Annotated in this window: 97 protein-coding genes, 7 tRNA genes and 1 pseudogene (2 of these 105 cut by a window edge); 70 read left to right on the forward strand and 35 right to left on the reverse strand. The window is 63.2% G+C overall.

The window, feature by feature from the left end; genetic code table 11:
- From DXK50_RS10935 to rluB, 5 genes are all read left to right on the forward strand, one after another.
- Positions 1–1,131, forward strand: partial view of a tryptophan--tRNA ligase gene (locus tag DXK50_RS10935; protein WP_212630321.1) — the 3' portion only. Its footprint begins 84 nt before the window's first position; 1,131 of the gene's 1,215 nt are visible here — the last part of the coding sequence; its start codon lies off the left edge, out of view; the stop codon is at positions 1,129–1,131.
- 140 nt (positions 1,132–1,271) lie between these two features.
- On the forward strand, positions 1,272–1,970 hold the full coding sequence (locus tag DXK50_RS10940; protein ID WP_212630439.1) for a segregation and condensation protein A: 699 nt from the start codon (positions 1,272–1,274) through the stop codon (positions 1,968–1,970).
- Entirely contained in the window at positions 1,967–2,761 is a 795-nt protein-coding gene (gene scpB / locus DXK50_RS10945; protein ID WP_212630322.1) for an SMC-Scp complex subunit ScpB, read from the forward strand. The genes DXK50_RS10940 and scpB overlap by 4 nt, the downstream gene beginning before the upstream one ends.
- A gap of 95 nt (positions 2,762–2,856) precedes the next feature.
- Positions 2,857–3,039 carry a DUF1289 domain-containing protein gene (locus DXK50_RS10950; protein WP_212630323.1) on the forward strand — a complete coding sequence of 61 codons (183 nt, stop codon included), beginning with the start codon at positions 2,857–2,859 and terminating at the stop codon, positions 3,037–3,039.
- 167 nt (positions 3,040–3,206) lie between these two features.
- Positions 3,207–4,361: a 23S rRNA pseudouridine(2605) synthase RluB gene (gene rluB, locus DXK50_RS10955; RefSeq protein ID WP_161866259.1), complete on the forward strand. Its 1,155-nt coding sequence runs from the start codon at positions 3,207–3,209 to the stop codon at positions 4,359–4,361.
- Positions 4,362–4,435: 74 nt separating this feature from the next.
- Here the strand turns inward: rluB and DXK50_RS10960 are convergent, their stop codons facing one another.
- The 5 genes from DXK50_RS10960 to DXK50_RS10980 all read right to left on the reverse strand — a co-directional run bounded on the left by DXK50_RS10960 (position 4,436) and on the right by DXK50_RS10980 (position 9,221).
- Positions 4,436–5,362, reverse strand: a complete 927-nt coding sequence (locus DXK50_RS10960) for a GGDEF domain-containing protein (RefSeq protein WP_161866258.1) — start codon at positions 5,360–5,362, stop codon at positions 4,436–4,438.
- Between the two features lie 239 nt (positions 5,363–5,601).
- On the reverse strand, positions 5,602–6,342 hold the full coding sequence (locus tag DXK50_RS10965) for a YciK family oxidoreductase (protein WP_161866257.1): 741 nt from the start codon (positions 6,340–6,342) through the stop codon (positions 5,602–5,604).
- A gap of 64 nt (positions 6,343–6,406) precedes the next feature.
- Positions 6,407–7,078, reverse strand: a complete 672-nt coding sequence (gene mupP / locus DXK50_RS10970; protein ID WP_161866256.1) for an N-acetylmuramic acid 6-phosphate phosphatase MupP — start codon at positions 7,076–7,078, stop codon at positions 6,407–6,409.
- A complete protein-coding gene (gene ubiG, locus DXK50_RS10975) occupies positions 7,078–7,776 on the reverse strand; it encodes a bifunctional 2-polyprenyl-6-hydroxyphenol methylase/3-demethylubiquinol 3-O-methyltransferase UbiG (RefSeq protein ID WP_161866255.1) in 699 nt (232 codons plus the stop codon). The genes mupP and ubiG overlap by 1 nt, the downstream gene beginning before the upstream one ends.
- Positions 7,777–7,901: 125 nt before the next feature.
- Entirely contained in the window at positions 7,902–9,221 is a 1,320-nt protein-coding gene (locus DXK50_RS10980) for a TRZ/ATZ family hydrolase (RefSeq protein ID WP_161866254.1), read from the reverse strand.
- A 158-nt stretch (positions 9,222–9,379) separates the two neighbouring features.
- Here DXK50_RS10980 and mtnA point away from each other — a divergent pair, with 158 nt between their 5' ends.
- The 8 genes from mtnA (at position 9,380) to rpsA (ending at position 21,725) form a co-directional block, all read left to right on the forward strand.
- Positions 9,380–10,456 carry an S-methyl-5-thioribose-1-phosphate isomerase gene (gene mtnA, locus DXK50_RS10985; RefSeq protein ID WP_212630324.1) on the forward strand — a complete coding sequence of 359 codons (1,077 nt, stop codon included), beginning with the start codon at positions 9,380–9,382 and terminating at the stop codon, positions 10,454–10,456.
- Positions 10,457–10,680: 224 nt separating this feature from the next.
- Positions 10,681–13,449: a DNA gyrase subunit A gene (gene gyrA, locus DXK50_RS10990; protein WP_212630325.1), complete on the forward strand. Its 2,769-nt coding sequence runs from the start codon at positions 10,681–10,683 to the stop codon at positions 13,447–13,449.
- A 156-nt stretch (positions 13,450–13,605) separates the two neighbouring features.
- Positions 13,606–14,691 (forward strand): 3-phosphoserine/phosphohydroxythreonine transaminase, encoded by a 1,086-nt coding sequence (gene serC / locus DXK50_RS10995; protein WP_212630326.1) that lies wholly within the window; start codon positions 13,606–13,608, stop codon positions 14,689–14,691.
- Between the two features lies 1 nt (position 14,692).
- Positions 14,693–15,787: a prephenate dehydratase gene (gene pheA, locus DXK50_RS11000; protein ID WP_161866250.1), complete on the forward strand. Its 1,095-nt coding sequence runs from the start codon at positions 14,693–14,695 to the stop codon at positions 15,785–15,787.
- Between the two features lie 97 nt (positions 15,788–15,884).
- The gene (gene hisC, locus DXK50_RS11005) at positions 15,885–16,994 is read left to right on the forward strand and encodes a histidinol-phosphate transaminase (protein ID WP_212630327.1); all 1,110 of its coding nucleotides are present in this window, start codon (positions 15,885–15,887) and stop codon (positions 16,992–16,994) included.
- Entirely contained in the window at positions 16,991–19,231 is a 2,241-nt protein-coding gene (locus DXK50_RS11010) for a bifunctional prephenate dehydrogenase/3-phosphoshikimate 1-carboxyvinyltransferase (RefSeq protein WP_212630328.1), read from the forward strand. Before hisC ends, DXK50_RS11010 begins: the two co-directional genes overlap by 4 nt.
- Complete coding sequence (cmk, locus tag DXK50_RS11015) at positions 19,228–19,893, forward strand: (d)CMP kinase (protein WP_161866247.1); 666 nt, start codon at positions 19,228–19,230, stop codon at positions 19,891–19,893. Before DXK50_RS11010 ends, cmk begins: the two co-directional genes overlap by 4 nt.
- 149 nt (positions 19,894–20,042) lie before the next feature.
- A complete protein-coding gene (gene rpsA / locus DXK50_RS11020) occupies positions 20,043–21,725 on the forward strand; it encodes a 30S ribosomal protein S1 (RefSeq protein WP_012018329.1) in 1,683 nt (560 codons plus the stop codon).
- Between the two features lie 264 nt (positions 21,726–21,989).
- On the opposite strand, the gene DXK50_RS11025 is transcribed toward rpsA, so the two are convergent.
- Both DXK50_RS11025 and DXK50_RS11030 read right to left on the reverse strand, forming a co-directional pair.
- Entirely contained in the window at positions 21,990–22,433 is a 444-nt protein-coding gene (locus tag DXK50_RS11025; RefSeq protein ID WP_212630329.1) for an REP-associated tyrosine transposase, read from the reverse strand.
- 93 nt (positions 22,434–22,526) lie between these two features.
- Positions 22,527–23,672 (reverse strand): annotated as a pseudogene (locus DXK50_RS11030) (IS3 family transposase).
- 324 nt (positions 23,673–23,996) lie between these two features.
- Here DXK50_RS11030 and ihfB point away from each other — a divergent pair.
- The 3 genes from ihfB to DXK50_RS11045 all read left to right on the forward strand — a co-directional run bounded on the left by ihfB (position 23,997) and on the right by DXK50_RS11045 (position 27,080).
- Positions 23,997–24,281, forward strand: a complete 285-nt coding sequence (gene ihfB, locus DXK50_RS11035) for an integration host factor subunit beta (protein WP_212630330.1) — start codon at positions 23,997–23,999, stop codon at positions 24,279–24,281.
- Positions 24,282–24,690: 409 nt separating this feature from the next.
- Complete coding sequence (locus DXK50_RS11040) at positions 24,691–26,667, forward strand: polysaccharide biosynthesis protein (RefSeq protein ID WP_461818753.1); 1,977 nt, start codon at positions 24,691–24,693, stop codon at positions 26,665–26,667.
- 89 nt (positions 26,668–26,756) lie between these two features.
- Positions 26,757–27,080, forward strand: a complete 324-nt coding sequence (locus tag DXK50_RS11045) for a ComEA family DNA-binding protein (RefSeq protein ID WP_212630332.1) — start codon at positions 26,757–26,759, stop codon at positions 27,078–27,080.
- A gap of 257 nt (positions 27,081–27,337) precedes the next feature.
- Here the strand turns inward: DXK50_RS11045 and DXK50_RS11050 are convergent.
- Both DXK50_RS11050 and DXK50_RS11055 read right to left on the reverse strand, forming a co-directional pair.
- Positions 27,338–27,413, reverse strand: a tRNA-Asn gene (locus tag DXK50_RS11050).
- A gap of 321 nt (positions 27,414–27,734) precedes the next feature.
- Positions 27,735–28,931, reverse strand: coding sequence for an amino acid aminotransferase (locus DXK50_RS11055; protein ID WP_212630333.1), 1,197 nt, complete (start codon positions 28,929–28,931; stop codon positions 27,735–27,737).
- A gap of 245 nt (positions 28,932–29,176) precedes the next feature.
- Here DXK50_RS11055 and uvrB point away from each other — a divergent pair, with 245 nt between their 5' ends.
- Complete coding sequence (uvrB, locus tag DXK50_RS11060; protein ID WP_212630334.1) at positions 29,177–31,192, forward strand: excinuclease ABC subunit UvrB; 2,016 nt, start codon at positions 29,177–29,179, stop codon at positions 31,190–31,192.
- A 596-nt stretch (positions 31,193–31,788) separates the two neighbouring features.
- Here the strand turns inward: uvrB and DXK50_RS11065 are convergent.
- Entirely contained in the window at positions 31,789–33,342 is a 1,554-nt protein-coding gene (locus tag DXK50_RS11065) for an MDR family MFS transporter (RefSeq protein ID WP_249186770.1), read from the reverse strand.
- Positions 33,332–34,381: an HlyD family secretion protein gene (locus tag DXK50_RS11070; RefSeq protein ID WP_212630335.1), complete on the reverse strand. Its 1,050-nt coding sequence runs from the start codon at positions 34,379–34,381 to the stop codon at positions 33,332–33,334. The genes DXK50_RS11065 and DXK50_RS11070 overlap by 11 nt, the downstream gene beginning before the upstream one ends.
- Positions 34,382–34,488: 107 nt before the next feature.
- Between DXK50_RS11070 and DXK50_RS11075 the strand changes: the two genes are divergently transcribed.
- The 10 genes from DXK50_RS11075 to DXK50_RS11120 all read left to right on the forward strand — a co-directional run bounded on the left by DXK50_RS11075 (position 34,489) and on the right by DXK50_RS11120 (position 39,421).
- On the forward strand, positions 34,489–35,409 hold the full coding sequence (locus DXK50_RS11075) for a LysR family transcriptional regulator (RefSeq protein WP_161865327.1): 921 nt from the start codon (positions 34,489–34,491) through the stop codon (positions 35,407–35,409).
- A gap of 34 nt (positions 35,410–35,443) precedes the next feature.
- Positions 35,444–36,925, forward strand: a complete 1,482-nt coding sequence (gene gltX / locus DXK50_RS11080) for a glutamate--tRNA ligase (RefSeq protein ID WP_212630336.1) — start codon at positions 35,444–35,446, stop codon at positions 36,923–36,925.
- Positions 36,926–37,127: 202 nt separating this feature from the next.
- Positions 37,128–37,203 (forward strand) — tRNA-Ala (locus DXK50_RS11085).
- A 60-nt stretch (positions 37,204–37,263) separates the two neighbouring features.
- Positions 37,264–37,339, forward strand: a tRNA-Glu gene (locus tag DXK50_RS11090).
- Between the two features lie 49 nt (positions 37,340–37,388).
- Positions 37,389–37,464: transfer RNA gene (locus DXK50_RS11095), tRNA-Ala, on the forward strand.
- 48 nt (positions 37,465–37,512) lie between these two features.
- A tRNA-Glu gene (locus DXK50_RS11100) sits at positions 37,513–37,588 on the forward strand.
- Positions 37,589–37,635: 47 nt separating this feature from the next.
- Positions 37,636–37,711: transfer RNA gene (locus DXK50_RS11105), tRNA-Ala, on the forward strand.
- A gap of 48 nt (positions 37,712–37,759) precedes the next feature.
- Positions 37,760–37,835 (forward strand) — tRNA-Glu (locus DXK50_RS11110).
- 184 nt (positions 37,836–38,019) lie between these two features.
- Positions 38,020–38,559: a TetR/AcrR family transcriptional regulator gene (locus DXK50_RS11115; protein ID WP_212630337.1), complete on the forward strand. Its 540-nt coding sequence runs from the start codon at positions 38,020–38,022 to the stop codon at positions 38,557–38,559.
- A gap of 22 nt (positions 38,560–38,581) precedes the next feature.
- Positions 38,582–39,421: an alpha/beta hydrolase gene (locus DXK50_RS11120; RefSeq protein ID WP_212630338.1), complete on the forward strand. Its 840-nt coding sequence runs from the start codon at positions 38,582–38,584 to the stop codon at positions 39,419–39,421.
- Here the strand turns inward: DXK50_RS11120 and DXK50_RS11125 are convergent.
- Complete coding sequence (locus DXK50_RS11125) at positions 39,391–41,253, reverse strand: sensor domain-containing diguanylate cyclase (RefSeq protein ID WP_212630339.1); 1,863 nt, start codon at positions 41,251–41,253, stop codon at positions 39,391–39,393. The two genes, DXK50_RS11120 and DXK50_RS11125, sit on opposite strands and share 31 nt — an antisense overlap.
- Positions 41,254–41,461: 208 nt before the next feature.
- Here DXK50_RS11125 and DXK50_RS11130 point away from each other — a divergent pair, with 208 nt between their 5' ends.
- On the forward strand, positions 41,462–41,911 hold the full coding sequence (locus tag DXK50_RS11130; RefSeq protein ID WP_212630340.1) for an acyl-CoA thioesterase: 450 nt from the start codon (positions 41,462–41,464) through the stop codon (positions 41,909–41,911).
- 5 nt (positions 41,912–41,916) lie between these two features.
- On the opposite strand, the gene DXK50_RS11135 is transcribed toward DXK50_RS11130, so the two are convergent.
- The gene (locus tag DXK50_RS11135; protein WP_212630341.1) at positions 41,917–42,312 is read right to left on the reverse strand and encodes a hypothetical protein; all 396 of its coding nucleotides are present in this window, start codon (positions 42,310–42,312) and stop codon (positions 41,917–41,919) included.
- 96 nt (positions 42,313–42,408) lie between these two features.
- On the opposite strand from DXK50_RS11135, the gene DXK50_RS11140 reads away from it, so the two are divergent.
- Together DXK50_RS11140 and DXK50_RS11145 are read left to right on the forward strand one after the other, a co-directional pair.
- Positions 42,409–43,356, forward strand: a complete 948-nt coding sequence (locus DXK50_RS11140) for a tRNA dihydrouridine synthase (RefSeq protein ID WP_212630342.1) — start codon at positions 42,409–42,411, stop codon at positions 43,354–43,356.
- Between the two features lie 279 nt (positions 43,357–43,635).
- Entirely contained in the window at positions 43,636–44,085 is a 450-nt protein-coding gene (locus tag DXK50_RS11145; RefSeq protein WP_161865319.1) for an Hsp20 family protein, read from the forward strand.
- A gap of 55 nt (positions 44,086–44,140) precedes the next feature.
- On the opposite strand, the gene DXK50_RS11150 is transcribed toward DXK50_RS11145, so the two are convergent.
- On the reverse strand, positions 44,141–47,428 hold the full coding sequence (locus tag DXK50_RS11150) for a sensor domain-containing protein (protein ID WP_212630343.1): 3,288 nt from the start codon (positions 47,426–47,428) through the stop codon (positions 44,141–44,143).
- 103 nt (positions 47,429–47,531) lie between these two features.
- A complete protein-coding gene (locus DXK50_RS11155; protein WP_013715120.1) occupies positions 47,532–48,413 on the reverse strand; it encodes a LysR family transcriptional regulator in 882 nt (293 codons plus the stop codon).
- Positions 48,414–48,633: 220 nt separating this feature from the next.
- On the opposite strand from DXK50_RS11155, the gene leuC reads away from it, so the two are divergent.
- The 15 genes from leuC (at position 48,634) to DXK50_RS11230 (ending at position 65,951) form a co-directional block, all read left to right on the forward strand.
- Positions 48,634–50,061: a 3-isopropylmalate dehydratase large subunit gene (gene leuC, locus DXK50_RS11160; protein ID WP_212630344.1), complete on the forward strand. Its 1,428-nt coding sequence runs from the start codon at positions 48,634–48,636 to the stop codon at positions 50,059–50,061.
- 11 nt (positions 50,062–50,072) lie between these two features.
- Entirely contained in the window at positions 50,073–50,720 is a 648-nt protein-coding gene (gene leuD / locus DXK50_RS11165) for a 3-isopropylmalate dehydratase small subunit (protein ID WP_161865316.1), read from the forward strand.
- Positions 50,721–50,815: 95 nt separating this feature from the next.
- Positions 50,816–51,898 carry a 3-isopropylmalate dehydrogenase gene (leuB, locus tag DXK50_RS11170; RefSeq protein ID WP_212630345.1) on the forward strand — a complete coding sequence of 361 codons (1,083 nt, stop codon included), beginning with the start codon at positions 50,816–50,818 and terminating at the stop codon, positions 51,896–51,898.
- Positions 51,899–51,954: 56 nt separating this feature from the next.
- Positions 51,955–53,067 carry an aspartate-semialdehyde dehydrogenase gene (gene asd / locus DXK50_RS11175; protein WP_161865314.1) on the forward strand — a complete coding sequence of 371 codons (1,113 nt, stop codon included), beginning with the start codon at positions 51,955–51,957 and terminating at the stop codon, positions 53,065–53,067.
- A gap of 137 nt (positions 53,068–53,204) precedes the next feature.
- Positions 53,205–54,215 (forward strand): aspartate-semialdehyde dehydrogenase, encoded by a 1,011-nt coding sequence (locus tag DXK50_RS11180; protein WP_212630346.1) that lies wholly within the window; start codon positions 53,205–53,207, stop codon positions 54,213–54,215.
- Between the two features lie 155 nt (positions 54,216–54,370).
- The gene (locus DXK50_RS11185) at positions 54,371–57,184 is read left to right on the forward strand and encodes a FimV family protein (protein WP_212630347.1); all 2,814 of its coding nucleotides are present in this window, start codon (positions 54,371–54,373) and stop codon (positions 57,182–57,184) included.
- A gap of 8 nt (positions 57,185–57,192) precedes the next feature.
- Positions 57,193–58,056 carry a tRNA pseudouridine(38-40) synthase TruA gene (truA, locus tag DXK50_RS11190; RefSeq protein WP_161865311.1) on the forward strand — a complete coding sequence of 288 codons (864 nt, stop codon included), beginning with the start codon at positions 57,193–57,195 and terminating at the stop codon, positions 58,054–58,056.
- Positions 58,057–58,101: 45 nt separating this feature from the next.
- A complete protein-coding gene (locus tag DXK50_RS11195; protein WP_212630348.1) occupies positions 58,102–58,734 on the forward strand; it encodes a phosphoribosylanthranilate isomerase in 633 nt (210 codons plus the stop codon).
- 135 nt (positions 58,735–58,869) lie between these two features.
- Positions 58,870–59,754: an acetyl-CoA carboxylase, carboxyltransferase subunit beta gene (gene accD, locus DXK50_RS11200; protein ID WP_161865309.1), complete on the forward strand. Its 885-nt coding sequence runs from the start codon at positions 58,870–58,872 to the stop codon at positions 59,752–59,754.
- On the forward strand, positions 59,751–61,028 hold the full coding sequence (gene folC / locus DXK50_RS11205; protein ID WP_161865308.1) for a bifunctional tetrahydrofolate synthase/dihydrofolate synthase: 1,278 nt from the start codon (positions 59,751–59,753) through the stop codon (positions 61,026–61,028). The genes accD and folC overlap by 4 nt, the downstream gene beginning before the upstream one ends.
- A gap of 15 nt (positions 61,029–61,043) precedes the next feature.
- Positions 61,044–61,661 (forward strand): SPOR domain-containing protein, encoded by a 618-nt coding sequence (locus DXK50_RS11210; RefSeq protein WP_161865307.1) that lies wholly within the window; start codon positions 61,044–61,046, stop codon positions 61,659–61,661.
- An 85-nt stretch (positions 61,662–61,746) separates the two neighbouring features.
- Positions 61,747–62,268 (forward strand): CvpA family protein, encoded by a 522-nt coding sequence (locus DXK50_RS11215; protein WP_212630349.1) that lies wholly within the window; start codon positions 61,747–61,749, stop codon positions 62,266–62,268.
- Between the two features lie 74 nt (positions 62,269–62,342).
- Positions 62,343–63,851, forward strand: a complete 1,509-nt coding sequence (gene purF, locus DXK50_RS11220) for an amidophosphoribosyltransferase (protein ID WP_161865305.1) — start codon at positions 62,343–62,345, stop codon at positions 63,849–63,851.
- 112 nt (positions 63,852–63,963) lie between these two features.
- Complete coding sequence (locus tag DXK50_RS11225) at positions 63,964–65,175, forward strand: O-succinylhomoserine sulfhydrylase (protein ID WP_212630350.1); 1,212 nt, start codon at positions 63,964–63,966, stop codon at positions 65,173–65,175.
- The gene (locus DXK50_RS11230; protein WP_161865303.1) at positions 65,175–65,951 is read left to right on the forward strand and encodes an SDR family oxidoreductase; all 777 of its coding nucleotides are present in this window, start codon (positions 65,175–65,177) and stop codon (positions 65,949–65,951) included. Before DXK50_RS11225 ends, DXK50_RS11230 begins: the two co-directional genes overlap by 1 nt.
- A gap of 130 nt (positions 65,952–66,081) precedes the next feature.
- Here the strand turns inward: DXK50_RS11230 and DXK50_RS11235 are convergent, their stop codons facing one another.
- Positions 66,082–67,746, reverse strand: a complete 1,665-nt coding sequence (locus tag DXK50_RS11235; protein ID WP_161865302.1) for an electron transfer flavoprotein-ubiquinone oxidoreductase — start codon at positions 67,744–67,746, stop codon at positions 66,082–66,084.
- Positions 67,747–68,070: 324 nt separating this feature from the next.
- Here DXK50_RS11235 and DXK50_RS11240 point away from each other — a divergent pair, with 324 nt between their 5' ends.
- Both DXK50_RS11240 and DXK50_RS11245 read left to right on the forward strand, forming a co-directional pair.
- The gene (locus tag DXK50_RS11240; protein ID WP_024307880.1) at positions 68,071–68,820 is read left to right on the forward strand and encodes an electron transfer flavoprotein subunit beta/FixA family protein; all 750 of its coding nucleotides are present in this window, start codon (positions 68,071–68,073) and stop codon (positions 68,818–68,820) included.
- Positions 68,821–69,750, forward strand: a complete 930-nt coding sequence (locus tag DXK50_RS11245) for an electron transfer flavoprotein subunit alpha/FixB family protein (protein ID WP_116618876.1) — start codon at positions 68,821–68,823, stop codon at positions 69,748–69,750.
- 61 nt (positions 69,751–69,811) lie between these two features.
- Here DXK50_RS11245 and DXK50_RS11250 read toward each other — a convergent pair whose 3' ends face one another.
- Positions 69,812–70,738 (reverse strand): alpha/beta fold hydrolase, encoded by a 927-nt coding sequence (locus tag DXK50_RS11250; RefSeq protein WP_212630351.1) that lies wholly within the window; start codon positions 70,736–70,738, stop codon positions 69,812–69,814.
- Between the two features lie 113 nt (positions 70,739–70,851).
- Between DXK50_RS11250 and DXK50_RS11255 the strand changes: the two genes are divergently transcribed.
- From DXK50_RS11255 to DXK50_RS11290, 8 genes are all read left to right on the forward strand, one after another.
- Positions 70,852–71,685, forward strand: coding sequence for a substrate-binding periplasmic protein (locus tag DXK50_RS11255; RefSeq protein WP_161865300.1), 834 nt, complete (start codon positions 70,852–70,854; stop codon positions 71,683–71,685).
- 9 nt (positions 71,686–71,694) lie between these two features.
- Complete coding sequence (locus DXK50_RS11260; RefSeq protein WP_212630352.1) at positions 71,695–72,045, forward strand: DUF4398 domain-containing protein; 351 nt, start codon at positions 71,695–71,697, stop codon at positions 72,043–72,045.
- On the forward strand, positions 72,045–72,857 hold the full coding sequence (locus DXK50_RS11265; RefSeq protein WP_212630353.1) for an OmpA family protein: 813 nt from the start codon (positions 72,045–72,047) through the stop codon (positions 72,855–72,857). The genes DXK50_RS11260 and DXK50_RS11265 overlap by 1 nt, the downstream gene beginning before the upstream one ends.
- Positions 72,858–73,038: 181 nt before the next feature.
- Positions 73,039–74,484, forward strand: a complete 1,446-nt coding sequence (locus DXK50_RS11270; protein WP_161865297.1) for an aminotransferase-like domain-containing protein — start codon at positions 73,039–73,041, stop codon at positions 74,482–74,484.
- An 84-nt stretch (positions 74,485–74,568) separates the two neighbouring features.
- Positions 74,569–76,257 carry a vWA domain-containing protein gene (locus DXK50_RS11275; protein WP_212630354.1) on the forward strand — a complete coding sequence of 563 codons (1,689 nt, stop codon included), beginning with the start codon at positions 74,569–74,571 and terminating at the stop codon, positions 76,255–76,257.
- Positions 76,254–76,826, forward strand: coding sequence for an RNA polymerase sigma factor (locus DXK50_RS11280; protein ID WP_161865295.1), 573 nt, complete (start codon positions 76,254–76,256; stop codon positions 76,824–76,826). The genes DXK50_RS11275 and DXK50_RS11280 overlap by 4 nt, the downstream gene beginning before the upstream one ends.
- On the forward strand, positions 76,823–77,512 hold the full coding sequence (locus DXK50_RS11285; RefSeq protein ID WP_212630355.1) for a hypothetical protein: 690 nt from the start codon (positions 76,823–76,825) through the stop codon (positions 77,510–77,512). Before DXK50_RS11280 ends, DXK50_RS11285 begins: the two co-directional genes overlap by 4 nt.
- Positions 77,513–77,737: 225 nt before the next feature.
- On the forward strand, positions 77,738–78,109 hold the full coding sequence (locus DXK50_RS11290; protein WP_249186771.1) for a hypothetical protein: 372 nt from the start codon (positions 77,738–77,740) through the stop codon (positions 78,107–78,109).
- Between the two features lies 1 nt (position 78,110).
- Here the strand turns inward: DXK50_RS11290 and DXK50_RS11295 are convergent, their stop codons facing one another.
- The 8 genes from DXK50_RS11295 to DXK50_RS11330 form a co-directional block, all read right to left on the reverse strand.
- Positions 78,111–79,937 carry a long-chain-acyl-CoA synthetase gene (locus DXK50_RS11295; RefSeq protein ID WP_212630357.1) on the reverse strand — a complete coding sequence of 609 codons (1,827 nt, stop codon included), beginning with the start codon at positions 79,935–79,937 and terminating at the stop codon, positions 78,111–78,113.
- Between the two features lie 170 nt (positions 79,938–80,107).
- The gene (locus tag DXK50_RS11300; protein ID WP_212630358.1) at positions 80,108–80,935 is read right to left on the reverse strand and encodes an SDR family oxidoreductase; all 828 of its coding nucleotides are present in this window, start codon (positions 80,933–80,935) and stop codon (positions 80,108–80,110) included.
- 93 nt (positions 80,936–81,028) lie between these two features.
- The gene (locus DXK50_RS11305; protein ID WP_212630359.1) at positions 81,029–83,017 is read right to left on the reverse strand and encodes an acetyl-CoA carboxylase biotin carboxylase subunit; all 1,989 of its coding nucleotides are present in this window, start codon (positions 83,015–83,017) and stop codon (positions 81,029–81,031) included.
- 84 nt (positions 83,018–83,101) lie between these two features.
- A complete protein-coding gene (gene atuE / locus DXK50_RS11310) occupies positions 83,102–83,899 on the reverse strand; it encodes an isohexenylglutaconyl-CoA hydratase (RefSeq protein ID WP_212630360.1) in 798 nt (265 codons plus the stop codon).
- Between the two features lie 55 nt (positions 83,900–83,954).
- Complete coding sequence (gene atuD / locus DXK50_RS11315; RefSeq protein ID WP_212630361.1) at positions 83,955–85,115, reverse strand: citronellyl-CoA dehydrogenase; 1,161 nt, start codon at positions 85,113–85,115, stop codon at positions 83,955–83,957.
- Positions 85,116–85,140: 25 nt separating this feature from the next.
- Positions 85,141–86,757 (reverse strand): geranyl-CoA carboxylase subunit beta, encoded by a 1,617-nt coding sequence (gene atuC, locus DXK50_RS11320; protein ID WP_212630362.1) that lies wholly within the window; start codon positions 86,755–86,757, stop codon positions 85,141–85,143.
- A gap of 4 nt (positions 86,758–86,761) precedes the next feature.
- Positions 86,762–87,631, reverse strand: a complete 870-nt coding sequence (locus DXK50_RS11325; protein ID WP_212630363.1) for an SDR family oxidoreductase — start codon at positions 87,629–87,631, stop codon at positions 86,762–86,764.
- Between the two features lie 94 nt (positions 87,632–87,725).
- The gene (locus DXK50_RS11330; RefSeq protein ID WP_212630364.1) at positions 87,726–89,513 is read right to left on the reverse strand and encodes an acyclic terpene utilization AtuA family protein; all 1,788 of its coding nucleotides are present in this window, start codon (positions 89,511–89,513) and stop codon (positions 87,726–87,728) included.
- A gap of 220 nt (positions 89,514–89,733) precedes the next feature.
- On the opposite strand from DXK50_RS11330, the gene DXK50_RS11335 reads away from it, so the two are divergent.
- Both DXK50_RS11335 and DXK50_RS11340 read left to right on the forward strand, forming a co-directional pair.
- Positions 89,734–90,357 carry a TetR/AcrR family transcriptional regulator gene (locus DXK50_RS11335; RefSeq protein ID WP_212630365.1) on the forward strand — a complete coding sequence of 208 codons (624 nt, stop codon included), beginning with the start codon at positions 89,734–89,736 and terminating at the stop codon, positions 90,355–90,357.
- A 203-nt stretch (positions 90,358–90,560) separates the two neighbouring features.
- Entirely contained in the window at positions 90,561–91,379 is an 819-nt protein-coding gene (locus DXK50_RS11340; RefSeq protein WP_461818770.1) for a substrate-binding periplasmic protein, read from the forward strand.
- Here DXK50_RS11340 and DXK50_RS11345 read toward each other — a convergent pair.
- The 4 genes from DXK50_RS11345 to DXK50_RS11360 form a co-directional block, all read right to left on the reverse strand.
- Positions 91,330–92,088 carry a CPBP family intramembrane glutamic endopeptidase gene (locus tag DXK50_RS11345; RefSeq protein WP_212630367.1) on the reverse strand — a complete coding sequence of 253 codons (759 nt, stop codon included), beginning with the start codon at positions 92,086–92,088 and terminating at the stop codon, positions 91,330–91,332. The genes DXK50_RS11340 and DXK50_RS11345 overlap by 50 nt on opposite strands.
- A gap of 68 nt (positions 92,089–92,156) precedes the next feature.
- Positions 92,157–92,330, reverse strand: coding sequence for a DUF2897 family protein (locus DXK50_RS11350; RefSeq protein ID WP_081648502.1), 174 nt, complete (start codon positions 92,328–92,330; stop codon positions 92,157–92,159).
- A 55-nt stretch (positions 92,331–92,385) separates the two neighbouring features.
- A complete protein-coding gene (eutC, locus tag DXK50_RS11355) occupies positions 92,386–93,150 on the reverse strand; it encodes an ethanolamine ammonia-lyase subunit EutC (protein WP_212630368.1) in 765 nt (254 codons plus the stop codon).
- The gene (locus DXK50_RS11360) at positions 93,150–94,544 is read right to left on the reverse strand and encodes an ethanolamine ammonia-lyase subunit EutB (protein WP_212630369.1); all 1,395 of its coding nucleotides are present in this window, start codon (positions 94,542–94,544) and stop codon (positions 93,150–93,152) included. The genes eutC and DXK50_RS11360 overlap by 1 nt, the downstream gene beginning before the upstream one ends.
- Positions 94,545–94,775: 231 nt before the next feature.
- Here DXK50_RS11360 and DXK50_RS11365 point away from each other — a divergent pair, with 231 nt between their 5' ends.
- From DXK50_RS11365 to DXK50_RS11385, 5 genes are all read left to right on the forward strand, one after another.
- On the forward strand, positions 94,776–96,080 hold the full coding sequence (locus tag DXK50_RS11365) for a sensor histidine kinase (protein WP_461818773.1): 1,305 nt from the start codon (positions 94,776–94,778) through the stop codon (positions 96,078–96,080).
- Positions 96,077–96,994, forward strand: coding sequence for a response regulator (locus DXK50_RS11370; RefSeq protein WP_212630442.1), 918 nt, complete (start codon positions 96,077–96,079; stop codon positions 96,992–96,994). The genes DXK50_RS11365 and DXK50_RS11370 overlap by 4 nt, the downstream gene beginning before the upstream one ends.
- A 190-nt stretch (positions 96,995–97,184) precedes the next feature.
- Positions 97,185–97,886 (forward strand): orotidine-5'-phosphate decarboxylase, encoded by a 702-nt coding sequence (gene pyrF, locus DXK50_RS11375; protein ID WP_212630370.1) that lies wholly within the window; start codon positions 97,185–97,187, stop codon positions 97,884–97,886.
- A 218-nt stretch (positions 97,887–98,104) separates the two neighbouring features.
- On the forward strand, positions 98,105–98,866 hold the full coding sequence (locus DXK50_RS11380; protein ID WP_212630371.1) for an SDR family oxidoreductase: 762 nt from the start codon (positions 98,105–98,107) through the stop codon (positions 98,864–98,866).
- A 100-nt stretch (positions 98,867–98,966) separates the two neighbouring features.
- Positions 98,967–99,869 carry a bile acid:sodium symporter family protein gene (locus DXK50_RS11385; RefSeq protein WP_212630372.1) on the forward strand — a complete coding sequence of 301 codons (903 nt, stop codon included), beginning with the start codon at positions 98,967–98,969 and terminating at the stop codon, positions 99,867–99,869.
- A gap of 100 nt (positions 99,870–99,969) precedes the next feature.
- Here the strand turns inward: DXK50_RS11385 and DXK50_RS11390 are convergent, their stop codons facing one another.
- Positions 99,970–101,160, reverse strand: coding sequence for a benzoate/H(+) symporter BenE family transporter (locus DXK50_RS11390; protein ID WP_161865276.1), 1,191 nt, complete (start codon positions 101,158–101,160; stop codon positions 99,970–99,972).
- Positions 101,160–101,771 (reverse strand): LysE family translocator, encoded by a 612-nt coding sequence (locus DXK50_RS11395; protein ID WP_017677277.1) that lies wholly within the window; start codon positions 101,769–101,771, stop codon positions 101,160–101,162. Before DXK50_RS11395 ends, DXK50_RS11390 begins: the two co-directional genes overlap by 1 nt.
- 143 nt (positions 101,772–101,914) lie before the next feature.
- Here DXK50_RS11395 and DXK50_RS11400 point away from each other — a divergent pair, with 143 nt between their 5' ends.
- Positions 101,915–102,574, forward strand: a complete 660-nt coding sequence (locus tag DXK50_RS11400; protein ID WP_212630373.1) for a hypothetical protein — start codon at positions 101,915–101,917, stop codon at positions 102,572–102,574.
- A gap of 38 nt (positions 102,575–102,612) precedes the next feature.
- On the opposite strand, the gene DXK50_RS11405 is transcribed toward DXK50_RS11400, so the two are convergent.
- The 4 genes from DXK50_RS11405 to DXK50_RS11420 all read right to left on the reverse strand — a co-directional run bounded on the left by DXK50_RS11405 (position 102,613) and on the right by DXK50_RS11420 (position 107,275).
- Entirely contained in the window at positions 102,613–105,060 is a 2,448-nt protein-coding gene (locus DXK50_RS11405) for a TonB-dependent siderophore receptor (protein WP_212630374.1), read from the reverse strand.
- Positions 105,061–105,140: 80 nt separating this feature from the next.
- Positions 105,141–106,094, reverse strand: a complete 954-nt coding sequence (locus DXK50_RS11410) for a FecR domain-containing protein (protein ID WP_212630375.1) — start codon at positions 106,092–106,094, stop codon at positions 105,141–105,143.
- Positions 106,091–106,615 carry an RNA polymerase sigma factor gene (locus DXK50_RS11415; RefSeq protein ID WP_461818778.1) on the reverse strand — a complete coding sequence of 175 codons (525 nt, stop codon included), beginning with the start codon at positions 106,613–106,615 and terminating at the stop codon, positions 106,091–106,093. The genes DXK50_RS11410 and DXK50_RS11415 overlap by 4 nt, the downstream gene beginning before the upstream one ends.
- 138 nt (positions 106,616–106,753) lie before the next feature.
- Positions 106,754–107,275: a MarR family winged helix-turn-helix transcriptional regulator gene (locus DXK50_RS11420; RefSeq protein WP_212630377.1), complete on the reverse strand. Its 522-nt coding sequence runs from the start codon at positions 107,273–107,275 to the stop codon at positions 106,754–106,756.
- 83 nt (positions 107,276–107,358) lie between these two features.
- On the opposite strand from DXK50_RS11420, the gene DXK50_RS11425 reads away from it, so the two are divergent.
- From DXK50_RS11425 to DXK50_RS11455, 7 genes are all read left to right on the forward strand, one after another.
- A complete protein-coding gene (locus DXK50_RS11425) occupies positions 107,359–108,516 on the forward strand; it encodes an aminotransferase-like domain-containing protein (protein WP_212630378.1) in 1,158 nt (385 codons plus the stop codon).
- Positions 108,517–108,649: 133 nt separating this feature from the next.
- Complete coding sequence (locus DXK50_RS11430) at positions 108,650–109,252, forward strand: glutathione S-transferase family protein (protein WP_212630379.1); 603 nt, start codon at positions 108,650–108,652, stop codon at positions 109,250–109,252.
- Between the two features lie 70 nt (positions 109,253–109,322).
- Positions 109,323–110,750, forward strand: coding sequence for an arginine-ornithine antiporter (gene arcD / locus DXK50_RS11435; RefSeq protein ID WP_212630380.1), 1,428 nt, complete (start codon positions 109,323–109,325; stop codon positions 110,748–110,750).
- A 229-nt stretch (positions 110,751–110,979) separates the two neighbouring features.
- Entirely contained in the window at positions 110,980–111,384 is a 405-nt protein-coding gene (locus tag DXK50_RS11440) for a hypothetical protein (RefSeq protein ID WP_212630381.1), read from the forward strand.
- A 72-nt stretch (positions 111,385–111,456) separates the two neighbouring features.
- Entirely contained in the window at positions 111,457–111,756 is a 300-nt protein-coding gene (locus DXK50_RS11445; RefSeq protein WP_212630382.1) for a hypothetical protein, read from the forward strand.
- On the forward strand, positions 111,743–113,152 hold the full coding sequence (locus DXK50_RS11450; protein ID WP_212630383.1) for a TolC family protein: 1,410 nt from the start codon (positions 111,743–111,745) through the stop codon (positions 113,150–113,152). Before DXK50_RS11445 ends, DXK50_RS11450 begins: the two co-directional genes overlap by 14 nt.
- A gap of 16 nt (positions 113,153–113,168) precedes the next feature.
- Positions 113,169–114,302: the 5' portion of a multicopper oxidase family protein gene (locus DXK50_RS11455; RefSeq protein ID WP_212630384.1), read on the forward strand. Its footprint extends 279 nt past the window's final position; only the first 1,134 of its 1,413 coding nucleotides appear in the window; the start codon lies at positions 113,169–113,171; its stop codon lies off the right edge, out of view.

Consider the following 114,302-nt stretch of genomic DNA (forward strand, 5'->3'; position numbering starts at 1 on the left):
CTGAAGAACTGGGTCAGGTTGCAGCACGAGTATGACTGCTTCTTCTGCATCGTCGACTGGCATGCGCTGACCACCGAATACGCCGATGCCGGCCAGCTTTCCCAGCACGTCATGGATATGGCGGTCGATTGGCTGGCCGCGGGTGTCAGCCCCAGCTCCGCTACGTTGTTCGTGCAGTCGCAAGTACCGGAACATGCCGAGCTGCACCTGTTGCTGTCGATGATCTGTCCGCTCAGCTGGCTCGAGCGGGTGCCTTCCTACAAGGAGCAGCTGGAACGACAGACCGGCAAGGATCTCTCTACCTACGGTTTTCTCGGTTATCCGCTGTTGCAGGCGGCGGACATCCTGCTGTATCGCGCCGGCCAGGTGCCGGTCGGGGCCGACCAGTTGCCTCATGTCGAGTTTGCCCGCGAAGTGGCGCGCCGGTTCAACCACCTCTACGGCAGCGAGCCGGATTTCGAGCTGAAGGCTGAAGCCGCCATTGGCAAGCTGGGCAAGAAAGTCGGCAAGCTCTACCGTAACCTGCGCAAGGCTTATCAGGAGCAGGGTGACGCAGAGGCGCTGGAGACGGCGCGGGCCCTGCTCAAGGAGCAGACCAGCATCACTCTGGGCGATCAGGAGCGCCTTTACGGCTATCTGGAAGGTGGCGGCAAGGTGATTCTGAGCGAGCCGCAGCCGCTTCTCGCCGAGTTTTCACGGGTACCAGGTCTGGATGGGCAAAAAATGGCCAAGTCCAGCGGCAACACGATATTCCTGCGCGACAGCGATGCCGAGATCGAGGAAAAGCTGCGGCGCATGCCGACCGACCCCGCACGCGTGCATCGCGACGACCCCGGTGAGCCACAGCGCTGCCCGGTCTGGTCACTGCATCAGTTGTATTCCAACGACGAACAACTGCATTGGGTCATTGAGGGCTGCCGAAGCGCTTCGATTGGTTGCCTCGATTGCAAGAGCGCGCTGTGCTCGTCTCTGCAGGCAGAGTTGACTCCTCTGCAGCAGCGTGCCGTCGACTACGAGGAAAACCCCGATCTGGTGCGCAGTATCCTCGCCGAGGGTGCCGAGCATGCTCGTGACGAAGCACGCAATACCCTGGCCGAAGTGCGCATGGCCATGGGCCTGAATCATCGTTGAAGGAGCCGCGGCTGATGAGTGAATCCGCCACGCCAGTCGTGGACAGCCAGGCCGGCGCGCAGCAGGAGCTGCCGTTCGCCCTGGTCTACGGCGAGGCGGTCACCGAGTTGCCGCTGGACCTGTACATCCCTCCGGATGCGCTGGAAGTCTTCCTCGAAGCCTTCGAAGGACCGCTCGACCTGCTGCTCTACCTGATTCGCAAGCAGAACATCGACATCCTCGACATTCCGGTGGCTGAAATCACCAAGCAGTACATGGGCTATGTCGAGCTTATGAAATCGGTGCGCCTGGAGTTGGCCGCCGAGTACCTGGTCATGGCCGCCATGCTCGCCGAGATCAAGTCGCGCATGCTCCTGCCGCGTTCGGCCGAGGCCGAGGAGGAAGAGGACGACCCGCGTGCCGAGTTGATCCGCCGTCTGCAGGAGTATGAGCGCTTCAAGGCCGCTGCCGAAAATATCGATGAGCTGCCGCGCGTCGGCCGTAACGTGACCGTACCCAGGCTCGACGCTCCCGAAGCCCGCGCGCGCAAGCTGCTGCCGGACGTGAGCCTGGAAGAGGTGCTGCTGTCGATGGCCGAGGTGCTGCGCCGCGCCGACATGTTCGAAAGCCATCAGGTCACCCGCGAGGCACTGTCCACCCGCGAGCGCATGAGCGAAGTGCTGGAGCGCCTCAAGGGCGGGGCTTTCGTGCCGTTCGTCGAGCTCTTCGCTGCTGAAGAGGGGCGGCTTGGCGTGGTAGTCACCTTCATGGCGGTGCTCGAATTGATCAAGGAATCCCTGGTAGAGCTGGTGCAGAATGAGCCCTTCGCTGCCATCCACGTCCGAGCCCGTGCCGAATGAACCTGAATGACCCCCAAGACCTGGCCCAGTTGCTTGAAGCCTTTCTGCTGGCTTCGGGGAAGGCGCAATCGCTCGAACGCCTCTACGAACTGTTCGAGGAGGGCGAGCGGCCCGAACCCGAGCAATTCAAGGCGGCGCTGGAAATCCTGCGCCAGTCCTGCGAGGGCCGCGCCTTCGAGCTGAAGGAAGTGGCCTCGGGCTACCGCCTGCAGGTGCGCGAGCGCTTCGCTCCCTGGGTCGGTCGGCTCTGGGAAGAGCGGCCGCAGCGCTATTCCCGTGCGCTGCTGGAGACTTTGGCGCTGATCGCCTATCGCCAGCCGATCACTCGCGGTGAAATCGAGGACGTGCGCGGCGTGGCGGTCAACAGCAACATCACCAAGACGCTGCTGGAACGTGAGTGGATTCGCGTGGTGGGCTATCGCGATGTGCCAGGGCGCCCGGCGATGTTCGCCACCACCAAGGGATTTCTCGATCATTTCAATCTGAAGAGTCTCGACGAACTGCCGCCGCTCGCAGCGCTGCGCGAACTGGAACCCGAGCCGGAGCTGGCGCTGGATGAGGACGCCGAAGTGCCGGCAGGCTTGCAGGCGCGCGCCGACCTGGCTTTGCAAGAAGAAGGAGAGGCCGTCGAGCCGCGCGAGGAAGTCAGCTTCCGCAGCCTGCTGGCCGAGCTGGACGACATGGAGCAAGGGCTCAAGACCGACTTCGACGACCTGCGCCTGGTCGAGGAAGCAGACGAGCCTGCCGAAAGCTACCTGGCCGACCTGGACGGTGACGAGCCGTTGCATTGACGGCGTTTAAGCCGGGTATCGAATCCTTCAATCACTCCTGCCTGACCAGACCCTTATGCTTGCCAGCATCCGACCCGTACTGTCGAGGAGGCGTAATGAGCAAGAGTCCCTGCATCAAGGTCTGTGAGTTCGAAAAGGACATATGCCTGGGTTGCGGCCGCAGTCGCCAGGAGATTAAGGGCTGGAAGCGCCTGGACAAGCACGAGCGTCTGGCGCTGTTGGCCGAAGCCGATATGCGCTTGCTGGCGCTGGCGGCGACCGGGCGACGCAAACACTGAGGCAAGTTCTTGCTCTGGTCGCGCCTTGCGGATTTATCTGCCTCTTGTCTCGGCGCGGTGAGTGTCTTGTTCGGACGAATGCCGCAGCATCATCTACCCTAAGAGCTCTCCAGTGCGTATGATGCGCGCCCTTCGTTCATCCATTACTACACCGGGAGGTGCCCAAGATGACTGAGCACGAACAACCGCGTCCTGCAGGCGAGAAACTGCAGAAAGTTCTGGCCCGCCTCGGGCTGGCCTCGCGTCGCGAGATAGAGACCTGGATCGCCGAAGGTCGGGTCAAGGTCAATGGCGCCGCTGCGACCCTGGGTCAGCGCGTCGATGCCAACGATGCCATCGCCCTTGATGGCCGCCTGCTCAAGCGCGAAGAGATCACCGGTTCGGTTCGTCGTGTGCTGATCTACAACAAGCCGGACGGTGAGATCTGCACCCGTGACGACCCGGAAGGTCGCCCCACCGTATTCGACCGCTTGCCGCGCCCGAAAGAGGGCCGCTGGATCAACATCGGGCGTCTCGATATCAATACCACCGGCCTGCTGCTGTTCACCACCGATGGTGAGTTGGCCAACCGCCTGATGCACCCGTCCTATCAGATGGACCGCGAATACGCGGTGCGTGTGCGTGGCGAGGTTACCGAAGAGATGCTCGAAAACCTCAAGACTGGCGTCATGCTCGAGGACGGTCCGGCCAAGTTCACCGATATCAAGGAAGCGCCCGGTGGCGAGGGTTTCAACCACTGGTATCACTGCGTGGTGATGGAAGGGCGTAACCGCGAAGTGCGCCGTCTGTGGGAATCCCAGGGTTTGGTGGTCAGCCGCCTGAAGCGTGTGCGCTTCGGTCCGGTGTTCCTCACCTCGGAGCTGACCATGGGCCGCTGGCGCGAGATGGACCAGCGCGAAGTGGACATTCTCAGCGCCGAAGTCGGTCTGGCTCCGCAAGCGCTGCCGGCGATGAAGGAGAAGACCCGCGACAAGCTCGACCGTCTGCAGCGCAAATCGGCCAAGCCGGTCGATGTCCGTGGCAAGCGGGTGCTGCGTCCGGCCAAGGACGAGGCTGGCGCGGAGGGCGCCCGCCCGAGTCGCGCGCCGCGCCGCGAAGATGCCGAGCAGCGTGCCCCGCGCAGCCGCAAGGAAAGCGGTGAGCGTCGTGAGGGCGGTCGTGGTACGCCGGTTGCCGAGCGTCCGGGCGACGTGAAGAAGCGTCAGCCACGTCCGGCGGTGGAACTGTCCGAACGTCCGGCACGCAAGCCGCGACCGGCTGCGCCAGGCAAGCGCGCACCATCGGGTGATGGCCAGCGCCCCGGCTTTGGCCGCAAGCGCTGATAAACGAAAAGGGACTCCGCGGAGTCCCTTTTTTCATTCTGGTGCGGATTTCATCCGCCTTGGGCAGTCAGCCTCTAGCCCGCCATGGACAGGCGATTGCGTCCTTCACGCTTGGCTACATAGAGCGCGTTATCGGCACGGCGCAGCAGGCTTTCGGCAGATTCACCCGGCAACAGGCTCGAACAGCCCAGGCTGATGGATACGTCGATGGGGCGCCCGGCATCCAGGCATTGCAGTTCCAGTACGGCAAAGCGCAGGCGCTCGCCCACCAGCGCTGCTCCCTCCCGGCTGGTACCTGAGAGAATCACCAGAAACTCTTCGCCGCCGTAGCGAAAGACCATATCGATATTGCGCAGCTGGTTCTTCAGGGTCTGCGCGACCGCTTTCAGCACCTGGTCACCGAGTGCATGGCCATGGCTGTCATTGATGGTCTTGAAGTGGTCGATGTCGAGCATAAGCAGGGACAGCGGCTGCAGATTGCGGCGGGCCAGATCCACCTCGCGCTGCAGCACCTGATCCATGGCGATGCGATTGCCGGTATCGGTCAGCGGGTCGCGCAGCGCACTGTGCAGCGCGGTGCGGTAGAGCAGGGCGTTGCGCAGCGGGAAAAGCAGGCTGGCCAGCAGTGACTCCAGCTGAATCAGCTCGTCCTCGGCGAAGCGCTGCTTGCGACGGAAGATCAGTTCACCCAGGTATTCCCCTTCATGACTGAGGCGATAGCCAGCCGAGTGCGGTGCGCGTTCACCCAATTCCAGGCGCAGATCCTGGGAGGGATGCTGAAAAGCCAGCGCGTCAAGCGGCACCAGACGTTGCACTTCGCGAAAGAACAGGTTGAGGATGCGCTCCACATCCAGGCTGGTCTGCAGTTGCAGGCTCAGGTGGTGACGTAGCTCCGCCAGGCTGATGGGCTTTAGTGGCAGATCGCGATTGCCGGTAACGCCGAGACGCTGCAATTTGGCGGCATCGAAATCGATGGTATTGGAGTGGCTGGGGGGGACCATGGAGCAGAACCTCTGGCGCGGTGGTGCGACGAGAGGGTTAGAGCGAATTTCGTGCCAACTGGTTCATGCTGGCATAAAGCCTTTTTAAATCAATTGCTTAGGTGATATTGAAGGCGCTGTTCGGCAAGCGGTTGCCGGTAGTCTGGCGGTATTGGTGGCAATGTGCTGCCGTGCGGCAAAGGGCGTGGCGGATTTCTGTCGCATCAGGGCCCGCTCGCTGGCGGGCCCTGATGTCCTGCTTATTGAGCGTCGAAGGCCTGGCCGTTGACGCCCTTGCTATCCGGCCCCATGAGGTAGAGATACAGCGGCATGATCTCTTCGGGCAGCGGGCGGGTTGCTGGGTTTTCCCCAGGGTAGGCCTGTGCGCGCATGGCGGTGCGGGTCGCGCCCGGGTTGATGCTGTTGGCGCGCACGTTGGCGATACCGTCCAACTCATCGGCCATCACCTGCATCAGGCCCTCAGTGGCGAACTTGGACACGGCGTAAGCACCCCAATAGGCGCGGCCCTTGCGGCCAACACTGCTGGACGTGAAGGCAACGGAGGCGTCCTGCGACAGCTTGAGCAGTGGCAGCAAGGTGCTGCTGAGCATGAACATGGCGTTGACGTTGACGTGCATTACGCGCATGAAGTTGTCGCCGGAGAGCTGTTCCAGCGGGGTGCGTGGGCCGAGGATGGAGGCGTTGTGCAGCAGGCCGTCGAGGCGGCCGAATTCGTTCTCGATCATCACTGCCAGCTCGTCGTACTGGTGCGGCAGCGCGGTTTCCAGGTTGAAGGGAATCACCACCGGCTGCGGATGACCGGCCGCCTCGATTTCGTCGTATACCTGGCTCAGGTTGGCTTCGGTCTTGCCCAGCAGCAGTACGGTGGCACCGTGGGCGGCAAAGCTCTTGGCGGCGGCTGCGCCGATACCGCGGCCGGCACCGGTGATCAGGATGACGCGATCCTTGAGCAGGTCTGGGCGGGCGGTGTAGTCGAACATGTTCAGGGTCCTTCGCGATGCTTAAATGGGGCGGGGCTGGCCCGCCAGAACAGGGAGAGGCGGCTTAGCAGCTGCACAGGGCTCGATCGAGTACGGCGCGCAGTTCCGCTGGATGATCGACGACGACGTCGGCGCCCCAGTTACGCGGGTTGTCTTCGGGATGGATATAGCCGTAGGTGACGGCGGCAGTACGGCAGCCGGCGGCGCGTCCGGACTCGATATCGCGTTCGTCGTCACCGATGAACAGTACCTCCTGCGGCTGTACGCCGATCTTCTCGCAGGCCAGCAGCAGCATGTCAGGTGCGGGCTTGCTCAGTGCCACGTGATCCGGGCACACCAGCACTGCCGAGCGCTCGGCCAGATTCAGGCGTTGCATGATCGGCTCGGCATAACGTACCGGCTTGTTGGTGGCCACGCCCCATGGTAGGCGCGCCTGCTCGATGTCGGCGAGCAGTGCTTCGATGCCGTCGAAGGGGCGAGTCAGCACCGCGCAATGCTCCTGATAGCGCTCGAGGAACTCCTGGCGCAGGGCTTCGAAGGCGGCCGAGTCCGGGGCCTCGTCGAAGGCGCAGGCAACCATGGCGCGTGCGCCGCCGGATACCTGGTCACGAATGATCTTGTCTGCCAGTGGCGGCAGGCCGCGAGCGGCACGCATGGCCTGGGTAATGGCGATGAAGTCCGGCGCCGAGTCGAGCAGGGTGCCGTCCATGTCGAACAGTACAGCGCGCAAACGCATCAATCTTTCCTCAGCGTCTGGATCATGTAGTTGACGTCGACGTCGGCTTCCAGTTTGTAGTGCTTGGTCAGCGGGTTGTAGGTCAGGCCGATGATGTCCTTGACCTCGAGGCCGGCCGCGCGACTCCAGGCGCCCAGTTCCGAGGGACGGATGAATTTCTTGAAGTCGTGGGTGCCGCGCGGCAGCAGGCGCAGGATGTACTCGGCGCCGATCACGGCGAACAGATATGCCTTGGGGTTGCGGTTGATGGTGGAGAAGAACACCTGGCCGCCCGGCTTGACCAGCTTGTGGCAGGCGCGGATCACCGACGACGGATCGGGCACGTGCTCGAGCATCTCAAGGCAGGTGACCACGTCGAACTGGCCCGGCATTTCCTCAGCGAGGGCTTCGGCGGTGATCTGCCGGTAGTCGACCTCGACGCCGGACTCCAGCTGATGCAGCTGCGCCACCGAAAGCGGCGCTTCCCCCATGTCGATGCCGGTGACGCTGGCACCGCGCTGGGCCATGGCCTCGCTGAGAATGCCGCCGCCGCAGCCGACGTCCAGGACGCGCTTGCCGGCAAGGCCGACACGTTCGTCGATCCAGTTGACTCGCAGCGGGTTGATGTCGTGCAGGGGTTTGAACTCGCTCTCGCGGTCCCACCAGCGGTGTGCCAGGGCCTCGAATTTGGCGATTTCGGCGCGGTCGACGTTGCTCATAAGCATCTCTTCAAAGCAGGAAAGCGTATTGCCGCTATGTTGCCAGTTTAGGAGCAGGCATGGGGCGGCGCGGATTCGGTCAATGTATGTCAGTTTGTCGCAGTGCGGGTGCCGTCTTGCGGCGATCACTTGGTGGCAATTTTCTCGCCCCAGGCTCGCGCTTTGGTGATCAGCTCGCCTTCGTCCATGCGCGTCAGGCGGCCATCCTCCAGCAGTTGTTTGCCGCCGACCCACAGGTGCTTCACGCAGTCGCGGCCGCTGGCGTAGATGAGTTGCGAAACCGGGTCGTAGATCGGTTGCTGGGCCAGGCCGGAAAGGTCGAAGGCGACGACATCGGCCAGTTTGCCCAGCTCCAGCGAGCCGGTCTGTGTCTCCAGGCCCAGTGCGCGAGCACCATTGAGGGTGGCCATGCGCAAGGCGCTGTGAGCATTGAGGGCAGTGGCAGATCCGGCGACGGCCTTGGCCAGAAGCGCCGCGGTGCGGGTTTCGCCGAGCAGGTCGAGATCGTTGTTGCTGGCCGCGCCATCAGTGCCGATAGCGACGTTGACGCCGGCCTGCCACAGGCGCTCGACCGGGCAGAAGCCGCTGGCCAGTTTCAGATTGGATTCCGGGCAATGCACGATATTGCAGTTGTGCTCCACCAGCAGCGCCAGGTCCTCGTCATCTATCTGCGTCATGTGCACCGCCTGGAAGCGCGGGCCGAGCAGGCCGAGGCGTGCCAGGCGCGCCAGCGGGCGCTCGCCGTGTTTGGCAACGGCTTCGGCCACCTCCTGAGCGGTTTCGTGCACGTGCATATGAATGCCGGCATCCAGTTCATCAGCCAGCACGCGAATCTGCTCGAGCTTGTCGTCGCTCACCGTGTACGGCGCGTGGGGGCCGAAGGCGATGCGGATGCGTGGGTGCTGCTTGAGGTCATCGAACAGTTGCAGGCCCTTGCGCAGCGCCTCGGCAGCGTTGAGCGCGCCGGGCACCGGGAAGTCCAGTACGGGAACGGTGATTTGCGCGCGCACACCGGCGTTATGCACGCATTCGCAGGCTACCTGCGGGTAGAAGTACATGTCCGAGAAGCAGCTGATGCCGCCCTTGATCTGCTCGGCGATCGCCAGGTCGGTGCCGTCGCGGACGAAATCCTCGTCGACCCATTGACCTTCGGCAGGCCAGATGTGCTCGTGCAGCCAGGTCATCAGCGGCAGGTCGTCGGCAATGCCGCGCAACAGTGTCATCGCCGCGTGGCCGTGGGCGTTGATCAGCCCCGGGGCGAGCAGGCATTGGGGGAGTTCCCGCACCTCCGTTGCCGGATGGCGCAGTGCCTCGGCCCGCGGCGCGATCAAGGCGATCTGCCCGTTGCGGATGCCCAGGCCATGATCGCGCAGCACGACGCCGGCTGGCTCCACGGGCACCAGCCAGGTGGGCAGCAGCAACAGGTCGAGAGGGGCTTCGGGCATAGGCTGGGTCCGTGTGACTGGATCGGTCTGGGAAGGTCGCCAGTGTATAGATGAACGCGCGCAGCTTGAAGTCGTGAGGGCATGGCGGATTGTTCGGCTGGTGTCTGCTGGTCTAGGTATAATCCGCGGCTTTTTTGGCGGTTACAGGGTGGAGTGCGATGCGCGAGCAATTGCTGGCGGTGGAGAAGGCTCAGGCGATCGAGTGGCGCGATGGCGCGTTGTATCTGCTCGACCAGCGCCTGTTGCCGCATCGGCAGGTCTGGCTGCGCTTCGATACCACTGCGGAGGTGGCCGATGCGATTCGCGACTTGGTGGTGCGCGGCGCGTCGGCGATCGGTATTGCCTGTGCCTATGCGCTGGTGCTGGGTGTGCGCGCCCGGCTGCAGGCGGGGGGAGACTGGCGTGGGGCGCTGGAGGCGGACGTTGAACTTCTGGAGCGTTCGCATCCTACGACGGTATACCTGTCCAGGGCGCCACAACGCATGCGTGAGCGTCTGGCGCGAATCAAGGATGGCGACGATGCCCTCGCGCTGCTGGAGGCCGAGGCGGTCGGTATTCATGTCAGCGACCGTGAAGCGAATCTGGCCATGGCGCAGCTGGGTATGGAGCTGATCCGCAGGCATCAGGGCAATTCGCAGGTGTTGCTGACCCACGGCAATGCCGGTGCGCTGGCCACGGGGGGCTTTGGCACGGCGCTTGGGGTGATCCGCGCGGCGCATCTCGAGGGGCTGATCGAGCACGTCTATGTCGGTGAAACCCGTCCCGGTCTGCTGGGGGCGCGGCTGAGCGCCTGGGAGCTGGCCGGCGACGGTGTGTCGGTCAGTCTCAATGCCGATGCGGCGGCGGCACACTTGATGAAAGCCAAGGGCGTCACCTGGGTGATCCTCGGCGCAGAGCGCATCGCCGCCAATGGTGATGTGGTCAATACCATCGGCACCTATCAGTTGGCGGTCAACGCCATGCATCACGGCGTGCGCCTGATGGTGGTCGCGCCGAGCTCGACCATCGACATGGGGCTTGAGAGCGGTGAGGACATCCTGCTCGAGGAGCGTGACGGGCGCGAGTTGCTGGAGGTGGCGGGGCAGGTAGTGGCCGCGGAGGTGCATGCCCTCAATCCGGCCTTCGATGTGACGCCTGCCGATCTGGTTGACTACATCGTGACCGAGAAGGGTGTAGTCGAACGTCCCGATAGCGCCAAGCTGGCGCAACTGATGTGCCGCAAGCGTCTGCATTGAGCTGGCCGTCCAGGCCCCTTTGCGGGGTAGGTGTGTGGCACGCTTTGTGATAATCTCCGGCAGTTTTCAAGGGGGCTGACCACAGCCACCTTCACTGCATCGAATCGTGACATAACTCGTTGATTTGTCGTGAGTCGCTGATGGCCTGACGCTATCGCGACGTGCTCCATGGCGTTCCGGAAGAATGACGCGGAGTTTCACCAGAAAAAGGAACCAGGCTTCTCATGGGCGAACTGGCCAAAGAAATCCTCCCGGTCAATATCGAAGACGAGCTGAAACAGTCCTACCTCGACTACGCAATGAGCGTGATCGTCGGTCGTGCGCTGCCGGATGCGCGCGATGGCTTGAAGCCGGTCCACCGTCGTGTGCTCTACGCCATGAGCGAGTTGGGCAACGACTGGAACAAGCCCTACAAGAAATCCGCCCGTGTGGTCGGTGACGTGATCGGTAAATACCACCCGCACGGCGACACCGCGGTATACGACACCATCGTGCGTATGGCGCAGGACTTCTCCCTGCGCTACCTGCTGGTCGACGGCCAGGGCAACTTCGGTTCGGTGGACGGCGACAACGCCGCGGCCATGCGATACACCGAAGTGCGCATGACCAAGCTGGCGCATGAGCTGCTGGCCGACCTGGACAAGGAAACCGTCGACTGGGTGCCCAACTACGACGGCACCGAGCAGATCCCGGCTGTCATGCCGACCAAGGTGCCGAACCTGCTGGTCAATGGTTCTTCCGGTATCGCCGTGGGCATGGCCACCAATATCCCGCCGCACAACCTCTCCGAGGTGATCGATGGCTGTCTGGCGCTGATCGACAACGCCGACCTGACCGTCGATGACCTGATGCAGTACATCCCGGGCCCGGACTTCCCTACTGCGGGCATCATCAACGGCCGTGCCGGGATCATCGAGGCCTATCGTACCGGCCGTGGGCGCATTTACATCCGCGCCCGCGTCGAGGTCGAGGACATCGACAAGGTTGGCGGTCGCCAGCAGCTGGTGGTCACCGAGCTGCCTTACCAGCTGAACAAGGCGCGCCTGATCGAGAAGATCGCCGAGCTGGTCAAAGAGAAGAAGATCGAAGGCATTACCGAGCTGCGTGACGAGTCCGACAAGGACGGCATGCGCGTGGTGATCGAACTGCGTCGCGGCGAAGTGCCGGACGTGGTGCTGAACAACCTGTACGCCCAGACCCAGATGCAGAGCGTGTTTGGCATCAACGTGGTGGCGCTGGTTGACGGTCAGCCCAAGACCATGAACCTCAAGGACATGCTCGAGGTGTTCGTCCGTCACCGCCGTGAAGTGGTGACCCGTCGCACCGTCTACGAGCTGCGCAAGGCGCGTGAGCGTGGCCACATCCTCGAAGGTCAGGCGGTGGCGCTGTCCAACATCGATCCGGTGATCGAACTGATCAAAGCCTCGCCGACCCCGGCCGAAGCGAAGGAGCGCCTGCTCGCCACTGCCTGGGAATCCAGTGCGGTGGAAGCCATGGTCGAGCGCGCTGGCGCCGACTCCTGCCGCCCGGAAGGGCTGGATGAGCAGTACGGTCTGCGTGACGGCAAGTACTACCTGTCGCCGGAGCAGGCTCAGGCCATTCTGGAGCTGCGTCTGCACCGCCTGACCGGTCTGGAGCACGAGAAGCTGCTGGCCGAGTACCAGGAAATTCTCGCTCTGATCGGCGAGCTGATCCGTATCCTGACCAGTCCCGAGCGTCTGATGGAAGTCATCCGCGAGGAGCTGGAAAAGGTCAAGGCCGAGTTCGGCGACAAGCGTCGTACCGAGATTATCGCTTCGCGTCAGGACCTGACCATTGCCGACCTGATCACCGAAGAAGAGCGTGTCGTCACTATCTCCCACGGCGGCTACGCCAAGAGCCAGCCGCTGGCCGCCTACGAGGCGCAGCGTCGCGGTGGCAAGGGCAAATCCGCCACCGGGGTGAAGGACGAGGACTACGTCGAGCACCTGCTGGTGGCCAACAGCCACGCGACCCTGCTGCTGTTCTCCAGCAAAGGCAAGGTCTACTGGCTGCGCACCTTCGAAATTCCGGAAGCCTCGCGTACTGCGCGCGGCCGTCCGCTGGTCAACCTGCTGCCGCTGGACGAGGGTGAGCGCATCACCGCGATGCTGCAGATCGATCTCGAAGCGCTGCAACAGAGCGCAGGTGCAGACGAAGACCTGGACGATGAAGGCGTGGTGATCGAAGGCGAAGCCACCGAGGTGGTCGAGGCCGAGGAAGTCGAAGAAGTCGAGGGTGAAACTCCCGAGCTCGTCGCCGAACCGACTGGCGCATACATTTTTATGGCTACCGCCTTCGGTACCGTGAAGAAAACCCCGCTGGTGCAGTTCAGCCGTCCACGCAGTGCCGGCCTGATCGCGCTGAAGCTGGAAGAGGGCGACACCCTGATCGCTGCTGCCATCACCGATGGTGCCAAGGAAGTCATGCTGTTCTCCGATGCCGGCAAGGTGCTGCGTTTCGCCGAGAGCAAGGTGCGCACCATGGGCCGTACCGCACGCGGCGTACGCGGCATGCGTCTGGGCAAGGATCAGCAGCTGATCTCCATGTTGATCCCCGAGTCCGGCGCGCAGATCCTCACCGCTTCGGAGCGCGGCTTCGGCAAGCGTACGGGGCTGGGTAAGTTCCCGCGTCGCGGCCGCGGCGGCCAGGGCGTTATCGCCATGGTCACCAGCGAGCGTAACGGCAAGCTGGTCGGCGCCATCCAGGTGCAGGACGGCGAGGAAATCATGCTGATTTCCGACCAGGGCACCCTGGTGCGTACCCGTGTCGACGAAGTGTCCAGCTCGGGCCGTAATACCCAGGGTGTGACCCTGATCAAGCTGGCCAAGGACGAGATCCTGGTCGGCCTGGAGCGCGTACAGGAGCCGACTCCGGTAGAAGATGACGAGCTGGTGGAAGGCGAAGAGGGCGCGGAAGTTGCCGAAAGCACCGACGCACCGATCACCGACGCCGAGGAAGGCAGCGAGGAATAAAGTTGGGCTCCGTGGGAGGGGTTTTGGCTGCGACTGTCGCCGCTAAAGCGCTTCCCTCGGAAACCGGGATGGGTTGAGCGCAGCGATACCCATCGGCAAGCGGTGTGACATGCCATCGCCTGGTGGTGGCGTTCTGTGAATCTGAGAGAGACAGACGTGAGCAAGCGAGCTTTTAACTTCTGCGCCGGCCCGGCCGCGCTGCCGACCGCTGTACTGCAACGCGCCCAGGCCGAGATGCTCGACTGGCAGGGCAAGGGCCTGTCGGTGATGGAGATGAGCCATCGCAGCGACGATTACGTGGCCATCGCCAGCCAGGCCGAGCAGGACCTGCGTGATCTGCTCGCCGTGCCCAATGACTACAAGGTGCTGTTCCTGCAGGGCGGCGCGAGCCAGCAGTTCGCCGAGATTCCGCTGAACCTGCTGCCGGAGGACGGCGTGGCGGATTACGTCGAGACTGGCATCTGGTCGAAGAAGGCCATCGAGGAAGCCCGTCGCTACGGCGCCATCAATGTGGCCGCCAGCGCCAAGGCACACGACTATTTCGCCATTCCCGGGCAGAACGACTGGCAGCTGTCGAAGAATGCCGCCTACGTGCACTACTGCAGCAACGAAACCATCGGCGGTCTGCAGTTCGACTGGGTACCGCAGACCGGCGACATCCCGCTGGTGGTGGATATGTCTTCGGACATCCTTTCGCGGCCCATCGATGTGTCCCAGTTCGGCCTGATCTATGCCGGTGCGCAGAAGAACATCGGCCCCAGCGGCCTGGTGGTGGTAATCGTCCGTGAGGACCTGCTCGGCCGTGCCCGCAGCGCCTGCCCGACCATGCTCGACTATCGTGTCTCGGCCGATAACGGCTCGATGTACAACACCCCGGCCACCTATTCCTGGTACCTGTCCGGCCTGGTGTTCCAGTGGCTGAAGGAGCAGGGCGGTGTCGAGGCCATGGAGCGTATCAATCGCGCCAAGAAGGACCTGCTGTACAAGACCATCGACAGCAGCGATTTCTACAGCAACCCTATCGCTCACAACGCACGCTCCTGGATGAACGTGCCGTTCCGTTTGGCTGACGAAAAGCTGGACAAGGCCTTCCTCGCTGGCGCCGATGAGCGCGGCCTGCTCAACCTTAAGGGCCATCGTTCGGTCGGCGGCATGCGTGCCTCCATCTACAACGCCGTCGGCCTGGATGCGGTCGAGGCGCTGGTGGCCTACATGGTCGAGTTCGAGAAGGAGCATGGCTGACATGTCGGAGCAGGAACTGCAGGCGCTGCGTGTGCGCATCGATAATCTCGATGAGCGCATTCTCGAGCTGATCAGCGACCGCGCGCGCTGCGCCGAAGAAGTGGCGCGGGTGAAAATGAAGGAACTGAAGGAAGGCGAGTCGCCGGTCTTCTACCGCCCTGAGCGCGAGGCTCAGGTGCTCAAGCGCATCATGGAGCGCAACCAGGGCCCGCTGGGTAACGAGGAGATGGCGCGGCTGTTCCGCGAAATCATGTCCTCCTGCCTGGCCCTGGAGAACCCGCTGAAGGTTGCCTACCTCGGCCCCGAGGGCACCTTCAGTCAGGCCGCGGCGATGAAGCACTTCGGCCACGCCGTGATCAGCGTGCCGATGGCGGCCATCGACGAGGTGTTCCGCGAGGTGGCTGCCGGTGCGGTGAACTTCGGCGTGGTGCCGGTGGAAAACTCTACCGAAGGCGCAATCAACCACACCCTGGACAGTTTCCTCGAGCACGACATGGTGATCTGTGGTGAGGTGGAGCTGCGCATCCACCATCACCTGCTGGTAGGCGAGACCACCAAGACCGACAAGATCACCCGCATCTATTCTCATGCCCAGTCGCTGGCGCAGTGCCGCAAGTGGCTGGACGCGCACTACCCGAACGTCGAGCGCGTGGCGGTCTCCAGCAACGCCGACGCCGCCAAGCGGGTCAAGAGCGAATGGAACAGCGCGGCCATCGCCGGCGATATGGCCGCCAATCTGTATGGCCTGACCAAGCTGGCCGAGAAGATCGAAGATCGCCCGGACAACTCCACGCGATTCCTTATTATCGGCAGTCAGGAAGTGCCGCCGACCGGCGACGACAAGACCTCGATCATCGTCTCCATGCGTAACAAGCCGGGCGCGCTGCACGAACTGCTGGTGCCGTTCCATAACAACGGCATCGACCTGACCCGCATCGAGACCCGTCCGTCGCGCAGCGGCAAGTGGACCTACGTGTTCTTCATCGACTTCATCGGCCACCACCGTGATCCGCTGATCAAGGATGTGCTGGAAAAGCTCGCGCAGGAGGCCGTGGCACTGAAGGTGCTGGGCTCCTATCCCAAGGCGGTGTTGTAACCCGCGCCCCTGTAGGAGCGGCTTTGGCCGCGATATTCGCGACTGAAGTCGCTCCTACAAAGCCTGTGGCGCTCGGTCGAGACAATGAGGTTGTGTAATGACTTGCGATTTCCTGACCCTGGCCCAGCCAGGCGTACAAAAGCTGTCCCCCTACGTACCAGGCAAGCCAGTCGATGAGCTGGCTCGTGAACTGGGGCTCGATCCGGCCGGTATCGTCAAACTGGCCAGCAACGAGAATCCGCTCGGCCCCAGCGACAAGGCACTGGCGGCGATTCGTGCCGAGCTGGACGAGCTGACTCGCTACCCGGATGGCAATGGCTTCACCCTCAAATCCGCCTTGGCTGATCGCTACGCTGTCGATGCGGCGCAAGTCACTTTGGGCAATGGTTCCAACGACATCCTCGAACTGGTCGCTCGTGCTTATCTGGCGCCTGGCCTGAACGCCGTTTTCAGCGACTATGCCTTTGCTGTTTACCCCATCGCTACCCAGGCGGTCGGCGCGCAGGGCAAGGTCGTGCCGGCCAAGGACTATGGTCACGACCTGGACGCCATGCTGGCGGCCATCGACGACAAGACGCGCGTGGTGTTCATCGCCAACCCCAACAACCCGACCGGGACCTGGTTCGGCCCTGAGGCACTGGAGGCCTTCCTGGCCAAGGTGCCTGAGTCGGTACTGGTAGTGCTGGACGAGGCATACATCGAGTACGCCGAAGGCGACGAACTGCCGGACGGCCTCGAGTATCTGGCGCGCTATCCCAATCTGCTGGTCTCGCGCACCTTTTCCAAGGCCTATGGCCTGGCATCGTTGCGGGTCGGTTACGCGATCAGCTCGCCAGCCATCGCCGATGTGCTCAATCGTGTACGCCAGCCGTTCAACGTCAACAGCCTGGCTCTGGCCGCTGCCTGCGCTGCGCTGAGTGACACCGACTACCTGGCCGAAAGCCGTCGTCTCAACGAAGCCGGCATGCAGCAACTGGAAGATGGCTTGCGCGCCTTGGACCTCGGCTGGATTCCCTCCAAAGCAAACTTCATCGCCGTCGACTTTGGCCGCGATACCGCTGCGATCAACCAGGCACTGCTGCGTGAAGGGGTAATCGTGCGGCCAATGGCCGGTTACCGCATGCCCAACTTCCTGCGGGTCTCCATCGGTCTGCCGAGAGAGAATGCACGTTTCCTCGATGCTCTGGCCTCGGTGCTGTCCGCGTGACTGTCACTGCAGTGCAATCGACTGGTCCTAAGATCGGCCGCCTGGTGGTGGTAGGTCTCGGCCTGATCGGTGGGTCCTTTGCCAAGGGGCTGCGTAAACGGGGCCTGTGCCGGGAAGTGGTTGGTGTCGATCTGGATGCCGAATCGCGTCGCCTGGCCGTCCAGTTGGGCGTGGTTGACCGTTGCGAGAGCGACCTGGCTGCCGCCTGTCAGGGGGCGGAGGTCATTCAGTTGGCCGTGCCTATCCTGGCGATGGAGAAGGTGCTTGCGCAGTTGGCCGGGCTGGATCTTGGCGATGCCGTGCTCACCGATGTGGGGAGCGCCAAGGGCAATGTCGTGCGTGCCGCGCGCCTGGCTTTCGCCGGCAAGCCTGTGCGCCTGGTGCCGGGGCACCCCATCGCGGGTTCCGAGCAGAGTGGTGTAGAGGCCGCCAATGCCGAGCTGTTCCGTCGCCACAAGGTGATTCTGACGCCCTGCGAGCACAGCGATGAAGCCGCTGTGGCGCTGGTCGAAAACCTTTGGCGTGAGCTCGGCGCAGATGTCGAGTCCATGGACGTCGAACATCACGACCAGGTGCTGGCTGCTACCAGCCATCTGCCGCACTTGCTGGCCTTTACCCTGGTCGACTCGCTGGCCAAGCGCAGCGAGAACCTGGAAATTTTTCGCTATGCCGCCGGTGGTTTCCGCGATTTTACGCGGATCGCCGGCAGTGATCCGGTGATGTGGCACGATATCTTCCTCGCCAATCGCGAGGCCGTGTTGCGCACACTGGATACGTTTCGCGACGATCTCGACGCCTTGCGCGACGCGGTCGACGCCGGGGATGGGCATCAATTGCTGGGCGTATTCACCCGCGCCCGCGTGGCCCGCGAACACTTCAGCAAAATTCTGGCCCGCAGGGCCTATGTGGACGCTATGCACTCGACCGATCTGATTTTCCTGGCAAAACCTGGTAGCAGCCTGTCCGGACGTATCCGCGTACCCGGTGACAAATCCATTTCGCACCGTTCAATCATGCTGGGTTCGCTGGCAGAGGGTACCACCGAGGTCGAAGGCTTTCTCGAAGGTGAGGACGCCCTGGCCACCCTGCAGGCGTTCCGCGACATGGGCGTGGTCATCGAAGGGCCGCACCATGGCCGCGTGACCATTCACGGTGTCGGCCTCAAGGGCCTGAAGGCTCCGGCGGGCCCCTTGTACATGGGCAACTCCGGCACTTCCATGCGCCTGCTCTCCGGCCTGCTCGCCGCGCAGTCGTTCGACACCACCCTGACCGGCGATGCTTCGCTGTCCAAGCGCCCGATGAATCGCGTGGCCAAGCCGCTGCGTGAAATGGGCGCAGTGATCGAGACCGGTCCGGAAGGCCGTCCGCCGCTGACCATCAAGGGCGGCCAGCGCCTGACCGGCATGGATTATGAAATGCCCATGGCCAGTGCCCAGGTCAAATCCTGCCTGCTGCTGGCCGGCCTGTACGCTGCGGGCCGCACCTCGGTGACCGAACCGGCGCCGACCCGCGATCACACCGAACGCATGCTGCGCGGCTTTGGTTACCCGGTCAGTGTCGAGGGCAGTACCGCCAGCGTCGAATCCGGCCACAAGCTGACCGCTACCCGCATCGAAGTGCCGGCCGACATCTCCTCGGCGGCCTTCTTCCTGGTCGCGGCCAGCATCGCCGAAGGTTCCGAGCTGGTGCTGGAGCACGTCGGCATCAACCCGACCCGTACCGGAGTGATCGATATCCTCAAGCTGATGGGCGGCGATATCACCCTGGAAAATCAGCGCGAAGTGGGCGGCGAGCCAGTGGCCGATATTCGTGTACGTGCCGCCAAGCTCAAGGGCATCGACATTCCCGAAGACCTGGTGCCCCTGGCCATCGACGAGTTCCCGGTGCTGTTCGTAGCTGCGGCCTGTGCCGAAGGTCGCACCGTGCTGCGCGGCGCCGAGGAGCTTCGGGTCAAGGAATCCGATCGCATCCAGGTCATGGCCGACGGTCTGATTGCGCTTGGCGTCAAGGCCGAGCCGACCCCGGACGGCATCGTCATCGAGGGCGGCGCCATTGGCGGCGGCGAAGTCTGGGCGCATGGTGACCACCGTATCGCCATGTCCTTCAGCGTCGCCTCGCTGCGCGCCAGCGCGCCGATCCGTATCCATGATTGTGCCAACGTCGCTACTTCCTTCCCGAACTTCCTCGCCCTGGCGGCGCAAGTGGGGATCAATGTGGCTGAAGAGGGCAAGGCATGAACGCCCCGGTAATCACCGTCGACGGGCCGAGCGGGTCGGGCAAGGGCACCCTCTGCGCATTGCTGGCCAAGCAACTGGGCTGGAATCTGCTCGACTCCGGCGCGCTGTATCGCCTGCTGGCCTTCGCTGCAGGCAATCACGGCATCGATCTGACCAACGAGGAAGCGCTCAAGCAATTGGCGGCGCACCTGGACGTACAGTTCATCGACAAGCGCATCATCCTCGAAGGCGAGGAGGTGACCGATGCCATCCGCAACGAGCAGGTGGGTGCGGGTGCCTCCATGGTTGCATCGTTGCCAGCGGTGCGCGAAGCGCTGCTGCAGCGTCAGCGGGCGTTTCAGGAAATGCCTGGCTTGGTGGCTGATGGGCGGGACATGGGCACCGTGGTGTTCACCGATGCGCCGCTCAAGGTTTTCCTCACTGCCAGTGCCGAGGAACGTGCACGCCGCCGCTACCTGCAGTTGAAGGCCAAGGGCGATGATGTTAATCTCGCGAGTCTTCTCGATGAGATACGGGCACGCGACGAGCGCGATACCCAGCGCGCGGTGGCACCGCTCAAGCCTGCTGCTGACGCAATCCTGCTGGATTCGACCGAGCTTTCCATCGAGCAGGTGCTTGAACGAATTCTGCGTGAGGTCGCCGATCGCGATCTCGCCGGCTAAGGACTTTCGGTTGCTTTAAATCGAAAAGTCCGCAAGGAGGCATGCGGGAGACCAGTCCTTGTCCCGCAGGCCTCTTTTTACATGAACGAACCCACATGGTCTGGAATGTGGTTTGGGCGAATCCCCGCCCTTGATCAACAGGAATCAACATGAGCGAAAGCTTTGCAGAACTTTTTGAAGAAAGCCTGAAATCCCTCGACATGCAGCCGGGTGCCATCATCACCGGCATCGTGGTCGACATCGACGGTGACTGGGTTACCGTTCACGCCGGTCTGAAGTCCGAGGGCGTCATCCCGCTCGACCAGTTCTTCAACGAACAAGGCGAGCTGACCATCAAGGTCGGTGACGAAGTCCACGTCGCGCTGGACGCGGTTGAAGATGGCTTCGGTGAAACCAAGCTGTCCCGCGAGAAAGCCAAGCGCGCTGAATCCTGGCTGGTTCTGGAAGCTGCGTTCAACGCTGAAGAAGTGGTCAAGGGCGTTATCAACGGTAAGGTCAAAGGCGGCTTCACCGTTGACGTCAACGGCATCCGCGCGTTCCTGCCGGGTTCCCTGGTTGACGTCCGTCCGGTGCGTGATACCACTCACCTGGAAGGCAAAGAGCTGGAATTCAAGGTCATCAAGCTGGACCAGAAGCGCAACAACGTTGTCGTTTCCCGTCGCAGCGTCCTGGAAGCCGAGAACAGCGCCGAGCGCGAAGCTCTGCTGGAATCCCTGCAGGAAGGCCAGCAAGTCAAAGGTATCGTCAAGAACCTCACCGACTACGGTGCGTTCGTTGACCTGGGCGGCGTAGACGGCCTGCTGCACATCACCGACATGGCTTGGAAGCGCATCAAGCATCCGTCCGAGATCGTCAACGTTGGCGACGAGATCGACGTCAAGGTTCTGAAGTACGATCGCGAGCGCAACCGCGTATCCCTGGGCCTGAAGCAACTGGGCGAAGATCCGTGGGTTGCCATCAAGGCGCGTTACCCGGAAAACACCCGCGTCATGGCGCGCGTCACCAACCTGACCGACTACGGCTGCTTCGCTGAGCTGGAAGAAGGCGTTGAAGGTCTGGTGCACGTTTCCGAAATGGACTGGACCAACAAAAACATCCACCCGTCGAAGGTCGTCAACGTCGGCGACGAAGTGGAAGTCATGGTTCTGGACATTGACGAAGAGCGTCGTCGTATCTCCCTGGGTATCAAGCAGTGCAAGACCAACCCGTGGGAAGACTTCTCCGGCCAGTTCAACAAGGGTGACAAGATCTCCGGCACCATCAAGTCGATCACCGATTTCGGTATCTTCATTGGTCTGGACGGCGGCATCGACGGCCTGGTTCACCTGTCCGACATCTCCTGGAACGAAGCCGGCGAAGAAGCCGTGCGTCGCTTCAAGAAGGGCGACGAACTGGAAACCGTCATCCTGTCGGTTGACCCGGAGCGCGAGCGCATCTCCCTGGGTATCAAGCAGCTGGAAGACGATCCGTTCAGCAACTACGTTTCCCTCAACGACAAGGGCACCATCGTCCGCGGCGTTGTGAAGGAAGTAGATGCCAAGGGCGCGATCATCGACCTGGGCAACGAAATCGAAGCCACTCTGAAAGCCTCCGAAATCAGCCGTGACCGCGTTGAAGATGCGCGCAACGTCCTGAAGGAAGGCGACGAAGTAGAAGCCAAGATCATCAGCGTCGACCGCAAGTCCCGCGTCATCAGCCTGTCCATCAAGTCGAAAGACGTCGAGGACGAGAAGGACGCAATGAAGGAACTGCGTAACAAGCAAGACGTTGAAAGCACCGGCCCGACCACCATTGGTGATCTGATCCGTGCTCAGATGGAAAACCAGAACTAAGTTCGGGTAATTCATCAAAAAGGCGACCTTCGGGTCGCCTTTTTCATTTCTGCGTCCTTCCACGCAACGCCGCCCCTGTAGGAGCGGCGCCCCGCCGCGAACAGCGGTCATTCCTCCGGGCTCGCCGGAAAAAGCTTCGCCCCGAGGCGGGGCTCTTACATAAAATCAAAAAAACGCCGCAATCCTCCTGTAGGAGCGGCGCCCCGCCGCGAAAAGCGCTCTTCCGCCATGCCAGGGCCCGCTCCATGAATTGCACTTGGACATTCATATCCAAATTGCATCCCAATGCGGATAGTCTCCAATACGCTCTGCTAGTCCGGCTCTTAACGGATTCGCCACCACATATCGCGCCACGTTCCGAACATCCTCTTCCTGGCGTAACGCGTGATCATGAAAGCCCCTCTGCCATGTAGGTCTGCCGAGGCGCTTTGCTGAAATTGATTTGACTCGCCCGACCAGGCTCGTTAGGTCTTCACTTTGTAGTTGCAGCAACCAATGCAGGTGATCCGGCATCACAACAAAGCAGAGCGTTTGGTGTGACCCAAGAAGCTCATCCTGACGAATGATCTGTATTAGCGTGCGTGCTGCAGAAAGATCGGCAAATACCGGTGCGCGATCCTTGGTTACGGTCGTAACGAGATAGATTTGTCCTTCACAGGACCATCGGCCCTTACGAAGCTTATGAGCGGCATACAGTTTCTCGTCCATCGGACTCCCTTCCATGGATGTTTCCTAGCCAAGTCTAGTGACAAAAGAAGCTTCGCTTGTTGTGGTCAACGAAAACTGGACACTGGTTTAGGTTTATCCGGCCAGTGATTCGGTTTCCGCTGGCGTTCTGTATCCGTTGTAGCTGTGTGGTCGTTGATGGTTGTAGTAATCCGTCAGGTAGCGCAGCACATCAGCCTCAGCTTGTCCTTGGCTGGAATAGCCATGCTCGGGCATCCACTCCGTTTTCAGGCTTCTGAAAAAGCGCTCCATCGGTGCATTGTCCCAGCAGTTACCGCGGCGGCTCATGCTCTGCTTGATGCGGTAGCGCCAGAGCATCTGGCGGAACTCAATGCTGGTGTAGTGGCAGCCTTGGTCAGAGTGAAACATCAGTTGTTGCGGACAACCTCGGGACTCGTAGGCCACGCGTAACGCGCGCGTCGTGAGCTGCGAGTCAGGTCGATTGGACAGTGCCCAACCGACAATGCGGCGCGCATACAACTCCATGACTGCTGCCAGGTAGATCCAGCGATTACCCGCCCAGATGTATGTCACATCACCGCACCACACTTGGTTGGGGCCGCTTACTGCGAATTGCCGATCCAGTGTGTTGGCCGCAATGGCGCTTTCGCCATCGGCCTTGCGGTAGCGATGCTTGCGACATTGCGAGCTCAATAGCCTGGCTGGCTTCTTTCATCAGGCGCCCAGCCAGAAAGCGGCCAACCTGCACGCCCTGCATTCGCAGCGCTGCCGACAATGTTCTGGCTCCTGCGGAACCACGACTTTGTGCATGAAGCTCGGCAGCCAGCTGACGCAAGGCAATTCGCCTGTGATCAACTCGGCGACGGCGTTTGCATGCTTCGTAAACGCTACTGCGCTGCACATCAAACACTCGGCACAGTTCGGCTCGTGGATACCGCTCACCCAATGCCTCAATCAGCGCTACTGATCGAGGGAGTCCGACATCAAGAGAGCGGTAGCCTTTTTTAGGATCTCCTTCTCCCGCTCCAGGCGCCGAACCTGGGCTTCCAGTTCCTGTATGCGCCTTTGCTCAGGCGTCAGGGCTTTGCTGCGTGGTGGTGTAATGCCGCCACGCTCGCTGCACAGTTGCTCTACCCAGCGACGCAATGCAGTCGGGCCTACGCCTATCGACTTACAGGCTTCGGGAATGGAGTACCCCTGGTCCAGAACCAGGCCGGCTGCTTCGAGTTTGAAATCTGTACTGAATGATCTTCTGGTCACGCAAACACCTCATGGCTGGGCGAAGCTTAACGCCCTATCGGGGTGTCCAGAATCATTGAGCCACAACAGCTCCGAGGCGGGGCTCCTACACCAACCAAAAAACGCCGCAGTCCTCCCGTAGGAGCGGCGCCTCGCCGCGAACAGCGCTGTTTCGGCAGCCCTGGTCAACTTCTCTACCATGTCGCTCGGGGCGTCATTCGCACCCGAAATCGGCTATTTCCCATATTGCGCTAAGACATTGTTTTTTAGGCTGTTCAAAAGCTGACCAGCGTGCTAAAACCGAACCGTCGAGTCTTCTAGCCGCTTGAAAAAGAAGGGAAAACCATGACCAAGTCGGAGTTGATCGAAAGAATTGTCACCCATCAGGGGCAGCTCTCCTCCAAGGATGTCGAGCTGGCCATCAAGACCATGCTGGAGCAAATGTCCCAGGCGCTGGCGACGGGGGATCGCATCGAAATTCGCGGCTTTGGCAGCTTCTCGCTGCACTATCGTGCTCCGCGCGTGGGGCGTAACCCCAAAACCGGCCAGTCGGTGCGTCTGGATGGCAAGTTCGTGCCGCACTTCAAACCGGGCAAGGAGCTGCGCGATCGAGTTAACGACGATGAGTGATCTGGGATGGTGAGTCGGCCCGGTGGTACGTAAATGGCGTCATTCATGCATACGATTTTTTGTCGTTACATAAAAATATTCTGTTCGTTGTATAACCGTTGGTCTCAATAGAGCCCCACTGCGGGTCGCCAACAACCGGTATAGGAGCGGCGTCTGTTCCAGATGTCTGCGCATTTCTGAATGAGCGAGTTCTGTTCTAGTTGCCCTTATATCGCGGCTAATGCCTGCGCTGAAGCCTAAGGGCGAGCGCAGTATTCAATGAGGGCAATGACCTCCACAGAGTTGCTTGCGGAGCTGGAGAATGGCAAGGTAATTGGCCGATCGGATTAGAGCTTTACTTAGCAGCATCTTTCAGTATCGTTATTGAATGATTCAGCTCTATTTTCAGTCACTTCTCAGGTTGATACTAGTGCGTGAGTTTTTGATTGCTTTACCCAGGCGGCAGAAGCGTTTTTTGCAATTGGCAGCTGACACGCTGTTGATCTGGGTTGCGCTTTGGCTGTCCTTCGCAGTTAGGTTGGGCGACTTTTTTGCAGCTAGCCCCTTCGACGGCCATGGTTGGTTGTTTATCACTGCCCCACTTATCGCATTGCCGATATTCATTCGCATGGGGATGTATCGCGCGGTGATGCGTTATGTCGGTAGCGACGCACTCCTCACTATTGCCAAAGCGGTTACCTTATCGGCTCTTGTATTGACCCTTGCTGTATATTGGTACGCTGGCCTTACGGCGATAGTGCCTCGCTCTATGGTTTTCAATTATTGGTGGCTTAGCCTCCTGCTGTTGGGCGGCTTGCGCTTGGCGATGCGTCAGTTTTTTATCGGTAATTGGCTGGATCCGCTGAGCCAGCAGGTTGATTCTGGCAATGGAGTGGCGCGAGTAGCCATATATGGTGCTGGTACTGCAGGTAATCAGCTACTAGCCGCCTTGCGCTTGAGTGCAACGATGCGTCCCGTGGCATTTGTGGATGACGATGCCGGGGTTGCCAATCGTGTCATCGCCGGACTGCGTGTTTATACCCCCAAGCACATTCCACAAATGATCGACGAGACGGGGGCTGATGAGATTTTGCTCGCTATGCCTTCGATCTCGCGCGCCCGCAGACGACATATTCTTGACAGGCTGGAGCGTTATGCTTTGCATGTGCGAAGCGTGCCAGGATTTAATGATCTGGCAAGTGGGCGAGTAAAAGTTGAGGATATACAAGAAGTAGATATTGCTGATCTTCTAGGTCGTGATAGCGTTCCACCTTGCCAGGACCTCCTCCAGCGCTGCATAAAGAACCAAGTAGTTTTGGTGACCGGGGCTGGCGGCTCCATCGGTTCTGAGTTGTGTCGTCAGATTCTGACGAGCGGTGCTCGTGTGCTGCTGCTTTTCGAGCACAGCGAGTTCAATCTCTACAGTATTCATGGCGAATTGCAGCAGCGAAGCGAGCGAGAGTCGCTGCCGATCAAGCTGGTACCGATTCTCGGGTCTATCCGTAACTTTGAGCGTTTATTCGATATTCTGCAGACTTGGCGGGTGAACACCGTGTATCACGCTGCTGCGTACAAGCATGTGCCGATGGTCGAGCATAACGTTGCTGAAGGGGTGCTGAATAACCTCGTGGGAACCGTCAATGCCGCGCAGGCTTCTATCAAGGCTGGCGTAGCGAACTTCGTCCTCATCTCCACCGACAAGGCGGTTCGGCCTACCAATGTGATGGGGAGCACCAAGCGGTTGGCTGAGATGGTGCTACAGGCGCTGAGTCGTGAGCCGGCACCGCTGTTATTCGGTGATGAGCATGGTGTTCGTCACCTCAATAAGACCCGTTTCACCATGGTGCGTTTTGGTAATGTTTTGGGCTCTTCTGGGTCGGTGATTCCGCTGTTCAGGGAACAGATCAAGCAGGGCGGGCCAGTGACGGTGACGCATCCGAACATCACGCGCTATTTCATGACGATTCCCGAGGCGGCGCAGCTGGTCATTCAGGCTGGTTCGTTAGGGCAGGGGGGCGATGTATTTGTGCTGGACATGGGCGAACCGGTGAAGATCGCTGATCTTGCTGAGAAAATGATTCGTCTGTCTGGGCTGAGTGTGCGCGATGAACGTAATCCGCATGGCGATATTGCTATCGAGTTCACCGGGTTGCGCCCTGGTGAGAAGCTCTACGAGGAGCTGCTGATAGGTGAGGATGTTAAGCCTACCGAGCATCCTATGATCATGCGCGCGGAAGAGGACATGTTGCCTTGGGACGAGTTCAAGGCCCGCTTGCGGGAGCTACTGTCTGCGGTCAATGAGGATGATTACGCGCGTGTGCGAATGCTTCTTCGCGAAACCGTGCATGGCTACGTACCGGAGGGTGAGATCGTTGACTGGATTCATCTCAGGAACCGGGAGCGTTGAGGCTTTTGGTTTGACAGCTGGGTGATAGCGTCTAGTTTGAAAAGCGAGGCCATGGTTGTCTCGCTTTTATAAACAAAGGAGTGTTTCCCATGCTGAAAATCCGCCTATCTTCCGTTCTGTTCGCCGTTCTCGCTTCCTTTTCTCTGGCTGCCGCCGCAGCTGAAACCTCGAAAGCCGAAAGCGCCAAACCGACTGCCGTTCAGGTGGAGCAGGTTGCCGTGGTCAATCTGAACACCGCCGATGCTGCAACACTGCAGCGTGAGCTGGCGGGGATTGGTGCGACCAAGGCGCAGGCGATTGTGGTTTATCGAGAGGAGCACGGTGATTTCGCTTCGGTCGATGAGTTGCTGGAAGTGAAGGGAATTGGGGAGGCCACGCTGGAGAAGAATCGCGGCAAGTTGAGCGTTAACTGACGCTCGTTGGCGTTTCTCTCTAGGCCGGTCGTTGACCGGCCTTTTCGTTTCTGTAGGGCGACGATTGGGCAACGCAATCTGCGCTTTTTGTAGGAGACCCACCTCGGGGCGAAGCTTCTGCTTTTGCGGTGTTTTGGCGAACGATTCGCGGCGGGGCGCCGCTCCTACAGGGGCGGTAAATGGTCTCGCGGGCATGGTCCCTGGTGAGAGTCCTGCAGACAATAAAAAACCCAGCGGTTAGGCTGGGTTTTTGAATTTGGCTCCGCGACCTGGACTCGAACCAGGGACCCAATGATTAACAGTCATTTGCTCTACCGACTGAGCTATCGCGGAACAACGGTGCGTATGTTACTGATTAAAAAGGGGAAGTCAACACTTTGTGGCGACCTCTGGCGGGGAGAATTCGGCGGGATTGGTGTTGGCGCGTGGGAGGGGCTTTAGCCGCGACGGTAAGTGGTGGATCGCGGCTGAAGCCGCTCCTACAGGCCTGGCGGTGCCCGCGGTGTCTGTGTAGGAGCCCCGCCCCGGGGCGAAGCTTTGGCTGTTGCTGCTCACCGTCGAACGATTCGCGGCGGGGCGCCGCTCCTACGCTGATTTGCGGTGCATGCAAAAACGCCGGCACATGGGCCGGCGTTCTTTGGTTGTTACTCTGGCTTACAGCACCGCGTGAATCGCGCGGGTGACGCTGTCCAGGTTGCCTTTGTTCAGCGCGGCGACGCAGATGCGGCCGGTGCCGACGGCGTAGATGCCGAACTCTTCCTTGAGGCGTTCCACTTGCTCCACGGTGAGGCCGGAGTAGGAAAACATGCCACGCTGCTGCGCGACGAAGCCGAAGTCGCGCTTGGCGCCCAGGGCGGCCAGTTGTTCGACCATGGCCAGACGCATGCTGCGAATACGGTCGCGCATTTCGCCCAGTTCGGCTTCCCACATGGCACGCAGCTCGGGGCTGTTGAGCACGCTGGCGACCACGGTGGCGCCGTGGGTCGGCGGGTTGGAGTAGTTGGTGCGGATCACGCGCTTGAGCTGCGAGAGTACACGAGTCGACTCTTCGCGGCTGCTGGTGACCAGGGACAGCGCGCCCACGCGTTCGCCATACAGCGAGAACGACTTGGAGAAGGAGCTGGAGACGAAGAACTCCAGGCCCGATTCCGCGAACAGGCGCACGGCTTCGGCGTCCTGGTCAATGCCATCACCGAAACCCTGATAGGCGATGTCGAGGAAGGGCACGTGCTCGCGCTCGCGCAGTACTTCCAGCACGGCTTTCCAGTCTTCCAGCTGCAGGTCGACGCCGGTCGGGTTGTGGCAGCAGGCGTGCAGCACGACGATGGAACGAGCCGGCAGGTTGCGCAGGTCTTCGAGCATGCCGCCGCGGTTCACGCCGTTGCTGAACGGATCGTAGTAGCGGTAGTTCTGCACCGGGAAGCCGGCGGATTCGAACAGGGCGCGGTGGTTTTCCCAGCTCGGGTCGCTGATGGCCACGGTGGCGTCCGGCAGCAGGCGCTTGAGGAAGTCGGCGCCGATTTTCAATGCGCCGGTACCGCCCAGGGCCTGGGTGGTGATCACGCGGCCGGCTTCGATCAGCGCTGCGCCCTTGCCGAACAGCAGTTCCTGTACGGCCTTGTCATAGGCGGCGATGCCTTCGATCGGCAGGTAACCACGCGGTGCGTGCGCCTCGATACGTGCCTTTTCGGCTTCTGCGACGGCGCGCAGCAGCGGAATTCGCCCCTCCTCGTTGTAGTAGACGCCCACGCCAAGGTTGACCTTGGTGTTGCGGGTGTCCGCGTTGAATGCTTCGTTGAGGCCCAGGATGGGATCGCGCGGAGCCATTTCGACGGCAGAGAAGAGACTCATGATGGGTGCGGCAACTCGAGTGAGGGGTGGGAGGCCAGGCGTCCCCGACAAAAGCGCTAGGGGGCGCGTAAACGGGGCGTTAGTATAACGACCCTGAATCCAGGGGGCGACAGCGCAAAGCCCTGAATTAAGGCCTTTTGCCAGGTAATTCGACTCTACTTGGACCTATCGGCCAATCGCCCCGCAATTCATGGCTTTTGACGCAGTCCGAAAAGAAGCGTCACAGTCATTCGTCGAGGTACTGCATGTCCGAGTTTCAGTTGGAGACCCGCTTCAAACCTGCCGGCGATCAGCCCGAGGCAATCCGGCAGATGGTCGAGGGGCTGGAGGCCGGGCTTTCGCACCAGACCCTGCTGGGCGTGACCGGCTCGGGCAAGACCTTTTCCGTGGCCAACGTGATTGCCAAGGTGCAGCGCCCGACTTTGGTGCTGGCGCCGAACAAGACCCTGGCCGCGCAGCTGTATGGCGAGTTCAAGGCGTTCTTTCCGAACAACGCGGTGGAGTATTTCGTTTCCTATTACGATTACTACCAGCCGGAAGCCTATGTGCCGTCGTCGGATACCTTCATCGAGAAGGACGCCTCGATCAACGACCATATCGAGCAGATGCGCCTGTCGGCGACCAAGGCGCTGATCGAGCGCAAGGACGTCATCGTGGTCTGTACCGTGTCGTCGATCTACGGCCTGGGCAGCCCCGAGGAGTACCTGAAAATGGTGCTGCACCTCGACCGTGGCGACAAGATGGATCAGCGCGCGCTGCTGCGCCGGCTTGCCGAGCTGCAGTACACGCGCAACGACATGGATTTCGCTCGTGCCACTTTCCGCGTGCGCGGCGATGTGATCGACATCTTCCCGGCCGAATCCGACCTCGAAGCCATTCGTGTCGAGCTGTTCGATGACGAGGTGGAAAGCATCAGCGCTTTCGATCCGCTGACCGGCGAGGTGATCCAGAAGCTGCCGCGTTTCACCTTCTATCCCAAGAGTCACTACGTCACTCCGCGCGAAACCCTGCTCGAGGCGGTGGAACACATCAAGGCCGAGTTGCAGCAGCGTCTGGAATACTTGCGTGGTGCCAACAAGCTGGTGGAGGCGCAGCGCCTGGAGCAGCGCACGCGCTTCGATCTGGAGATGATCCTCGAACTGGGCTACTGCAACGGCATCGAGAACTACTCACGTTACCTCTCCGGCCGTCCGGCGGGCGCACCGCCACCGACGCTGTACGACTACCTGCCGGACGAGGCGCTGCTGGTGATCGACGAGTCCCACGTCTCGGTGCCGCAGGTCGGCGCGATGTACAAGGGCGACCGCTCGCGCAAGGAGACGCTGGTCGAATATGGCTTTCGCCTGCCTTCGGCACTGGATAACCGGCCGATGCGTTTCGAGGAGTGGGAGTCGGCCTGCCCGCAGACCATCTTCGTTTCCGCTACGCCGGGACCTTACGAGGCCGAGCATGCCGGGCGGGTGATCGAGCAGGTGGTGCGGCCCACAGGCCTGGTCGACCCCGAAGTGGAGGTGCGCCCGGCGCGCACCCAGGTCGACGATCTGTTGTCGGAGATTCGTTTGTGTGTCGCGGCGGGCGAGCGTGTGCTGGTCACTACGCTGACCAAGCGCATGGCCGAGGACCTGACCGATTATCTCGGCGATCACGACGTCAAGGTGCGCTACCTGCACTCGGATATCGATACCGTGGAGCGGGTGGAGATCATCCGCGATCTGCGCCTGGGCACCTTCGATGTACTGGTGGGCATCAACCTGTTGCGCGAGGGCCTGGATATGCCCGAGGTGTCGCTGGTGGCGATACTCGATGCGGACAAGGAGGGCTTTCTGCGCAGCGAGCGTTCGCTGATCCAGACCATCGGCCGCGCGGCGCGTAACCTTAACGGCCGGGCGATTCTTTACGCCGACAACATGACCGGCTCGATGCAGCGCGCCATTGGCGAGACCGAGCGTCGACGCGAGAAGCAGATTGCGTTCAACGAGGCCAATGGCATCGTACCCAAGGGCGTACAGAAGGACATCAAGGACATCCTCGAAGGCGCCGTGGTGCCGGGCGCGCGCAGCAACAAGCGCAAGGGTATGGCCAAGGCGGCGGAGGAGAGCGCCCGTTACGAGAACGAACTGCGCTCGCCGAGCGAAATCACCAAGCGCATTCGTCAGTTGGAAGAGAAGATGTATGCCCTGGCGCGCGACCTGGAGTTCGAGGCCGCGGCGCAGCTGCGTGACGAGATCCAGAAGCTCAGGGATCGGTTGTTGCAGGTGTGAGGCTTCAGTGCGCGTGATGTCGTGGGAGGCGCTTTCGACTCTGGCCTTCTGCCTCCATGCAGCCGTAGCGGCGGCGGTCGCGGCTGAAGCCCCTCCCACAGATCTGGCGGTGTCTGCGGCGTCTGTGTAGGAGCCCCGAATCGGGGCGAAGCTTTTGCTTTTGCGATGTTTTGTCGGGCGATTCGCGGCGGGGCGCTGCTCCTACAGTGGGGGCGGTGCCTGCGGAGTTTGCGTAGGAGCCCCGCCTCGGGGCGAAGCTTTTGCTTTTGCGGTGTTTTGTCGAGCGATTCGCGGCGGGGCGCCGCTCCTACAGCGGGGGACGGTGCCTGCGGCGTCTGTGTAGGAGCCCCCGCCTCGGGGCGAAGCTTTTGCTTTTGCGGTGTTTGTCGGGCGATTCGCGGCGGGGCGCCGCTCCTACAGCGGGGGGGGGGGCGGTGCCTGCGGTATTTGCGTAGGAGCCCCGCCTCGGGGCGAAGCTTTTGCTTTTGCGGTGTTTGTCGGGCGATTCGCGGCGGGGCGCCGCTCCTACAGTGGGGGCGGTGTCTACGGTGTTTGTGTAGGAGCCCCGCCTCGGGGCGAAGCTTTTGCTATTGACGTTAATGCCCTGCGCCACCGCCTGCCATGTTCTGTGGCAGCTTCCGCGTCAGCAGGATCGCCAGCATGCTCACACCCAGGGCGATGCCGATGAAATGGAAGGCATCGTTGTAGGCCATGATGGTTGCCTGCTCATGGACGATCTGGCTGAGCCTGGCCAAGGCCGCCTGCTCGCTGCCCAATGTCTGCGTCAGCAGGTGCAGGCGCTCCTCCACCTGTGGGTTGGTTGGCACGATGGACTCGCGCAGATAGTCGAAATAGAGCTTGGCGCGGGCATCGAGCAGCGTGGCCAGCAAGGCGATGCCGATGGCGCCGCCGAGGTTGCGCAGGATGTTGAACAGACTGGACGCGGAGCCGGCATCCTGCGGCATGATGTAAGCGGTGGCGATCAATGAAACGGTGACCATGATCAGGGGTTGGCCAAGCGCGCGAATGATCTGGATGTGATGGAACTGTTCCCCCGCGAAGTCAGGGTTGAGCACGCCGGAAAAGAAGCTCGCCGCACCGAACAGGGCGAAGCCCAGCGCGCACAACCATTTCGGCGAGATGACCTTCATCAGTTTGGGCACCAGCGGGATCAAAAACAGCTGCGGCACGCCCATCCACATGATCACTTCGCCGATCTGCATGGCGTTGTAACCCTGGATCTGCGCGAGATACAGCGGCAGCACGTAGATCGAGCCATACAGCCCCACACCGAGCCCCAGGCTGGAAATGCTGGCCAGGCCGAAGTTGCGCTCGCGCAGGACGCCAAGGTTGATCAGTGGGTTGGGGCGTGACAGCTGCAGGATGACGAACAGGATCAGGCTGACCAGTGCCACGCTGCCCAGGCCGACGATCAGTTGCGACTCCAGCCAGTCCTTGCGGTGGCCTTCTTCGAGAAATACCTGCAGGCAGCCCAGGCCCATGCCCAGGGTGACGATGCCGGCGTAGTCGGTGGTCTTCAGCAGCTCCCAGTGCGGCGCCTTCTTTTCCAGGCCGTAGAGCAGGCCGGCGATCATGATCAGGCCGGGCGGCACGTTGATGTAGAAGATGTATTCCCAGCCCCAGTTCTCGGTCAGCCAGCCGCCGAGTGTGGGGCCGATGGAGGGCGCGAAGGTGGCGGTGATGGCGAACAAAGCCATGCCCTTTGCGCGATGATGCTCGGGCAGCTTGATCAGCGTCATGGTGAACGCCAGGGGGATCAGCGCGCCACCGGTGAAGCCCTGCAGGGCGCGGAACACGATCATGCTCTCGAGGCTCCAAGCCATCGAGCACAGCAGCGAGGCAATCAGAAAACCTACCGAAACCCACACTGCCAGGCGTCGCGCCGAGAGCAACTGCACCAGCCAGGCGGTCAGCGGGATCATGATGATCTCGGCCACCAGGTAGGAGGTGGAGATCCACGAACCTTCCTCCAGCGTGGCGGACAGCGCGCCCTGGATGTCCTTGAGCGACGAGTTGGTGATCTGGATATCCAGTACCGCCATGAAGGCACCGAGCATGGTGCTCATCACCGCGATCCAGTCGCGCCGGCTGGGCTCCGCCGTGGGGCGGATCAGCGCATCACCCGCCATGGCTGTCGTCGCTACGCAGATCCACGGTCACTTCCACCGACATGCCGGGGCGGATCAGCCCGCGCAGCGGGTTGTCTGCGGCGAAGGTCAGTTTGACCGGGATGCGCTGCACCACCTTGGTGAAGTTGCCGGTAGCGTTGTCCGGCGGCAGCAGGCTGAACTGCGCGCCGGAGGCGGCGAACAGGCTGTCGATGCGGCCTTCGATGGGCGTGTCGGGATAAGTGTCGAACAGCAGTTCGGCCGTCTGCCCGGGGCGCATGCGGCCGATCTGGGTTTCCTTGAAGTTGGCCTGGATCCAGATGTCCTGGTCCGGCACCAGCGACAGCAGGTAGGCGCCACTTTGCACCACCTGGCCTTCACGGGCCGAGCGCTGGCCGACCATGCCGCTGATAGGCGCGTGGATCTGCGTGCGGGAAAGATTGAGATCGGCCTGCTCCAGGTCGGCTTGGGCGGAGAGAATGAGCGCGTCCAGGCGTTTGAGCTCGGCTTCCAGGCTGGCGACCTGTTGACGCTGCGCCTGCAGGTCGGCCTGGGCCTTGGCCACTTGCGAGCGGGCCACGCGGTTGTCGGCGGCCAGGGTGGTAACGCGTTCTTCGGAGACATAACCCGGCTTGCGCAGGGTCTGGGCACGGCCAAGATCGAGCTTGGCGCGTTCCAGCGTGGCCTGACTGGCGGCGACGTCGGCCTGGCTGGCGGCAATCAGGCTGGCCTGCTGGTCGAGCTTGCTCTGCGCCTGGGCGCGCTCGGCCTGGTGGGTTTCCAGAGCGGCAAGGGCGCGCTGGCGCGCCAGACGGAAATCCGCGTCTTCCAGCTTGACCAGCAACTGACCGGCTTCCACGTGCTGATTGTCGCGCACCAGCACCTTTTCGATGCGCGCATTCAACTGGCTGGAGACGCGGGTGATCTCGCCCTGTACGTAGGCGTTGTCGGTGCTCTCGTGATAGCGGCCAACCAGCAGCCATTGAGCGAGCAGGGCGCCGACGATAAGGGCCAGAAGGATTGCGAAAACGAGAAGGCGGCGTTGCAGTTTGGCGGGCATGCTTGAGGCTCAGGATGCGACAAAGAAATGTAAGTAAATTTAACAGTGTTCCCTTTGTGCCAGTAGACTGCGGGCCTGGCATGCTTTGTTGCGTATGAGGAACAATCATGGGGCTGGATGACGCACTGATCTTTACCCGCGTGGTGGAATGCCACAGCTTCACCCAGGCGGCGACCAGCCTGGGGATGCAGAAGTCCACGGTCAGCCGGCGTATCGCCTTGCTCGAGGAGCGTCTCGGTGTCCGTCTGCTCAATCGCACCACGCGCAAGTTGCGTCTGACCGAGGTGGGGCAGGCCTATTACGAGCGTTGCCGGCAGATCATGCTCGACTTCGCCGAGGCCGAGCAGGCGGTGATGCAGCTGCAGCGCGAGCCGTCGGGGTTGCTGCGCATCACCTCGCCCATCGAGTTCGGCCAGCTGTTTCTCGGGCGTGTGTTGGGCGAGTTCATGCGCCAATACCCCCAGATCAATGCCGAAGTGGAGCTGACCTCGCGCTTGGTCGATCCGTTGGAGGAGGGCGTGGATATCGCCATTCAGGTCGGCCAACCGCAGGACTCGACGCTGATCGCACGCAAGCTGTTCGAGAGCGGCCGGCGCCTGTGCGCGAGCCCGGCCTACCTGGCCGCGCACGGTACGCCGCGCAGCGTCGCCGAGCTGGAGGGGCATCGGGCGATTCTGTTGCAGCACGATGCGCCGCGTTATTGGCCGCTGCTGGATGAAAACCTGCCGTGTCAGCGGGTGATGACCTGCAACAACATCACCTTCGCCCGCGAGGCGACCCTGGCGGGCGCCGGGATTTCGGGGTTGCCGGTGATGATCAGCGAGGAGGCGGTGCGCAGCGGGCGCCTGATCGAGCTGCTGCCCGAAGCGCGTCTGCCGGTAGGCGAGGTCTATGCCATCTATCCGTCGCGGCGCTTCCAGGCGATGAAGGTCAAGACCTTCCTCGACTTCCTCATCGCCAGCTTGCCGATCACTCGTGGTGGGCTGCTGGAGCCCGGGGCCGTCGGCCTGCTAACATCGTCTGCTTGATTCAACACCTCGTGTCTTCCTTCCGAGAGCATTCATGACCACCGTCCGTACCCGTATCGCGCCATCGCCGACCGGCGATCCCCATGTCGGCACCGCCTACATCGCACTGTTCAACCTGTGCTTCGCTCGCCAGCACGGCGGTCAGTTCATCCTGCGTATCGAAGACACCGACCAGCTGCGTTCGACCCGCGAGTCCGAACAGCAGATCTTCGACGCCCTGCGCTGGCTGGGTATCGAGTGGGACGAGGGCCCGGACGTAGGCGGCCCGCATGGCCCGTACCGGCAGAGCGAGCGGGGCGAGATCTACAAGCAGTATTCGGACGAACTGGTCGCCAAGGGTCATGCCTTCCCGTGCTTCTGTTCCGCCGAGCGCCTCGATGAAGTGCGCGCGCAGCAGATGGCCAACAAGGAAACCCCGCGCTACGACGGTCACTGCATGCACCTGGACCCGGCCGAGGCGCAGCGCCGCATCGCCGCGGGTGAATCGCACGTGGTACGCATGAAGGTGCCGAGCGAAGGCGTCTGCGTGGTGCCGGACATGCTGCGTGGCGATGTCGAGATCCCCTGGGATCGCATGGACATGCAGGTGCTGATGAAGGCCGACGGCCTGCCCACCTACTTCCTGGCCAACGTGGTCGACGACCACCTGATGGGCATCACCCATGTGTTGCGTGGCGAGGAATGGCTGCCGTCTGCGCCCAAGCTGATCAAGCTTTACGAGTACTTCGGCTGGGAGCAGCCGGCGCTGTGCTACATGCCGCTGCTGCGTAACCCGGACAAGAGCAAGCTGTCCAAGCGCAAGAACCCCACCAGCATCACCTTCTACGAGCGCATGGGCTACCTGCCGCAGGCCATGCTCAACTACCTGGGGCGCATGGGCTGGTCGATGCCGGACGAGCGCGAGAAGTTCTCGCTGGCCGAGATGATCGAACACTTCGACATCAACCGCGTATCGCTGGGCGGGCCGATCTTCGATCTGGAAAAGCTCTCCTGGCTGAACGGTCAATGGCTGCGCGAGCTGCCGGTGGAAACCTTTGCCGCCGAAGTGCAGAAATGGGCGCTCAACCCCGAGTACCTGATGAAGATCGCGCCGCACGTGCAGGGCAGGGTGGAAACCTTCAGCCAGATCGCTCCGCTGGCTGGCTTCTTCTTCTCCGGCGCGCTGAACCTGGACGCCAAGCTGTTCGAGCACAAGAAGCTCTCGCCTGACCAGGTACGCCAGCTGATGCAGTTGATCCTGTGGAAGCTCGAAGCGCTGCGTCAGTGGGAAAAGGAACGCATCACCGGCTGCATCCAGGCTGTGGTCGAACATCTGGAGCTGAAGCTGCGTGATGCCATGCCGCTGATGTTCGCCGCCATCACCGGCCAGGCCAGCTCGGTGTCGGTACTCGATGCCATGGAAATCCTCGGCCCGGATCTGACCCGCTTCCGCCTACGCCAGGCGCTGGAGCTGCTCGGCGGCACCTCGAAGAAGGAAGCCAAGGAGTGGGAGAAGCTGCTGGCGAGCATCGGCTAAGTTGAGGCGCGCAGCCGTGGGAGGGGCTTTAGCCGCGATGATTGGATTTTGTCGCCGCTGAAGCGCCTCCCACGGTTACGGCTCACTCTCCATGAGCGGAGGCTCTAAGTAATTGTTCTAGTGGCAAAAACTTTTGGCTGGCAGGAAAAATGTTGTTGACAGCCACTCAGGGCGCTCTTAACATGCGCCCCGTCCTCGAGATGGGGCTATAGCTCAGCTGGGAGAGCGCTTGCATGGCATGCAAGAGGTCAACGGTTCGATCCCGTTTAGCTCCACCAATCACGACTCCTTCGGGAGTGCCAGAATCGGTCTGACCGATTCGCGATCAGGGGTTTTGCGTCCCCTTCGTCTAGTGGCCTAGGACACCGCCCTTTCACGGCGGTAACAGGGGTTCGAGTCCCCTAGGGGACGCCACTTATTCCAGCCGCAGCGCGCAGGCGTTGCAGCCAGGCCGAAAGGTTTCGGGGCTATAGCTCAGCTGGGAGAGCGCTTGCATGGCATGCAAGAGGTCAACGGTTCGATCCCGTTTAGCTCCACCAAACACTGACAAGGCCAGCGCGAAGCTGGCCTTGTTCTTCGAAGGTTCTGTCCCCTTCGTCTAGTGGCCTAGGACACCGCCCTTTCACGGCGGTAACAGGGGTTCGAGTCCCCTAGGGGACGCCACTTTCCAGTCGCAACGCGCAAGCGCTGCGAGCCGACCGCAAGGTTTCGGGGCTATAGCTCAGCTGGGAGAGCGCTTGCATGGCATGCAAGAGGTCAACGGTTCGATCCCGTTTAGCTCCACCAATCACGCTCAAGGCCAGCCTAGTGCTGGCCTTGTCGTTCGAAGGTTTCGTCCCCTTCGTCTAGTGGCCTAGGACACCGCCCTTTCACGGCGGTAACAGGGGTTCGAGTCCCCTAGGGGACGCCAATTTTCTTGCCGCATTTGCGGAACCCAGGGGCTGCCTCTTCAGAGGCGGCCCCTTTTTGTTTCTGCATTGTCTGTCTCGGCTCTGTGCGCCGTCGCATTACCAGCGGACCAACGGTCGCTGCAGTAACTTGCAAATTAATATGATGGTCGTAATATTGTGCCCATCATATGAAGAGGGTTGGCCATGAGCGACGGCAAGAGTGAAACCCGTAAACGCATTCTCGCTGCTGCGCAGCGCGTGCTTGCAGAGCGTGGCCCCAGCGATCCCGCGGTTGCGGAGGTGATGGCCGCTGCAGGGTTGACGGTGGGTGGTTTCTACGCCCATTTCCCCAGCAAGGATGCCCTGATGCTCGAGGCCTTTCGCCAGTTGCTCAGCGTGCGGCGCGAGGGGGTGGCCGCGGTCGATCCGAAACTCGCCGGTGTGGAGCGCAGGGCCCTGATGGCAGCCTTCTATCTGTCGCGTCGGCACCGCGACACGCCTGAAGCCTGTTGCCCGCTACCCAGTTCGCTGGCGGAAATCGCACGTATGCCGGACGGCTTTCGTCAGGCCCTGGCCGAGCACATTGAATTGATGGTGGCGCAGATGAGCAGTGCGCCAGAGGAGGCGAATGCAGCGCTGGCCGACCTGGCGCTGATGGTGGGTGGTCTGGCTCTGGCCCGGGCGCTGGGCCCCGGCGAGCTGTCCGATCGTGTGTTGCGTGCTGCCAAGTCGGCAATGGTGTGAATCAGGCTCCAAGGAGAAGATGATGAACCAGATGACATGGGTACGTGGCGTCAATGCAACCCTGGGCAGAGTAGTTCCGCAAATGGTCGCCAGCCGTCTGCGCGAGCGTTTCATGACGCCGCGCAACCTACCTCCGCGGGACTGGGAGCTGCCGCTGCTGGTCAGCTCCGAGCGCATCACCTTGCGTTTTGGGTTGTCTGCCTTGCGCTGGGGCAGTGGGCCAACGGTCTTGCTGATGCATGGCTGGGAGGGGCGGCCCACTCAATTCGCTGCATTGATCGGCAGCCTGGTGGATGCCGGTTATGGCGTTGTTGCGCTGGATGCCCCGGCGCACGGGCGTTCCCCTGGGCGTGAGGCCAATGTGGTGCTGTTTGCACGAGCCCTGCTCGAGGCCGCTAGCGAGCTGCCGCCGCTCAAGGCCGTGATCGGGCATTCCATGGGCGGGGCCAGCGCGCTGTTGGCAACGCAGATGGGGCTACGTACCGAGGCGCTGGTGAGCATCTCCGCGCCAAGCCGGATACTTACCGTGCTGCGTGGCTTCGCCCGTTTCATGGGGCTGCCGGCGGTGGCGCGTTCGCACTTCGTGCGCCAGGTGGAGAGGACTGCCGGCATTCCGGCGGCGCATCTCGACGTGCAGCGCTATCAATTGGAGCTGCCGGGCCTGGTGGTACATGCCGAGGATGATCAGGTGGTGCCCGTGAGCGAAGCTGAGCTGATTCACGCCGCCTGGTTCGACAGCCAGTTGCTGCGTTTGCCGGCCGGCGGGCATCAGCGGGTGCTGGGCGATCCGCTGCTTCTGCAGGCGGTGTTGGGGCTGCTCGGTGAGGTGCGTCAGGCGCCGTCCAGGGCGTTGGCTTCGTAGCTCACGACCTGGTTGCGGCCGCCTGCCTTGGCGCGATACAGGGCGCGGTCGGCCAGCTCCAGCCAGTGCTCACCGCAGCCCGGATCATGCGGTACGCCGGCGTGCAGCCCGATGCTCAGGCTCAGCGCTATCGATTGCTGCTGGTAGTGGCAGGGATTTCGGGACAGGTCTTCGCGCAACTGTTCGGCGAGGTCGAGCGCACCGGTGAGATCGGTGCTGTCGAGCAGGGCGACGAACTCCTCGCCGCCGAAGCGTGCCAGCAGGTCGCTGCTGCGCAGGCGTTGCTGGATGCGCTGGGCCGCATGGCGCAGGCAGGCGTCGCCGGCCAGGTGGCCATAGCGGTCATTGACCTGCTTGAAATGATCCAGGTCCATCATCAGGATCGCCAATGGCTGTCGGCTACGCTCGCCACGGGCGCAGGCGCGCGCCAGTTCCTCGCTCAGCGTTTGACGATTGAACAGGCCGGTGAGGCCATCGCGGCGATTCAGCTCCGCCAGGCGCAGGTTGGCGTTGGACAGTTGCTGCAGGGTGTCCTGCAGGGTCGCGGTGCGTTCCTGTACGCGCTGCTCCAGGCTTTCGCTTATTTGCGTTTGCAATTGCAGATGCTTGGCCTGCTCGTTGCGCAGCCGTCGCTCCTGCTCGATCAGCTTGGCTTGGGCCTGGTGCTCGGCTTCCTGTGCATGGCGGATGCGAGCGGCAAGGGCGATGGAGAAGACCGTCATCTCTATGAGGCCGCCTACCTGCTGCGCGTGAAGGGACAACAAGGAGTAAGGCAGCAGGCCGGTGCCGGTCAGAATGCTGGCCAGGCTGGCGGTGATCAGCACGAACCAGCCCAGCGCGAACAGGCGTGCGGCTGCGTAGCCATCACGCCAGCGCAGCAGAGTGATGACGAAGGCGGCCACGGCGCAGGCTATCACCAGTACGAAGCTGCCAATCAGCGCAGGTGTATAGGGGCCGATGAGCGCCATGCCCATGACCAGCCAGGAACATCCCTGCAAGACACGGGCGACCCAACGGTAAGGACTCGCCGCCTTGTCCAGCTCCAGCACGCCATACGTGAAGTGAATGCCGAACAGCGTGGCCAGCGCTGAACTGAACGGGAAACTCATTTGGTGCCAGGTCAGGGCATTGGGCCACAGCCACTGCAGGGCGAAGCCGAGCTGGATGAACTGATAGAGCGTGAAACTGGCGACGAACAGGCTGTACCAGAGGTAGTTTCGGTCACGTGTGATGCAATAGATGCTCAGGTTGTAGATCAGCATCGCGATCAGGGCGCCGAAGAACAACCCCTGCAGCAAAAGGCTGCGTTGTTCCTCATGGTCGAAGGTGTCGTGTGTCATCACTGTGGCGCTGAGGTTGGCCGAGCCTGCCGTCTGCATGCGCAGCCAGATTCGCAGTTGCTCGCCTGCCTCGAGGTTCAGTGGAAGCACCAGTTGCCGGTGTTCGATCCAGCGCCAGTTGAAGGGGCGCTGGTCTCCCGCCCGGTAGACGCGCGTGCCGTCCAGGCCGTAAGCGTCAAGCTGGTCCAACAACGGGTTGCCGATTACCAGCATCCAGCCAGGCGCGCGATGGTGAGGGTTGTGAACATCCAGACGCAGCCAGTAGGTGCTGCCGCCGTAGCCGAAGCTGGCATCTCGCCGGTTTATGGCTTGCCAGGCGGAGTCGGGTAGGGCGCGGACCTCCGAAAATTCGGCCTGGCCGCTCGGGTCTTCCCAGACTTCCATGTAGGGGCCGGGCAGCACCTGCGTCTGGCCGCTTGGCAACGGCAGGCTTTGCGCCCACGTCAGTGTTGGCAGCAGCAGAAGGATCAACAGGCGCAGGAATGCAGGCAATTGCTCGTTCTCGGGCTCGGGGCGAGTGGCGCATTATGGCGCGCCGCGTTGAAACGATGAAAGCTCGACGCTACATCGAGTGACTGGTCGGCGTATCATGCGGCCCCTGACCGGGCGGTTGTCGAAGATGCTGGCGGCCATGCTCTTGAACTGGATCACTCAGCTTGGCGCGAGCCCTTGTGCCGGCTGCAAACCTGGAGGTACCGCCATGAACTGGGAGTTGCCCAGCCCCTTTGTCATCGATCTCGAAGTGACGGCAGAGGATATCGACGGTCTCGGCCACGCCAACAATGCAGTGTACGTCAGCTGGCTGGAGCGCTGCGCATGGCGCCATTCGCAGTTTCTGGGGCTGGATCTGACCAAGTATCGCCGCCTGGATCGGGCCATGGCCGTGGTGCGCCACGAGATCGATTACCTAGCCAGCGCCTATGAAGGGCAGCAACTGCAGATGGGGACCTGGATCATCGAGTCCGATCAGCGGCTGAAGATGGATCGTCGTTTCCAGCTGGTGCGCCCCGAGGATGGGCTGACGCTGCTGAGGGCCAAGACCACGTTCGTCTGCATCGAGCTTTCCAGCGGGCGCCCCAAGCGCATGCCGGCGGAATTCGTCGACGGATATGGCAAGGCCTTGATGCAGCCTTATCCGCTGGAGCTATAGAGTCCTCAGTCGATCAGCGGCGCGAGAAACACCTGGTGCGGCTCGACCATCACCGCGAACTGACGGGTTTCTCCTGGGCGCAACAGCACCGACTGTGCAACTTCCGGCCCGCGGCCGCCGCAATAGCCGTCCGGTGACAGGGCGGTAGCGACGCTCACTTCGCCGCTGGGCAGGTCCAGGCTGGTGCGCTCACCCGGGCCAAGCTTCGCCACCACCAACTGGTTGACGTAAAGCTCCACGTCGCAGGCGTTCGGCGAGTTGCTGTCGCGGCTGAAGATCAGGCGCGCCGGTGCGTCGGCGACCGGGGCCGCCGGCATTTGTTCGATACCCTGTGGCAGAGCGTCTTCGGCCTGTGCGCTCAACCACCATGTAACCGCAACGATCAACGCGAGATGACGCATAGCGAGCTCCCTGTTTGCTGACGTGCCAGTGTGGCCCATCTTGCGCCTTGCTCGCGACCCCTTAAACTGTGCGCCCCCATTTTTCCGGACTACCTCATGCAAATCGCTCTGGCACCCATGGAGGGGCTGGTCGACGAGATCCTGCGCGACGTGCTGACCCGTATCGGTGGCATCGACTGGTGCGTGACCGAGTTCATTCGGGTGAGCGAGCGACTGTTGCCCGCGGCCACCTACCACAAGCTGGCGCCCGAGCTGTTCAACGGCTCGTGCACTCGCGCCGGCACGCCGATGCGCGTGCAGTTTCTCGGCTCCGACCCGCAGTGCCTGGCCGACAACGCTGCGTTCGCCTGCACGCTCGGCGCGCCGGTGATCGATCTCAATTTCGGTTGCCCGGCCAAGACGGTGAACAAGTCGCGCGGCGGCGCGGTGTTGCTCAAGGAGCCCGAGTTGTTGCACTCCATCGTCCGTGAGGTGCGGCGCACGGTGCCGGCCGAGATTCCGGTGACGGCGAAGATGCGCCTGGGGTTCGAGGGCAAGGAGGGCGCGCTGGACTGCGCGCGGGCACTTGCCGAAGGCGGTGCAAGCCAGATCGTCGTACATGCGCGCACCAAGGTCGAAGGCTACAAGCCACCGGCGCACTGGGAGTGGGTGGCGCGGGTGCAGGAGGTGGTCGACGTGCCGGTGTTCGCCAATGGCGAGGTGTGGACGCTGGATGATTGGCGCCGCTGCCGTGAAATCAGTGGCGTGGATGACATCATGTTGGGCCGCGGTCTGGTATCGCGCCCCGGCCTGGCGCGACAGATCGCGGCGGTCAGGGCGGGTGAGGCGCCCGAGGAGATGAGCTGGGCCGAACTACAGCCGCTGCTGCTCGATTTCTGGCAGCAGGCACGGCGCAAGCTGGCGCCGCGCTACGCGCCGGGGCGCCTGAAGCAGTGGCTGGCGATGCTTACGCGTACCTACCCGGAAGCTGTCGCGCTGTTCGCCGAGGTGCGCCGCGAGCAGGATTGCGAGCGTATCGATCAATTGCTTGCCCCATCTATCTAGGCGTCTTGTTTCGGGGCCGAGCTTTGGCTTTGAAGGCGTTCTGTTGAATGATTCGCGGCGGGGCGCCGCTCCTACAGGCTGTGGGCAATGTCTGCGCCATTGATGTAGGAGCCCCGCCTCGGGGCGAAGCCGTTGGCCCTGAGCCCTGCGCGAAGAGGGGGATGAGCGTACCTTTTGGCAGCCTTGAAATTCTTCTGACCGACCCTAGATAAGTGACTGCGGGATGCCGAAGTCGGGTTCCGCGATATGAACCTTGCTGAAATTTTCAGGAGAATACTCATGAGCAACGTACTGTCTCTGGCCCCTCTGTTCCGCCAGTCCGTCGGTTTCGACCGTTTCAACGATCTTTTCGAATCTGCCCTGCGCAGCAATGACGCCGGCAGTTCCTACCCGCCCTATAACGTCGAGAAGCACGGCGAGGACCATTACCGCATCGTGGTCGCGGCTGCCGGCTTCGAGGAAGACGACCTGGAGTTGCAGGTCGAGCGCGGCGTACTGACCGTGGTCGGCAACAAGCGCGATCGCAGCGCCGAGAGCATCAGCTACCTGCATCAGGGTATCGCCCAGCGCGCGTTCAAGCTGTCCTTCCGCCTGGCCGACCATATCGAGGTCAAGGGCGCCAATCTGGTCAACGGTCTGCTCCATGTCGAACTGGAGCGCATCGTGCCGGAAGAGGCCAAGGCCAAGCGCATCCCTATCGGCAGTCAGCGTCCTGCGCTGGAAAGCTGAGTCGATGCGGATGAAAAAGGCGCCCCACGGGGCGCCTTTTTCGTTCGGCTTGGTTTCAGCCGTGCTGTAAGTTCAGTAGCGCTCGAAAGGCTTCCTGCGCCAGCGGCTTGCTGAACAGGTAGCCCTGGTAGAGATGGCAGCCCTGCGACTGCAGGAACTCCAGTTGGTCCTGCTGCTCGACGCCTTCGGCGATCAGCGCCAGACCCAGGCTGCGCGCCATGGCGACGATGGCGCGGATGATCTCGGCATCGTTGGGGTCGTTGGTCGCGTCGCGTACGAACGACTGGTCGATCTTCAGCATGTCCACCGGCAGGCGCTTGAGATAAGTCAGCGAGCTGTAGCCGGTGCCGAAATCGTCCATGGCGAAGCTGACGCCGTGTTTCTTCAGGCGCAGCATTTTGCCCACGGTGTCGTCGATGTTCTGAATGACGATGCCTTCGGTGATCTCCAATTTGAGGGTGGCGTTGGGCAACTGGCTGTCGCGCAGGCTGCTGGCAACCCGCTCGACGAAGTCGTGCTGGCGGAACTGCCGGGGGCTGATGTTGACGCACAGGCTGAAGCGCTCGCCATCGACCAGGCCGTCAGCCAGCAACCGGGAGCAGAAATGGCAGGCTTCGGCCAGCACCCAGCCACCGACTTCGACGATCAGCCCGCTTTCTTCCAGCACCTGAATGAACTGCGCCGGTGACTGTGGCCCCAGTTGCGGGTGCTGCCAGCGCAGCAGCGCTTCCGCGCCGACCACCTTGCCGTCACGCGCGTCGACCTGGGGCTGGAAATGCAGTTCGAATTCGCCGCGCGCCAGGGCCAGGCGCAGATCATTCTCCAGGCGCAGGCGGGCGCTGGCGGCGTCCTGCATGGTGGTACGAAACAGCTGGATGGCGTTGCGGCCGGAGTCCTTGGCGCGGTAGAGGGCGATATCGGCGCGCTTGAGCAGATCTGCCGGGGTGTTGCCGTGGTCGGGAATCAGGGCGACGCCGATGCTGGGTGTCACCTGTAGGCGATGGCCGTCGAGCAGCATCGGTTCGGCGAGCAGCTGGCGCAGTTTGTCGGCCACCTGGCGGACGTGGCGGGTGACTTCCGAGCGTTTGCCCTCCAGGCCCGAAAGCAGCACCACGAATTCGTCGCCGCCCAGGCGCGCCACGGTGTCCTCCAGGCGCACGCTGGCCTCCAGGCGCGCGGTGATCAGACGCAGCACGGAGTCGCCGACAGGATGGCCGAGCGAGTCGTTGATGTGCTTGAAGTGGTCGAGATCGAGAAACAGCAGGGCGCCGCGCAGGTCATGGCGCTTGAGCAGGGCGATCTGCTGCGTCAGACGGTCCATCAGCAGGGCGCGATTGGGCAGATTGGTCAGCGCGTCGTGATAGGCCAGGTGCTGAACCTGCGCCTGGGCCTGCTTCAGCTCGCTGATGTCGCGCGCGGTCAGCAGCAGGCATGCCACGCCATTGAGCTCGATGGGTTGTACGGAGACGTCGACCAGGCGAATCTCGCCGTCTCGATGCAGTCCGTGCATCTCCATATGCAGCACCTGGCCCTGCTGGCCCAGGTGCTCGATCATGCGCGCGCGTTCTTCGGGGTAGGCCCAGATATTCATCTCGAACGCCGTGCGGCCGATCACTTCGTCTGGCAGGTAGCCGGTGAGGCGGGTGAAGCCTTCGTTGACCTCGATGTAACGGGCCGTGTCGCGTTCGGTGATGGTGATGGCATCCGGGCTGGAATGAAATGCCTTGGCGAACTTCTCCTCCGAAGCCTTGACCCGCTGCTCGCGCATGACCCGCTCGCTGATGTCGACCAGCGTGCCGACCATCCGCAGCGGCCGGCCGCCATCATCGAGTTGCAGCTTGGCGGTGCTTTCGAGATAGCGCAGACCGCCATTTTCCAGTTGCACGCGGTAGGTGACCTGATAGTGGCTGCGGCGTTGTTCGACCATCTGCTGATAGCGCTGGCGCAGGTTGTGCCGATCCTCCATCGGTACCTGGCGGAAGAAGTCGAGGAAGGCGCCTTCGAATGCTGCCGCCTCCAGTCCCTGTAGTTGCGAGGCCCGCGCACTGGCAATCAGCCGGCTGCTGGGTATATGCCAGTCCCAGGTGCCGAGGTCAGCGGACTCCAGCGCGAGACGCAGGCGCTGCTTGCTCTCGTTGAGCGCCAGTTCCTGAGCCCGCTGTTCGGTGATGTTGCGCACGGTGAGCACCAGGCAGGTGGCGCCGTTGAGTTCGATTTCGCCGCCGAACAGCAGGTTGCTGGTAACGCTGCCATCACGGCTGAACAGGCGCACCTCGAGGTTGTCCAGGCCGCCGCGGCGCAAAGCTTCGAGCATGCGCTGACGGTCACCCGGGTCAGCCCAGATGCCCAGCTCCAGGGACGTGCGGCCCACGGCCTCGGCGGAGCTCCAGCCAAATTGCTGTTCGAAGCTCGGGTTGACCTCGATGAAGCGACCAGTTTCGCGATCGCTGATGGCCACCGCATCCGGCGTGTGCATGAAAGCCTTGGCGAATTTTTCCTCGCTGGCGCGCAATGCATTTTCCGCGCGTTTGCGTTCGCTGGTATCGAGGAAGGTACAGAGCAACAGGCGGTCGCCCTGCAGTTCGATGTACTGGCTCGACAGCACGCCGTCGAGAATGTCGCCGGCGCGGGTGCGTAGCTGGACTTCCTCGATCACCGGTTCGCGGCTCAGCGGTGCCTTTTGGCGCACCTGTTCACGTTGGCTGGCATGCACCCACAGGTTCAGCTCATGGGTAGGGCGACCAAGGATTTCACTGGCCTTCCAGCCAAAGGCATGAGTGAAGTGCTGGTTGACCTCGATGATCTCGCTGTTGTCGTAGCGCACCAGCATCATGACATCCGGGCTCAGGCGGAACAGGCTGGCGAAGCGTTCCTCCGAGGCGCGCAGGGCCTCGGCACGTTCCTGCTGGGCAGTGATGTCGCGGATCACGCCGAACATCCGTGGCCGGCCGTCAGCCTCGCGCTGCAGGCTACCGGTGATCTCCAGCCAGTGCAGGCTGCCATCCGGCCAGCGGATACGGTGGCGCAGGGCGTTGGCGATCTGCTCGCCTTTGAGGATGGCGTTGAATGTCGCCAGGACCTCGGCGCGCTCCTCTTCGGGGATCAGCTCGATGTAATGCAGTTCCCGCGATACCGGGCGATTGGGATCGAGGCCGAACAGGGCCTGGGCGCCGCGCGACCAGTTCACCTGACCGCTGCGAATGTCCCAGTACCAGGTGCCGAGATGCGCGCCGTTCAACGCAGCCAGCAAACGCGGTGCGTCTTGCCAGGTTTGCTCGAATTCGGCGGGGTCCATCGCCGGGATATGTGGCAGGGGCGGGGTCTGGTCAGTCGATCTGGCCATGGCCGAACCGTTCTCCGGAGGGCGCTATGCGCGGGGCGGGCATTAATGGCATGTAGACAGTTTTTTTATCCTTATGTCGCCACGTTAGTCTGATGCCGGCGACCTATGCAAGGTCGTCGCGCTGGCTGTCGAGCAGATCCATGAATGCCCGCGCCGCATTGGACAGCGTGCGTTCGGTATGCAGGATGTAGCCTAGCTGGCGGGTCAGCTGAATGCCGGGTATCGGCAGGCGCGCAACCTGTTCGTCGAGCATGGTGCGTGGCAATACGCTCCAGGCCAGGCCGATGGAAACCATCATCTTGATGGTTTCCAGGTAGTTGGTGCTCATGGCGATGTTCGGTGTCAGGCCCTGCGCCTCGAACAGGCGCTGCACGATGTGATGAGTGAAGGTGTTGCCGCCGGGAAACACCGCCGGGTGCTGCGCCACATCGGCCAGGCTGATCACCTGGCTGCGCGCCAGCGGATGTTCCGGCGCGGCAACGAAGTCCAGCGGGTCGTCCCACACCGCCACGGCACGGATCGGCTCGCGGGTTTCCGGGGCCAGAGTAATCACCGCCAGCTCGGCGCGACCATGCAGAACTTCTTCGTAAGCCACTTCCGAATCGAGGAACTGGATATCCAGCGCCACCTGCGGGTGGGCGCGGGTAAAGGCGCGCAGCAGGGCAGGGAGGCGGTGCAGGCCGATATGGTGGCTGGTGGCAAGAGTCAGGCGGCCGCTGACCTCGCCTGAGAGGTTGGTCAGCGCGCGGCGCGTATCGTCCAGTACGTTGAGGATCTGGTAGGCGCGTGGCAGCAACGCGCGGCCAGCCTGAGTCAGGCCGATCTCACGACCGAGGCGATCGAACAGGCGGACGCCCAGTTGCTGTTCCAGGCCGGCGATGCGCTTGCTCACGGCCGGCTGGGTCAGGTGCAGGCGCTCCCCGGCTTCGGAAAAGCTGCCGGTTTCGGCAATGGCGATGAAGGCGTTGAGGTTGGCCAGATCCATGGAGCGCTCCGGGTGTTGAAGATCAGCTGAGCATACATTCCGATGCGGAATCCTTTGAATAAAAAATATGAATTTGAGTTATTTCGTGCCCGGCAATAGCATTCTCCCCATAAGCCGAAGGGCCATTTGCCCGGGCATAGAAATGGGTACTTCCGACGCTTGGCGGTGACAACGCAGGCAGCTCCGGAAGTGTCCGAAAGGCGCTGATGAGGTAAGGCTGATGACTGGCAAGACGCTCTACGACAAGCTCTGGGAAATGCACGAAGTGAAACGTCGTGACGACGGTTCCTCGTTGATCTACATCGATCGTCACATCCTCCACGAGGTGACCTCGCCCCAGGCATTCGAAGGCCTGCGCCTGGCCGGGCGCAAGCCGTGGCGCATCGACGCCAACATCGCCACGCCGGATCACAACGTGCCGACCACCAAGGCCGAGCGCCAAGGCGGCCTCGACGCCATCGCCGACGAAGTTTCGCGCATTCAGGTACGGACCCTGGACGAGAACTGCGATGACTTCGGCATCCTCGAATTCAAGATGAACGATGTGCGTCAGGGCATCGTTCACGTGGTCGGGCCGGAGCAGGGTGCCACTCTGCCGGGCATGACCGTGGTCTGCGGCGACTCGCACACCTCCACCCATGGCGCCTTCGGGGCGTTGGCCCACGGCATCGGCACTTCCGAGGTCGAGCACGTGCTCGCTACCCAGTGCCTGGTGGCCAAGAAGATGAAGAACATGCAGGTACGCGTCGAAGGCAAATTGCCGTTCGGCGTAACCGCCAAGGACATCGTGCTGGCGGTGATCGGCAAGATCGGCACTGCCGGTGGCAACGGCCATGCGCTGGAATTCGCCGGCAGCGCGATCCGCGATCTGTCGCTGGAAGGGCGCATGACCATCTGCAACATGTCCATCGAGGCTGGTGCCCGTGTAGGTCTGGTGGCGGTGGACGAAAAGACCATCGCCTACGTCAAGGATCGCCCGTTCGCACCGAAAGGCAGCGACTGGGACAAGGCCGTGGCGCAGTGGCAGAACCTGGTGTCCGACGCCGATGCGGTGTTCGATACCGTGGTCGAGCTCAAGGCTGAAGACATCAAGCCGCAGGTCAGCTGGGGCACCTCCCCGGAGATGGTCCTGGCCGTCGACCAGAACGTACCGGACCCGGCTGCCGAGGCCGACCCGGTGAAGAAGGACTCGATCACCCGTGCGCTCAAGTACATGGGCCTGAGCGCCAACCAGCCGATCACCGATATTCGTTTGGATCGCGTCTTTATCGGCTCCTGCACCAACTCGCGTATCGAAGACCTGCGCGCCGCCGCCGAGGTGGCCAAGGGGCGCAAGGTCGCCAGCACCGTCAAGCAGGCGCTGGTGGTGCCGGGCTCCGGTCTGGTCAAGGCGCAGGCGGAGGCCGAGGGGCTGGACAAGATCTTCATCGACGCCGGTTTCGAATGGCGTGAGCCGGGCTGCTCCATGTGTCTGGCGATGAACCCGGACAAGCTGGGCAGCGGCGAGCATTGCGCGTCCACCTCCAACCGCAACTTCGAAGGCCGTCAGGGCGCCGGTGGCCGTACCCACCTGGTGAGCCCGGCCATGGCTGCCGCTGCGGCGGTGACCGGCCGCTTCATCGACGTTCGCGAATTGATCCAGGCCTGAGGAGAGTTCTGATGAAAGCCTTCACCCAACACACCGGCCTGGTCTGCCCGCTCGATCGAGCCAACGTCGATACCGACCAGATCATTCCCAAGCAGTTTCTGAAGTCGATCAAGCGCACCGGCTTCGGCCCCAACCTGTTCGACGAGTGGCGCTACCTGGATGTCGGTCAGCCGAATCAGGACAATTCCAAGCGCCCGATCAACAAGGATTTCGTGCTGAACTTCCCGCGCTATCAGGGCGCCAGTGTGCTGCTGGCCCGCGAGAACTTCGGTTGCGGTTCCTCGCGCGAACACGCGCCGTGGGCGCTGGACGAGTACGGCTTCCGCACCGTCATCGCACCGAGTTTCGCTGACATCTTCTTCAACAACAGCTTCAAGAACGGCCTGCTGCCGATCATCCTCAAGGATGAAGAGGTCGATGCGCTGTTCGAGCAGGCCGAGGCCACCGAGGGTTATCAGCTGACCGTCGACCTCGAGGCGCAGACCGTGACTCGTCCCGATGGCGTGCAGTACAGCTTCGAAGTCGATGCCTTCCGCAAGCACTGCCTGCTCAACGGTCTGGACGACATCGGCCTGACCCTGCAGGATCAGGACGCGATCAAGGCCTTTGAAGCCAAACACCAGCAGAACAGCCCCTGGCTGTTCGGCGCGATCAAATAACAGCGGCTGCAGGCCGCAAGCTACAGGCTGCAGGCTTTTTGCTTGCGGCCTGAAGCCTGTGGCCTGCAGCCTGTAGCCTTTTCCAAGGAAAAAAGATGAGCAAACAGATTCTGGTTCTTCCTGGCGACGGCATCGGCCCGGAAATCATGGCCGAGGCGGTCAAGGTGCTGAACCTGGCCAACGACAAGTACGCCCTGGGCTTCGAACTGAGTTTCGATGACCTGGGCGGCGCCGCCATCGACCGTTACGGCGTGCCGCTGGCCGACGAGACCCTGGCACGCGCCAAGGCCGCCGATGCCGTGCTGCTCGGCGCCGTTGGCGGGCCGAAGTGGGACGCCATCGATCCGGCCATCCGTCCCGAGCGCGGCCTGCTGAAGATCCGTTCGCAACTGGGCCTGTTCGGCAACCTGCGTCCGGCCATCCTCTATCCGCAACTGGCCGAGGCCTCCAGCCTCAAGCCGGAAGTGGTCGCCGGCCTGGATATCCTTATCGTCCGTGAGCTGACTGGCGGCATCTATTTCGGCCAGCCGCGCGAGAGCAAGGTGCTGGAAAACGGCGAGCGCATGGCCTACGACACCCTGCCGTACAGCGAGAGCGAAATCCGCCGCATCGCCAAGGTCGGCTTCGACATGGCCCGCGTGCGCGGCAAGAAGCTGTGCTCGGTGGACAAGGCCAATGTCCTGGCGTCCAGCCAGCTGTGGCGCGCCGTGGTCGAGGAGGTGGCCAAGGACTATCCGGACGTCGAACTGAGCCACATGTACGTCGACAACGCTGCCATGCAACTGGTGCGCGCGCCCAAGCAATTCGACGTGATGGTCACCGACAACATGTTTGGTGACATTTTGTCTGACGAAGCTTCGATGCTCACCGGTTCCATCGGCATGCTGCCATCGGCATCCTTGGACGCCAACAACAAGGGCATGTACGAGCCGTGCCATGGCTCTGCGCCGGACATCGCCGGCAAGGGCATCGCCAACCCGCTGGCCACCATTCTCTCGGTGTCCATGATGCTGCGTTACAGCTTCGGCCAGGTGGCCGCGGCCGATGCCATCGAGAAAGCTGTGAGCCTGGTGCTGGATCAGGGCCTGCGCACCGGTGACATCTGGTCCGAAGGCAAGACCAGGGTCGGTACCGCTGCGATGGGTGATGCAGTAGTCGAAGCGCTGCGTAGTCTGTAATCTTCCCAGCCCCGCCGGGGTGGTTCCGGTGGGCTGTTTATATAGGTGTAGTCGTTATGAAACGTGTAGGTCTGATCGGTTGGCGTGGCATGGTCGGTTCCGTGCTCATGCAGCGCATGCTGGAAGAGCGGGACTTCGACCTGATCGAGCCGGTGTTCTTCACCACCTCCAATGTCGGCGGCCAGGGCCCGGCCATTGGCAAGGACATTGCTCCGCTGAAGGACGCCTACAGCATCGAAGACCTGAAAGGCCTGGACGTGATCCTGACCTGTCAGGGTGGCGACTACACCAACGAAGTCTTCCCCAAGCTGCGTGAAGCCGGCTGGCAGGGCTACTGGATTGATGCTGCCTCGTCGCTGCGCATGGATGATAGCTCGGTAATCGTGCTCGATCCGGTCAACCGCAAGGTAATCGATCAGGCGCTGGACGCCGGCACCAAGAACTACATCGGCGGTAACTGCACCGTCAGCCTGATGCTGATGGCGCTCGGCGGTCTGTACGAAGCCGGTCTGGTGGAATGGATGAGCGCCATGACCTACCAGGCGGCCTCCGGTGCCGGCGCGCAGAACATGCGTGAGCTGATCAAGCAGATGGGCGCGATCAATGGTGCCGTCGCCGATGAACTGGCCGACCCGGCCAGTGCCATCCTCGATATCGACCGCAAGGTCGCTGACGCCATGCGCAGCGAAGCCTTCCCGGTGGACAACTTCGGCATGCCGCTGGCCGGCAGCCTGATTCCGTACATCGACAAGGAGCTGCCGAACGGGCAGAGCCGTGAGGAGTGGAAAGCCCAGGCCGAAACCAACAAGATCCTCGGTCGCTTCAAGAGCCCGATCCCGGTCGATGGCATCTGCGTGCGTATCGGCGCGATGCGTTGCCACAGCCAGGCGCTGACCATCAAGCTGAACAAGGATGTGCCGATGGCCGACATCGAAGGCCTGATCAGCCAGCACAACCCCTGGGTCAAACTGGTGCCGAACCACCGCGAAGAATCCATCCGCGACCTTGGCCCGACTGCCGTGACTGGCACCCTGAGCGTACCGGTCGGTCGTCTGCGCAAGCTGAACATGGGCTCGCAATATCTGGGGGCATTCACCGTGGGCGATCAGTTGCTGTGGGGCGCCGCCGAGCCGCTGCGCCGCATGTTGCGGATTCTGCTGGAGCGCTAAGCGCCAGGTGTCCGTAGTCAAACAAGGCCCTTCTGTTTCGGCAGAGGGGCTTTGTCTTTTATGGCACACGTTAGCCGATTGCCCGGACGTGGGGCGTGCAGTTACAGTGCCGCTCCTTCTGTGTTGTAGGTCCGTCCATGAGTCAGCCCATCAATGTCGCCCTGATCGGCGCCACCGGTAATGTCGGCGAAGCGCTGGTCGAGTTGCTCGGAGAACGTGAGTTTCCGGTCAAGGATCTGCACCTGCTGGCCAGCAGCGAGTCGGTAGGGCAGAGCCTTTCATTTCGTGGTCGCCAGGTACGGGTGCGGTCGCTCGAGGCGTTCGATTTCTCTCAGGTGCAATTGGCATTCTTCGCCGCCGGTGCAGAGGTTACGCGCGCTTGTCATGAGCGTGTGCTGACGGCCGGTTGTTCGCTCATCGATCTGAGTGCCGCGTTGCCGCTGGAGCAGGCCCCATGCGTGCTGCCCGAGCTGGGTGTCGAGGGATTGCCCGCATTGCGCAGACCGTGGTGCGTCAGCGCACCGACCCCTTCAGCGGTTGCCTGTGCGCTGGTACTGGCAGCATTGAAACCTGTATTGCAGCCGCAACGGCTCCACCTCACCGCCATGCTGGCCATCTCGACCCTGGGGCGCAGTGGTGTGCAGGAGCTCGCCCGGCAGACCGCCGAGTTGCTGAACGCACGCCCGTTGGAGCCCAGGACGGTAGATCGGCAGATCGCCTTCAATCTGTTGGCGCAGGTCGGTGAGGTCGATGAGCAGGGGCATGCGCAGCTGGAGAAGCGTCTCGCCGCCGAGGTTCGGCAGCTATTGGGGTTGCCCGAGCTTCCAGTGGCTGCTACCTGCGCCCTGGCGCCGGTATTTTTTGGCGACAGTCTGGCACTTGGTGTGCAGACCGATGCGGACATCGACGTTGATGCCGTGCAGCAATTGCTGGAGGCCGCGCAGGGTATCGAGCTGGTCGAGGCGGGCGACTACCCGACCGCCGTTGGCGATGCGGTGGGGCAGGACCACGTCTATGTCGGGCGGGTTCGTCGTGGCGTCAGCGATCCAGGGCAACTCAATTTGTGGATTGCGTCTGATAATGTGAGAAAAGGCGCCGCACTCAATGCTATAGAGATAGCCGAGTTATTGATAAAACACTATCTGTAAAAGATACTTACCTAGAAATTTGAAGAATCTTTCTAGCTTGGCAATACTGGCTGAGTTGATTGCTGAATGGGGAGCCGCTCCTGGAGCGGAGGCAGGCAGCAATTCTCAAGACCCTCTCGCATGTCGAGAAAAAAGCTAAAACAAGGGATAACGCTATGGTTCGGGTTCGCAAACTGGTGCTGGCAATCGCAGCCGCTTCCGCGCTGTCTTCCGGTATGGCGCATGCGCTGGGTTTGGGTGAAGTTACCCTGCAATCCTCGCTGAATCAGCCGTTGGTAGCGGAAATCGAATTGCTGGAGGTGCGCGATCTTGCCTCCAATGAGGTAATTCCAACCCTCGCGTCCCCTGAAGAGTTCGTCAAGGCGGGTGTCGATCGTCAGTACTTCCTGACCGATCTCAAGTTCACTCCTGTATTGAAGCCTAATGGTAAAAGCGTTATTCGCGTTACTTCGAGTAAGGCCGTACGCGAACCTTACCTCAACTTCCTGGTGGAAGTGCTCTGGCCGAACGGCCGCTTGCTGCGTGAATATACCCTGCTGCTAGACCCGCCACTTTACTCGCCGCAAACCACCGTAGCCGCTGCGCCTCAGTTGCCGATCGCCGCTCCTGCGCCGCGTCCCTCCGTGGCTCCGGCACCTGCGCCGCGCAGTGCCGCTCCAGCTCCCGCTCCGCGTCCTAGCGCGCCGGCCCCGGCTTCGCGCGCCATTTCCGGTAACGAATACAGAACCACTGCCAACGATACGCTTTGGGAAATCGCCCAGCGCGTCGGCGGTGGTTCTTCGGTCAATCAGACCATGCTGGCTATCCAGGATCTGAACCCGGATGCCTTCATCGGCGGCAATATCAACCGCATGAAGAGCGGTCAGGTACTGCGTCTGCCGGACGAGCAGCAGATTCGCAGTCGCAGCAATGCCGAGGCGGTCGCCCAGGTAGCCGAGCAAAACGCCGCCTGGCGCGAAGGGCGCGCCGTCGCTTCGCGTCAGCTGGATGCCACGCGCCGTACCACCGCAGGTTCCGCACCGGCCACTGCCGAGTCCGCCGACAGCCTGAAGCTGGTTGCAGCTGAAGCTGGTCAGTCCACTCGCGGTAGCGATACCGGCTCGGCCAACAGCAAGGCGCTGGCCGACAAGCTGGCCGTGACCCAGGAAAGCCTGGACTCGACCCGTCGCGAGAATGCCGAGCTGCAAAGCCGAGTCAGTGACTTGCAGAGTCAGCTGGACAAGCTGCAGCGCCTGGTCGAACTCAAGGACAACCAGCTGGCAAAACTGCAGGCCGATCTGTCGGCGGCTCCGGCCGCCGCGGATGAGCCGGCTGCGCAAGCCCCGGCGGTGGAAACGCCGGCTGCGGAGCCCGAGACCGCGCCTCCCGTGTCGGAGGCGGCAACGCCACCGGCCTCGCCGCCTGAAGAGGCGGCACCCGACTACAACTATTCCGAGGAGCCTGCTGCGCCTGTCGAAGACAGCGCCGCCGCCACCGAACAGCCGGCCGAGGAGCCGGCTGCTGCCGTTGAGTCTGCCGCTCCGGCCAAGCCGGCTGAAGAAGCCAAGCCCGCGGCGCCCGCTCCGGCGCCTGCCCCGGCCCCGCAGAGTTTTATCGATGACCTGATGGCCAGCCCGATGACGCTGGGCTTGGCAGGTGGCGGCGCACTGCTGCTCCTGCTGGTTGCGCTGATGGCTTTGTCGCGCCGCAATGCCATGAAGGAAGCCGAGCAGCAGGACGAGCTGGCTGATGAGCTGTCTGAGGATCAGGCATTCGCATCGGATCTGGATATGCCGCAGGACAGCTTCGCGGGTCTCGATGACGAGCCTGTCCAGGCTGCAAGCGAAGAGCGCGTTACGGCACAGACTGGCGACGCGCTGGGCGAGGCGGATATCTATATTGCCTACGGTCGTTTCAATCAGGCAGCCGAGCTGCTGCAAAACGCGATCAACGACGAGCCGCACCGTACCGATCTGCGTCTGAAGCTGATGGAAGTTTATGCCGAGCTGGGCGATCGCGAGGGTTTCGCCCGTCAGGACAATGAACTGCGCGAGATCGGTGGGGTGAATGCCGAGGCTGAGCAGTTGAAAGCCAAATACCCGGCCATCGCTGCCTTTGCAGGTGCCGGCGCAGTAGCTGCTGCGGCGTCCGCTGAGGATGACATGAGCGAGTTCAGCCTGGATGACCTCAGTCTGGACGAGCCGGCCGCAGAAGCGCCTGCTGCCACTGCTGGCGACCTGGACGCGTTCGACCTGAGCCTGGATGATCTCGAGGCTGATCTGGAGAAAGACCTCCAGGCCGCCAAAGCCGATGAAGCACCGCTGTCGCTGGACGATGATCTGGATTTCGGTCTGATCGACGAGCCAGCCGCGCCGGCCGCTTCAGCTGATGACGATCTGGATTTCGATCTGGCCCTGGGCGACGACAAGGTCGAACTGTCCCAGCCGGCTGACGACCTCTCTGCTTTCAACCTCGATCTGGACGAGCCCGCTGTGGCTGCCAGCGACGAGGCCGATGATTTCCTGCTGAGCCTCGACGATGATGCGCCGCTGAGCCAGCCTGTCGATGACCTTTCCGGTCTGAACCTCGACCTGCCGGAGGAGACGCCGGCTGCCGATCTCGACCTCCCGGCCGACTTCGATCTGTCGCTCGAGGACGAAACTCCGGCTCAGCCTGTCGCCGAGCCTGACAGTTTTGCAGCGCAGCTGGACGAAGTGACTGCCGAGCTGGATCAGTTGTCCACTGACTTCGAAGAGCCGCACGCCGCGCCGCTGGCACCGGTCGACAGCCTGTCCGGTGGTCTGGATGGCGACGATGACTTCGACTTCCTCTCCGGCACCGACGAGACCGCGACCAAGCTGGATCTGGCGCGTGCCTACATCGATATGGGCGACACCGAAGGGGCTCGCGACATTCTCGATGAAGTGGTCGCCGAAGGTAACGAAGCACAGCAGCAGGAAGCTCGCGAGATGATTTCCAAGTTGGTTTGATCGATTCCATGTCTGAAGCAGTACCTGTAGCGGCCGCCGAAATGGCGGCCGCTGGCTTTTCCAGAGTCGCCCTGGGCCTCGAATACAAGGGCGCACGTTATCGCGGTTTCCAACGTCAGAGCGGCAATGTCGCCTCCATCCAGGGTTGCCTGGAAGATGCGCTGTCGAAAGTGGCAGGTGGTGCGCCTGTCACCATTCATTGCGCGGGCCGAACCGATGCATCGGTGCATGCCAGTGGTCAGGTGGTGCACTTCGACACCCGCGTTGAGCGGCCGTTACATGCCTGGATCATGGGCGCCAACCTGAACCTGCCCAAGGACATCAGCGTGACATGGGCCAAGGTAATGCCGGCGCATTTTCATGCGCGCTTCAGTGCCATGGCGCGGCGCTATCGCTACGTGATCTACAGTGATCCGATTCGCCCGGCGCACCTGGCCGAGGAGGTGACCTGGAACCATCGGCCGCTGGATGCCGCGCGCATGCGCGAGGCGGCCCGTGCGCTGATCGGTACCCATGACTTCAGTTCCTTTCGCGCCGGTCAGTGCCAGGCCAAATCGCCGATCAAGACCGTCCATCATCTGGAAGTGATCGAGCATGGACGTTTCATCGTGCTGGATATTCGGGCCAACGCCTTCCTGCATCACATGGTGCGTAACATGGCCGGTGTGCTCATGGCCATCGGTGCCGGTGAGCGCCCGGTGGAGTGGGCGAGCGAGGTGCTGGCTCGCGCGGAGCGCCGCAGCGGCGGTGTGACCGCGCATCCCTACGGGCTCTATCTGGTGCAGGTGGAATACCCCGAGGAGTTCGATTTGCCTTCGCGTTATCTCGGTCCGCATTTTCTCTCCGGTCTGGTAGATGTGCGGCAAGGCTGAGCCTTTGTTACCATCGGGCGTTCGACAGAGAAAGGTGTGAAGCGAATGCACGTGCGCAGCAAGATTTGCGGCATTACCCGAGTGCAAGATGCGCTGGCCGCCGTAGAGGCTGGAGCGGATGCCATCGGCCTGGTGTTCTATGCCAAGAGCCCGCGTGCGGTGAGTGTCGAGCAGGCTGCCGCTATCGTCCAGGCCTTGCCGCCATTTGTGACCTGCGTCGGTCTGTTCGTGAACATGCCGCGTGACGACGTGCAGGCGGTACTGCAGCGAGTACCTCTGGACCTGTTGCAGTTTCATGGTGATGAATCGCCTGTCGATTGTGAGGGATACGGTCGTCCCTACATAAAGGCGCTGCGTGTACGCCCAGGCGAGGATCTGGCTGCCACCATGGCGCTCTATGCTGGTGCGCGCGGCATTCTGCTCGACACCTTCGTCGAAGGCGTGCCCGGTGGGACCGGGGCTGCCTTCGACTGGTCGCTGGTGCCGCCGGATGTTGCCAAGCCGATCATCCTTGCCGGCGGCCTGGAGGCGAGCAATGTCGCTGCCGCCATTCGCCAGGTTCGGCCCTATGCTGTCGATGTCAGTGGCGGGGTCGAGGCCAGTAAAGGCATAAAGGATGCAGACAAGATTCGTGCGTTCGTGCAGGCCGTGCGTAATGCGCAATGTGACGGCGATTGAGGCAGGGCCGTCAATTAGCCTGTTACGCCGCCGTGGCCCATTTCGATGGGTGCGATGCGGCAGAAAAGAATTGCTGGAGATGGGCGCTCACGATGACGCGTTCATCCGAACCAACGGTTATGGAGAAATGACAGCATGAGCAACTGGTTGGTAGACAAACTCATTCCCTCGATCATGCGTTCCGAGGTGAAGAAGAGCTCTGTGCCCGAGGGCCTGTGGCACAAATGTCCGTCCTGTGATGCCGTGCTTTATCGCCCCGAACTGGAAAAGACCCTCGACGTCTGCCCCAAGTGCAACCACCACATGCGCATCGGCGCGCGCGCGCGTCTCGACATCTTCCTCGATGCCGACGGTCGCGAGGAGATCGGCGCTGATCTGGAGCCGGTGGATCGCCTGAAATTCCGCGACAGCAAGAAGTACAAGGATCGTCTGGCCGCCGCGCAGAAGCAGACCGGCGAGAAGGATGCACTGATCTCCATGAGTGGCACCCTCGAAGGCATGCCGATCGCCGTTTGCGCATTCGAATTCTCCTTCATGGGCGGCTCCATGGGCGCCATCGTCGGTGAGCGTTTCGTTCAGGCGGCCAATGTCGCGCTGGAAAAGCGCTGCCCGCTGGTGTGCTTCTCCGCTTCCGGTGGTGCGCGTATGCAGGAGGCGCTGATCTCGCTGATGCAAATGGCCAAGACCTCCGCTGCGCTGGCGCGTCTGCGTGAAGAGGGGCTGCCGTTCATTTCCGTGCTGACCGACCCGGTTTACGGCGGCGTATCGGCCAGCCTGGCCATGCTCGGTGACGTGATCGTGGCCGAGCCCAAGGCGCTGATCGGCTTCGCCGGTCCGCGCGTGATCGAGCAGACCGTGCGCGAGAAGCTGCCGGAAGGCTTCCAGCGCAGCGAGTTCCTGCTGGAGCACGGCGCCATCGACATGATCATACCGCGCAACGAGCTGCGTCCGCGTCTGGCGCGCCTGTTGGCGCAACTGATGAATCGTCCTTCCCCGGTTTCCCTGCCGGCCACTGCATGACCGAACGTAGCCTGGGCGAGTGGCTCGCCTACCTCGAACAGCTGCACCCCTCGGCCATCGACATGGGCCTGGAGCGTTCGCGCGAGGTAGCGCGCAGGCTTGGGCTCGGCAAACCTGCGCCGCTGGTGATCACCGTCACGGGTACCAACGGCAAGGGTTCCACATGCGCCTTTCTTGCCAGCCTGATCGCTGCCCAGGGCCAGCGCGTCGGTGTCTACAGCTCGCCCCATCTGCTGCGTTACAACGAGCGTGTGGTGCTGGATGGGCGTGAGGCAAGCGACGAGGCGTTGTGCCAGGCGTTTGCAGCGGTGGAATCCGCGCGCGGTGAGATATCGCTGACCTATTTCGAGATGGGCACACTGGCAGCCTTCTGGCTGTTCGAGCGTGCCGGGCTGGACGCCGTGGTGCTCGAAGTCGGTCTGGGCGGGCGTCTGGATGCGGTCAATCTGGTGGATGCCGACCTCGCGTTGATCACCAGCATCGGCCTGGACCATGCCGACTGGCTGGGCGACACCCGTGAGTCGGTCGCCTTCGAAAAGGCCGGAATCATGCGTGCAGGCAAGCCGGCGCTGTGTGGTGACCTTGATCCGCCACAGCCGTTGCTGGAGCAGGTGGCGTTGCTGGACGCACCGTTTTTCCTGCGCGGGCGCGACTACGATCTGAGTGTTCGGGGGCAGCAATGGTCCTGGTATGGCCTCGATGCCCAGGGTCAGGTGTTGCACCTGGAGCAGTTGCCACTTCTCGATTTGCCCATGGAAAACGCTGCGCTGGCATTGCAGGCCTACGCGCTTCTGCCGCTGCCCTGGGATCAGCAGCAGATCGCTCAGGCGTTACTGGCCACGCGGGTGACCGGGCGGCTGGATCGCCGCGCGCTGGATTGGCGAGGCAAGTCACTCACGCTGTTGCTCGATGTTGGGCATAATCCCCATGCTGCCGACTACCTGGCGCAGCGCCTGGAGAGTCGCTCTACGACCGGTAAGCGCTGGGCCGTATTCGGTCTGTTGGCCGACAAGGACCTGCCTGGCGTGGTCTCGCCGCTGCTGAGTCTGGTTGCCGGGTGGGCCGTAGCGCCGCTCGGCACGCCGCGTTCGCGTTCTGCCGGTGAGCTGGCCGGGCACCTTCAGGCGCTGGGCGTGGCGGTGGCGCAGTACCCGGATGTACGAGCTGCGCTCGAAGCGCAGTGCGAACAAGCGGCTGAGGGTGACGAGATACTGTTGTTCGGATCGTTTTTCTGCGTGGCCGAGGCCCTGGATTGGCTGGCCCGCCCGGCTTGATAAGGGGAATGGGGGATGGCAATGCTGGACAAGGGGCTCAAGCAGCGCATGGTCGGTGCTCTGGTGCTGGTGGCGCTGGCGGTGATTTTCCTGCCGATGCTGCTATCGCGTGAAGACGAGATGCGTCGCGTGGTAGTAGAGGCCCCGTCGATGCCGCAGGCGCCGGAGGCTGCCGAGATCGTGGTCGAGCCTGCCGAGGTTGTCGAGCCCGAGCAATTGCCGCAGGAACCCGTGCCGGTCGAAGAGGTGGAGCCGCAAATAGTCGAGGTGCCGGAGCAACCCAAGCAGGCTCCGCCACCTGCAGCTCAACCGAGCAAGCCCGAACCGACCAAGACCGAGCAGGTTGCCACCACGGCTCCCGCCAAGCCTGAGGGGCGCCTGGACGCCAACAGCCTGCCGATCAGCTGGTCGGTGCAGTTGGCCAGTCTGTCCAGCCGCAGCGGAGCAGAAAACCTGCAGAAAACCCTGCGCAGCCAGGGTTACAACGCCTATATCCGCGCCTTCGACGGCATGAATCGTGTGTTCGTCGGCCCGCTGATCGAGCGCGCCGAAGCCGAGCGCTTGCGTGACCAACTGAACCGTCAGCACAAACTCAGCGGTTTTGTCGTGCGTTTCCAACCTGAGGCCGGTTGAATCCATCGTTGATATGCAACGCCCGGTTACCCGATTCGCCGGGCTCTGCTAAAATGCTCCGCCTTTTCCGCTGGTAGGCCGCACCGTGGTATTCACCTGGGTCGATTGGGCGATTGTCGCCGTCATCGCCATTTCTAGTCTGATCAGTCTCAAGCGCGGCTTCGTCAAGGAAGCGCTGTCGCTGCTGACCTGGATTATCGCGGGTGTGGTCGCCTGGATGTTCGGCGGCGCATTGGCCCAGCATCTCGTCGAATTCATCGAAACGCCTTCAGCGCGGGTGATCGCTGCCTGTGCCATTCTCTTCATCGCCACCTTGCTGGTGGGCGCGCTGGTCAACTTCCTGATCGGCGAGTTGATCCGCGTGACAGGCCTGTCCGGCACCGACCGATTTCTCGGCATGGTATTCGGCGCCGCGCGTGGAGGCTTGCTGGTGGTGCTGCTGGTCGGACTGATCAGCCTGGCGCCGGTGGAGCAGGATACATGGTGGCGACAGTCGCAACTGGTGCCGCATTTTCTGATGGTTGCCGACTGGTCGAAGAACCTCATTCTGGGGTGGTCCGATCAGTGGTTTACCAGTGGTTCGGCTAACCCAGCCGAGCTGCTTTAAAGAGTGGCCGGTGCGGATTAACCGCTGCGCCGGCCGCTGAATTAGCCTGAATTATCTAGCAGGGGTCGTGGCACATGTGTGGCATCGTCGGTATCGTCGGTAAATCGAACGTCAATCAGGCGCTGTATGACGGGCTGACCGTCCTCCAGCACCGCGGCCAGGATGCTGCCGGTATTGTCACCAGCCATGATGGCCGCCTGTTCCTGCGCAAGGACAATGGCCTGGTGCGCGATGTCTTCCAGCAGCGCCACATGCAGCGCCTGGTCGGGCACATGGGCATTGGCCATGTGCGCTACCCGACTGCTGGCAGCTCCAGTTCCGCCGAAGCGCAACCGTTCTACGTCAACTCGCCCTACGGCATCACTCTGGCGCATAACGGCAACCTGACCAACGTCGAGCAGTTGGCCAAGGAAATCTACGAATCCGATCTGCGTCACGTGAACACCAATTCCGACTCGGAAGTGCTGCTCAACGTGTTTGCCCACGAACTGGCCCAGCGCGGCAAGCTGCAGCCCACCGAAGAAGACGTGTTCGCCGCGGTCACCCACGTGCACGAGCGCTGCCTGGGCGGCTACGCCGTGGTCGCGATGATTACCGGCTACGGCATCGTCGGCTTCCGTGATCCCAACGGCATCCGCCCGATCGTCTTCGGCCAGCGTCATACCGACGAGGGCGTGGAATACATGATCGCCTCGGAAAGCGTGTCGCTGGATGTGCTCGGCTTTACCCTGATCCGCGATCTGGCGCCGGGTGAGGCGGTGTACATCACCGAAGAAGGTCAGCTGTTCACCCGCCAGTGCGCGGCCAATCCGAAATATGCGCCGTGCATTTTCGAGCACGTCTATCTGGCGCGTCCTGATTCGATCATGGATGGCATCTCGGTTTACAAGGCGCGCCTGCGCATGGGCGAGAAGCTGGCCGACAAGATTCTTCGCGAGCGGCCGGATCACGATATCGACGTGGTCATCCCGATCCCAGATACCAGCCGTACCGCGGCCCTGGAGCTGGCCAATCATCTGGGCGTGAAATTCCGCGAAGGCTTCGTCAAGAACCGCTATATCGGCCGCACCTTCATCATGCCTGGTCAGGCGGCACGCAAGAAATCCGTGCGGCAGAAGCTCAATGCCATCGAACTGGAGTTCCGCGGCAAGAACGTGATGCTGGTGGACGACTCCATTGTCCGTGGCACCACCTGCAAGCAGATCATCCAGATGGCGCGCGAGGCCGGAGCGAAGAACGTCTATTTCTGCTCGGCGGCACCAGCGGTGCGCTACCCGAACGTCTACGGTATCGACATGCCCAGCGCCCACGAGCTGATCGCTCATGGCCGCAGCACCGAGCAGGTGTGCGAGCTGATCGGCGCCGACTGGCTGGTCTACCAGGACCTGCCGGATCTGATCGAGGCGGTCAGTGGCAGCAAGAAAATCAAGATCGACAACTTCGACTGTGCGGTTTTCGACGGCAACTACGTGACTGGCGATGTCGACGAGGCCTACCTGAACCGCATCGAGCAGGCGCGCAACGACGCCAGCAAGGCGAAGTCGCAGGCGGTCAGTGCGATCATCGATCTGCACAACAATTGATGCGCGGGGCAGGGGAGGCCTGCCCTTGGTCTGTAGCCCGGATGCAATCCGGGGGAATGTCACATTGAAGTTCCCGGATTGCCTCCGGGCTACTTATTGGTGAGGTAGAGAGATGACACTGGAATGGGAAGCGGGTCGGCTCGACAGCGATCTGGACGGCGTTGGCTTCGACACCCTGGCGGTGCGCGCCGGTCAGCACCGCTCGCCGGAAGGGGAGCATGGTGAGGCGCTGTTCCTGACCTCCAGCTACGTGTTTCGCACCGCGGCCGATGCGGCTGCACGTTTTGCCGGCGAAGTGCCGGGCAACGTCTATTCGCGCTACACCAATCCTACCGTGCGCACCTTCGAGGAGCGTATCGCCGCGCTGGAAGGCGCGGAGCAGGCAGTGGCCACCGCTTCCGGCATGTCGGCCATCCTCGCCATCGTCATGAGTCTGTGCAGTGGCGGCGACCATGTGCTGGTGTCGCGCAGCGTATTCGGCTCCACCATCAGCCTGTTCGAGAAGTACCTCAAGCGCTTCGGCATCGAGGTGGATTACGTGCCACTGGCGGATCTGGATGCCTGGCAGAACGCGTTCAAGCCCAATACCAAGCTGCTGTTCGTCGAATCGCCGTCCAACCCGCTGGCCGAGCTGGTGGATATCGCGGCACTGGCCGAGATCGCCCATGCGCATGGTGCGTTGCTGGCGGTGGACAACTGCTTCTGCACGCCGGCCCTGCAGCAGCCGCTGAAACTCGGCGCGGATATCGTCATGCATTCGGCCACCAAATACATCGACGGTCAGGGTCGCGGTCTCGGTGGTGTGGTGGCGGGGCGCAGCGAGCAGATGAAGGAGGTGGTGGGCTTTCTGCGCACCGCCGGTCCAACTCTCAGCCCGTTCAATGCCTGGATGTTCCTCAAGGGCCTGGAAACCTTGCGCATCCGTATGCGCGCGCAGAGCGAGAGTGCCCTGCAGCTGGCGCTGTGGCTCGAGCAGCAACCGCAGGTCGAGCGTGTCTACTACGCAGGCCTGCCCAGTCACCCGCAGCATGAACTGGCGAAGAAGCAGCAGAGCGCCTTCGGCGCGGTGGTCAGCTTCGAGGTCAAGGGCGGGCGTGACGCCGCCTGGAAGGTGATCGATGCCACGCGCGTCATTTCCATCACCACCAACCTGGGCGATACCAAGACCACCATCGCCCACCCGGCCACCACGTCCCATGGTCGCCTGACGCCGCAGGAACGTGCCAATGCCGGCATCAGCGACAGCCTGATCCGTGTTGCCGTGGGGCTGGAAGAGCTGGAGGACCTGAAGGCAGACCTGGCACGCGGCCTGGCCGCGCTCTGATGCTGGAGTGGGGTAACGACGATGCGCCCAGCAACGGGCGTGTCGCGCTGGTCACCGGTGCCGCGCGCGGCATCGGCCTGGGAATCAGCGCCTGGCTGGTCACCGAGGGTTGGCAGGTGGTGCTGGCCGATATCGACCGTGAGCGGGGTTCGAAAGTGGCGCGTGCGCTGGGTGACAATGCCTGGTTCGTGGCCATGGATGTGGCGAAGGAAGATCAGGTCAGTGTCGGCGTTGCCGAGATTCTTGGTCAGTTCGGTCGTCTCGACGCGCTGGTGTGCAACGCGGCCATCGCCGACCCGCACACGCCGCCGTTGGAGTCGCTCGATCTCAGGCGCTGGAATCGCCTGCTGGCGGTCAATCTGACCGGCGCCATGCTGCTGGCCAAGCACTGTGCGCCTTATTTGCGCGGGCATCGTGGCGCCATCGTCAATATCGCCTCGACGCGCGCCAGTCAGTCCGAGGCCAATTGCGAGGCTTATGCGGCGAGCAAGGGCGGACTGGTTGCGCTCACTCATGCGCTGGCGGTCAGTCTCGGGCCGGAGGTGCGCGTTAACTGCGTCAGCCCCGGCTGGATCGACGCCCGCGATCCTGTGCAGCAGCGTCTGGAACCGCTATCGGTGTTCGACCATGCGCAGCATCCGGTCGGCCGTGTCGGCACGGTGGAGGATGTGGCGGCTCAGGTCGCCTGGCTGCTGTCCGATGCGGCCGGCTTCGTCACCGGCCAGGAGTTCGTCATCGACGGCGGCATGAGCCGCAAGATGGTTTACGAAGACTGAACACCCTGTAGGAGCGAGCTCTGCTCGCGAAACGTGGTGGTTTTAGAAGCTTCGCGAGCGCAGCTCGCTCCCACGGATTCGACAGAAACGAAAAAGGCTCCCGAGGGAGCCTTTTTCATATCGGCGCGAATTACATGTTGGGGTAATTCGGGCCGCCGGTGCCTTCCGGTGCAACCCAGGTAATGTTCTGCGCCGGGTCCTTGATGTCGCAGGTCTTGCAGTGCACACAGTTCTGCGCGTTGATCTGGAACTTCTTCGTGCCGTCTTCCTGCGTTACCACTTCGTACACGCCGGCCGGGCAGTAGCGCTGCGCCGGTTCGTCATACAGTGGCAGGTTCTTCTCGATCGGGATGCTCGGGTCGGCCAGCTTCAGGTGGCAGGGCTGTTCTTCTTCGTGGTTGGTGTTGGAGAGGAACACCGAGGAGAGCTTGTCGAAGCTCAGTTTGCCGTCCGGTTTCGGGTAGGCGATCTTCGCGCACTCGGCCGCCGGCTTCAGGCAGGCGTAATCCGGCTTGTTGTCGTGCAGGGTGAAGGGCGCCTTGCCGCCGAAGATGTTCTGATCCAGCCAGTTGATGCCGCCGCCAATGATGGCGCCGTACTTGTGGATGGCGGCGCCGAAGTTGCGGCTGCGGAACAGTTCGTCGTACAGCCAGCTGGCCTTGAATCCATCGACGTAGTTGCTCAGCTCGTCGCCGCCTTCACGGCCGGCTGCCAGGGCTTCGGCGATGGCGTCGGCAGCCAGCATGCCGGATTTCATAGCGGTGTGGCTGCCCTTGATCTTGGCGAAGTTCAGGGTGCCGAGGTCGCAGCCGATCAGCGCGCCACCAGGGAAGACCATCTTCGGCAGCGAGTTGATGCCGCCCTTGCAGATGGCGCGGGCGCCGTAGGAAACGCGCTTGCCACCTTCCAGATACTGGGCGATGACCGGGTGGTGCTTGTAGCGCTGGAACTCGTCGAACGGGGACAGATGCGGGTTGGCGTAGGACAGGTCGATGATCAGGCCCACCACGACCTGGTTGTTTTCCAGGTGATAGAGGAAGGAGCCGCCGGTGTTTTCGGTGCCCATGATGTCCATCGGCCAGCCGGCGGTGTGTACCACCAGGCCCTGCTCGTGCTTGGCCGGATCGATGTCCCAGATTTCCTTGATGCCGATGCCGTAGTGCTGGGCGTCGGCTTCGCTGTCGAGGTTGTACTTCTTGATCAGCTGCTTGCCGATGTGGCCACGGCAGCCTTCGGCGAACAGGGTGTACTTGGCACGCAGTTCCATGCCGGGGGTGTAGTAGCCTTCCTTGGGGTTGCCTTCGCGGTCGACGCCCAGATCACCGGTGACGATGCCGCGCACCACGCCGTTTTCGTCGATCAGCGCTTCCTGAGCGGCGAAGCCCGGGTAGATCTCCACGCCCAGGTTCTCGGCCTGCTGGGCCAGCCAGCGGCACAGGTTGCCCAGGGAAATGATGTAATTGCCTTCGTTGTGCATGGTTTTCGGCACAAAGAAGTCAGGAATTCGGGTAGCCTTGTCGGCGTCGCGCAGCAGGTAGATGTCATCGCGCTTGACCGGGGTGTTGAGTGGGGCGCCAAGCTCCTTCCAGTCGGGGAAGAGTTCGTTCAGGGCGCGCGGTTCGAACACCGCACCGGAGAGGATGTGAGCGCCGACTTCGGAGCCTTTCTCGACCACGCAGACGCTGATCTCCTGGCCCGCTTCAGCGGCTTTCTGCTTCAGTCGGCAGGCGGCGGACAGTCCGGATGGGCCGGCGCCGACGATGACGACGTCGAACTCCATAAATTCGCGTTCCACAGGCTATCTCCTACTCAAGGCTCTTCGATGTTTTATAGGGGAGGGCGCGGCTCGCTCCCTAAGCACGGCGTGGGCATTATATCTACACCCTCTCGACGGGCCAATACAAACGTTTGTTTGAATTTTCTGTAGGCCTGTTAGAATCGTACTACATCGCGGATGACCGGCCAGTTCGCTGTATTGACCGAGCCAGGCCGCGGGGTCAAGATACGGGCGGTTTTGCGCTCGCCGTCTGAGCTGAAAGGTTGGTTGCGGCCGATTTTGCATCACTGGCCAGGCTCGCCTGGGCGACATTCTTATTCACCGGAGAGTAACGAGGAATCCATGAAGGTTCTTGTAGCTGTCAAACGAGTGGTCGACTACAACGTCAAGGTTCGCGTCAAGGCGGACAACAGCGGCGTCGACCTCGCCAACGTCAAGATGTCCATGAACCCCTTCTGCGAAATCGCCGTGGAAGAAGCCGTACGCCTCAAGGAGAAAGGCGTGGCGAGCGAAATCGTTGTTGTCACCATCGGCCCGGCTACCGCTCAGGAGCAACTGCGCACCGCGCTGGCTCTGGGCGCCGACCGTGCCATCCTGGTCGAATCCAATGACGAGCTGAACTCCCTGGCCGTGGCCAAGCTGCTCAAGGCAGTGGTCGACAAGGAGCAGCCGCAGCTGGTGATCATGGGCAAGCAGGCCATCGACAGCGACAACAACCAGACCGGCCAGATGCTGGGCGCCCTGACCGGCTTCGGCCAAGGCACCTTCGCCTCCAAGGTCGAAGTGGCTGGCGACAAGGTCAACGTCACCCGTGAGATCGATGGCGGTCTGCAGACCGTTGCGCTGAACCTGCCGGCGATCGTCACCACCGACCTGCGTCTGAACGAGCCGCGCTATGCGTCGCTGCCGAACATCATGAAGGCCAAGAAGAAGCCGCTGGAAACCGTCACCCCGGACGCTCTGGGCGTTTCCACCGCCTCCACCGTCAAGACCCTGAAAGTCGAAGCGCCGGCTGCTCGCAGCGCTGGCATCAAGGTCAAGTCCGTGGCTGAACTGGTCGAGAAACTGAAGAACGAGGCGAAGGTAATCTAAATGACTATCCTGGTTATCGCTGAACACACCAATGCCGCTCTGGCTGCCGCTACTCTGAACACCGTTGCTGCTGCGCAGAAGATCGGTGGTGACATTCACGTTCTGGTAGCCGGTGCCAACGCTGGCGCTGCTGCCGAAGCCGCTGCCAAGATCGCTGGCGTGGCCAAGGTGCTGCTGGCCGACAACGCCGCCTATGCCAACCAGCTGCCGGAAAACGTCGCGCCGCTGGTAGCCGAACTGGGCAAGGGCTACAGCCACATCCTGGCTGCCGCCACCAGCAACGGCAAGAACATCCTGCCGCGCGTCGCCGCTGCCCTGGACGTCGATCAGATCTCCGAGATCATCGCCGTTGAAAGCGCCGACACCTTCAAGCGTCCGATCTATGCCGGCAACGCCATCGCCACCGTGCAGTCCTCGGCTGCCATCAAGGTGATCACCGTGCGTAGCACCGGTTTCGACGCCGCGGCTGCTGAAGGCGGCAGCGCTGCCGTTGAAGCCGTTTCCGGTCCGGCCGATGCCGGCAAGTCCGCCTTCGTTGGCGAAGAGCTGGCCAAGTCCGACCGTCCGGAGCTGACCGCTGCCAAGATCGTCGTTTCCGGCGGCCGTGGCATGGGCAATGGCGACAACTTCAAGCACCTGTACGCTCTGGCCGACAAGCTGGGCGCTGCCGTCGGTGCCTCGCGCGCCGCGGTCGACGCCGGCTTCGTACCGAACGACATGCAGGTCGGTCAGACCGGCAAGATCGTCGCGCCGCAGCTGTATATCGCCGTCGGTATCTCCGGCGCGATCCAGCACCTGGCCGGTATGAAGGACTCCAAGGTGATCGTTGCGATCAACAAGGACGAAGAGGCGCCGATCTTCCAGGTGGCCGACTACGGCCTGGTCGCCGACCTGTTCGAAGCCGTACCGGAGCTGGAAAAGTCGGTTTAAGCCACTTTCCCGCTACGAAAAACCCGCTCTGGTGAGCGGGTTTTTTATTGCCTGCATTTTGCTACTTCATGCTCTGCAGAAAACGCCGGTAGAGCAGGGCGCTTTCTTCGGGGCGTTCAAGCATCGGCGCGTGACCGACGTTATCCATGATCACCACGCTGGAGCTGCGCAGCAGAGGTTGCATGACCTCGATGCTGGATACGTCCAGCACGCGATCCTGTCTGCCCCATAGCAGCAAGGTGGGTGCCTGGATTTTTGTCAGCTCGGGTTCCAGGGGAATGCTGCGCTCCACCAGTTGTTTGAACACCATACCGTAGTGCTCGGCCCTGACCATGGCGCGCTCACCCAGATAACGCTTGAGTGATGCCGGCAGATAGGGCGGCTCGACGAAAACGAACTGCAGCAGGTTGTCGAAGTCCTGCGGTTGCTTGACCACCAGCGGGTTGGCTGCGCCACTGGTCAGTAGTCGATACAGCTCGCTCTTGTGCGGGCTGTCGATTCCGGCATTGGCGAACAGTGCCAGCGAGTGCACTCGATCCGGGTAGCGCGCTGCATAGAGTGCGGCGATATGGCCTCCCATCGAGTTACCCAGCACGTGTGCCTGCTTTATGCCCATGGCATCGAGAATATCCGCAAGGCGTTCGGCCTGGGTGCCGACGTCATAACTGCCAGGCGGCAAGTCGCTGTCGCCGAAGCCGGGCAGGTCGAGGGCGATGACTCGATAGTCCTGGGTCAGGTGGCGGGAAAAGCGCAGCCAGTTATCCTTGTCTGCGGCAAACCCGTGAAGCAACACCAGGGTTTCGCCGCTCGCCGGTCCTCCCTGGTAGTAATGGATGTTAAGATTGTGGACCGCTAGCTGCTCGTGACTCAGTCCGGCACGATGCTGCTCTATCAGGCGCAAGCTGGCCAATTGTGCCGCTGGAAAGAAGTACAGCGTGGCTGCTGTGCCTGACAGCAGGATGAGCAATGCGAACAGCAGTTTTTTCATGGCGCGTCCTTATCGCGAATTATTGTGGCGACGCCTTAAGCTAGCATGAACGCAGAAGATTACGGGGCGGCTGAGACCCTCCTGCCGATCAACGCATAAACCGAGAGTAGCCAATGCCTGAGCGTTGTCTGTTTAAGTCGCTGTTGCTGTGGTGTGCACTGGCTGTGATGCCCGGCGTCGCCTTGGCTGCGGGTAAATGCGAACGGCTGGTAGCGACCGGTAACCCCGAGTATCCGCCCTATCTCTGGCGCGATCCGCAGAACCCGCAGCAGCTGGTCGGCGCCAATGTCGATATGCTCAAGCATCTGGCCAAAGAGCTGGGTGTGGTGATCGACGTGATCTATACCGGGCCCTGGTCACGCGCGCAGGACGAAGTGCGTACGGGGCGTGTCGACCTGCTTGCAGGCGCGTTCCTGACGCTGCCTCGCCTCGAGAACATGGACTACGTACACCCGGCATTTTTCTTCACTCCGAGCGTGGTCTGGGTGCGCAAGGGCGAAGCCTTCCCCTATGGCAGCTGGATCGACCTGCAGGGGCACACTGGCGATACGCTGGTGGGCAACAGCTTCGGTCAGCAGTTCGATACCTTTGCCAAGCAGAACCTTACGCTCGAGGGCGTATCCAGCCTGACTCAGGCGTTCCAGAAGTTGCTGCTCGGTCGTACCGATTATGTGCTCTACGAGCGGTACCCCGGCTTGGCGCTCGCCGAGACACTGGGCATGGATGATGACCTCGAGGTGCTGGACCCGCCAATTTCCAGCGAGGGGCTTTACCTTACCCTGTCACATAATTCGGCGTGCAACGAGCCCTGGCTGCGTGGTCAGCTGGCGCGGAAGATGACAGAAATGGTCGCCGCCGGGCTGCCTGAGCAGTTCCTGAAAAGCAATCTGGAACTGTGGAAGGCGCAGCAGATGCAGCCCGATCCGGTCGGCGACGTGACTCAGTAGGAAATTTTCGTGATCAATCGACCCCTTCCCTTGCTGCTGGCGCTGGGCCTGACGGCTTGCGCAAGCGATCCCGCGCCCACCGAGCAGCTGCGCCTGACTGAGCAGGCATTGGCGCAGACCAAGTCCCTGGGAGTAGTCAGCGAGCAGTCCGCGTCGTTGCGCCAGGCTGAACAGAAGTTCGCTCAGGCACAAGCGGCCATGCAGGACGGTGAAAACAAACAGGCACGCCAACTGTCCGAACAGGCTGAGCTGGATGCGCGCCTGGCCGAGGCCGAGCATCTCAACGCCAAGGGGCGTGAGCACCTGACCGAGCTCAACCAGCGTATCGGCCGTCTGCGCCAGCAACTGGGGGCGATGTGATGAAGGCTTTCGGTTACCTCGGCGGTCTGCTGTTGGCCGCTGCACTCCTGAATGGTTGCGCCGCCAAGCAGCCGGCAAGCGAGCAGGCGCTGGAAGAGGCGCGTCTCAGTTTCCAGTCGGTCAAGGAAGATCCCAACGTTCTGCGTGCCGCGCCCAAGGACGTGATCCGCGCGGGTGAATCCCTGGCCCGTGCCGAACGTCTGTCCAGCTATTGGGGCAGTGGCGATGATGTGCGTCATTACGCCTATCTCAGCCAGCGCTATGCCGAAATCGCCCGGCAACACAGCGATATCAGCCTCAATCATGAGCGCGCTGCCAAGCTCGAACTTGAGCGTCAGCGCCTGCAGCTGACGTTACGTGAAGCCAAGCTGCTCAGCGTGCAGCAGCACAACGGCTGGCTGGAAGAGCAGATGGTCAGCCTCGCCACCAGCGAGACCGAGCGCGGCCTGGTGATGACCCTGGGCGACATGCTGTTCGATGCCGGTCGCGCCGAGCTGCAACCGGCGGCCAATCGCACCGTGCTCAAGCTCGTGCAGTTCCTGCAGATCAACCCGCAGCGGCGCGTGCGTATCGAGGGCTATACCGACAATACCGGTGATGCTGCCGAGAACCTGGAACTGTCACGGGCGCGTGCGCAGGCCGTGGTCGATCTGCTGGTCGATCTGGGCGTGGATGCCAAGCGTATTCAGGTGGTCGGTTACGGCGTGGACTTTCCTGTCGCGGAAAACGCCTCGGCGCGGGGGCGGGCGCAGAATCGGCGGGTCGAGATCGTCTTCTCCGACGAGCGAGGCCAGCTGGGTCCTGAACGCTGAGTGTCTGGCACCGCGTATAAGAAGCCCCGGCATGTCCGGGGTTTTTTGTGTTCTGCATAGGGCGTTTACGCAGTCTTTGGTCAGCAAGTGATGCGTACGGTAAAAACTGATCGAATCTGTGCCGGTACAATTGTGTAGCAATAGGTTACTGTTATGCTCTATTGACCAAGAGGATATCGCCATGACCAATCTGCTGCTTTATCAACGCATCGCCCAGCAGTTGGCCGAAGATATCCGTCGTGGCGTCTACCAGCCGGGTGAACGCGTGCCCTCGGTGCGCAAGATGAGTGCGCAGCTCAACGTCAGCCACGCCACCGTGCTGCAGGCCTACGCCAACCTCGAAGACCAGGGGCTGATCCGCGCGCGGCCGCAATCGGGCTTCTACGTGCACCAGACTCCGGCGCTGACCGCGCCGACCCCGGATATCGCCAAGGTCGAGCGACCGGGCCTGGTCACCCGCGCCAGCATCATCAATCAGGTGCTCACCGAGTCGCGTCGTGAAGGTGTATTCCCGCTCGGGGCGGCAGTGCCGCATGTGGATTACCTGCCGGTGCGCGCGCTGCACCAACAACTGGCCAAGGTCACCCGTTTTCACAGTCCGCGCGCCTTCAGCTACATGTTCAGCCCCGGCTTCGAGCCGCTGCGCCGCCAGGTGGCGATCCGCATGCGCGATGCCGGCGTGGTGGTCGATCCGTCCGAGGTGGTGATCACCCATGGCTGCGTCGATGCGCTGCAGATGAGTCTGCGCGTGCTGACCAAGCCGGGCGATCTGATCGCGGTGGAGTCGCCGACCTACTACGGCCTGCTGCAGCTGGCCGACCTGCTGGGGCTCAAGGTCATCGAGATCCCGTGCGATCCGACCACCGGTATCAGCCTCGAAGCCCTGCAGCTGGCCGCCAACCAGTGGCCGATCAAGGCCCTGGTGCTCACCGCGCGGCTGTCCAACCCATTGGGCGGCACCATCCCCGAGGAGCGTCAGCGCCAGTTGCTGCGCCTGGCCGGCGATTACGATTTCCAGATCGTCGAAGACGATATTTACGGCGAGCTGATGTTCGAGCAGGGCCCGACCAAGGCGCTCAAGTCGCATGATCGCGACAGCCGGGTGATCTACTGCTCGAGTTTCTCCAAGACGCTGTCGCCTGGGGTGCGCATCGGCTGGATAGTCGCCGGCAAATATCAGGACGAGATCCAACGTCTGCAAACCTTCTCCACCCATTCGGCTTGCAGCGTCACCCAGATGGCGGTGGCGGCGTATCTGGAGAACGGCGGCTATGACCGCCACCTGCGCCACATTCGCCAGGAATACCGCAAGAACCTCAGCGCCTTCCAGCTGGCGGTTCAGCAGTACTTCCCGGCCGGCACGCAGATGACCCGGCCCAAGGGCGGCTTCATTCTCTGGGTAAGTCTGCCGGCGCGGGTCAACACCAAGGACCTGCACGTGCGCGCGCTGCAGCAGGGCATCTCGATCGCACCGGGACTGATCTTCAGCAATACCGAGCAGTTCAACCACTGCGTGCGGCTCAACTGTGGTATCCCCTGGAATCGCGAGGCCGAAAGGGCGCTGATGACCCTGGGCATGCTGGCCACCCAGCTGTGCCAGGAGGTGGGCGGTTCCTGGGAAGATTAAAACTTCTTTCCTTGGTTTAACCCGATTCAGCAAAGGGCTGCGTCTATCTGAGCGAAGGTCGTGCCATTGCTCGGAAGGTGCCCAATGTCCGTTTATTCCCTGTTGCTCAGTCGTCCATTCGCCGTCGGTTTCTCGGCGGGCAGCTTACTGCTGCTCGCCGCCTGCAGCGCCTCTGGCCCGGAGCCGGAGGTCCAAGCCAGCCCTGCGCCAGCAGCACCGCTGGTACGTGAACGCCTGGCTGCGCCTGCGGCCGCCGAGGCCAGCCAGAAACGTATTGCGACCCTGGCTTATGCGCCGGCCCCTGGCGCCGATATCCTGCCACCGAGCTACCGTGACGAGTCGCGCGAGCAGTACCAAAACTACCCCGGCAATCCGGTTTTCGCCGTCGCCGAGACGCCGGTGTCCACCTTCAGCATCGATGTCGACACCGGCAGCTACGCCAACGTGAGGCGCTTTCTCAATGGCGGGCAACTGCCGCCGAAGGATGCGGTGCGCCTGGAAGAACTGGTCAACTACTTCCCCTATGCCTATCCGTTGCCGCAGGGCGATGCGCCCTTCGGTGTCAGCACCGAACTGGCGGTGACGCCGTGGAACCCGCAGACTCGCCTGCTGCGCATCGCCATCAAGGCGTCGGACCGCAGTGTCGAGGTGCTGCCGCCGGCCAACCTGGTGTTTCTGGTGGATGTCTCCGGCTCGATGCATCGCCGCGAAGGGTTGCCGATGGTGCAGGGCACGCTGAAGCTGCTGGTCGACCAGCTTCGCCCGCAGGATCGCGTCTCGCTGGTCACCTATGCCGGTGACAGCCAGGTTCTGCTGGACTCCACGCCAGGTAGCGACAAGGCGAAGATTCGTGCGGCCATCGATCAGCTCAGTGCCGGTGGCTCGACCGCGGGCGAGTCGGGCATCCAGCTGGCCTATCAGCAGGCACAGAAGCACCTGATCGACGGCGGCATCAATCGCATCCTGCTGGCCACCGATGGTGATTTCAACGTCGGCATCAGCGACTTCGACAGCCTCAAGCAACTGGCAGCGGACAAGCGCAAGACGGGCGTTTCCCTCACCACCCTGGGCTTCGGCGTGGACAACTACAACGAGCGCCTGATGGAGCAGTTGGCCGATGCCGGCAACGGCAACTACGCCTATATCGACAACCTGCGCGAGGCGCGCAAGGTGCTGGTGGATCAGCTCGCGTCGACCCTCGCCACCGTGGCCAGCGACGTGAAGCTGCAACTGGAATTCAACCCGAGCGAGGTTAGCGAGTACCGCTTGCTGGGCTACGAGAACCGCGCACTCAAGCGCGAGGATTTCAGCAACGACAAGGTTGATGCCGGCGAGATCGGCGCCGGGAATACCGTTACCGCGCTATACGAGATCGTCCCGGCCGGTGGCAAGGGCTGGCTGGAGCCATTGCGCTATCAGAGCAGCGCTCAGCCAGCGGGCAAGAGCGGCGAGCTGGCCTGGCTGCGGATTCGCTACAAGGCGCCGGGGGAGGCGAGCAGTCGCCTGCTGGAACGACCCATTGCGCGCAACGAGGCGAAACCGGTTGCGGCCGCCAGCGAGGATCTGCGTTTCGCCGCTGCGGTGGCAGCCTTCGCCCAGCAGCTCAAGGACGGCCGCTACACCGGCGACTTCGACCTGGCGCAGAGCATCGAACTGGCGCGTTCGGGGAAGGGTGAGGATCGCTTCGGTCTGCGCGGCGAGTTCATCCAGCTGGCCGAAATTGCCCAGAGCCTGCACACTTCCGGCTCCACCTCTGCACGAGTCCAGCAGTGAACGCACCTCTCACGGATGACGACGCCGCCTTGCTGCGGCGTTACCGCCGCGGCGATGCCACGGCTTTCAATGCGCTGTACCAGCGCCATCGGCTTGGCCTGTTCCGCTTTCTGCTCGGCCTGTGCGGCGATCACGCCCTGGCCGAGGAAGTGTTCCAGGAAACCTGGATGAGCCTGGTGCGCAGCCAGAGCGAACAGCGCGAGGCGGTGCTGTTCAAGACCTGGCTATACCAGATCGCGCGCAACCGCCTGATCGACCATTGGCGCAAGACGGGCCGGCATCAGGCCGGGCACGACGAATACGACGAGAGCCGGCATGCCCAGGCCGACCCGCAGCCCGGCCCGGAGCAGCAGTGGGGCCTGAGTCGCGACAGCGAACGGCTGCAGGCGGCGCTGGCCGACCTGCCGGAAGATCAGCGCGAGGTCTTCCTGTTGCGCGCCCATGGCGACCTGGAACTGAACGAGATTGCCGAGTTGACCCGCACGCCGGCCGAGACGGTCAAGAGCCGTCTGCGCTACGCCCTGCAGAAACTGCGCCGGCTGCTGGCCACCGAGGAGTTGTCCGCATGACCCATGAACGAGAACCGCTGGATCACGAACAGGCGCTGCTGGCGCATTTCCGTGCCCATGGCAGCGGCGAACCCTCGGCCGAGCTGGATGCACGCATTCTGGCGGCGGCAAGCGCAGCCGCCCGTGAGGCGCAGCAGGCCGAAGCCGTCAGCGACAAGGCTGGCTGGGCGCAGCGTTTGCACCAGTGGCTGTTCGGCAGCGGCCGGCAGCGCTGGTCGGTGGCAGTGGCCGGACTGGCCTGCGTCGGCATCGGTGTCAGCCTGACCTGGCGCACGCTGGAGCGGGCGCCGGATACCTTCGATGCAGTCCCGTCCAGCGTGCTGATGAGCCCGGCAGCACCGGCTCCGATGGCGGCCAAGCGTGCGGCCGAGCAGGAGGCGGTGGCTCCCATGGTGGCGCCGCAGGAGCGCATGAAGAGCCAGGCCATGGCACGCCAGGCGCCGTCTGCCGATATGGCCGAGGCACCGATGGCCAGTGCTGCCGCAATCGCTCCGATGGCTGAGCTGGTGATGCAGAGCGAACCGCGCGAGGCGTTGCTGCGTTTGCTTGAGCTGCGCAGGGCTGGCGAGCAGGAGCAAGCGCAGGGGCTGCTGGAGCAGCTCGAGGCCGACTATCCGCAACTGGATATCGAAGCCGAACTTACGCATCTGGCGTCTGAAAGCGGCGAGGCGGGCAAGGACCGGTAAATGTCCTGTAAGTCGGCTTGCCAGTTGGCGCCGGGCAGGGGAGCATGGGGGCAGTATGTTGATCGAGTTGCTGCTGTCCCCATGATGCGTAGAACCTGTCTAACGCTCGTATGCCTGGCTCTGCTGAGCGGCTGCGAGCCCGCCCCGGAGCCCGCCGCGGAAAAGCCCGAAAGCGCCGCGCCCGCTGTCGTTTCGCCAGCCCCCGAGGCGCCGGCGGATGTGACCGTGAGCGAGCCGGACGAGGCGCCGGCTCCGGTCATTGCCCCCAAGCCCGAGCCGGCGGAGCCCGCCAAGCCCAAGACCACGGACAAACCGCAAGCGCAGGCCAAGCCCCCGGCCAAGGCCAAACCCGCCGTCGCTCCCCAGCCCGAACCCCGGCTGGCACTGGATCTGAGCGTGCCGCAGGAGTTGTTCGAGCAGGCGCTGGAAAGCGAAACCAGCGAGGAGCTTGCGCCGCTGCTGCCGCCTTTGTTCGGCGATAAGCCCGAGGGGGTCAGCCCATTTCAGATCAGCGGTCGGCTGATCAATAACGAGCGAGTGGACGACTACTGGGACTCCATCGAAGGTGCCGAACTGCAGTTCGAGTTCAAGCGCTAGCTCAAAAGCGGTAATGCTGCTGCTCGATGGCCGCATGGGTTTCGCGACTTAGCGGTTGGAAGCTGTCCGAGCCGGGCAGGCGCACGTAGAGCGGACCATCGACCTTGGCCGGATCGTATCCAGCCAGTTTCAGATCGGCCTTCTTGTACTTGAAGGTACCCGTGGTCTCGACTTCGCCGAGCAGGCGTACGAACAGCGGCGCGGCGTAAGCCGGCAGCTCCGCGTCGAGGTGCGCGGCCAGCGCCGCGCCATCTAGCATGCAGCCTGGTGACAGACGTAGTGCTGCCATGCCGCAGCGGCCGTTGGTGCCGGGAATCTCCACACCGTAGACCACCGCATCCTCCACCCCGGGGAAGGCGCCGAGCACGTTTTCCACCTCGGTCGTCGAAACGTTCTCGCCCTTCCAGCGGAAGGTGTCGCCGAGGCGGTCGACGAACTGCGCATGCTTGCAGCCGATATCGCGCATCAGGTCGCCGGTGTTGAACCAGGCGTCGCCCTTCCTGAACACGTCGCGCAGGATCGCCGCCTCGCTCTTGGCCGGATCGGTGTAGCCGTCGAACGGCCACTTGGCGCTGATTTCGCTGATCAGCAGGCCTGCTTCGCCCTTGTCGGCCTTCTGCAGAAAGCCCTTCTTGCCGCGCAGCGGCCGATCGTTCTCCAGGTCGTAACGGACGATGGCGTAGGTCGCCGGGGTGTAACCGACGGTATTGTCGAAGTTGAAGACGTTGGTGAAGCCGATATTGCCTTCGCTGGAGGCATAGAACTCGGTGATCTGCTCGACGCCGAAGCGCTGCTTGAACTCGGCCCAGATCGATGGACGCAGGCCGTTGCCGATCATGCAGCGCAGGCTGTTGTTCCTTTCGCTGTCGGTTTCCGGCTGGTTGAGTAGGTAGCGGCACAGTTCGCCGATATAGCCGAAGCAGGTGGCCTGGTAACGCGCCACGTCGCTCCAGAAGGCGCTGGCAGAGAACTTGCGACGCAGGGCGATGGCCGCGCCGCCGGCCAGGGCTGCGCTCCAGCATACGGTGACGGCGTTGTTGTGGTAGCAGGGCAGGGTGAGGTAGAGCACGTCGTGCTCGTTCAGGGTCAGGCCGGAATGGCCGAAGCCGCCGTAGGCCTTGATCCACTTGCCGTGGCTCATGATCGAGGCCTTGGGCAGGCCGGTGGTGCCAGAGGTGTAGATCAGGAAGCAGGCATCCTTCATGCGTACGCGCTGGCTGTCCGACGGGTTGTCCTGGGCCTGGCCGGCGGCCAGGTGCATCAGGTTGAGCCAGCCATCTGGCGCCTGGCCGGGATCGCGCAGGCAGTCCTGGTCAGCGATCCAGTAGCGTTTGGCCTGCGGGTTCTGCAATTGTGCGGCGATTTCCTCGAAGGCGCCGAGCAGTTCGTCACCGATGACCAGGTAGCCGGGTTTGACCAGGTTGAAGCTGTGCGCCAGCACCTTGCCGCGCTGGGTGGTGTTGATCAGCGCGCCCACGGCGCCGAGCTTGCTCAGGGCGGCGAGGATCGCCAGCAGCTCCAGGCGGTTTTCCAGCATCACCGCCACCACGTCACCATGGCCGACCCCCTCGGCCTTGAACGCCCAGGCCAGGCGGTTGGCCCAGGCGTTGAAGGCGCGGTAGCTGAGCTGGCGGTTTTCATCCATCAGCGCCGGGCGTTCGGGATGGCGCTCGGCAGCGCGTTGCAGCGCCCAGGCCAGCGACAGATTCTTCTCGCGGTTACGGATGCCGGCGTAGTACAGGCCACGCAACATGCGCGGCACACGCGGCAGGTGCTGCGGCAGGTGGGCCAGGAAGCGGAAGGGCGAAATCAGATCGGCTTGGCTCATGGGGCTCGCACTTGAACTGTTATGAATTGGAGGCGAGTCCTGACTCTAGTCAGCGTGGTACGTAGCAACCATGGCTCTGGTGCGCCGAGCGGTGGGCAGATCGGCAAATACGCAGGTCTGCCCAAGCGAAAGAAGGCTGCCCGATTGAAAAATGGCGGGTTGCACCCGCCCTACGGGTCGACGAACAGATCGGGCACCAGACTGCCGCCAACGGGATCGAAGCGGTACTGCTCGAAGTCGCTGATGCCCCGTTCACGCAGGAGGTCCTCGTCGATCAGCAGGCGCCCGGTGAGGCTGCGGCCTTCGCTGCTCAGGATGGCGTGGGCCGCATCGGCCATGATGGCTGGTGTGCGCGCCCGCTTGAAGGCATCGCGGCTGCCCAGTTCGAATTCGATGGCGGCGGTGGCGATCATGGTCTTCGGCCACAGCGAGTTGACGCTGATGCCGTACTTCTTGAACTCCTCGCTCATGCCCAGGGTGAGCATGCTCATGCCGTACTTGGTGACGGTGTAGGGGCCGTGCTGGGCGAACCACTTGGTGTCGAGGTTGAGCGGCGGGGAGAGGTTGAGGATATGTCCGCCGGCGCTCTGTTTCAGATAGGGCAGGGCCGCCTGGCTGCAGACCATCACCGCGCGGGTGTTGATCTGGTACATCAGGTCGAAACGCTTGGGTTCGAGCTTCTCCACGCCGACCAGCTTGATCGCCCCGGCATTGTTGACCAGGGCATCGATGCCGCCGAAATGCTCGGCCGCGCGGGCCATGGCGGAGGCCACCGCCTGCTCGTCGCGCACGTCCAGCTGTAGGGCCAGCGCCTTGCCGCCGGCGGCTTCGACCTCGGCGGCGACGCTGTGGATGGTGCCCGCCAGCTTCGGGTGTGGCTCGGCACTCTTGGCCGCGATGACGACGTTGGCGCCATCGGCGGCGGCCTTGAGGGCGATCTCGCGGCCGATGCCACGGCTGGCGCCGGTGATGAACAGGGTCTTGCCGGAAAGTGACATGGGCGTGCTCCTTCTTGTTGTTATGGGGCCGTGGGAGGGGCTTTAGCCGCGATGAACGACGCTCGCGGCTAAAGCCCCTCCCACAGCGATAAATCAAGCCTCTACAGCTTCGATTTCCACCAGCAACTGGCGGCTCTTCACCTGGTCGCCCTGGCTCACGCCAACGCGGCGGACGATGCCGTCGACGCCGGCCTTGAGCGGGTGCTCCATCTTCATCGCTTCCAACACCACCAGCAGTTGCCCCTTGCTGACGCTGGCGCCCTCGGCGATCAGCACCTCGACTATGGCACCATCCATCGGCGCCTTCACCGCGCCGCTGCTGGCGGCGTTCTGCCCACCGGCCGGCTCGTGGGTGACGTCCAGCAGCTCCAGGTTGCCGTGTTCACCGTACAGCCACAGGCGCTCACCTTCGAGGTGGTAGGCCTGGCGGCGGCGCACACCGTCCAGTTCCAGGCTCAGCCAGCGGCCGTCGCTGGCCAGCAGGCGCACAGGTAGCTGTTCTTCGCCCCGACGCACGCGCAGCTGCGGTTGCGGGCCGCTGGCGAGCACGTCCAGCTCCACGGCGTGCTTGTGCTCGCCTTGCTTGAGGACGAAGCGCCAGGGCGCGCTGCCGGCGCTGCGCCAGCCGGACAGGCCGGGCTGGTGCGCGCTAGCCTCGGCCGAGGCCTGGTATAGCAGGGCGGCGGCCATGGCCAGCTCGGCCAGGCTGGCGGTGTGCGGGTGCAGGCTGGTGTCGTCAGCGAAGTGTTCGGCGATAAACGCCGTGGTGGCGTTGCCGACGGCGAACTCCGGGTGCTTGAGCAGGTTGGCGAGGAAGCGCTGGTTGCCGTTCACACCGAGCAGCACGCACTGCTCGACCGCGCGCAACAGCTTGCGCCGGGCTTCGTCGCGGGTTTCACCGTAGGCGATGATCTTGGCCAGCATCGGGTCGTAGAAGGGGGTGACGGCCTGACCCTCGACCAGGCCGTGGTCGATGCGCACGCCAGTCAACAATTCGGGTTCCCAGCGCAGCACCTGGCCGGTTTGCGGCAGGAAGCCGGCGGCCGAATCCTCGGCGTACAGACGCACCTCCATGGCGTGGCCGGTGAGGCATATTTCGCCCTGCTGTAGCGGCAGGGGCTGGCCCTCGGCGACTCTTATCTGCCAGGCCACCAGATCCTGTCCGGTGATCAGCTCGGTGACCGGGTGTTCCACCTGCAGGCGGGTGTTCATTTCCAGAAAGAAGAACTCGCCGCTGGCGTCGAGGAGGAACTCCACCGTGCCGGCACCGACGTAGTTGACCGAGGCCGCCGCCTTCACCGCGGCCTCGCCCATGGCGCGGCGCAGCTCGGGCGTCATCACCGGGCAGGGGGCTTCCTCGACCACTTTCTGGTGGCGACGCTGCACCGAGCAGTCGCGTTCGCCGAGATAGAGGATATTGCCGTGTTGGTCGCCGAACACCTGGATTTCCACGTGGCGTGGGCGGATCACCGCGCGTTCGAGGATCAGCTCGCCGGAGCCGAAGGCGTTCTGCGCCTCCGAGCGGGCGGTGCGGATCTGTCCCAGCAGTTCGGATGACTCCTGTACCAGGCGCATGCCGCGTCCGCCACCGCCGGCGCTGGCCTTGATCATCAGCGGGTAGCCGATGCGTTCGGCTTCGCTGGCCAGGGTCTCGTCATCCTGGGCGGCGCCTTCATAGCCGGGGATGCAGGGCACGCCGGCCTCCAGCATGGCGATCTTGGACAGGCGCTTGCTGCCCATCAGGTGGATGGCTTCGACGGTCGGGCCGATAAAGACGATGCCGGCCGCCTCGCAGGCGCGGGCGAAGTCGGCGTTCTCGGAGAGGAAGCCATAGCCGGGGTGGATGGCGTCGGCACCGGTCTTGCGCGCGGCCTCGATGATGGCGTCGATGCGCAGGTAGGACTGGCTGACCTGGGCCGGGCCGATGCATACGGCTTCGTCGGCGATCTGTACATGGCGGGCATCGGCATCGGCCTCGGAGTACACCGCCACTGTGCGATAGCCGAGCTCGATGGCGGTGCGCATCACCCGGCAGGCGATCTCGCCACGGTTGGCGATCAGAATCTTGTTGAATGCGGGCATCTTCGTGCTCCTGTGGGGCGATCCCCGGATTGCATCCGGGCTACGGTCTATTCGTTCCCTCTCCCCTTGGGGAGAGGGGAGCTACTACTGGGCCCACTTCGGCTTGCGCTTCTGCACGAAGGCCATGGTGCCTTCGACGCCCTCGGCGCCGGTCACGGCGGCGGTGAATTGTTCGGCGGCGCGGTCGAGCAGCGGACCGAGGGCCTCGCGTTCGCTGGCCAGCAGCAGGGCCTTGGTCTGGGCGTTGGCCTGCGGCGCACACTGGCGAATCTGCTCCAGGGTCTCGTCCAGGCGCTGCTGCAGGGCGGCGTCATCGTGCTCGCAGTAGTGCACCAGGCCCAGGCGCAGGGCCTCCGGGCCGCCTACGCGGGCGGCGGTCAGGGCCAGGCGGCGCGCCTGGGTCAGGCCGATGCGCCGCACCACGAAGGGGGCGATCTGCGCCGGCAGGATGCCCAGGGTGGTTTCCGGCAGGCCGAACCTGGCGCTGCTGGCCGCGATGGCGACGTCGGACACGCAGGCCAGGCCGAAACCGCCGCCGAGCACGGCGCCTTCCAGCACCGCTACCAGTACCTGCGGCGTGGCCTGGGCCTCTTCCAGCAGCGTACCGAAGGCGCGGTTCAGCTCGCGGTAGGCGTCGTCGCCGCGGGCTCTGGCGCCGGCCATATCCTTGATATCGCCGCCGGCGCAGAAGTGGCCGTCCGCGCCGCGCAGGACGAGGGCGCGCACGCCGGCGTCTTGGCGCACGGCCTCGAGGGTGGCGCGCAGTTCGCCGACCATGGCCAGGCTCATGGCGTTGCGGCTGTCCGGGCGGTTGAGGGTGACGTACAGCACGCCACCATCGAGGTTCAGCAACAGAGTTTCGCAGTGGGGCAGGTCGTTCATCGCATAGCCTCGGTGTAGGGCGGGTGAAACCCGCCGCAACGGTATGAGTGGCAGTTCAGCCCTTCTTTTTCCCTGGCAGGATGCCCATCAGCTTGCAGATGATGCCGAGCATGATCTCGTCAGCGCCGCCGCCGATGCTGACCAGGCGCACGTCGCGGTAGGCACGCGACACCGGGTTGTCCCACATGAAGCCCATGCCGCCCCAGTACTGCAGGCAGGCGTCGGAGACCTCGCGGCCGAGGCGGCCGGCCTTGAGCTTGGCCATGGACGCCAGCTTGGTCACGTCGCGGCCCTTCACGTATTGCTCGGTGGCCTGGTAGACCAGCGCGCGCAGGCACTCGATCTCGGTCTGCAGCTCGGCCATGCGGAAGTGGATGACCTGGTTGTCGATCAACGGTTGGCCGAAGGTGTGGCGCTGCTTGCAGTAGTCGATGGTGCTGTCGACACAGTGCTCCAGGCCCTTGATCATATTGGCCGCGCCGAACAGGCGCTCTTCCTGAAACTGCAGCATCTGCATCATGAAGCCAGACCCTTCCGCCCCTATGCGATAGCGCTGCGGCACGCGCACGTTGTCGAAGAAGACCTGGGCTGTCTCCGAGCTGCGCATTCCGAGTTTGTCCAGGTGCGGGCTGACGCTGATGCCCGGGGTCTTCATCGGCACCATGATCAGCGACTTGTTGACGTGCGGCTTGTCGTCCGAGGTGTTGGCCAGCAGGCAGATAAAGTCGGCACTCGGAGAGTTGGTGATCCACATCTTGCTGCCGTTAATCACATAGTCGTCGCCGTCCTTGCGCGCGGTGGTCTTCAGGCCTGCCACGTCGGAGCCGGCGCCAACTTCGGAGACGCCGATGCAGCCGACCATCTCGCCGCTGATGGCCGGGCGCAGGAACTCCTCGCGCAGCTCATCGGAGCCGAAGCGCGCCAGGGCCGGTGTGCACATGTCAGTCTGCACGCCGATGGACATGGGGATGCCGCCGCAATGGATGGTGCCGAACTCTTCGGCGGCCACGATCGAGTAGCTGTAGTCCAGGCCCATGCCGCCGAATTTCTCCGGCTTGGAAATGCCCAACAGACCCAGCTCTCCGGCCTTTCTGAAAATGTCGTGGATGGGGAAGCGGCCTTCCTTCTCCCAGGCGTCGACGTGCGGGTTGATTTCCTTGTCGACGAAGTTGCGGACGGTACGGCGGAGTTCTTCGTGTTCCTGGGTGAAGATCATTGTTGTTGTGCTCCGATGATAAGGGTCAGAAACGGGCGACGCCGAAACGGTTGGATTTCAGAGGCCGCAGGTTGGCTTCGGCGCAGATATCCAGCAAGAAGCCCAGCAGCTTGCGGGTGTCGCGTGGGTCGATCAGGCCGTCGTCCCACAGGCTGGCGGTGCCATAGAGGGCGGTGGACTGGCTGTCGAGCTTTTGCGCGGTGGCCATCTCCAGCATGTCGAGCATCTTCGGGTCAGGCTCCTTGCCTTCCTTGGCGTGCTTGTCCTCGGTGACGATGCGCAGCACCTTGCCGGCCTGGGCGCCGCCCATCACGGCAGTGCGGCTGTTGGGCCAGGCGAAGATAAAGCGCGGGTCGAGGCCGCGGCCGCACATGGCGTAGTTGCCTGCGCCATAGGAGCCGCCGACGACGATGGTGAGCTTGGGCACCGTGGCGTTGGCCACGGCCTGGATCATCTTCGAGCCGTGCTTGATCACGCCGTTCTGTTCCGATTCCGTGCCGACCATGAAGCCGGTGGTGTTGTGAAAGAACAGGATCGGCGTATTGCTCTGCTCGCACAGCTGGATGAACTGCGCCGCCTTGGCTGCGCCTTGCGGGGTGATCGGGCCGTTGTTGCCGATGAGGCCGCAGGCCTGGCCTTCGATCTGCAGATGGCCACAGACGGTCTGGCTGTCGAACTCGTTCTTGAAGTCGAGAAACGCCGAGCCGTCGGCGATACGCGCGATGATCTCGCGTACGTCGTAGGGCTTCTTGGCATCGGCCGGGACGATACCGAGCAGTTCCTCGGCCGGGTACAGCGGCTCGCGCCAGGTGCGTTTCTCACGTGCCGGCAGCTGCTGGTTCCACGGCAGCATGCCGACTATTTCGCGCGCCAGGCGCACGCCATCGGCATCGTTCTCGGCCAGGTACTCGGCAGTGCCGGCGACCTGGGCGTGCATCTCGGCGCCGCCGAGTTGCTCGTCGGTGGCGATCTCGCCAGTGGCGGCCTTGAGCAGAGGCGGGCCGGCGAGGAACATCTTGGCCTTGCCGCGTACCACCACCACGTAGTCTGACAGGCCGGGCTGGTAGGCCCCGCCGGCGGTGCTGGAGCCATGTACCACGGTGATCTGCGGCAGGCCCATGGCGGACATGCGCGCCTGGTTGGCGAAGCCGCGCGCGCCCTCGACGAAGATGTCGGCGGCGTAGTTGAGGTTGGCGCCGCCGCTCTCGGCCAGGGTCACCACCGGCAGCTTGTTCTCGAAGGCGATCTGCTGCAGGCGCAGGGATTTCTTCAGGCCGGTGGGGGAAATGGTGCCGCCCTTGATCGCGCTGTTGTTGGCGATCACCAGGCAACGCACGCCGGCGATGTAGCCGATGCCGGCGATCAGGCCGCCGCCGGCCTGGCTGCCGTCCTTGTCGTCGTGCAGCTTGTAGCCGGCCAGCGAGGCCAGTTCGAGAAAGGGCGCGCCGGCATCGAGCAGCAGGTTGAGGCGTTCGCGCGGCAGCAGCTGGCCGCGCTTGTCGAACTTGGCCTTGGCCTCCTGCGCCTTGTCCAGCACCTTCTGCTCGACGTCGCGAAAGGTCGCGATGGCGGCCAGCATGGCCTCGCGGTTCTGCGCGAAGGCTTCGCCATGCACGTCGATTTCCGATTGGATCACGGGCATCGCCTTACTCCTGATCTTTCAGTACATCGGGCAGGTAGGCCCGGTGGAAACCGTTGTAGGGCTCGCTGTTTCTCGCCTTGCCCAGCGTCCAGGCACGGGTGCCCTGGCTGGCCGCACCGTCGATGCGGATGGTGTTGCCGCTGATGAAGTTGGCGCCGGGGCTGAGCAGAAAGACGATGGCGGCAGCCACCTCGGACTCGCTGCCGATGCGTTGCAGCGGCACGTGATCCTTGAGGTTGCGGATCATGTTCTTCATCGATTCGGGGTAGGTGTCCATGCCGCTGGAGGCGATCCAGCCCGGCGCCACGGCGTTGACCCGCACGCCGGCGTGGCCCCACTCGTAGGCGGCGGTCTTGGTGAAGTTCTCCATACCCGCGCGCGCAGCGCCGGAGTGGCCCATGCCGGGCATGCCGCCCCACATGTCGGCGAGCATGTTAACGATGCTGCCACCGTGCTTGCTCAGGCTCTGCAGGAAGACTTCCTTGGCCACCAGAAAACCGCCCACCAGGTTGGTGCGCACCACGGTCTCGAAGCCTTTCTGGTTGATGCCGATCAACGGCGCGGGAAACTGGCCGCCGGCGTTGTTGACCAAGTGATGGATGCGTCCGCGCTGCGCGAGCACCGCGCCGACCATGGCCTTCACCGCCTCTTCGTCGCGGATGTCGCAGGCCTGGAAGCTGGCGCTGCCGCCATCCTCGATGATTTCGGCGCAGGTCTTTTCCAGCTTTTCCTGCTTGCGCCCAACCAGCACCACATGGGCGCCCAGGTGGGCCAGCTCGTGGGCCACGCAGCGACCGATGCCGCTGCCACCGCCGGTGACCAGGATGGTCTGGTCTGCGAACAGCGCGGGTTTGAATACGGAGTCGTAGCTCATTGTTCTTGTCCTTCGGCTCTTTGGGGACGCCTAGATCTGTTGTAGGAGCGAGCTCTGCTCGCGAACGGAACGTCTTCGCGAGCAGAGCTCGCTCCTACAGGCTTTCAGCTAGCGCCTTGGGCACCGGCACCGGGAGCTCCAACAGTTGCTGGGCGAACGCCTTGCCCTGCGGGTCGATGCGCAGGCTGGCGACGCCGCCACCGCCCAGCGCGTTTTCCAGCAGGAAGTTGAGGCTGTGGCTGCCTGGCAGGTACCAGCGGCTAACGCGGCCCTGTTCGGCGTCCAGGGTATGCGCCATCCAGTTGGCCACGGCCTCGGGCGTCAGCGCAGCGGCTATCCACGCCAGGTATTCGGGCTTTCTCGCCATCACGCCGATGTTGCTGTGATTGCCCTTGTCGCCGGAGCGGGCCACGGCCAGGCGGATCAGCGGTACGGCAGCGTCGGCTTCACCCACGGGGACGGGCAGGGCGGCTGGCGCACGAAGCTGGGCTGGGTCGAAGGCGTCGACCTGGGGCAGGGTGACCGGCTGGCGTTCGCCATTGATCTCGACGCTCAGGGCGCAGGCATTCTTGTCCACCAGGAAGCTGAACAGGCGGATCACCGGGTAGACGGTGGGGCGGCCGCCGACGATGCCGGTCAGGCCCGGCGCCATGCCGGTGGCGGCCTGGGCGATCTCGCGGGAGAAGAGGATCAGCGCCTCCTTCCTGGCATGCCGTGCGGCGATTTTCACCACCACTTCGCGGCTGTATTTGCGGTGGGCATGGTCGCCATAGGTGGCTTCGCTGCCCAGCAGCTCGATGCTGACCTCCTGATAAGGCCCCCAGCTGCGTTCGGCGAACATCTCTTCGGTCTTGTTGATGATCGCCTGGCTGACGCGCTCGGCCTTGGCCACGGCATCGATACCGGCCAGCAGAAAGCTGGCGGTGCAGCGAAAACCGTCCGGGTGCGTGGCACTGACCTTGTACTGCTCGGTGGGCGGCAGGCCGCGAGCGCCCTGGAGCTGCACACGGTTGTCGCCGACCTGGCTCAGTTCGACCTGGGTGAAGTCGCAGACCACGTCCGGCAGCAGATAGGCGCGCGGGTCGCCGATCTCGTAGAGCATCTGCTCGCCAACGGTAAAAGGCGTGACCAGGCCGCCGGAACCCTCCGGCTTGGTCACGACGAAACGGCCATCGCTTTCGACTTCGACGATGGGAAAACCGATGTGCTCGTAATCCGGCACATCGCGCCAGTCGGTGAAGTTGCCACCGGTGCACTGCGCGCCGCACTCGATGATGTGCCCGGCCAGCGCGGCCTGGGCCAGCTTGTCGTAATCGCTCCAGGCCCAGCCGAACTCGTGCACCAGGGCAGCGCTGACCACCGCGCTGTCGACCACGCGGCCGGTGATGACGATGTCGGCGCCGGCTTCGAATGCAGCGACGATGCCCGGTGCGCCCAGGTAGGCGTTGACCGACACGCAAAAGGGCGGCAGCGGCGCGCCCGTGAACATCTCGCGGGTACCAGCCTTGACCAGCTCGCCGAGCTTGGGTTGCAGATTATCGCCGTGCAGCACGGCGATCTTCAGCTGTACGCCGGCCTGTTCGCAGGCAGCGCTCAGGGCGTCGGCGCAGGCCATCGGGTTGACCCCGCCTGCGTTACTGATGACGCGGATTTTCTTCGCCGACAGTTCGCTGAGCAGCGGGGTGAGTACCTCGACGAAGTCACGGGCATATCCGTCATCCGGCTTCTTCATACGGGCGCCGGCCATGATCGACATGGTGATTTCGGCCAGGTAGTCGAACACCAGGTAATCCAGCTCGGCACCCCGAACAAGCTGGGCGGCAGCGGTAGAGGTGTCGCCCCAGAACGCGGAGGCGCAGCCGATGCGTACGGTTTTGTTCATTGGAATTGGCCCGTCACACATTGAAGGTGAGTCGACATTACCAAGCAAGCGCTTGGTTGAAAAGCGCCAAAGAAGGGCAAAGTGGCCAAAAGTGCGGCCAAGCGCTTGCTTGGTCAGCTGGCGGCGCATACATTTCATCAAGCAAGACAAGCACTTGCCGGCAGCATGAAGAATCCATCAGAACAATCGCCGTGCAGGGCAATCAGGGGGAGAAGTCAGCGTGGATGAACACAGAGCCCAGGCCGTGATGCAGGAACTGGTCGCCAGCGGCCAGGTGACCGATCCGGACAGTGCCCGCGGCAAGCTGTTGCAGATGGCCGCCCACCTGTTCCGCAGCAAGGGCTACGAGCGCACCACGGTGCGTGACCTGGCCGCCGCCATCGGCATTCAGTCGGGCAGCATCTTTCACCACTTCAAGAGCAAGGACGAAATCCTGCGCTCGGTGATGGAAGAGACCATCATCTACAACACTGCGCTGATGCGCGCCGCGCTGGCCGAGGCGCAGGGGATTCGCGAGCGGCTGCTGGCGCTGATCCGTTGCGAGCTGCAGTCGATCATGGGCGGCACCGGTGAGGCCATGGCGGTGTTGGTCTATGAGTGGCGCTCGCTCTCGGAGGAGGGGCAGGCTCAAGTTCTGGCGCTGCGCGACACCTACGAGCAGATCTGGCTGGCGGTGCTGGGCGAGGCACGCGATGCGGGGTACTTCAAGGGCGACCCTTTCATTCAGCGACGCTTTCTCACCGGCGCTCTGAGCTGGACCAATACCTGGTTCCGACCGCAGGGGCCGATGAGCCTGGATCAACTGGCCGAAGAGGCGCTGTCGCTGGTGTGCAAAGACCGCTGAGCCGAATTCGGACCAGTTCGAGTCAGCCTAGCCGCCACGGCCATTGCAACGGCGCAGCCGCTAATCAGGCGGCGCTATAGAGTAACTTGGCCGCCATCGTCTGCCATCGGCTCCAAAATGCTGACGCCATAAAAACCATCTAGTCGGTCAGGAGAGACTCGGGTAGGCTGCACTTCACTTGCAGAGGGAATTGGGGATTCGAGATGCGGCTTATGCGGCGCTGGATTCATGGATGCGTGGGTGCCTTGTGTACGTTACTTGCCGGTTTTCTTTGCGCTGCCGAAGTGGTCAAGGTCGGCGGTGCGCATTTCCCGCCCTATGTGATCAAGTCCAACCTGCAGGAGTCGAGCGGACTGCTGCCGCAATTGCTCGAGGCGCTCAATCAAGCCCAGAGCGAATACCACTTCACCATGCTGCCCTCTGCCATCGTGCGCCGCTTTGGCGACCTGCAGCGCGGGCGCATCGACATGGCGATATTCGAGAATCCGCAATGGGGTTGGCAGGGCATCGATGCCGAAGCCGTCGACATGGGCCTGGAGGATGCGGAGGTTTTCGTCGCCAAGAGCGAAGAGCTGCGCGGCCAGCAGTATTTCGAGCAGCTGCAGGGCAAGCGTCTGGCGCTGTACCGTGGTTACCACTACGGCTTCGCCGGCTTCAACAGTGATCCGGAATTCCTCAGTAGCACCTTCAACGCCAACCTCGGTCATTCGCATGACAGCAACCTGCTGATGGTGCTGCGCGGGCGAGCCGATGTCGCGCTGGTGACCCGCTCCAATCTCTACGACTTCTTCGAGCGCAATCGTGAGTATGCGCGGCAGTTGCTTGTCTCGGAGCGTATCGATCAGGTCTATCGCCACCATGCGATGATTCGGGCCGGGGCGCCGATCAGCCCCGAACGCTTCGCCGCGCTGCTCGAGCAACTGCGGGTCAGCGGCGAATTGCAGCGTATCTTCTCGCCTTACCGCATTGCCGTCATGCCAGTCGTAGCGGATAACTCAGCAACAGAAAATGAACGAGATTGACCGCTGCATGCAGAGCGATGGCCAGGCTGATGCGGCCGCTGTAGTGAAAGGCCAGGCCGTAGCCCAATCCCGCACAGGCCGCCACCGCGGCGAATAGCGGACTGAAGGGCAGGTGGGCTGCGCCGAACAGAGCTGCCGTCAACAGCAAACCAGGCCAGGTACCCAGGCGCTTGACCAGTGCCGGCTGCAGTACGCCGCGAAACAGCAGCTCCTCCGCCAGCACCGCCACACCGAGATTGACTGCCAACCACAGCAGCAGCCCTTGTGGCCATTTGGGTTGCCAGGCGACCAGCCCCAAGGCCATGGCGAGAACCGGTGTCAGCAGCAGGGTGGCAAGGCACACCAGCCAGGCCCATTGCAGCGATATGACGGGCCGGCGGGGTTGCCCCAGCCACCAGGCCAGCAGAGCGGTGCCCAGCAGTAGCTTGTCCCAGGGAAGACGCAGACCGTAGGGCGCAGCATCGGCGCTGATGAGGCGCGGTTGCCACAGTTGCCAGGGGCTGAAGCCGGGGATCAGGTGTGCCGCCAGGGCGATGCCGCCGAGCAGGATCAGTGGCAGCCATAGCCAGTCCGGCAGATGTCGCTCGCCGGCCAGCAGGAACACGACGAACAGGCTGCCCAGCAGCAGCCCGAGGGGCTCGATGAAGCCCAGCCCCGTGCCCAGGGCCAGGGTGAGAACGGGGAACAGCAAGCGCAGATGCAGAGGCATGGCACCTTCCTCCTTGGAAGGCGCGCAGTCTAGCAGGCTGTCTCTGCGGGCGAGGAGAGGGGGCGCGCCTAGCGCTGGCGCTCGCGCGCGTCCTTGGCTTCCTGCTCGATGGCGCGTTTACGCATGCGTTCGAGCTGATCCTCGCTCAGGCGCATCTTCTTGGCGCTGCTGCGCAGTATCAGCAGGCTACCGATCACCGAGCCGAATACCAGTACCAGCAATAGCCAGACGTACCAGGGCATGACGAGTCCTCACGGGGGAATGTAGCCTTCACCATACCCCGCGATCGGAGAGTTGTCAGTTGGCCTGTAGCGCTACGGCTTGCAGATCGCTTTCGTCCTTGAGCTGCACGCCGCTCAGTTGCAGGCGCAGCGCCTGGCGCGTCAGGTAGTCGAGTTTGTGTGCGGCCAGTTCGTAAGGCAGGCCCTCGGGGCGCACGTTGGAGATGCAGTTGCGCGCGCTGTCCGGGCAACCCACCCGCGGTGCGTAGGTCAGATACAGGCCGAGGCTGTCCGGCGAGGTCAGGCCCGGGCGCTCGCCGATCATCACGACCACCAGGCGTGCTCGCAGCGCTTCGCCGATGCCGTCGCCAATCGCCACGCGGCCCTGTTCGGCCAGCACCACCGGGGTGTTGGCCCAGTCGGTAGCGAAGCGTTCGCGAAAGGCCTGCAGCAGCGGCAGGGCATGGCGCTGCACGGCGACGGCCGACAAGCCGTCGGCCAGCACGATGGCCAGTTCCGGTGCCGGCAGCTCGTGTTGCAGTTGCACCTGGCAGTCGCCATGCAGGTGGCGGCCGTGATCCGGGCGCAGCAGGTAGGTCTGGCGGTCCTCGGCATTGCTGCGCACTTTCAGCACCCGGAAACCGGCGGCATGCAGTTGATGCTTGAGCTCGCCGAAGTCCAGCGGTCGATGCACGGCGTCGCGCGCCTGGGCGTGTGCCAGGCCGAACTTGAGTACCTCGCGGGTGGGCAGGCTGCAGCCGACGCGGCCGAGGGCGATGCGCGCCGAGGTGTGCGCGCGCAGTTCGTCCCAGGGGTTGTGCTGGATCAGATCGTCGGCCATCACGCGGCTCCCGAGATGTGTGGCAGTTGCTTGAGCAGGTGGTGGCCGCGGCCGATCTCGCGCAGGCGGCCGGTCGGTTCGGTAATGGCCATGCGCGCCAGCCAGGCGTCGAACTCCGGGGCGCGTTTCAGGCCCAGCACGCTGCGCAGGTACAGCGCATCGTGGAACGAGGTGCTCTGGTAGTTGAGCATGATGTCGTCGGCGCCCGGGATGCCCATGATGAAGTTGATGCCGGCCGCGCCGAGCAGGGTGAGCAGGCTGTCCATGTCGTCCTGATCGGCTTCGGCATGGTTGGTGTAGCAGACGTCGCAGCCCATCGGCAGGCCAAGCAGCTTGGCGCAGAAGTGATCCTCCAGGCCGGCGCGGATGATCTGCTTGCCGTCGTAGAGGTATTCCGGGCCGATGAAGCCGACCACGGTGTTGACCAGCAGCGGGCGGAACTCGCGGGCCACGGCGTAGGCGCGGGCTTCGCAGGTCTGCTGGTCGACGCCATGGTGGCCGCCGGCCGACAGCGCGCTGCCCTGGCCGGTCTCGAAGTACATGAGGTTATCGCCCAGAGTGCCGCGGCCGAGCGACAGCGCGGCTTCGTGAGCCTCGCGCAGTATCGCCAGGGAGACGCCGAAGCCGGCGTTGGTGGCCTCTGTGCCGGCGATGGACTGGAACACCAGATCGATCGGCGCGCCGGCCTCGATGGCCTGGATCTGCGTAGTGACATGGGTGAGCACGCAGCTCTGCATGGGGATTTCGAAGTGCTGGCGCACCTCATCCATCATCTGCCACAGGCGCATCAGCGTCGGCAGCGAGTCGCTGGCCGGATTGATGCCCACCGTGGCGTCGCCCGAACCGTAGAGCAGGCCGTCGAGCATGCTGGCGGCGATGCCGCGCACGTCGTCGGTGGGATGATTGGGCTGCAGGCGCACGGCCAGATGACCGGGCAGGCCCAGGGTGTTGCGAAAACGGCTGATCACCTGGCATTTGCGTGCCACCAGGATCAGATCCTGATTGCGCATCAGCTTGCTCACGGCGGCGACCATCTCCGGCGTCAGGCCTGAGGCTACGGCCGCCAGGCGTGCGCTGTCGGTCTTTTCCAGCAGCAGCCAGTCGCGCAGGTCACCCACGGTCAGGTGGCTGATCGGGGCGAAGGCAGCGGCATCGTGGCGGTCGATGATCAGGCGGGTGACTTCGTCCTGTTCGTAGGGGATGAGCGCCTCGTCGAGAAAGCGTTTGAGCGGTACCTCGGCCAGGACCAGCTTGGCTGCCATGCGCTCTTCGTAGGTGGCGGCGGCCAGCCCTGCCAGGTAATCGCCGGAGCGCGCCGGGCTGGCCTTGGCCAGCAGCGTCTTGAGGTCGGCGAAGCGATAGACCAGGCTGCCGATGGTGGTCTGGTAGGGCATGTCTGCAATCCGTAGCAAAGAGAACTCGCTTTGCCGTGCAGCGCTCATGCCAGCGCCTGACTGCCGCCAATGCGCGGTACGAGGAAGCTGTGGGACCTGTGTTGTGAATGAAATGAGTGCAGGGCAGAGCCTGATGCACCTGCCTGGCGCATCCGCGTGTGACACCTGTCACATGATGGCAACCTGATGCTGTTTGAATGGCGGCTTTCCGATCGCACGGGGAGGCCGTTCGTGACCCATGCCAGAGCGCTGCAATCGCTGATGCGAGCCGTCACGCCGCTCGCCGCATCGATGAGTATCAACGAGGTGGCCGACCTGTTACTGGCCACCGAGCACCGTGCGTTTCTCTCCCTGCCGGTGGTGGATGAGCATAATCGGCCGATCGGCCTGGTTAGCCGCGCCACCCTGCAGGACATCTTCATGCAGCGTTTCGGGCGCGACCTGCGCGGCCGCCACCCGGTTGGCGAGGTGATGAACGATGCGCCGCTGATCGTCAGCCTGCAAGCCAGCCTGGAGGAGGCCTCGAAGCAGGTCACCGCGCAGTTGCAGTACCCGATCACCGAGGACTTTATCCTGATCGATGTCCAGGGTAAGTACTGCGGACTGGGCACGGTCCTGGACCTGCTCAAAGCCATGGAGGCGAGGGTAGCCCAGCGCAACCGTGTACTGCGTCAGGCCCTGGTGGACCTCAAGGAATCCCAGGCACAACTGCTGCAGTCGGAAAAGATGGCATCGCTCGGGCAGATGGTCGCTGGCGTCGCTCATGAGCTGAACACGCCGCTGGGCTATGTGAAGAACAACGTGCAGTTATTGCGCGAACTGAGTGAGCCGCTGTTCGAACTCGCCGCCGCCCAGGCGCGGCTGGGCCAATGCCTGAACGACCCCGATTGCGATGAGGCGAGCCTTGCTCAGGCGTTGCAGGCTGCCGAACAGGCTCGCCAGCAGGCCGCGCCGGAACTGCTCGCCGAGGACCTGCAGCAGCTGTATGGCGATACCCTTTACGGCCTGGAACAGATTGCCGAACTGGTGGTTGGTCTCAAGGATTTCGCCCGTCTCGACCGCGCCATGAGCGAGGAGGTCGACCTCAACGACTGCATCCGCAGCGCGCTGCTGATCGCGCGCAATAACATCAAGGACAAGGCCGAAGTGGTGCAGCAACTGGGCGAGTTGCCGCGTATCGCCTGTGCGCCATCGCAGATCAACCAGGTGCTGCTCAACTTGCTGACCAACGCCGCCCAGGCCATCGATGGCATGGGGCGCATCCAGATTCGCAGCTGGGCCGATGCCCAGGGCATCCACATCTCGCTGCAGGACAACGGCCGTGGCATGCCCGCTGAGGTCATGGCGAAGATATTCGATCCCTTCTTCACCACCAAACCGGTCGGCCAGGGCACCGGCCTGGGTTTGTCCATCAGCTACAAGATCGTCCAGGACCATGGCGGCCAGATTCGCGTCGCCTCCGAGCCGGGACGAGGCACGCGCTTTCTTATCAGCCTGCCACTGCCCGCCACCGTCGCCATGCAAAGGAGCGCCTGATGTCTGCACCCGTTCGCATCATGTTCGTCGACGATGAGGAGCGCATTCTGCGCAGTCTCGCCCTGCAGTTTCGCCGCCATTACGAGGTGCTGACCGAAAGCGACCCGCTGCGCGCGCTGCAGCGACTGCGTGAGGAACACATTCATGTGCTGATCAGCGACCAGCGCATGCCGCTGATGAGTGGGGCACAGCTGCTGGCCGAAGCGCGTGAGATCGCGCCGAATACATTGCGCATCCTGCTCACCGGTTATTCCGATCTGGATGCCGCGGTGGACGCATTGAACAACGGCGGCATCTTCCGCTATCTGACCAAACCCTGGGATCAGCAGGAAATGGCGTTCACCCTGCGCCAGGCGGCCGAGCTGGCCGTGCGTCAGGCGCAGCCGCTGCAGGCCGTTGCCAGCGAGAAGCTGAGCGCGCCGTTGACGCTGCTGTTGCTGGACGACGAGCCGGACACGCTCGGCGTTGTAGGCGATTTCTGCGTTGCGGGCGGCCACAACCTGCTACGTGCCCGCAATCTGGCCGAGGCCATGTTGATGCTCAATAACGACAACGTGGACATTCTGGTCAGCGACCTCAAGCTGGCCGGCGAAGACACCGCGCCGCTGCTCAAGACCCTGGCACAAGCGCATCCGCGCCTGCTCAGCCTGGTGGTCACGCCGTTTCAGGACACCCAGGCGCTGCTGCGACTGGTCAACGAGGCGCAGATATTTCGTTATTTGCCCAAGCCAATTCGCCGCGGCTTGTTCGAGAAAGGGCTCAAGGCCGCCGCCGAGCAGGCTTTGATCTGGCGCGCACAGCCGCAGCAGGTGGTCAGCCGTCTGGCCGAGGCGCCGCGTGACGAGCGTGAGCAGGAGAAGGTGGGCAGTTTGATGGGCATGCTCGGCCGTCTGCGTGAGCGTCTGATTGCCTGACAGGCCGGAAAACCTTGTAGGAGCGAGCTCTGCTCGCGAAAACGCGTTCGCGAGCAGAGCTCGCTCCTACGGCATCCCCCCAGCGTATTTCCCGTAAGACCCTGCCTGAGTGCTGGGCTTAGGCCATGACCAGCGCCGGCGAGCTTTGCGCTACAATGCGCGGCGTTCTTTACCTGTCCGAGACCCGTTCATGCCCGCCTGCCAAAATCCGATCATCGTCGCCCTCGACTTTCCCAGCCGTGATGCCGCTCTGGCCCTGGCCGATCAGCTCGATCCGGCGCTGTGCCGGGTCAAGGTCGGCAAGGAGCTGTTCACCCGCAGTGGGCCGCAGGTGGTCGAGGCGCTGCAGGCCAAGGGCTTCGAGCTGTTTCTCGATCTGAAATTCCACGACATTCCCAACACCACGGCGATGGCGGTCAGGGCCGCGGCGGAGCTGGGCGTGTGGATGGTCAACGTGCACTGTTCCGGTGGCCTGCGCATGATGGCGGCCTGCCGCAATGAACTGGACAAGCTGGCCGGCGCCAAGCCGCTGCTGATCGGCGTGACGGTGCTGACCAGCATGGAACAGCAGGACCTGGCCGGCATCGGCCTGGACGTGCCGCCGCAGGAGCAGGTGCTGCGACTGGCCGGCCTGGCCGCCGATGCCGGGCTCGATGGCCTGGTCTGCTCGGCGCAGGAGGCCCGCGCGCTGAAGGTCGCGCAGCCGCGCCTGCAACTGGTGACGCCGGGCATCCGCCCTGCCGGCAGCAGCGCCGACGACCAGAAGCGCATCCTCACCCCGAGCCAGGCGCTGGAGGCCGGCTCCGACTACCTGGTGATCGGTCGCCCGATCAGTCAGGCCGCCGATCCGGCGCAGGCCTTGGCTGGCGTGGTCGCAGAACTGCGCGCCTGAGCCCTGTCGCCCGGATGAGATCCGGGGCGGCCTGGCACGCCGTCCGATCTTTACCGGATTTCATCCGGGCTGCCCGCTGATCGCAGCGCCGCGCTGGTGAAGTCGCCATCAGTGCCCTGCATGACCCACCACTCCAGAGCCTGATAGTGCTGCTCGCCGTCTGGCTTGCTGGCTAGACTCCTCGCCAATTCAACAAGAATCGCTGCGAGGAAGCAGACATGAGCATGACGTTCTCCGGCCAGGTCGCCCTGGTCACCGGCGCTGCCGCCGGTATTGGCCGTGCCACGGCCCAGGCCTTCGCCGCCGAAGGGCTGAAGGTGGTGATTTCCGACGTGGATGTAGCAGGCGGCGAGGGTACCGTCGAGCTGATTCGCGCGGCTGGTGGCGAGGCCTGCTTCGTGCGCTGTGACGTGACCCGCGACGCCGAGGTCAAGGCGCTGCTGGACGCCACGGTGGCGCAATACGGTCGCCTGGATTACGCCTTCAACAACGCCGGCATCGAGATCGAGCAGGGCAAGCTGGCCGATGGCAACGAGGCCGAGTTCGACGCGATCATGGGCGTCAACGTCAAGGGCGTGTGGCTGTGCATGAAGCACCAGATTCCGCTGCTGCTGGCCCAGGGCGGTGGTGCCATCGTCAATACCGCATCGGTGGCTGGCCTCGGGGCCGCGCCGAAGATGAGTATCTATGCCGCTTCCAAGCATGCGGTCATCGGCCTGACCAAATCCGCAGCGGTGGAGTACGCGAAGAAAAAAGTCCGCGTCAACGCGGTGTGCCCGGCGGTGATCGACACCGATATGTTCCGCCGCGCCTATGAAGCCGATCCGAAGAAGGCCGAGTTCGCCGCTGCCATGCACCCGGTAGGGCGTATCGGCAAGGTCGAGGAAATCGCCGCCGCGGTGCTTTACCTGTGCAGCGACCATGCGGCTTTCACCACCGGCCATGCGTTGGCGGTCGATGGCGGCGCTACGGCAATCTGAAGGCTTTGGCCCGCAGGCTAAGGTTGGCTCGCAGGGCCACTGTCAGCAGTGGCCCTGACTGCGCAAAATCCTGCCAGGTTCAACTGGAACGATAACAATAATGACCGCCGACCACTTGCTGACGTTATTCCTTCCCGCTGCACTGGGCATCATCATGCTCGGGCTTGGCCTGTCCCTGAGCCTGGCCGACTTCGCCCGTGTGGCCAAATTTCCCAAACCGGTATTGATCGGGCTGGCCTGCCAACTGCTGTTGTTGCCACTGGCGTGTTTCTTCCTGGCCAAACTGTTCGGCCTGGCACCGGCATTGGCCGTCGGCCTGATGCTGCTGGCGGCCTCGCCAGGCGGCACCACGGCCAACCTCTACAGCCATCTGGCCCATGGCGACGTAGCGCTTAACATCACCCTCACTGCGGTCAATTCGGTCATTGCGATCCTGACCATGCCGCTGATCGTCAATCTGTCGCTGGCGTACTTCATGTCCGCCGATCAGGCCATTCCGCTGCAGTTCGCCAAGGTGGTGCAGGTGTTCATCATCGTCCTCGGCCCGGTGGCGATCGGCATGTGGTTGCGCAGCCGCTTCCCAGGGTTCGCCGAGCGCATGCAGAAGCCGGTGAAAATCGTCTCGGCGCTGTTCCTGCTGCTGATCATCCTGCTGGCGGTGGCCAAGGACTGGCGTACTTTCGTGGACTACGCACCCTCGGTCGGTGGTGCGGCGCTGGCCTTCAACCTGCTGAGCATGGCGGTGGGCTACTGCGTGCCACGCTTGCTCAAGCTCAACCTGCGCCAGGCGATTGCCATCGCCATGGAGATCGGCATCCACAACGGCACCCTGGCCATCGCCCTGGCGCTGAGCCCGGCGCTGCTGAACAACCCGACCATGGCCATCCCCGCGGCCATCTACAGCCTGATCATGTTCATCACGGCCGCGTTGTTCGGCTTGTGGGTCAACCGGGTGCATGGTGCCGAGCTGGCCGAGCCAGTGGTGCAAGGGGAAAAGGCGTAGCGTTGAAGATTGGAGGAGGGCTTGCCTGCGATAGTCGCGGCTAAGCCCCTCCCACTTTCGACGGAGACCGTAGCCCGGATTGCATCCGGCTACAGAGAATCTACCGCTTGCCCCAGTTCAGCACGGCCAGAGTCAGCAGGCCGGCGACGATACCCCAGAACGCCGAGCCGACACCGGCCAGCGTCATGCCCGAGGCGGTGACCAGAAAGGTGATCAGCGCCGCTTCGCGCTCGTTGGGCTCGCTCATGGCCTGGGTCAGGCCGCCGATGATCGAGGCGAACAGTGCCAGTGCGGCGATTGACAGGATCAGCGCTGCTGGTAGCGCCGCGAACAGCGAGGCCAGGGTGGCGCCGAAAATGCCGGCGATGGCGTAGAACACCCCGCACCAGACCGCCGCGGTGTAGCGTTTGCGCGGATCTTCATGAGCCTCCGGGCCGGCGCAGATGGCAGCGCTGATGGCGGCCATGTGAATCCCGTGGCTGCCGAACGGCGCCATCAGAATCGATACCAGGCCGGTGCTGGTCAGTAGCGGCGAGGCCGGCACGTCATAGCCGTTGGCGCGCAATACGGCCATGCCCGGCAGGTTCTGCGAAGCCATGGCGACGATAAACAGCGGAATACCGATACTGATTGCCGCGGCCAGCGAGAAGGTTGGCGTGGTCCATTCAGGCGTGGCCAGTTGCAGCTGGAAGTCCTTGAAGTCCAGCAGGCCGAAGACCGCCGCCAGTACGCTTCCGACGATCAGTGCGCAGAGCACCGAGTAGCGCGGCCACAGGCGTTTGCCAAGCAGGTAGGCGAGCAGCATGGCAACCACCAGAATGGGTTGCTGCTCGGCGGCCACGCAGATTTCCAAGCCGATCTTGAACAGCACACCGGCCAGCAGCGCGGCAGCAATGGAGGCGGGGATGCGGCGCATCAGGCGGTCGAAGGTGCCGGTCAGACCGATCAGCACGATCAGGCCCGAGGCGAGGATGTAGGCGCCAATCGCCTCGCCATAGGAGACCTGCGGCAGGCTGGTGATCAGCAGCGCCGCACCGGGGGTGGACCAGGCGATCATCACCGGCGCGCGGTAGCGCAGCGAAAGCACGATGCAGCACAGCGCCATGCCGATCGACAGCGCCCAGATCCACGAAGAGATCTGCCCTGCTGTGAGGCCGGCAGCCTGACCGGCCTGGAACATCAGCACCAGGGAACTGGTATAGCCGGTGAGCATGGCGATGAAGCCAGCGACCACGGCCGAGGTGGAGGTGTCCGCCAGTGGTCGCAGGCGGGTAGGGGCGGCGTCTTGCATCAGAACATTCCAGTGTCGACGATGATGGGATAGAGCGAGGCGACCAGCAGCAGCGCCATGCCGATATTGAATGCGCGCAGGGCGCGCGGGTTGTCCAGCCACTTGCGCAGCATGCTGCCGGCGACGGTCCACAAACCTACGCTGGGGCAGTTGACCAACGCGAACAGGGCTGCGATCAGCAACACGTTGCTGAAAAAACCATCCTGCGGTGTATAGGTGGTAATGGCACCGATGGCCATGATCCACGCCTTCGGGTTGACCCACTGAAAGGCCGCTGCCTGAATGAAGGTGAAGGGTTTGGCCTCCGGGTTCTCACGGCTTTGCGGCGCGCCGGACTGGGCGATCTTCCAAGCCAGGTAGAGCAGATACGCAGCGCCGACATAGCGCAGCACATCGTGCAGCACCGGCAGGCGCTGGAACACCTGGCCAAGGCCCAGCCCTACGGCGGCCACCAGCAGCATGAAACCCAGGCTGATGCCGAGCATGTGCGGAATGCTGCGGCGCACGCCAAAGTTCACGCCGGAGGCGAGCAGCATCATGTTGTTGGGGCCAGGCGTCACCGAGGTGACGAAGGCGAAGGCGATGAAGGCGAGCAGCAGTTCGGTGGACATGGTCGTTCTCCCGGGACTGGCAAAGCCTATTGCGCCACCGCAGCGGCGTCGCGGTACAGCCATGGCTGGGTTGGGCCGTACAGTCTGGCCAAGCGCTGCCTGGGTGGTTAGCCTCGGATTTTTGCCGAACAGGGATAAAGGCCATGCAACCGGACAATCCTTACAGTACCCCTGAGGTGGAATTGCTCGACGGCTCCGATGCTCGGGCATTGCCGGGTTGGCATGCCAGGCAGTTGCGTGTACTGGGCTGGCTGGCGCTGGTCTCGGTGCTGGGCAATGCGCTGGTGGTCGGGCTGACGTCCGCCGGCGCGCTGCTGGAAGCGCATGAGGCCGAGCTGCTGTTTACCTACACCGACTGGCTGGGTCTGGTGCTGGTACTGCTTGGCTGCTACCTGCTGCTGCGCTTCAAGGCCTTTGCCGAAGCCCGCTTTGCTGCACGAAACCTGGGCGCACCGGTATGGGCTGTGCTGGCAGGTTCTCTGTTGCTGGAGCTGGTCGATTTACTGTTCGGCGAGCAGCTGTTTACTGGGCTCGACTGGCAGACTTTGAGCTATATGACGCTGCTTTGCCTGACAGGGATAGGCACCACCTGGCTGGGCATCCGGCTGCTCAAGCTGCAATACCCTTATCCGCCACTGAAGGTGATGGCCTGGCTCGATATCGTCGGTGGGCTGATGTTGGCCACCGTGCTGTTGATGCTGCTGGCGCTGCTGCCGTTGCTCGGCGCCGGGGTGGCGCTGATGCTGGTGTTCTTCAGAGGGGCTGCCGAGTTGCAGGCGGCCGATCACCTGGGCCCGAAGTGACGAGAGCCGCCCATGGGCGGCTCTGGTTTTTCAGCGTCTTACCATTTGTAGTCGAGGCTCGCCGTCACGCGGCGAGGGTCGCCGGCATAGCAGTAGAAACCGTCGCAGGTGGCCAGGTATTCCTTGTCGAACAGGTTGTTGGCGTTGAGCGACACGCTGGCCCCACGCAGGCTGGCATCGAGCTGACCGAGGTCGTAGCGCACCGCAGCGTCGTAGACGGTGTAAGCGCTGCTGTGGCCGTCGGAGGCGTCACGTACGAAACCCATGTTGCCGACGGCAATATTATCGGTGGAGCCGACAAAGCGGGCGCCGAAACCGACGCCGAAGCCCGCCAGCACACCCTGGTTCCAGTCGTAGTCGGCCCAGATCGACGCCTGATGCTCGGGGATCAGCGGCAGGGCGCGGTTCTTGTCGCGCGGATCGCCAACCTCGGTCATCTTGCTGTTGGTGTAGCTGTAGGAGGCGGTCAGGCTGAGGTTCTCGGTGACGTTGCCGGTGGCTTCCAGCTCCAGGCCGCGGACTTCCACCTCGCTGACTGGCTCGGTGGCCCCGGCGATGTTGGTGGTCACGATGTTCTGCCGCGTCAGGTCATAGACGGCGGCGGTGAACAGCATGTCGCTGCCCGGCGGTTGATACTTGATGCCCAGTTCGTACTGCTTGCCGGTGCTGGGTTTGAACGCCGCACCGCTGTTGCCGCCAGCTTCGGCCTGAAAGGACTCGGCATAGGACACGTAAGGTGTGAAACCTGAGTCGAACACGTAGCTCAGCGCGGCGTTGCCGCTGAATTGGCTATCGCGGCGACTGTCCCTGGCATTGTTGGCGTTATAGAAGACCGAGTCGGTATCCAGCCGATCCCAGCGACCGCCCAGGGTCAGGCGCCAGGCGTCGAGTGCCATCTGGTCCTGCAGATAGAGGCCGGTGTTTCTGCGCTTCTGGTTGTAGTTCTGTAGATCGCCATAGGTAACGCCACTAAAATCCTGGCCATAGCTTGGATTGTTAATGTTACTCGGAGGAACGTTGATCCCAATGACGTTGAAGTTGTCGTCATAGAGGTAGGCGTTGCCGAACTGCCAGCGGTAGTCCGTATTCACTTTTAGGTAGTCGAGGCCAAGCAGCAGGGTGTGGCCTATTGCGCCAGTGTTGAAGTCCGCCTGGAAGTTGTTGTCCACGGCGAAGTGCCTGATGTTCTCGTCATAGATATTGGCGCCACGATCAACTCTGCCGTCGGGAGCTACCGAGAATGCTGAACCCCCAGCCGTGATGATCTGGTTATCCAGTTCGAGTTTGCTGTAGCGCAGGTTCTGATTGAACTGCCAGATATCGTTGATACGGTGCTCGAAGGCATAGCCCAGTGCATAGAAGGTCTTGTCGTAGAACTCCCAGTCAGGGTCGCCAAGGTTCTTGTGGTAGTCGACCTTGCCGGCCGGCGTGCCCAGCTTGGTGCCCTGCAGCGGCAGGAACTGGCTGGTGCCGCCGGTATCGTCACGGTTGAACTGGCCGAGGAAGGTCAGCCTGGTGTCGTCGGCGATATTCCAGGTAAGGCTTGGCGCGAGATTGAAACGCTGATCGTCGATATGTTCGACGGTGGTGCCGCTGTCACGGCCGGTGCCGCTGAAACGGTAGAGAAACTGGCCTTCATCATCGATCTTGCCAGTGCTGTCGAAGCTGATCTGCTTGTGGTTGTAGTTACCGACCTGGACCTGTACTTCATGGCTGCTTTCAGCCTGCGGGCGGCGGCTGACGGCATCCACCAGGCCACCGGGCGGCGTCTGGCCATACACAGCCGAGGCGGGGCCGCGCAGCACGGCGACACGCTCCAGGTTCCAGGTTTCCAGTTTGGCCATGGTATAGCTGCCCTTGGGCAGCGGCAGGCCGTCGAGCATCTGGATCGGCTCGAAGCCGCGGATCTTCATCCAGTCGGCGCGGCTGTCGCTGCCGTAGCTGCTGGCGATCACCCCCGGCATGTAGCGCACGGCGTCATCGAGGTTCTGCACCTTGCGGTCCTGCATCTGTTCGCGGGTGGCGACGGAGATCGAGCGCGGCGTTTCCAGCAGCGGTGTGTCGGTTTTAGTGCCGGTCGCGGTGCGGTTGGCCAGGTAGCCGCGGGTCGGGCCCAAAGCCGTTTCGGCGGCCTGCTCGCTGGCGGTGACGGTCACGTCCGGCAGTGCTACGGCAGCTTCCGCTGCCGGGACCAGGCTGTAGGCGCCGCCGCTGCCTTGCAGCTGCAGGCCGGTGCCACGCAGCGCCTGATTGAGCGCTTCGATGGCCTCGTAGTCACCCGTGACCGGTGCCGAGCTTTTGCCCTCGGTCAGCGTGGGATCGATGCTCAGTGTTACGCCGGCCTGGCTGGCGATCTGGTTGAGCGTGGTGGCCAAGGGACCGGCCGGCAACTGATAGGGCTCGGCATGAGTCAGCCCGGCATGGCCGGCTAAGGCGATGGTCAGGGCCAGCAGCGTATGGCGGAACGGGGCAGGGCGGAAGGACATTGCGAACCTCTCCTAAGAGTTAATGTATCTCAATGCCCTTCTGCCGAAGCAGAAAGAAAAAGTGACAGGGGCGGGGAAAATTATTTTTCCGCCGGCACCACGCGGGTCCACCAGGGCCCCAGCCGCTCGGCCCGTACTGGCAGGCTCAATGCCAGCGCTGCCAGCGCCTTGTCACTGTCATGCAGGGGGAAACTGCCGCTGATGCGCAGCCCGGCCAGACTGGGATCGAGGCTCAGAAAGCCGCTGTGGTATTCCCCAAGCTGGTCGATCAGGTGTTGCAGCGGCAGGTTGTCCGCCACCAGCATGCCGCGGCTCCAGGCGTCGGCGCCGACCGGCGCGGGGCTGCTGGCGCTGAGGTGCTGGCTGTCCATGCGCACCTGTTCACCGCTGTGAATGATGCGCTCCTGCGAGCCGGCCAGCGGCCTGGCTGCGACCGCCGACTGCAACACGATCAACTCGGTCGCGGCGCCGTCGCGCCGCACCAGAAAGCGCGTGCCCAGCGCCCGCAAACGCCCCTGATCCGTCTCGACGATGAACGGTCGGGCATCGCCATTGGCCGTCTGAATCAGAATCTCGCCGCTGCGCAGATGCAGGCGTCGTTCGTTGTCGTCGAACTCGATATCCAGTGCACTGCGGCTGTTGAGGCGAATCTGGCTGCGGTCGGTGAGCAACAGGTCGCGCTGCTCGCCGCTGGCCGTATGGTAGTCGGCGAAATAATCACCCAGCGGGCGTTGCTGAGCCAGCAGCGTCACGCCGGTGGCCAGCAGCAGGCCGAGAGCACCACCGCCAAGCCGGCGCAGGCTGCGTCGACGGCTGACATTGCCTTGCAGCAGTGCGCGTCGTGCTATGGGGGCGCTGGCCGCGTAGAGTTGCTGGTCGATCCCGCCAAGACGCCGCCAGACCAGGCCATGCTCCGGGTGAGCAGCCAACCAGTCGGCGAAATCGTTGCGCTGCTGTTCGCTGGCTTCGCCGGAGTCGAGGCACAGTTGCCAGGCGATGGCTTCATCGAGCACGCGCGCCGAGACCTGGCTCATCGCGGCGCTCCGTACAGCGCGACATAGCACTGGCGCAGAGCCTGGGCGAGGTACTGACGCACGCGGGATGGCGACACGCCAAGGCGTTCAGCGATCTCGGCATGGCCCAGACCATCCAGCCGGTTATAGAAGAAGGCCGCGCGTGCCTTGCTCGACAGTTGGCCGAGGAGGCGGTCGATTTCGGCCAACTGTTCCAGCGCCAGTGTCTGTTCCTCCGGGCTCGGCTGCACGGCTTCGGGAGCTTGCGCGAGTTCTTCCAGATAGGCGCGTTCCAACGCGCTGCGGCGGAACTGGTCGACCAGCAGGCCCTTGGCGATGGTGGTCAGCAGCGCCCTGGGCTCGCGCGGGCTGTGCAGATCAGCACGACCGAGCAGGCGTACGAAAGTGTCCTGGCTCAGGTCTTCGGCGCGCTGCGCACAGTTCAGGCTTCTGCGCAGCCAGCCGAACAGCCAGTCACGGTGGTCGCGATAAAGCAGACCGACCAGCTGCTGATCGCTGGAATCCTGAACCGACACGCGCACCTCGCGATATCTAAGTTAAGGTGATAATGATTCGCATATGATTGCAGAGGTCGTGTCAGGGTGCAATCACGCAATTGCTGGCGTGACCGGTGGTGCGGGCCAACGAAAGAGGCAGGTTGAGTCGGGGAGTGGAAGGGCTCAGGTGCGTTCCTGGCGGCTGCGTGCCAGGGCGTGATTGACCTCCAGCCAGCCGCGCACCGCATCTTCGCTCATTTCGGCGAACACGCGCTGCAGTAGGCGCGCCTGCTCACGGCGCAGGGCCTGTTCCAGCTTGGCGCCTTCTGGCGTGAAGCCGAGCAGGCGTTTGCGCTTGTCGTCAGCGGCGGCTTCGCTTTGCACCAGGTTCATCTCGATCAGCTGGCGCAGCGGCATGTTCAGCGCCTGTTTGCTCACACCCAGATAACCCAGCAGCTCGGTCATGTTCAGGCCCGGATACTTGGCGATGAAAAATAGTATGCGGTGATGCACGCGTGACAGGCCGCGCTTGGCCAGCATTTCGTCGGGCTTGGCGGTGAAGGCCTGGTAGCCGAAGAAGAAGGCTTCCATGGCGGCTTGCTGAGTAGCGGCATTCTTGATGACCTGCAGGCCTTGACGGCCGCCCTGTGCGCCCTCGAGGGGCGACGTTAAAAACTTCTCGGGGAAATTTTTTAGGTCAGACATATTGACGTATCTCGGGCTGCGGGCGTAGTTTCGGTCAAGCAGTTTGACTTAATTCCAATGACTTTTGCACCCCAGGACATCCAATGGCCTTCTCCGAACGCATCGCCCGCCTGAAAAGCTCTCTGATTCGTGAAATCCTTGCCGCGGCGCAGCGTCCGGAGGTGATGTCGTTCGCCGGTGGTCTGCCGGCCGAGCCGATGTTGCCCAAGGTGGACTGGACCGAGATGCCGGCGAGTATGGGCCAATACGGCATGAGCGAGGGCGAGCCGGCGCTGCGCGAAGCCATCGCTGCCGAGGCGCGTGCATTGGGCGTACCCTGTGAGGCCAGCCAGGTGCTGATCGTCAGCGGCTCGCAGCAGACGCTGGATCTGGCCTCGAAGTTGTTCATCGATCCGGGCACCGAAGTGTTGCTCGAAGCGCCGACCTACCTGGCCGCACTGCAGGCCTTCCAGCTGTTCGGTGCCGATTGCATCAGCGTGCCGCAGGAAGCCGACGGCCCCGAGCTGGCGGTGCTGCGCCAGCGTCTGGAAAACCACAAGCCGGCTTTCGCCTACCTGATCCCGACCTTCCAGAACCCGTCCGGCACCCGTTACAGCGAAGCCAAGCGCGAAGCGGTAGCGGCGCTGCTCGACGAGTTCGGCGTGACCCTGATCGAGGACGAGCCGTACCGCGAGCTGGTGTTCGATGAAGGCAGCGCCACGCCCATCGTCAGCCGCCTGAAGAAGGCCAGCTGGATCTACACCGGCACCGTATCCAAGACCCTGCTGCCGGGCCTGCGCGTCGGCTACCTGATCGCCACCAAGGACCTTTACCCGCATCTGCTGCGTCTGAAGCAGTCGGCCGACCTGCACACCAACCGCATCGGTCAGTGGCAGGCGCTGCAGTGGCTGGGCAGCGAGCAGTACCGGGTGCATCTGGCCGAGCTGCGTGATTTCTACCGCATTCGTCGCGACGCCATGCAGGCCGCGCTGCAGGAACACTTCGGCGATCTGGCCACGTGGGAAATCCCGCAGGGCGGTCTGTTCTTCTGGCTGACCCTGAAGCAGCCGCTGGATACCCGCACGCTGCTCGATGCGGCACTGGGGCAGAACGTCGCCTTCATGCCGGGCGAGCCGTTCTTCATCGATCCGGATGCCAACCCCGGTCACCTGCGACTGAACTTCAGCCATGTGGCGCCGGAGCGTCTGGGCGAGGGGCTGCGCCGGCTGGCGGCGGTGATTCGCGATGCGCAGAGTGCGTGATTGGATGTTCCCCTGTAGGAGCGGATTTATCCGCGATTCGCGGCTGAAGCGAAATGCTGCCCAGCCGCTCCTACCAAGGCAGGGGTGATTGGCGGCGAGCTTGCCGCGACGTTTTGATAGGGAGGGCAATGCGATGTTCAAGGTCTACGGCGATTACCGTTCGGGCAACTGCTACAAAGTCAAGCTGATGCTGCATCTGCTCGGCAAACCCTACGAGTGGGTGCCGATCGATATTCTCAAGGGCGAGACGCAGAGCGAAGCCTTCCTGGCCAAGAACCCCAACGGCAAGATTCCGGTGCTGGAGCTGGACGACGGCACCTGCCTGTGGGAGTCCAATGCCATCCTCAATTACCTGGCCGATGGCAGTGAGTTCCTGCCCAGCGAGCCACGCCTGCGCACCCAGGTGCTGCAATGGCAGTTCTTCGAGCAGTACAGCCACGAGCCCTACGTTGCAGTCGCGCGTTTCATTCAGCTCTACCAGGGCATGCCCGAGGAGCGCCGCGAGGAACACGCGCGCTGTCTGAAGCTCGGCTACAAGGCCCTCAAAGTGATGGAGAAACAGCTCGAGCGTACGCCCTACCTGGTCGGCGAGCATTACTCCATCGCCGATATCGCCCTGTATGCCTACACCCATGTGGCGGGTGAGGGCGGCTTCAGCCTCGACGCCTTCCCGGCTGTGCGCGCCTGGGTCGAACGCGTCGCCAGCCATCCACGTCATGTGACCATGCTGGGCTGAGCCGCCCGGGCGGCTGGCAGCTGAGCCAGCCTCGGCTAGAGTTTGGCGGTAACCGCACGAAGGAGCCGCCATGTCGGATGGGAATCGCAAGCTGGGCCTGGGGGCGCTGACCGCGCTGGTGGTGGGCTCGATGGTCGGCGGCGGAATCTTCTCGCTGCCTCAGAACATTGCCGCGCGGGCCGATGTCGGCGCCGTGCTGATCGGCTGGGGCATTACCGCAGTAGGCATGCTGGCTTTGGCCTTCGTGTTTCAGAGCCTGGCCAACCGCAAACCGCAGCTCGACGGCGGGGTGTACGTCTACGCCAAGGCAGGGCTGGGCGATTACATGGGGTTTTCCTCGGCCTGGGGCTACTGGATCAGCGCCTGGCTGGGCAACGTCGGCTACTTCGTCCTGCTGTTCTCGACTCTGGGTTACTTCTTCCCGGCCTTCGGCCAGGGCAACACGCCGCTGGCCATCACCTGTGCCTCGGTGTTGCTGTGGTGCGTACACGCCCTGGTGCTGCGCGGCATCAAGGAGGCGGCGCTGATCAACCTGATCACCACAGTGGCCAAGCTGGTGCCGATCCTGGTGTTCATCGTTATTGTCGGCCTGGCCTTCGACCGCGACATATTCACCCGTGACATCTGGGGGCGCAGCAACCCGCAATTCGGTGGCGTGCTGGAGCAGGTGCGCAACATGATGCTGGTCACCGTGTTCGTGTTCATCGGTATCGAAGGGGCGAGCGTGTACTCGTCGCGCGCCGAGCGCCGACGCGATGTGGGCAAGGCCACTGTGATCGGTTTTCTCGGCGTGCTGGCGCTGCTGATGCTGGTTAACCTGCTGTCGCTGGGGGTGATGAGCCAGCCCGAGCTGGCGGCGCTGCAGAACCCGTCCATGGCCGGGGTGCTGGAGCACGTGGTGGGGCGCTGGGGCGCGGTTTTCATCAGCATCGGCCTGGCGATTTCGCTGCTTGGCGCATTGCTGTCCTGGGCGCTGCTGTGCGCTGAAATCCTCTTCGTCTCTGCCAAGGACGGCACCATGCCGGCCTTCCTGCACCGCGAGAATGCCAATCAGGTGCCGGTCAACGCGCTGTGGCTGACCAACGGCATGATCCAGCTGTTTCTGCTGATCACCCTGTTTTCCCAGGGCACCTACCTGTCGCTGATCTACCTGGCATCGTCGATGATTCTGGTGCCCTACCTGTGGTCGGCGGTCTATGCGCTGTTGCTGGCGCTGCGCGGCGAAACCTACGAAGGCCAGGCCGGGCTGCGCCGCAAGGATCTGGCCATCGGCCTGCTTGCGGTGGGCTACGCGATCTGGCTGTTGTATGCCGGCGGGGTCAAGTACCTGCTGCTGTCGGCGCTGCTCTACGCGCCGGGAGCGCTGCTGTTTCGCCAGGCCAAGCGCGAGCAGGGGCAGGTACTGTTCGCCCGCTACGAATGGCCGATCTTCGCCGCCGTATTGCTGACAGCCGTGCTGGCAGGCTATGGCCTGTATGCCGGTCACCTGACGCTCTAGCAGGCCGTTGAAAAACTACCTGCGTTGGCAATACTGCGTTAAAAACGGCCTCGCGTGCGAGCCCAGTCAAAATGCTCATTTACAACGCGTAAACTGCGCTTTTTCGGCCGTTTTTGCCTTGTCTTGCCTGCCTCGCTTACGTTATTCAAGGGCCTGCTAGCGCTGGACAAAGCGGCCAGCGCGCGGATAATCCGCCCCATCGCCCTCTGACCCTGGCCTCGCGACCCCTATGCGCAAATCCCTGCGTACCGCCCTGATCTGGATGCTGATGCTCGCCCTGCCGGCACAGGCCATGGCGGCGCTCGGCATGCAGTTGTGCGAGCAGGTGCATCGCAGCGGCGCTCTGCAGATGAGCTCGACTCAGCAGGGCGAGCACGGCATGCACCACGACATGGCGGCCGACAGCGCACATGGCGCGCATCAGGACGCCGCCCCGCTGGCCAGCAGCGATGCTCCTGCCGATGGTAGCCTCTGCACCCTGTGCGCTTTCTGCGTCGGTGTCGCAGCGCCCAGCCAGCCGTTTCTGAACGACTCTGCGCTGCAAAACGTCGAGCCGGCTACAGCCTGGCCCGACCGCCTTATCGTCGGTGTGGCCGACACGCCCGAACGCCCCCCGCGTCTTTCTCTCGCCTGAGCCCCTTAGGTAGCGCCGTCCTGCGGCGCCTGTAGCTCACGCGGCCGCCTGGCCGCCGTACGAGAACACATCATGACTTTGCATTCCCTTGCCGGAAGGCTGCTGGGCATCACTGCCCTGGCGCTGCCCGGCATCCTGATGGCAGGCCAGCCCGATCCGCTGGACGCCAACGCCGCCGTGCCGGCGCAGGATTACCGTTCCCCTTTGCACGACTACCGCGCCCAGGCCGACGAGCCGTTGCAGGACTGGCGAGCAGCCAACGATCAGGTCGGCCGTATCGGCGGCTGGCGCACCTACAGCATGGAAGGCTGGGAGCAGCCGGCCGAGCAGGGCGCCGAGCCCGTTGAGGGAGGTGGCCATGACCACCATTAAACCCGCCGTACTGCTCTGCACCGCGCTGCTGCTGGCCGGCTGCGCCGGCTTCAGCCAGGACGGCGGCTTCGACCCGGTGCAGCAAAGCGCCGAGCGCCAGCTGGACAAGCAACTGCTGTGGGCGCGCGACGAGGCCGGCCGTGGGCAGATCGAGGCGCGCGTCGCCGAGCTGCTGGCCGAACCCCTGAGTCTGGACGCCGCAGTGCAGCTGGCGCTGCTCAACAACCGAGGTCTGCAGGCATCCTTCGACGAGCTGGGCATCGGCGAGGCCGATCGCGTGCAGGCCGGGCGCCTGCCCAATCCCGGCTTCTCCTATGGCCGTCTGGAAAAGGGCAGCGAGGTCGAATACGAGCGCGGCCTGCACCTGAATCTGGCGCGGCTGATCGCCCTGCCGCTGACCTCGCGCCTGGAAGGTCGGCGCTTCGAGCAGTTGCAGCGGCAGACCAGCCTGGCGGTGTTCGACCTGGCCAGCGAGACGCGCAAGGCCTGGTACCAGGCGGTCGCCGCCGAGGAGAGCCTGGTCTACGCGCGGCAGGTGCTGGACGCCGCCGAAGCCGGCGCCGAGCTGGCCCGGCGCATGGTCGCGGTGGGCAACTTCAGCAAGCTGCAGCAGGCCGAGCAGCAGAACTTCTACGCCGAGGCCGGCATCGGTCTGATCCAGGCCGAACAGGCGCGAGTACGCAGCCGCGAGCAGCTGACCCGTCTGCTCGGCCTGTGGGGCGAGCAGCTCGACTACCGCCTGCCCGAACGCCTGCCGGCGCTGCCGAAAACCGCGGACGAGTTGCCGGACGTGGAGCGCCTGGCCATGAACCAGCGCCAGGACATCCAGGCCGTGCGCCTGGATGCAGAGCGCCTGGCGCAGAACCTCGGCCTGACCCGCACCACGCGTTTCATCAACGTGCTGGAGCTGGGCGTGGTCAACAACCGTTCCAACGAGGAGCCGACCCAGCGAGGCTACGAGATCAGCGTCGAGCTGCCGCTGTTCGACTGGAACGGGGCCAAGGTGGCGCGGGCCGAGGCGCAGTATCGCCAGGCGCTCAACCGCGCCGCCGAGACGGCGATCGACGCCCGCTCGCAGGTGCGCGAGGCCTACCACGCCTACCGCAACGCCTTCGAACTGGCGCAGCACTACCGCACCGAGGTACTGCCGCTGCGCCAGCGCATCGCCGAGGAAAACCTGCTGCGCTACAACGGCATGTTCATCAGCACCTTCGACCTGCTCGCCGATGCGCGCCGGCAGATGCAGGCGGTGGATGGCTACCTGCAGGCGCAACGCGACTTCTGGCTGGCGCGCGCCGACCTCGACATGGCCCTGTTGGGCGCCCCCAATCCCTCGCTCGGCGCGGCGCCTGCCGCTGCTGCCGGGCCGGCCGCCGCCGCCGCCGCCGGCCATTGAACAAGGAATTTCCCAGATGGTTTCACGACGCGATTTCTTTCTCGGAGCCGGCGCCATCGGCGCTGCGGTGGCCACTTCGGCGGTCAGCCGGGTGGCCATGGCGGCCCTGCCCGAACCGGTGCTGCAGGCCAGCGCCGACACCCAACCGCCGTTGCAGCCGAACAGCGGGCGGCCCTACAACCCGGTGGTCACCCTCAACGGCTGGACCCTGCCGTGGCGGATGAACAACGGCGTCAAGGAGTTCCACCTGGTCGCCGAGCCGGTGGTGCGCGAGCTGGCGCCCGGCTACAAGGCCCACCTGTGGGGCTACAACGGCCAGTCGCCGGGGCCGACCATCGAGGTGGTGGAGGGCGACCGGGTGCGCATCTTCGTCACCAACAAGCTGCCCGAGCACACCAGCATCCACTGGCACGGCCAGCGTCTGCCCAACGGCATGGACGGCGTGGCGGGCCTGACCCAGCCGGCGATTCCGGTGGGCAAGACCTTCGTCTACGAGTTCGTCGCCCGTCGCCCCGGCACCTTCATGTACCACCCGCACGCCGACGAGATGGTGCAGATGGCCATGGGCATGATGGGGTTCTGGGTCACTCACCCCAAGGAGCATCATCCGCTGTTCAGCGAGGTGGACCGCGACTACTGCTTTCTACTCAGCGCCTACGACATCGAGCCGGGCGCCTACACGCCGAAGATCATGCAGATGCTCGATTTCAACCTGTGGACCTTCAACAGCCGCGTGTTCCCCGGCATCGACCCGCTGGTGGCGCGCCAGGGCGAGCGCGTGCGCCTGCGCGTCGGCAACCTGACCATGACCAACCACCCGATCCACCTGCACGGTCACGAGTTCGAGGTCACCGGCACCGACGGCGGGCCGACCCCGGTCGGCTCGCGCTGGCCGGAGGTGACCGCCGATGTGGCGGTGGGGCAGATGCGCCAGCTCGAGTTCATCGCCGACGAGGAGGGCGATTGGGCGCTGCACTGCCACAAGAGCCACCACACCATGAACGCCATGGGCCACGACGTGTCGACTCTGGTCGGCGTCGATCACCGCGACATGACCCGCAAGATCGCCAATCTGGTGCCGGACTACATGGTGATGGGCGAGCGCGGCATGGCCGACATGGCAGAGATGCAGATGCCGCTGCCGGACAAC

This window comes from Pseudomonas sp. KB-10 (assembly GCF_018221585.1).
GTDB classification, from domain to species: Bacteria; Pseudomonadota; Gammaproteobacteria; order Pseudomonadales; family Pseudomonadaceae; genus Aquipseudomonas; species Aquipseudomonas yangonensis.

What these genes read in the sequence shown, in the direction of transcription:
- scpB (WP_212630322.1), top strand. Translation starts at nt 1,967, where the DNA reads ATGAACCTGAATGACCCCCAAGACCTGGCCCAGTTGCTTGAAGCCTTT.
- DXK50_RS10950 (WP_212630323.1), top strand. Translation starts at nt 2,857, where the DNA reads ATGAGCAAGAGTCCCTGCATCAAGGTCTGTGAGTTCGAAAAGGACATA.
- rluB (WP_161866259.1), top strand. Translation starts at nt 3,207, where the DNA reads ATGACTGAGCACGAACAACCGCGTCCTGCAGGCGAGAAACTGCAGAAA.
- DXK50_RS10960 (WP_161866258.1), bottom strand. Translation starts at nt 5,362, where the DNA reads ATGGTCCCCCCCAGCCACTCCAATACCATCGATTTCGATGCCGCCAAA.
- DXK50_RS10965 (WP_161866257.1), bottom strand. Translation starts at nt 6,342, where the DNA reads ATGTTCGACTACACCGCCCGCCCAGACCTGCTCAAGGATCGCGTCATC.
- mupP (WP_161866256.1), bottom strand. Translation starts at nt 7,078, where the DNA reads ATGCGTTTGCGCGCTGTACTGTTCGACATGGACGGCACCCTGCTCGAC.
- ubiG (WP_161866255.1), bottom strand. Translation starts at nt 7,776, where the DNA reads ATGAGCAACGTCGACCGCGCCGAAATCGCCAAATTCGAGGCCCTGGCA.
- DXK50_RS10980 (WP_161866254.1), bottom strand. Translation starts at nt 9,221, where the DNA reads ATGCCCGAAGCCCCTCTCGACCTGTTGCTGCTGCCCACCTGGCTGGTG.
- mtnA (WP_212630324.1), top strand. Translation starts at nt 9,380, where the DNA reads ATGCGCGAGCAATTGCTGGCGGTGGAGAAGGCTCAGGCGATCGAGTGG.
- gyrA (WP_212630325.1), top strand. Translation starts at nt 10,681, where the DNA reads ATGGGCGAACTGGCCAAAGAAATCCTCCCGGTCAATATCGAAGACGAG.
- pheA (WP_161866250.1), top strand. Translation starts at nt 14,693, where the DNA reads ATGTCGGAGCAGGAACTGCAGGCGCTGCGTGTGCGCATCGATAATCTC.
- hisC (WP_212630327.1), top strand. Translation starts at nt 15,885, where the DNA reads ATGACTTGCGATTTCCTGACCCTGGCCCAGCCAGGCGTACAAAAGCTG.
- cmk (WP_161866247.1), top strand. Translation starts at nt 19,228, where the DNA reads ATGAACGCCCCGGTAATCACCGTCGACGGGCCGAGCGGGTCGGGCAAG.
- rpsA (WP_012018329.1), top strand. Translation starts at nt 20,043, where the DNA reads ATGAGCGAAAGCTTTGCAGAACTTTTTGAAGAAAGCCTGAAATCCCTC.
- DXK50_RS11025 (WP_212630329.1), bottom strand. Translation starts at nt 22,433, where the DNA reads ATGGACGAGAAACTGTATGCCGCTCATAAGCTTCGTAAGGGCCGATGG.
- ihfB (WP_212630330.1), top strand. Translation starts at nt 23,997, where the DNA reads ATGACCAAGTCGGAGTTGATCGAAAGAATTGTCACCCATCAGGGGCAG.
- DXK50_RS11045 (WP_212630332.1), top strand. Translation starts at nt 26,757, where the DNA reads ATGCTGAAAATCCGCCTATCTTCCGTTCTGTTCGCCGTTCTCGCTTCC.
- DXK50_RS11055 (WP_212630333.1), bottom strand. Translation starts at nt 28,931, where the DNA reads ATGAGTCTCTTCTCTGCCGTCGAAATGGCTCCGCGCGATCCCATCCTG.
- uvrB (WP_212630334.1), top strand. Translation starts at nt 29,177, where the DNA reads ATGTCCGAGTTTCAGTTGGAGACCCGCTTCAAACCTGCCGGCGATCAG.
- DXK50_RS11065 (WP_249186770.1), bottom strand. Translation starts at nt 33,342, where the DNA reads ATGGCGGGTGATGCGCTGATCCGCCCCACGGCGGAGCCCAGCCGGCGC.
- DXK50_RS11070 (WP_212630335.1), bottom strand. Translation starts at nt 34,381, where the DNA reads ATGCCCGCCAAACTGCAACGCCGCCTTCTCGTTTTCGCAATCCTTCTG.
- DXK50_RS11075 (WP_161865327.1), top strand. Translation starts at nt 34,489, where the DNA reads ATGGGGCTGGATGACGCACTGATCTTTACCCGCGTGGTGGAATGCCAC.
- gltX (WP_212630336.1), top strand. Translation starts at nt 35,444, where the DNA reads ATGACCACCGTCCGTACCCGTATCGCGCCATCGCCGACCGGCGATCCC.
- DXK50_RS11115 (WP_212630337.1), top strand. Translation starts at nt 38,020, where the DNA reads ATGAGCGACGGCAAGAGTGAAACCCGTAAACGCATTCTCGCTGCTGCG.
- DXK50_RS11120 (WP_212630338.1), top strand. Translation starts at nt 38,582, where the DNA reads ATGAACCAGATGACATGGGTACGTGGCGTCAATGCAACCCTGGGCAGA.
- DXK50_RS11130 (WP_212630340.1), top strand. Translation starts at nt 41,462, where the DNA reads ATGAACTGGGAGTTGCCCAGCCCCTTTGTCATCGATCTCGAAGTGACG.
- DXK50_RS11135 (WP_212630341.1), bottom strand. Translation starts at nt 42,312, where the DNA reads ATGCGTCATCTCGCGTTGATCGTTGCGGTTACATGGTGGTTGAGCGCA.
- DXK50_RS11140 (WP_212630342.1), top strand. Translation starts at nt 42,409, where the DNA reads ATGCAAATCGCTCTGGCACCCATGGAGGGGCTGGTCGACGAGATCCTG.
- DXK50_RS11145 (WP_161865319.1), top strand. Translation starts at nt 43,636, where the DNA reads ATGAGCAACGTACTGTCTCTGGCCCCTCTGTTCCGCCAGTCCGTCGGT.
- DXK50_RS11150 (WP_212630343.1), bottom strand. Translation starts at nt 47,428, where the DNA reads ATGGCCAGATCGACTGACCAGACCCCGCCCCTGCCACATATCCCGGCG.
- DXK50_RS11155 (WP_013715120.1), bottom strand. Translation starts at nt 48,413, where the DNA reads ATGGATCTGGCCAACCTCAACGCCTTCATCGCCATTGCCGAAACCGGC.
- leuC (WP_212630344.1), top strand. Translation starts at nt 48,634, where the DNA reads ATGACTGGCAAGACGCTCTACGACAAGCTCTGGGAAATGCACGAAGTG.
- leuD (WP_161865316.1), top strand. Translation starts at nt 50,073, where the DNA reads ATGAAAGCCTTCACCCAACACACCGGCCTGGTCTGCCCGCTCGATCGA.
- leuB (WP_212630345.1), top strand. Translation starts at nt 50,816, where the DNA reads ATGAGCAAACAGATTCTGGTTCTTCCTGGCGACGGCATCGGCCCGGAA.
- asd (WP_161865314.1), top strand. Translation starts at nt 51,955, where the DNA reads ATGAAACGTGTAGGTCTGATCGGTTGGCGTGGCATGGTCGGTTCCGTG.
- DXK50_RS11180 (WP_212630346.1), top strand. Translation starts at nt 53,205, where the DNA reads ATGAGTCAGCCCATCAATGTCGCCCTGATCGGCGCCACCGGTAATGTC.
- DXK50_RS11185 (WP_212630347.1), top strand. Translation starts at nt 54,371, where the DNA reads ATGGTTCGGGTTCGCAAACTGGTGCTGGCAATCGCAGCCGCTTCCGCG.
- truA (WP_161865311.1), top strand. Translation starts at nt 57,193, where the DNA reads ATGTCTGAAGCAGTACCTGTAGCGGCCGCCGAAATGGCGGCCGCTGGC.
- DXK50_RS11195 (WP_212630348.1), top strand. Translation starts at nt 58,102, where the DNA reads ATGCACGTGCGCAGCAAGATTTGCGGCATTACCCGAGTGCAAGATGCG.
- accD (WP_161865309.1), top strand. Translation starts at nt 58,870, where the DNA reads ATGAGCAACTGGTTGGTAGACAAACTCATTCCCTCGATCATGCGTTCC.
- folC (WP_161865308.1), top strand. Translation starts at nt 59,751, where the DNA reads ATGACCGAACGTAGCCTGGGCGAGTGGCTCGCCTACCTCGAACAGCTG.
- DXK50_RS11210 (WP_161865307.1), top strand. Translation starts at nt 61,044, where the DNA reads ATGGCAATGCTGGACAAGGGGCTCAAGCAGCGCATGGTCGGTGCTCTG.
- purF (WP_161865305.1), top strand. Translation starts at nt 62,343, where the DNA reads ATGTGTGGCATCGTCGGTATCGTCGGTAAATCGAACGTCAATCAGGCG.
- DXK50_RS11225 (WP_212630350.1), top strand. Translation starts at nt 63,964, where the DNA reads ATGACACTGGAATGGGAAGCGGGTCGGCTCGACAGCGATCTGGACGGC.
- DXK50_RS11230 (WP_161865303.1), top strand. Translation starts at nt 65,175, where the DNA reads ATGCTGGAGTGGGGTAACGACGATGCGCCCAGCAACGGGCGTGTCGCG.
- DXK50_RS11240 (WP_024307880.1), top strand. Translation starts at nt 68,071, where the DNA reads ATGAAGGTTCTTGTAGCTGTCAAACGAGTGGTCGACTACAACGTCAAG.
- DXK50_RS11245 (WP_116618876.1), top strand. Translation starts at nt 68,821, where the DNA reads ATGACTATCCTGGTTATCGCTGAACACACCAATGCCGCTCTGGCTGCC.
- DXK50_RS11250 (WP_212630351.1), bottom strand. Translation starts at nt 70,738, where the DNA reads ATGAAAAAACTGCTGTTCGCATTGCTCATCCTGCTGTCAGGCACAGCA.
- DXK50_RS11255 (WP_161865300.1), top strand. Translation starts at nt 70,852, where the DNA reads ATGCCTGAGCGTTGTCTGTTTAAGTCGCTGTTGCTGTGGTGTGCACTG.
- DXK50_RS11265 (WP_212630353.1), top strand. Translation starts at nt 72,045, where the DNA reads ATGAAGGCTTTCGGTTACCTCGGCGGTCTGCTGTTGGCCGCTGCACTC.
- DXK50_RS11270 (WP_161865297.1), top strand. Translation starts at nt 73,039, where the DNA reads ATGACCAATCTGCTGCTTTATCAACGCATCGCCCAGCAGTTGGCCGAA.
- DXK50_RS11275 (WP_212630354.1), top strand. Translation starts at nt 74,569, where the DNA reads ATGTCCGTTTATTCCCTGTTGCTCAGTCGTCCATTCGCCGTCGGTTTC.
- DXK50_RS11285 (WP_212630355.1), top strand. Translation starts at nt 76,823, where the DNA reads ATGACCCATGAACGAGAACCGCTGGATCACGAACAGGCGCTGCTGGCG.
- DXK50_RS11295 (WP_212630357.1), bottom strand. Translation starts at nt 79,937, where the DNA reads ATGAGCCAAGCCGATCTGATTTCGCCCTTCCGCTTCCTGGCCCACCTG.
- DXK50_RS11300 (WP_212630358.1), bottom strand. Translation starts at nt 80,935, where the DNA reads ATGTCACTTTCCGGCAAGACCCTGTTCATCACCGGCGCCAGCCGTGGC.
- DXK50_RS11305 (WP_212630359.1), bottom strand. Translation starts at nt 83,017, where the DNA reads ATGCCCGCATTCAACAAGATTCTGATCGCCAACCGTGGCGAGATCGCC.
- atuE (WP_212630360.1), bottom strand. Translation starts at nt 83,899, where the DNA reads ATGAACGACCTGCCCCACTGCGAAACTCTGTTGCTGAACCTCGATGGT.
- atuD (WP_212630361.1), bottom strand. Translation starts at nt 85,115, where the DNA reads ATGATCTTCACCCAGGAACACGAAGAACTCCGCCGTACCGTCCGCAAC.
- atuC (WP_212630362.1), bottom strand. Translation starts at nt 86,757, where the DNA reads ATGCCCGTGATCCAATCGGAAATCGACGTGCATGGCGAAGCCTTCGCG.
- DXK50_RS11325 (WP_212630363.1), bottom strand. Translation starts at nt 87,631, where the DNA reads ATGAGCTACGACTCCGTATTCAAACCCGCGCTGTTCGCAGACCAGACC.
- DXK50_RS11330 (WP_212630364.1), bottom strand. Translation starts at nt 89,513, where the DNA reads ATGAACAAAACCGTACGCATCGGCTGCGCCTCCGCGTTCTGGGGCGAC.
- DXK50_RS11340 (WP_461818770.1), top strand. Translation starts at nt 90,561, where the DNA reads ATGCGGCTTATGCGGCGCTGGATTCATGGATGCGTGGGTGCCTTGTGT.
- DXK50_RS11345 (WP_212630367.1), bottom strand. Translation starts at nt 92,088, where the DNA reads ATGCCTCTGCATCTGCGCTTGCTGTTCCCCGTTCTCACCCTGGCCCTG.
- DXK50_RS11350 (WP_081648502.1), bottom strand. Translation starts at nt 92,330, where the DNA reads ATGCCCTGGTACGTCTGGCTATTGCTGGTACTGGTATTCGGCTCGGTG.
- eutC (WP_212630368.1), bottom strand. Translation starts at nt 93,150, where the DNA reads ATGGCCGACGATCTGATCCAGCACAACCCCTGGGACGAACTGCGCGCG.
- DXK50_RS11360 (WP_212630369.1), bottom strand. Translation starts at nt 94,544, where the DNA reads ATGCCCTACCAGACCACCATCGGCAGCCTGGTCTATCGCTTCGCCGAC.
- pyrF (WP_212630370.1), top strand. Translation starts at nt 97,185, where the DNA reads ATGCCCGCCTGCCAAAATCCGATCATCGTCGCCCTCGACTTTCCCAGC.
- DXK50_RS11380 (WP_212630371.1), top strand. Translation starts at nt 98,105, where the DNA reads ATGAGCATGACGTTCTCCGGCCAGGTCGCCCTGGTCACCGGCGCTGCC.
- DXK50_RS11385 (WP_212630372.1), top strand. Translation starts at nt 98,967, where the DNA reads ATGACCGCCGACCACTTGCTGACGTTATTCCTTCCCGCTGCACTGGGC.
- DXK50_RS11390 (WP_161865276.1), bottom strand. Translation starts at nt 101,160, where the DNA reads ATGCAAGACGCCGCCCCTACCCGCCTGCGACCACTGGCGGACACCTCC.
- DXK50_RS11395 (WP_017677277.1), bottom strand. Translation starts at nt 101,771, where the DNA reads ATGTCCACCGAACTGCTGCTCGCCTTCATCGCCTTCGCCTTCGTCACC.
- DXK50_RS11400 (WP_212630373.1), top strand. Translation starts at nt 101,915, where the DNA reads ATGCAACCGGACAATCCTTACAGTACCCCTGAGGTGGAATTGCTCGAC.
- DXK50_RS11405 (WP_212630374.1), bottom strand. Translation starts at nt 105,060, where the DNA reads ATGTCCTTCCGCCCTGCCCCGTTCCGCCATACGCTGCTGGCCCTGACC.
- DXK50_RS11410 (WP_212630375.1), bottom strand. Translation starts at nt 106,094, where the DNA reads ATGAGCCAGGTCTCGGCGCGCGTGCTCGATGAAGCCATCGCCTGGCAA.
- DXK50_RS11420 (WP_212630377.1), bottom strand. Translation starts at nt 107,275, where the DNA reads ATGTCTGACCTAAAAAATTTCCCCGAGAAGTTTTTAACGTCGCCCCTC.
- DXK50_RS11425 (WP_212630378.1), top strand. Translation starts at nt 107,359, where the DNA reads ATGGCCTTCTCCGAACGCATCGCCCGCCTGAAAAGCTCTCTGATTCGT.
- DXK50_RS11430 (WP_212630379.1), top strand. Translation starts at nt 108,650, where the DNA reads ATGTTCAAGGTCTACGGCGATTACCGTTCGGGCAACTGCTACAAAGTC.
- arcD (WP_212630380.1), top strand. Translation starts at nt 109,323, where the DNA reads ATGTCGGATGGGAATCGCAAGCTGGGCCTGGGGGCGCTGACCGCGCTG.
- DXK50_RS11440 (WP_212630381.1), top strand. Translation starts at nt 110,980, where the DNA reads ATGCGCAAATCCCTGCGTACCGCCCTGATCTGGATGCTGATGCTCGCC.
- DXK50_RS11445 (WP_212630382.1), top strand. Translation starts at nt 111,457, where the DNA reads ATGACTTTGCATTCCCTTGCCGGAAGGCTGCTGGGCATCACTGCCCTG.
- DXK50_RS11450 (WP_212630383.1), top strand. Translation starts at nt 111,743, where the DNA reads ATGACCACCATTAAACCCGCCGTACTGCTCTGCACCGCGCTGCTGCTG.